Here is a 110,302-nt window from a genome sequence, read left to right as displayed (position 1 = left end):
CTCGCCTTCCGGCGTGGTGGCGCACCACTGGCCCCCGCTGCGGGTCAGGCCGACCACCGGGGTATGCTCGTAGAGCTCGGCATTGTCCGGCAGGGTCTCGCCGAGGCCGCGCACCAGGGCGGCAGGCTGCATCAAGGCAGTGTCGGCGGTGTAGATGGCCGCCGCGTAGTGACGTGTGCCGAGGATCGGCGCCAGCTCGTCCCGCTCCAGGCGCCGGTAGGGATAGTCGAAGTCGCGGAGCAGGGTCTCGTAGTGGTCGAGGTACTTCAGGCCCCGCTCGCCCACCGCACCCTGGTACTTGCCGGCCCGGGACCAGCCGCACTCGATCCCGTGGCGCCGGACCAGGGTCTCCAGGTCGTCCACCGCGGCACGGTTGAGTGAGAGCAGCTTCTGCTTGCGCGCCAGATCGTCGCCCTCGAGGTCGCGCTTGTGGGGCAGGTCGATGACGAAGCCGGTATTGCGCCCGGAGGCGCCCTGGCCGACCCGCAGGGCCTCCAGCAGCACCACGCGATCAAAGGGGCGCAGCTCGGCGACGCGACGGGCCGCGGCCAGGCCGGTGAAGCCGGCGCCGATCACCAGCCAGTCGGCGGTCTCGTTCGAGTTGAGACGACGCGCCGGGGTCGGGGCGTCGAGCAGCTGGTACCAGCCGTTGCAATTGTCGTCACGGGGAAGGATGGCGTGTGACATCTCGGACCTCCGCCGCGCCGGGGCGCGACGTCATCGCCGGGCGAGCCCGGCGGTTCGGAAGAAGGCGGCGCCCACGGGCGCCGCGTGTCGTCATGCACTACGGAGTGCTCGATACGAAAACTCGGCGAGCGCAGTCGGTTGTTGTCGGGCCTCAGGCGGCCTGGGCCTGCCCGCAGGCCTTCACCCAGTCGCTACGCCGCGCCATGGCCGCCTCGCCCACCAGGGCGAAGCCCCGCAGCCGGCCGATGGCGTCATAGCCGCCGGCCTCGATGCCATCGGCGGTGGCGGTGACGCGCCAGCTGACCTGGGCCTCGGCCGGCGGCACCACCACACAGACCGGCGCAGCCGGGGTCTTCACCATGACCGGCATCACCGGATAGCTGGCCGCCGTCGGCGTGCCCGTCAGCGTTGCCGCCAGGGCTCGGACGCCGGCGTTGATCGGCGCCAGGTAGGGCAACAGCTGGCCATCGATCTCCACGGCATCGCCCAGGGCATAGACGTCGGGCAATGAGGTGGCCAGATGATCGTCCACCCGGATGCCGCGCCCGCAGTCGACACCGGCCGCCCGGGCCAGCTCGACGTTGGGGACCAGGCCCACGGCGCTGATCACCAGGTCCGCCTCCAGCTCGCTGGCGTCGGTCAGGGTCAGCCGGTACCCCTCCTCGTGGACGGCGACGCTGGCCACCGAGCGGGACAGGTGCCAGCACACGCCGAGCCGGGCGAGCGCCTCGCGCAGGACCTCGCTGCCCGCCTCGGGCAGCAGCCTCGGCAGCGGCCGCTCCGCCAGGCCCACCACCTCGACCCGGTGCCCGGCCTGGGCCAGGTCGTTGGCGAACTCGCAGCCGATCAGGCCGTCGCCGACGATCACCACCCGCCCGGGGCCCTCCAGGGCATCGAGCCGGCGGCGCATCTCGCGATAGTCGCCGCGGTCATTGACCGAGAGCAGCGCACCCGCCTCGCCCGCCACCGGGATGCGGATCGGGCTGGCCCCGGTGGCCAGCACCAGCTGACCATAGTCCAGCTCGCCGAGGCGGGTGTGCAGGCGCTTGGCCTCGGCGTCGATGCGCTCCACCGGGCAGAAGGCATGCACCCGGAGGTTCAGGCGCTTCTCGATGGCCAGGGCCGACTCGTCGAGCAGCGCCTCCGCGTCCTTGCCCAGGGCAAGGGCGTTTGACAGCGACGGCTTGGCGTAGAGGCCGCCGTCGTCGGCGGTGACCACGTGGATCTCCCGCTCGGCGTCCCGGGCACGCACCGCCTCGGCCAGGCCGTAGCCCGCATGGCCGCTGCCGATAATGACCAGCGGCCCCTGGGAGTGGGTGGCGACAGAGTCAGTCGTGGCCGCCGCCGGAGCGGCCACCGCATCGGCCAGCGGCGTCGGACTCATGGGGGCCGCCGCAGCGGGTGCCTCGTCGGTGATCTCGATCATCTCGAAATCCGCCTTGCCCACGCCGCAGTCGGGACAGAGCCAGTCCTCCGGCACGTCCTCCCAGCGGGTGCCGGGGGCGATGCCGTCGCTCGGCCAGCCCTCGGCCTCGTCGTAGATCAGGCCGCAGATGATGCAGAGCCACTTCTTCATCGGGACCTCCTTCACGCGCCCTTGACGCGGACGGCGATGTTGCGGGTCTGGACGTAGCTGTAGAGCGCCTCCTGGCCCTTCTCGCGGCCGAAGCCGGAGAGACCCACGCCACCGAAGGGCGTCTCCACGCCGCCGGCGAACCACTCGTTGATGAACACCTGGCCGCCGCGCAGGCGCCGCGCGGTGCGCAGGGCCCGGTCGAGGCGGGTGTCGAAGACCCCGGCCACCAGGCCGAACTCGGTGCCGTTGGCCAGTTCGACGGCCTCGTCCTCGGTGTCGAAGGCATGGATCACCAGCACCGGGCCGAAGACCTCCTCCTGGAAGATCTCGCTGTCCACGGCCACGTCGGTGAACAGGGTCGGCTGCATAAAGTAGCCATTCACTCCCGCCACGCGTTCACCGCCCGTGAGGCAGGTAGCCCCGGCCTCGATGGCCCGGCGGCACATGGCCTCGACCTGCTCGAGCTGGTCCCGGGAGACCAGCGGGGTCAGATCCGGGTTGTCGACGCCGGGACCGATGGACAGGCCCTCGGCCAGCTCGCGGGCGCGTTCCACCACCTCGTCGAGGCGCGAGCGGTGCACCAGCAGGCGCGACATGGCCGAGCAGACCTGGCCCGCGTTGAAGAAGATGCCCGCCTTGACGCTATCGATGACCTGTTCGATGTCGGCGTCGGCGTGCACGATGGCCGCGGACTTGCCGCCCAGTTCCATCACGCTGGGGGTGGCCCGCTCGGCGGCGTCGCGCAGGATGCGCTGGCCGGTGGGCACCGAGCCGGTGAAGACGATCTGGTTGGCGTCGCGATGCTTGACCAGGTGGGCGCCGATCACCGAGCCCTTGCCGCACAGCAGGCTGACCGCGCCCTTCGGCAGGCCGGCCCGCTCGCAGGCGGTCATCAGGAAGGTCATCGCCAGCGGCGAGATCTCCGGCGACTTGATCACCACGGCGTTGCCGGCGGCCAGCGCCGGCGCCAGGGAGCGGGCGCAGATCGACGGCGGGAAGTTCCAGGGCACGATCTGCACCGAGACGCCCATGGGCTCGTAGCTGGTGAAGTCGACGTAGTCGTCGCCCAGCGGGATCGAGGTGCCCTCGATCTTGTCGGCCATGCCGGCGTAGTACTCGAAGTAGCGGGCGGCCTCCTCGAACTCGCCGCGAGCCACGTCCAGGGACTTGCCGTTCTCCCGGCACAGCACCAGGGCGGCATCCTCGGTCAGCGCCTTGATCTCCTCGGCGATGGCCAGCAGCCAGGTGACGCGCTGGGCCGGACGCACCGAGGTCAGCGCCCCGGAGGCCACGCAGCGCCGGGCCGCGGCCATGGCCGCGTCGGCGTCCTCGATGCCGGCCTCGGCGATCTCGGCATAGGGCTCGTCGGTGGCCGGGTCGGCGACCACCAGCCAGGTGTCGGCGCCCGTCCAGGCGCCGTCGATGTAGTTATAGTAGCGATCGAGTTGGCTCATCAGGGGAACTCCGGAACGGGGGATCAGGCGGCGTCCGCGTCGCCGCGCAGGCGGCGGGCCACCCACTGGTGGAAGAAGTGGGTCGGGTGGTCCAGCACCGGCGAGAAGACGCCGCCCTGGAAGCCCGGGGACTGGCGGCCACGCTGCATGCCTTCGACGGCACCGATGTCCTCGCCGAACACCACCCGCCAGGACTCCAGGGTGGAGGTCCGGCAGGCCGCATAGGCGTCCTGGGTGGCCTCGTCGCCGACGTAGTAGACGCGCAGGTGCTCCACGGTCTTCGCGGCGGAGACCGGCTCGAGCATCATGGCGAAGGCGTGGTCGGCCTGGATGCCGAGCAGCACGTTGGGGAAGAAGGAGACGTACTCGGCGTGCTCCATCTTGTCCTTCGGCCAGGACGGGAACTTGGGCAGGCGGGTGCCGGCCACGTCGGAGAGGCGGTAGGCCAGGCTGCCCTGCCCGGAGAAGTGCTCACCGAACTGGATGTTGTAGTGGTCCTCGAGGCGCGAGTAGGTGTTCAGGCTCGGATGCACCCAGGGCAGGTGATAGCTCTCGCAGTAGTTCTCGACCGCCAGCTTCCAGTTGCAGTTGACGGTGATCTCCAGGTTGCCGCCCATGTTCACCCGGCGCAGCAGCTCGAAGCCCTCGGGGCCGACGAAGTCGCGCCAGCGATTCTCCAGCGGCGCCACGTGCTCGGCGAACTCGGGGGCCTGGCCGTCGAGGTTGACGAACACCATGTCCATCCACACGGCGCTGCGGATCGGCTTGAGGCCATGCTTCTCGCACTTGAAGCCGTCGACCTTGTGCTGGCCGACGCCGCCGATGTGGGGCGTGCCGCGCAGGTTGCCGTTCAGGTCGTAGGTCCAGGAGTGGTAGGGGCAGCGGATCACGCCCTGCACCTCGCCCTCCTCGGCCACCAGCTGCATGCCGCGGTGGCTGCAGACGTTGTGAAAGACCTGGGTCTCGCCGTCCTTGTTGCGCATCATCAGCAGCGGCAGGCCCATGAAGTCGACCGGCTTGACGTAGCCGTTCTTGATCAGGTCGCTGGCGAAGCCCACGCACACCCAGGTATTGGCCATCAGGCGGTCGCGTTCCTCGGCGAAGAAGGCCTCGCTGACGTAGGCCTCGTTGGGCATGCCGGTGGCCTCCTCGATGGGGGCGAGCACGTCGTCGAGTTGCCGGGCGGGGATCAGGGATTGGGTCAGGTCGGTCATCTTGGCCTCCTCACGGGGACACGGGCGGTTTCTGGTCTGTTGTCAGCCCTACCGGGGGTTCCGGCTGGTGGAGGCGAGTCTGGGAGCGCCGAGCCCTGGCGACAATCGATGAATCGGCATCAATGCATGAGAAAAGCTCACTGATTAGACGAATGGCGAATCCCACAACATCAGGCTATCATGCCGAGCCTCGACTCCCCCTGCGGCGTTATCGTCAACTCAATGCGTGAGAAAACCTCATGCATTGATGACAAAAAATGCTTTGCTCCCGCCCCGTGGAGCCCCCACCCTTCGCAGCGGGCCACCCCGGGCCCTTCCCCGACGTCCCCTGAGTCAATAACAACCGAGAGTGACGCCATGCGCTCAGAAAGCGGCCTGTTCAAGGGCCTCAACCCCACGGTGACCATCGCCTCCAAGGTGCTGGTCATCGGCTTCGTGATCTTCTGTGCCGTGCTGGCCGAGCAGGCCGGCGCCATCTTCCAGGACATCTCGACGACCGTCCTCAACAACGCCAAGTGGTTCTACCTGGGCCTGGTCACCGCCGTGCTGGCCTTCCTGCTCTACCTGATGGTCAGCCGCTTCGGCCACATCCGCCTGGGCAAGGACGACGAGCGCCCCGAGTTCAGCTTCGTGTCCTGGGTGAGCATGCTGTTCTCCGGCGGCATGGGCATCGGCCTGATCTTCTGGTCGGTGGCCGAGCCGATGTGGCACTACGCCGACAATCCCTTCAGCGAAGGCATGAGCGAGGCCGCCGCCGGCATGGCCATGCGCCTGACCTTCTTCCACTGGGGCCTGCACCCCTGGGCGACCTTCATCATCGTGGCCCTGGCCCTGGCCTACTTCGCCTACCGCAAGGGCCTGCCGCTGACCCTGCGCTCGATCCTCTATCCCTTCATCGGCGACCGGATCTACGGCCCCATCGGCCACACCGTGGACATCCTCACCGTGGCGATCACCGCCTTCGGCGTCTCCCAGTCCCTGGGCCTGGGCGTGATCCAGATGAACAGCGGCCTGAACAACGTCTTCGGGGTGGAGGTCGGCATCGGCGTCCAGCTCGCCATGATCGCGGTAATCACCCTGTTCGCCATCGCCTCGGTGATGTCCGGGGTCGGGCGGGGCATCCGCCGGCTGTCGGAGTGGAACATGCTGCTCTCGGTGGCCATCGTCGCCATCGTGCTGGCCATCGGCCCGACCCGCTACATCCTCAACACCCTGCTGCAGACCACCGGCGACTATGCCGACAACCTGATCGGCATGAGCCTGTGGAGCGACGCCAACGCCGACAGCGGCTGGCAGAACTGGTGGACCGCCTTCTACTGGCCCTGGTGGATGACCTGGGCGCCCTTCGTCGGCATGTTCATCGCCCGCATCTCCCGGGGCCGCACCATCCGCGAGCTGATCGGCGGCGCCCTGCTGGTGCCGACCCTGGTGACCTTCGTGTGGATGTCGGTGTTCGGTGGCAGCGCCCTGTTCGAGGAGCAGCAGGCCCGTCAAGCCCATGAACAGTCCGTGGCCAGTGGCGACATCGCCGCGGACACCGAATTCGGCGGCGGCGCCGTCCTCCAGGCCACCCAGGAGGACACCACCCTGGCGCTGTTCACCCTGTTCGACGCCCTGGACCCGGGCGTGCTGGGCAGCGTGCTGTCGATCATGGCGGTGCTGCTGCTGGCGACCTATTTCATCACCTCGGCGGACTCCGGCACCCTGGTGCTGTGCACCCTGGACAGCGTGGGCAGTCCCGAACCGCCCCAGCCGATCCGGGTGATCTGGGGCCTGGTGATCGGCTGCATCGCCGGCGCCCTGCTCTACGCCGGCGGGCTCAAGACCATCCAGACCGCCTCGATCATCGCCGGCCTGCCCATCGCGGTGTTCATCCTGGTGATGACGCTGAGCCTGCATCGCACCCTGCGCCGCGAGCCCATGGCCGCCGCCATGCTGCCGCTCCAGGCGCGCCCCGCCCACGAGGACCTCGACCATCACAGCGGCAAGGCCGATGTCGAGGAAGCGGCTCCGCGTGGTGCCGCGACCCGGGCCGAGCCGGCACTGGAGGCCTGAGGCCCCACCTCCATCGACCCGTGAACGACGAGGGGCCCGGCAGTTGCCGGGCCCCTTGTCGTTCAGGCCGGGCCGGAGGGGTCAGGTCAGGCCCAGGTCGCCCACTTCCTTGGGAATGGTGTCGAGCAACCACTCGCGGAAGGCCCGCACGCCGCGGCGGGCGACGGGCGCCTCGCCGCGTTCCAGCAAACAGAAGCGGGCCTCGGTGCGCAACACGGTTTCTACGGGTCGCACCAGCTGCCCCCGCTCCAGATAGTCGTCGACGAGCTGGCTCCAGCCGAGTGCCACGCCCTGGTCCATCATCGCCGCCTGGACCAGCATCGAGTAGCTGTTGATGTTGAGCCGTCGCCGCGGCAGCCGGGAGACCACGCCCACCTCGGTGAACCACTGCTTCCAGCTCATCCAGTCCTGGTCGGCGTCCTCCAGGGACAGCAGGGTGCAGTCCAGCAGCGCCTCGGGGCCCGGGAAGGGCCCGTGCCGCTCCAGGTAGCCCGGGCTGCAGACGGGGAAGACCTCCTCGTGGAAGAGCGTCGTGGCCCGCATGTGGGCCGGCGGGGTGCGGCAATAGAAAAGCGCCACGTCGGACTCCACCCGCGAGAGGTCGCGGATCTGCTCGGTGGCGACGATGCGCAGCTCGATGTTGTCGTGCTCGCGCTGGAACTCGGCAATCTTGGGCAACAGCCACAGGGACGCCATGGCGCTGGTGGTGGCCACGGTGATCTGGTGCATGCCCTGCCAGCTGCGCACCTCGTCGGTGATCGCCGAAATATCGTGGAGCGACTGGCGCACCGCCTGGGCATAGCGCTGGCCCATGGCGGTGAGCTTGACGCTGCGATTGGCGCGCTCGAACAGCGGCTTGCCCAGGTAGTCCTCGAGGCTGCGCACCTGGCGGCTGATGGCCCCCTGGGTGACATGGAGCTCCTCGGCCGCCAGGGTGAAGCTCAGGTGGCGTGCCGCCGACTCGAAGGCCACGAGGCTGTTCAGGGGAGGCAAGGGGCTGATCTTCATGGGGATTCGGCGTCGACCATTGTCCGCTGGCAGGCATGGAGAGTGTACGCCTCCCGCCGTCGTGACGCTATGGACGCACCACCCCCGCCTCGTCGGCCGATCGCCGGAGCCGCAGGCTGCCGCTGCCGACCAGGGCGCCACCGCAGATCAGCAAGGCCGCAAGCCACAGGCTCGGGCTGGGCTCCGCCAGGCCGGCCGCGACCAGCACCAGGGTCGAGCACAGGGGCGTCGCATAGGCCAGCAGGCCGAGCAGTCGCACCCGGCCGCGCTTCATGCCCAGGTCCCAGGTGAAGAAGGCGCTGCCCACCGGGCCGAGCCCCAGGGCCAGGATGGCCCAGGGATTGGCGCCGTCGGGCCAGCCGATGGGCTCCCAGGCCAGGTGGCAGGCCAGCGCCAGGACCGCGGCGCCCAGGCAGTTCCAGGCCACCGCCGTGGTCGGGATCCGCGCCAGGAGACGTGACGCCACCGAATAGCCGCTCCAGATCAAGGCCGCCGTCAGCGCGGCCAGGTAGCCGAGGGTGTATTCCCCGGCCCAGTCGAAGCCCTCGGGTCCCACCAGCAGCCCCGCGCCCAGGAAGCCGCAGGCCCCGCCCAGCAGGTGGACGCCCCTGAGCCGCTCGCCGGGCAGCACCAGCCCGGCCAGGATGACGATCAGCAGCGGCCAGAGGTAGCTGATCAGCCCGGCGTTGGCCGGGGGCGCGTTCTGCTGGGCGATGAAGTAGCAGAGGTGATAGCCGAAGAGCCCGCCGATGCCCAGGGCCCAGCCCGCCGGCGGCTGACGAAAGGCCGCCCCCAGGGCCGGCCCGTCGCCACGGGCGAGGAAGGCCAGCATCGCCAGTCCGCCGGCCAGGCCGAAGCACAACGCGGTCAGCAGGAAGGGCGGCACCGGGCCGGCCCATTGGGTGAAGAGGGCCAGGGTCGCCCAGTTGAGGACGGTGGTGGCGCCCCAGAGGGTGGCATGACGCGACTGGCGGCGGGATGGTACGGACATGGCGAGACTCCCTGACGTGATGGCGTCGGGAAGTGTGCCGGGCCTCAGCGGGGAGGACTTGTCGATACCGGCCATCGGCGATGACGGCGGCGAAAGTCACGCGGCGTCATGCCCTGCCACCGGCGGAAATGGCGGCTGAACTGCGGCCCGTCGACGAACCCGCAGGCCAGGGCGATCTCGGTGATAGGCTGCTGGCCGTCGACCTGGAGGCGGGCCGCCCGGGCGAGGCGCTGACGCACCAGCCACTGCCGGGGCGAGAGCCCGGTGAGCGCGACCAGGCTACGACGGAGCTGCCGTTCGGAGAGATGCGAGATCCCGGCCAGGCGTGCCAGGGGCCAGGGCGCGGCCGGGTCGGCCTGCACCTCCCGGGTCAGCCGCGCCATGTTGAGCCGCGGCCCCGCCAGCGGCGGCGCGCCGGCCAGGTGGGCCAGCAGGATGGCGTCGCTGGCCTCGCGCACCCCGGCGCCGGCCAGGCGCAGGAAGCGGATGCGCTCGAAGAGGGGATCGAGGCGATCGTCGCCGGCCGGCAGGTCCAGCACCCGGCAGCGGTTGCCGGCCTCGAGCCCCAGGTAGTGATGGGTGGCCCCAGCGGGGATCAGGCACACGGCGCCCGGGGTCACGGCGGCGCCGCGGCCCTCCACCTCGACGTCCACGCGGCCTCCGAGCCCCACCAGCAGCTGGTGGAAGTCGTGGGTGTCGCTGAGGCAGTCGAGCGGATAGGAGCGCTCGACGCTGCCCGGGAGAACTGCGGAATGGGGACTCATTAGGAAAGGATGCCGCCTGAGCGCCCTGGATGCCAGAGAAGGGCAATCGGAGTTGAGCCTGGCGAGGGGCGCCGGGGACAGGTCGAAGAGGGAGTCCTACGCCATGGATGGCGTCGGTAGCGCCCAGGGAGGGGTTCACAGCGCCCCCTCGTCGGTCCGGCGCTCCGGGACCTGTCGACGGATCAGCCCCGAGCGGTAACGGTAATTGCGATCGCCCTGGAGGCCAGGGTTGTCGTCGTGACCGTGCCGATCGCTATACTCGAGGCTTTCATGGACCAGCAGAAGGAAGGCACGGATGTTCGACAAGCTCATGGCCGCGGTCGGAATCGGCAGCGCCCGCGTGGACACCCTCCTGGAGAGCGACGCCGCCGAGGCCGGCGGCCTGCTCAAGGGCGAGGTGCTCATCAAGGGCGGCGAGGTCAGCCAGGACCTGGACGCCCTGGTGCTGGACCTCGCCAGCGAGGCCATCAAGGAGGTCGACGACAAGAGGGTGCGCATCGGCCACCCCTGGGCCTCGGTGGAGGTCTGCGGCGCCATGTCCATCGGGCCCGGCGACACCCGCCGCGTGCCCTTCGAGGTGACCCTGCCGCTGCTCTCCCCCCTCTCGGTGGGTCGGTCGCACCCCAAGACCTGGGTGGCGACTCGCGCCGACATCGCCATGGCCCTGGACCCGCGGGACAAGGACCCGCTGCGCATCCTGCCGGGGCCGGTGCACCGCGCCGCCTTCGAGGCCATGGAGCGGCTGGGGTTCGTGATGACCGGTGCCCCGCTGGAGCTCTCCCGCAGGAACCCCGCCACCGGCTGCCTGCAGGAATTCGAGTTCAAGCCCGCCCCCGGCAGCCGCTTCGGCCACCTGGACGAGGCGGAGATCGCCTTCCTGCCTTCCTCCCGCGGCGCCGGCCTCGACCTCCTGGTGCAACGCGACACGCGCGCCACGGGCCTGGGCTCGCTGCTCTCCGAGATGGCCGGCACCGACGAGCGTTTCTACCGCCTCCCGCTCGGCGGACACGAGACGGCCGAGGAGCTGCGCCGGCAGCTGGAGTCGGTGCTGAACTGAGCCGACCACACGGGTTGGCCGCGGCGAGGCCTGACGGCCCCGCCGCCGGCGGTCATCGGCTCGACAGGTCCACCACCAGGCGGCCGCGGACACGCCCGGCGAGCAGTGCATCGGCCTCGTCGATGGCCTCCTCCAGGGGGATCGTGCGCGTGATGGCGTCCAACTGCCCGGGCTCAAGCAGTTCCCCCAGCCGACGCCAGGCCTCGAGGCGGTCCTCCCGGGGCCGCATGACGCTGTCGACCCCCGCCAGGGTCACGCCCCGCAGGATGAAGGGGGCGACGGTAGCGGGCAGGTCCATGCCCTGAGCCAGGCCGCAGGCCGCCACGGTGCCACCATAGCGGGTCGACGCCAGGACATTGGCCAGGGTATGGCTGCCCACCGAGTCGACGGCGCCCGCCCAGCGCTCCTTGGCCAGGGGGCGGCCCGGCTCGGAGAGCCCCTTGCGATCGATCACCTCCGAGGCCCCCAGTCCCTTGAGGTAGTCCGCTTCCTCCAGGCGACCGGTGGAGGCCACCACCGTATAGCCCAGCCGCGCCAGCAGGGCGATGGCGTAGCTGCCCACCCCCCCGTTGGCGCCGGTCACCAGCACCTCGCCCCGCTCCGGGGTGACACCCTGGCGCTCCAGCGCCATGACGCACAGCATGGCGGTGTAGCCGGCCGTGCCGATGGCCATGGACTGCCGGGGACTGAAGGCGGACGGGTGGGGAATCAGCCAGCGACCGTCCAGCCGGGCCTTCTCGGCCAGGCCGCCCCAGTGGGTCTCCCCGACACCCCAGCCGTTCAGCAGCACGGCGTCACCCGGCCGGTAGGCCTCATGGGTCGAGTCCTCGACCGTCCCCGCGAGGTCGATCCCCGGGACCATGGGGAACCGCCGCACCACCGGGCCCTTGCCGGTGATGGCCAGGGCGTCCTTGTAGTTGAGCGTGCTGCACTCGACCCGGACCGTGACGTCCCCCTCGGGGAGTCGCGCCTCGTCCAGGCTCGCCAGTTCCACGCGCTGCTCGTCGTCCTGCTTGTCGATCAGAATGGCCTTGAACATCGTGCACCTCTCTTGTGGGTCGTTTATAGACCGGTCGTCTATGAAATGGCATGGAATTCCGGCCAAGCCCGAACGGTCGACGAGCGACGTCGCCTTGCCGCTCGGGCTCAGCGGGGCAGTCCCTCCAGGTAGGTCGCTAGGAAAGTGTCCAGGGGCCGCGCGTCCCCTTCCAGCCGGGCGCGCATCACCGCCCCCTCCCAGCCGATCCAGAAGGCCTCGGCGAGCCTCTCGCAGTCCGCGGCCTCGGCCAGCTCGCCGCCTGACTGCGCCTCCCGCAGGCAGACGGCCACCCGTCGCTGCCAGTCGGCCAGGGTCTCCCGCAGCCGCCGTCGATAGCTCTCCGGCAGGCCGCCGACCTCCTGCCCCAGGTTGCCGACCAGGCAACCGCGCCGGAAGTCGTGTCGCGCCATGCCGGCCCGGGCATCGTCGACGAAGGCCTCGAGGCGCTGCAGGGGCGGTCGCGAGGCATCGAGCAGGTGGCGATCCAGCTTGGCCGCGAAATAGGCGGCGTAATGCGCCATCACCGCATGCCCGAAGGCCTCCTTGCTGTCGAAGTAGTAGTAGAAGGAGCCCTTGGGCACCCCGACCCGCCTCAGGATGCCGTCGATGCCGGACGCGGTGAAGCCCTGCTCGGTCAGCACCTCGACGCCGCTGCGGATCAGGGCCGCCCGGGTATCGGGGTCGTCGCGGGGCACCTTGGGCGGCCGTCCGCGGCGTGGTCTGGAAGTCGCTTGCGTCATGACCTCAATATAGACCGTCCGTCTACAAATTCCAATCACCACATCGTCGAAGGCTCCCGTCCCCAGGCTGCGCCCGCCCCCCTCAGGGAGACGGCACCCGTACCCTGTGGCGGTCAGGCGCGTGGCCTGACGTCACGTCAAGGAGGCCAGACGATCATGGCCGTTGTCGAGGAAGGGATAGTCCGTGTAGCCCTCGGCCCCACCGCCGTAGAAGGTCTCGGGGTCGGGCGCGTTCCAGACGGCCCCGATCCGGATCCGCTCCACCAGGTCGGGATTGGCGATATAGGGCCGCCCCATCGCCACGGCATCGGCGATGCCCCCCTCGATGAGCCTCTCGGCCCGATCGGCGTCGTAGTGCCCGCAGAAGACCAGCGTTCCGGCGAAGCGCTCACGCATGCTACGTCGGAAGGCGTCAGAGAAGTGAATCTCGCCGCCGGCCCAGTCAGGCTCGTTCAAATGCAGGTAGGCGATACCCCGGCGCGATAGCTGCTCGGCCATGTAGCAGGCCATGGCCTCGGGCTCGTCGTCGCTGAGACCGAAGATCTCGATGAAAGGCGTAAGACGCACGCCGACCCGGGCCGGCCCGATGGCCTCGGCGACGGCATCGACGACCTCCAGCGGGAAACGGGCACGGTTCTCGATGGAGCCACCGTAGCGGTCGGTACGTCGGTTGCTTCCCGTGGCGAGAAACTGGTTGAGCAGATACCCGTTGGCGGCATGGATCTCCACCATGTCGAAACCGGCCCGGTCGGCTCGTTCGGCCGCCTGCCGATAATCCTCGACGATGCCGGGCAGTTCCTCGGTTCCCAGGGCACGCGGCATGCTGGTGGGGTGCCGACCGGCGCTCCCGTCCGGGAACTCGACGAAGCACTTCGCGCCTTCGGCCTTGAGGGCGCTGGGCGCCACCGGCGCCTGACCGTCCGGCTGCAGCCACTCGTGGGACACCCGCCCCACGTGCCAGAGCTGAAGCGCGATGCGGCCGCCCTTGGCATGAACCGCCTGGACGACGCCCTTCCAACCGGCTTCCTGGGCATCGTTCCAGATGCCCGGGGTATAGACGTAGCCCCGGGCCGTGGGCGAGATGTTGGTGGCCTCGCTGATGATCAGCCCGGCGCCGGCTCGCTGGCCATAGTAGATTTCCTGCAGCGTGCCCGGGATGCCGTCCGGCGTCCGGGCGCGGGTGAGCGGTGCCATCAGGATGCGATTGGGCAGGGTGAGCTCGCCGAGACGAAGCGGGGTCAACAGGGTATCGACGGACATGAGGGGTCTCCGTTGGGTACGAGTGAGGAGAGGCTTGCCGACGGAGCCGACACCCGGCGACGGCCGGGTCCGGCGCCGGGAGATGTCATTCTGTGGTCGAGGCGGGAGCGTCGGCCAGCAACCACCGGATCCGCTCCCTGAGCCAGGCCCGCAGCCGGTCCTCGTGGGTGCGCTGGTGCCAGGTCTGGATCATTGCCACTTCGCCGAGCGCCAGCGGGCAAGGATGGATCACCAGGCCGGGGTCCCGCCGCACCGCCTCCTCGGCGACGCTCGCCAGGCAGGTCAGCAGCAGGTCGCTGTGGGCGACGAGCCGCGGCGGCACGTTGAAGCTGGACAGGCCGGCCACGACACGCCGCGCGAGCCGCCGCTCGCGGAGCCGTCGATCGACCAGGCCGTCGAGGTCGCCGGTCAGGGTGGTCACCAGGTGGTCGCAGGCCAGGTAGGCCTCGAGATCGAGGCCCTCGCCGAGGCGCGGATGATCCCGGGCCGACAGTACCACGAAGCCTTCCTGGCGCAGGTGCTGCTGATGGTAGGTCGCCGGCAGGTCTTCGTAGAAGCCGGCCACGGTGATGTCGCACTCGCCGGTCTCCAGCTCGCCGCGAGGCAGCCGTCCCCGGGTGTTGTGGGTCACCAGCTGGAGGTTGGGGGCCTCCCGGCGGACGACCGGCAGCAGCCGGGGCAACAGCAACTGCTCCATGTAGTCCGTGGTGAAGAGATGCACCCGTTCCTCTCGGGCCAGGAAGTCGCCGCCCTCGCAGCGCTCGAAGAAGCCCTCGAGACCGGCCACCAGGCGCTGGGCATGGGGCGCCAGCTCGTGGGCCCGCGGGGTCGGCGTCAGGCCCCGCGGCGCACGCACGAAGAGGGGATCACCGAAGGCGTCCCGCAACCGGGCCAGCCGGTGGCTCAGCGCCGGCTGGCTGAGGGCCAGGCGTCCCGCCGCCCCGGATACGCTGCGCTCCTGGTAGAGCACATGGAAGAGCAGCAGCAGGTTGAGGTCCTTGCCGGCGAGATTCACAATCCGAATACCTGATATCCAAAATCACCAATTCTCGAATAATACGGTCTCGCCTAGGCTGGAGTCACTTCCGCGAGGGCGTGACCGATCGAGGCCATGCCCAACGCGCCCGTTTCACCCGGAGGAGATCCCGCATGAGCAAGCGAATCCTGATCGTCCTGACCTCTCACGACCGTCTCGGCGAGACCGGCGAGAAGACCGGCTTCTGGCTGGAGGAGCTGGCCGCTCCGTATTACGTGTTCCAGGACGCCGGCGCCGAGCTCACCCTGGCCTCGCCCCAGGGCGGCCGGCCGCCGCTGGACCCGAAGAGCGACGCCGAGGACAGCCAGACCGAGGCGACCCGGCGGTTTCGGCAGGATCCCGAGGCCCAGGCCCGGCTCGACGCCACCCATCGGCTCGCCGACATGCGGGCCGAGGACTTCGATGCCGTCTTCTATCCCGGCGGCCACGGGCCGCTGTGGGACCTGGTGGACGACCCCGACTCGATCCGCCTGATCGAGGCGTTCTGGGCCCAGGGCAAGCCGGTGTCGGCGGTGTGTCACGCCCCCATCGTGCTGATCCATGCCCGGGACCAGGACGGCGGCCCCCTCGTCGAGGGCCGCGACGTCACCGGCTTCACCAACGGCGAGGAAGCCGCCGTGGGCCTGACCGACATCGTCCCGAAGCTGGTGGAAGAGGCCCTGATCGAGCGCGGCGGCCGATATTCCAAGGCCGAGGACTTCACGCCCTACGTCCGCCAGGACGGGCGGCTGATCACCGGGCAGAACCCGCCCTCCTCCGCCCCCGTCGCCGAGCGCCTCATCGCGCTGCTGGAGACGTGAGCGCCCGGCAGGTCCCTCAGCCCCCGATCGTGGCCGATGGACGCATCACCGCCACCGGGCAGGCCGCCTCGTGCAGCACCTCGTGGCTGACGCTGCCGGCGGCCAGTTGCGACAGCCCGCTGCGGCCATGGGTCGTCATCACCGCCATGGCATTGGGCTGATCGGCGAGATAGCCGACGAGGGCCTCGGCGGGCTCGTAGCCGTGCAACACCTCCCAGTCGGCCTCGAACCGATGCACCTCCCGGATGCGCCGCGCCAGGCCATGGAGGTACGCCGACTCCATGACATCGGCATGGCCACCGGGCTCCCTGCTATCGACCTCGCGTAGGCCCGGGGGAAGCGCCGACGAGGCGGACGAGGGCTCGACGGATACCACGTTCAGCAGCTGGAGGCTCGCCCCCAGGGCCCTGGCGAGCGCCACGGCCTGGGGCAGCACCGACTCGGCGAGCGGGGAGCCGTCCACGCAGACCATCAGGGTATCGATGCGCGCCTGCGCGTTCGGCTCGAAGCGGGGGCCGCCGAGGACCAGGCCGGCATTGGCCTGGCGCACGGTGGCCGCGGCCACGCTGCCCAGGAACAGCTCGGCGGCCGGCCGCCGGCCATGGGAGGTCATGCAGAGCAGCGACTCGTCGGATGCCGCCGCCAGCCGGGCCAGCACCCTGGCGGCATCATCGCCCTGCTCTATCGACAGGTCATCCCGGTAACGCTCGAATCCCGCCTGTCCAAGCCGCTCCTGCAGGGCCAAGCGCCGCTTGTCCATCTGCTCCGCCACGGACGTCAGCACCAGCCGGGCGTCGAGCTGGCGGTTGAGCAGTTCGCCGAGAGCGACGCCCCGCAGGGAGTGCGTCGATTCGTCGACGGCCACATGAAGTGTAATCATCACGATACCTCCGGCCTGTTATGGAAACACTGAATAAATGTCTGCGCGGGCAAATCGCTGCGTTGCGCGGTGCTAGAAAACTCACCTAACTAAATGTTATGCCTCGTTTTCTGCGCTCCGTGCGCCTTGCGCTTTACTCCGCTCGCCGATTTATTCAGCGCTTCCCTTTGGTTGTTGATTGTTGTAGAGCGCGATCGGATACTCGCTCCGACCTCCCCTCGACGGCGAAGCGGCGATGCAGGGCGTTGTAGGCGATCGCGCCGATCACCACGCCCCAGAAGGCGGAGCCCAGGCCCAGGAAGCTCACCCCGGAGGCGGTCGCGAGGAAGGTGATCACCGAAGCCTCCAGGTGATCCGTCCGGGCGGCGAAGGCGCTGACGTTGCTGGCGATGGCGCCGATCAGCGCCAGGCCGGCCAGCACGGCGACGAACTCGCCGGGCAACGAGGTGAACAGCAGCACGATGGTGCCGGCGAAGGTCCCGCCGACCAGGTAGAAGACGCCATTGGCCACCCCGGCCACGTAGCGTTTCCCCGGATCCTCGTGGGCCTCCTTGCCGGTACAGATCGCCGCGGTGATGGCGGCGATCACGGTGGTGATGCCACCGAAGAAGGCCGTCACGCAGGACGTCAGGCTGGTGACGGTGACGATGGGCCTGGCCGCGGTGTCATAGCCCGCGCTGCGCATGATCGCCATGCCCGGCAGGAACTGTCCGGTCAGGCTGACCAGCACCAGGGGGATGGCCAGGCTCAGGGTAGCGTTCCAGCTCCACTCGGGGCGGATGAATTGCGGGTCGGCCAGGGAGAGCGTCACGCCCCGGAGGCTGGCATCCTCGAACACCACCGCCAGGATGACACCGACCACCAGCAGCAGCACCAGGCTGTAGCGGGGCGTCAGGCGCTTGAACGCCAGATAGGCCAGCAGCATGCCGATGACCAGCGCCGGCACCGCGGCCAGGGACTCGAAGACGCCGACGCCGAACTGGAAGAGGATGCCCGCCATCATGGCACTGGCGATACCGGGCGGGATCAACTGGATGATGCGGTCGAAGGAGCCGGTCACCCCGATCACGAGGATCGCCGCCGCCGCCACGAGGTAGGCGCCCACCGCCTCGTTGAGCGACAGCTCGGGGAACAGCGTGACCAGTAGCGCCGTACCCGGCGCCGACCAGGCCGTGACCACCGGTACCTTCAGCCACAGGCTGAGCCCGATGCCCGAGACGGCGGCCCCGATGGAGATGGCCCAGACCCAGGAGGTCATCATGGTCGGCGAAATGTCGGCGCTCTGGGCGGCCTGGAAGAAGATGGCCAACGGTCCGGAATAGGACACCAGCACCGCCACGAAGCCGGCGGTGACGGCGGGGATCGACCCGTCCTGGAACAGTCGCATGATCGGTCTCCCTGTTACGCCTCAGGCGACGCCGAGGTGGGTGTCGAGGATGGAGGGATCGTCCTTGAGGCCCTGGGCGTCGCCGCTGTAGACCACCTCGCCCTTGACCAGCAGGAGGTGCCTGTCGGCCACTTCCAGCAGGTTGTCGATGTTCTTGTCGACGATGATGCTGGCGATGCCGGAGGCCTGGATCTCGCGGAGGATCTTCCAGATCTCGTCGCGGATCAGCGGCGCCAGTCCTTCGGTGGCCTCGTCGAGGATGATCAGGTCCGGGTTGGTGGTCAGCGCCCGGCCGATGGAGAGCATCTGCTGCTCGCCCCCCGACAGGAAGGAACCGTCGTGATTGATGCGCTGGCCGAGCCGCGGGAAGGTGTCCAGCACCCGTTCCACGGTCCAGGGCGTCTCGCCCCGGGCGTTGGGGCGGGCCGCCATCATCAGGTGCTCCCGCACGCTGATGCCGGGGAAGATGCCCCGCCCTTCCGGCACGTAGCCGATGCCCTGCCGGATCAGCTGCCAGGGGCGACGCCTCGCGGTGGACACCCCCTTGATGCGGACCTCACCCTCCCGCGGCGGGACGAAGCCCAGGATCGACTTCAGGGTGGTGGTCTTGCCCATGCCGTTGCGCCCCAGCAGGCTCAGCGTCTCGCCGGGCATCAGGGTCAGGTCGACGCCGTGCAGGACATGACTCTCGCCGTAGAAGGTATGCAGGCCCTTGGCCTCGATGAGGGGAGTGATCTGTGCTGCTGCGTTCATGCCGTGACCTCCTCGTCGTGGCGTCCCAGGTAGACATCACGCACCTTTTCACTGCGACGGATCTGCTCGGTGGGGCCGCTCTCCAGCACGCAGCCGTCCACCATCACGGTGATGCGATCGGCCAGGCGGAAGACGCTGTCCATGTCGTGCTCGATCAGCACCAGGGTGTAGCGGTCGGTGAGGCTCGCCAGCAGGTCGGCGACCTGGTCGGTCTCCTCACGCCCCATGCCCGCCATGGGCTCGTCCAGCAGCATCAGCGTGGGCGCCGTGGCCAGGACCATGGCGATCTGCAGCTGACGCTGCTCGCCGTAGCTCATGTCCGCGGCCGGCGTATGGGCCCGATGCGTCAGCCGGCAGGTCTCGAGCACCTCCAGCGCCCGGCGGCTGACCTCCCGGGCGCGGTGCCGGGATCGCCAGCTGGCGAAGACGCCCCCCATGTGGATGCGCGCCGCCAGTTCGCAATTCTGCAGGCAATTGAGCCTCGGGAAGATGTTGGTCTTCTGATGGCTACGGCCGATGCCCAGGCGGGCGGTCTGGCGGACGCTCTTGCCCTGGATGGGCTTGCCGCGATAGCACACCTCGCCGGCCGAGGGCGGGATCTCGCCGGAGAGCAGGTTGATCAGGGTGCTCTTGCCGGCGCCGTTGGGCCCCAGGATGGCGTGGATCTCGCCGGGCTTGACGTCGAAGTCGACGTCGTTGACCGCGACCAGGCCGCCGAAGCGACGGGTCAGGCCCCGGGTCGCCAGGATCGCTTCGTGCTTCATGATTGCACCCTCCGTTTGGTCACCTCGGGCGGACTCGCCGCCGCTCCCTTGCCGACCAGCCGCCGCAGCCACGGGGCCTTCGACGGCTCCGCCTTGCCGGGCGGCGCGACGATCAGACCGGCGATGCCGCGCGGCAGCACCAGCACGGCGACGATGATGGTCAGGCCCATGAGGATCGGCCAATGGGTGGTGAGGTGTTCGTAGAGGAACAGCAGGATCTCGTAGGCGAAGGCCCCCAGGATGGGGCCGAAGACGGTCCCCATGCCGCCCAGGATCAGCATCATCAGCACCTCGCCGGAGGTGTGCCAGCCGAGCTGCGCCGGGTTGGCGAAGCCGTACTGCATCGCGGCCAGCATCCCGGCGATGGCCGCCAGGACGCCACTGATGACGAAGGCGATCAGCTTGTAGCCGTGGGTGGCATAGCCCAGCGCCTGCATGCGGTGCTCGTTGTCGTGGATGCCGTCGAGCACCTGCCCGAAGTACGAGCGGGTCAGCCAGCGCAGGAACAGGTAGCCGGTCGCCAGCACGCCCAGGCAGAAGTAGAAGAAGACGTAGGGGTCGTCGAGGTTGAGCAGCGAGGTCTCGCCCACCGCCAGGCTCGGGCGGAACATGATGAAGACCCCGTCGGTGCCGCCGGTGAACGGCGAGGTGCTGACCAGGTAGTAGAGCATCTGGCCGAAGGCCAGGGTGGTCATGATGAAGAAGATGCCCTTGGTGCGGATCACCAGCAGCCCCACCCCCAGCGCCGCCGCGGCGGCCACCGCCATGACCAGCGGCAGCATCCACCACAGCGAGGCGGGGCTGAACTCGGGGCTGGCCAGCGCCAGGGTATAGGCGCCGAGGCCGAAGAACAGCGCATGGCCCAGGCTCACCAGCCCGACGATGCCCACCAGCAGGTCCAGGCTCATGGCGAACAGCGCCAGGATCAGCATCAGGGTGAGCTTCTCCAGGATGAAGTCGGCCTGGCCACCGAACACCGCCTTGCCCCACAGGGGAAAGGTCGCGACGATCGCCGTCAGGGCCAGCAGGAGGAAATGAACGCGCTTGGGATAACTGTGCAACATGACTGCCTCCTCAGGCGAAGAGCCCGCGTGGCTTGACGAGCAGCACGGCGGCCATGATCAGGTAGATCACCATGCTGGCGAGGCTGGGGATCAGCACCGAACCGAAGGTCTCGGCCATGCCGATCAGGATGGCGCCCCAGAAGGCTCCCTTGATCGAGCCGATGCCGCCGATGACCACCACCACGAAGCAGGTGATGAGGATGCTGTCGCCCATGCCGGGAGCGATGGAGGTCAGCGGCGCGGCGATCATCCCGGCGAAGGCGGTGAGCGCCACGCCGACGCTGAAGATCAGCGTGAAGAGGGTGCGCACGTCGATGCCCAGCCCCTCGACCATGTCGCGGTCGACGGCCCCGGCGCGGATGATGATGCCCAGCCGGGTATGGCGGATCACCCAGTAGATGACGCCCGCCAACGCCAGGCAGACGCCCATGACGAAGAGCCGATACACCGAGTACTGCAGGTTGTCGGTGAGCGGCAGGCTGGCGTCGAAGGGGGCCGGAACGGACACGCTGTGCACGTCGCCGCCCCAGATGATGCGCTGCGCCTCGTTGAGCACCAGGATCAGGCCGAAGGTCAGCAGCACCTGGTAGAGGTGGTCGCGCTTGTAGAGGGTGTCGAGGAACAGCCGTTCGATGATCAGGCCGAGCAGGATGGCGATGGGGATGGCGATGAGGATCGCCAGCCAGAAGTTCCCCAGCCGCTGGGTCAGGTCGTAGACCAGGTAGGCGCCGATCATGTACATGGCGCCATGGGCCAGGTTGATGATGCCCATGATGCCGAAGATCAAGGTCAGGCCGCTGGCGATCAGGAACAGCAGCAGCCCGTACTGCAGCCCGTTGAGGAGCTGCACGCCGAAGAATGCGAGATCCATGATGATCTCCTCCGCGATGGATGGGGCGAGACCGGCTCGCCCCGGGAATCAGGCGTTCACCGGCTCACATCCGGCAGGCGTCGTCGGGGACCTCGAGTTGCTCGACGGCCACGTCGAGGACCTGGTGCTCGCCGTCGCGTATCTCGCGCAGGTAGACGTTCTGGATGGGATGGTGCGACGCGGAGAAGCGCATCGGCCCTCGCGGGCTCTGCAGCTCGACGCCGGCCAGCGCCTCGATCAACGCCGCCTGGTCCTCGGTGTTGCCCGAGACCTCGTCGAGCGCCTGGACCAGCATGGCGCCGGTATCGTACCCCTGGACCGCGTAGGTGTCCGGTGCCTCGCCATGGGCCGCCTGGTAGGCCGAAACGAAGGCCCGGTTCGCGTCGCTGTCGAGCGTCTCGGCATAGTGCATGGTGGTCAACACCCCTTCCCCGGCCCCGTCGAGGGCCTTGATGTTGCCCTCGGTGAGGAAGCCCGAGCCGAGCAGCGGGATGTTTTCCATCAGCCCCGCGGCCGCGTAGTCGCGGACGAAGCTGACGCCGCCGCCGCCGGCGAAGAAGGTATAGACCGCATCCGGCTCGAGGCTGGCGATCTGGGTCAGGTAACTCTGGAACTCGGTACTGGGAAAGGGCACGTAGATCGTCTCGACGAGGTTACCGCCCATCTCGGTGAAGGCCTCCTCGAAACCGGCGACATCTTCCTTGCCTCCTGCATAGTCCCAGGTGATGGCCACCACGTCGCGATGGCCCCGACCATAGGCGACCTTGCCCATGGGATAGCTGTTCTGCCACATGCTGAAGGAGGTGCGGAAGACGTTGGGCATGCACAGCTGGTTGGTGGCCGCGCCCAGGCCGGCGTTGGGGATGATGGTGATGGCGCCGGTCTGCTTGGCCACCCGCAGCATGCCCATGGCCACGCCGGAGTGGACCGGGCCGATCACGACGTCGACGTCGTCACCGCGCACGAGGCGGCTCATGTTCTGCGGGGCCTTGGAGGGATCGGCCTCGGAATCGAGCCGGACGTACTCGACCTCGCGGCCGCCGAGCCGCCCGCCGTTCTGCTCGATGGCCAGCGTCAGGCCGTTGGTGATGGCCTCGCCCAGCGCCGTGTAGGTGCCCGAGTAGGGCAGCATCAGGCCGAGCTTGACGGGATCCTCCTGGGCGGACGCCAGGCCGGAGCTCAGGACGCAGGCGCTTGCCAGGGATGCCAGGGTGGTCTTCTTGAAGGCATTGTTCATATTGTTCACCGGGGGCTGGTTGTTGTTAAAAGGTGTCTTCCACGAATCACGAAAGTGATGAGCTTTTCCGGGGACAAGCCCCGGAGTGCCGGACCATCGCGAGGGCGCTGTAAACCCTTCCCTGGGCGCTACTTTTGCCCTGCGGCGCTACAACATCCTGTGCCGCTTGCAGGGCCGGGGTTGGCCATCCGTGGCCAACCCGCTCGGCGGGAAGAACATCCACCGGATGTTCTTCTCCTTCCGCCTCGCCCATGGTCAAAAGACCCTCGCTCTGGCTTGTCCCCGGCGCTCGTCTCGCCGCATCTGTTGGTAGGGGCGCTGAGCGCCTGGTGTCGAAACGACGCGACGTCCCTGTCGCCGGGGACTCCTGTCCCCGCGCCGGGTCAGACGTGGTAGACGTCGATGACCTGGTGGATGTAGTCGTTGTTCAGCACCACCTTCTTGTAGGTGATTCGCGGCTCTTCCCCGGACACGTCCAGGGTGTAGAAGCAGGTCCCGAAGTAGCTGTCGGTCTTCTGGTAGCGGTGGCTCAGGGTGTGCCAGTTGAAGCGCAGCTCCACCGTCTCGCCGTCCTGCTCGAGCACCTCCAGGTTGCTGACCTGGTGGGTGGTGCGCGGCTCCGGCGTGCTCGCCCCGCTGCGCTCGGTCTTGATCCGGTAGACCCGGTCCTCGAGCCCCTCGCGGTTCGGGTAGTAGATCAGCGAGATCTCCGCTTCCGGGTCCCGGGTCAGTTCGTCGTCGTCGTCCCAGGCCGGCATCCAGAACACCGCGTCCTGGCGGTAGCACGCCAGCCACTCGTCCCACTGGCGGTCGTCGAGCAGGCGGGCCTCGCGGTAGAGGAAGGCCTGGAGTTCCTGATAGCTGATGCTCATGGTCTCTCTCCCCTTAGGACGCGGTGGCAATCATCTGGCTGCGCTCTTTCCCGATGGCGCGCAGCATCTCCTGCACCCAGTGCTTGTGGTGCAGCACGTAGAGGCCCTCGTCCTCGGGGGAGGCCCCGCTCAGCAACGGCTTCATGTCGATCGCCCGGGCGTTGTCGTCGGCGCCCTCGATCCACTGCCTGGCGCCGCGGCTGAGGTCGCTCCACTCGGCCAGCGCGCCGTGGTAGCCCTCCTGGCAGGCCCGGAACTCCTCCAGGTCGTCCGGCGTGCCCATGCCCGAGACGTTGAAGAAGTCCTCGTACTGGCGGATGCGTACCCGGCGGTTCTCCGCGGACTCGCCCTTGGGCGCGAAGCAGTAGATGGTCACCTCGGTCTTGTCCACGGCGAGCGGACGCAGCACCCGGATCTGGGTGGAGAACTGGTCCATCAGGTAGACGTTGGGGTAGAGGCAGAGGTTACGGGTCTGGTTGACGATGGAGTCGGCCCGCGCCTCGCCGAGCTCGGCCTCGATTTCGTCCTTGCGGGTGTAGACCGGGCGTACCTCGGGGTTGAGCAACCGGGTCCACAGCATCATGTGGCCGTTCTCGTAGGAGTAGAAGCCGCCCTGGCTCTTCGACCAGCCGTCGGCGTCCACCGCCTGGGTGCCGCCGGCGTCGTAGTTGCGGCGGTCCATGGTCGAGGCGTAGTTCCAGTGCACGGTGCTGACGTGGTAGCCGTCGGCGCCGTTCTCCGCCTGCAGCTTCCAGTTGCCGGTGTAGGTATAGGAGGAGGTGCCGCGCAGGATCTCCAGGCCCTCCGGCGCCTGGTCGACGATGTTGTCGATCACCTTGGTGGTCTCGCCCAGGTAGTCCTCGAGCGGCATGACGTCGTCGCTCAGGCTGCCGAACAGGAAGCCCTTGTAGCTCGCGAAGCGCGGCAGGCGCGTGAGGTCGTGGGAGCCGTCCTGCTTGAAGCCGTCGGGGTAGGCGCCGGTCTTCTCGTTCTTGGCCTTGAGCAGCGTGCCGTCGTTCTTGAAGGTCCAGCCGTGGAAGGGACAGGTGAAGGTCCCCTTGTTGCCGCGCTTGCGCCGGCACAGGGTGGCGCCGCGGTGGGCGCAGGCGTTGATCAGGCCGTGCAGCTCGCCGGCCTTGTCGCGGGTGATGATCACCGGCTGGCGGCCCAGGGTCACGGTGAAGTAGTCGCCCGGCTCGCTGACCTGGCTCTCGTGGCCGAGGAACAGCCAGCTGCCCTCGAAGATGTGCTTCATCTCCAGGTCGAAGAACTCGGGGTCGGTGAACATGCTGCGATGGCAGCGGAAGATGCCTCGCTCGGCGTCGTCGACGACGGCGCCGCGGACGCGTTGTTCGAGTCGATCAAGCTGGGTGGTCATGATCATGCTCCTCGATGGTCAAGGGTGGCTGTCGAGGGAAGCGGCCGGGGGGCATCCGGCGCAGGGGCTCCCCTGCTCCGCCGGCCGGGCCGGCGGAGGTATCAGCCATGCAGTGGGAAATCGGTGTCGAGAGGGACCCGTGGGGACCGAGCGGGGTCAGACCTGGGCGCTGGCCGCCAGGGCGCTTTCCTGCTCCTCGCTCTCCAGGGCCCGCGGACGCTTGTGGCGCTGTTGCAGCTCGGGAGCCTCGGTCCTGGCCAGCTCGATGTCGAACACCACCTCGGTGAAGGGGCCTTCCAGGCCGCGCTGCTCGGCCTCGGCGGCGTCCTCGATGCGCTGGCCCGGCACCACCAGCTCCTCGCGGGTGGCGAAGGCGAAGTCATCGTAGGTGTAGGGGTCGCCGGCCAGGTTGATCTGGGTGGTCAGGTGCTGGTGCCCCGGGGCCGAGACGAAGTAGTGGATGTGCGCCGGGCGCTGGCCGTGGCGGCCGAGCAGGTCGAGCACCTGCTGGGTCGGGCTGTCCGGCGGGCAGCCGTAGCCGGAGGGGATGATGCTGCGCACCGCGTAGCGGCCCTCGGCATCGGTGATGATGGTGCGACGCAGGTTGTACTCGCTCTGCGAGGGATCGAAGAAGGAGTAGCCGCCCTTGGAGTCGGCGTGCCACACCTCGACCTTGGCCCCGGCGACCGGGTGGCCGTCGGTGTCGCGCACCTGGCCGGTCAGCCACATCGTCTCGGCGTCGGGGTCGGTGCCGTCGTCCATGCGCCCGCGGCCCTGGACCTCCGGCGCGCCGGCCACGTAGAGCGGGCCCTCGATGGTGCGCGGGGTGCCGCCGGTGCGACCGGCCTCGGCGTCGGCCGCGTCCATGCGCATGTCCAGGTAGTGGTCGAAGCCCAGGCCCGGGGCCAGCAGGGCGAACTGGGTGCCCTGCCCCAGGGCGTTGAGCACGCTGACGGCGCTCCAGAACTCCTCGGGGGTGATGTCGTAGTCGTCGATCAGGCGATAGAGATCGGACAGCAGGCGATGGAGGATCTGCTTGGCGCGCTCGTTGCCGCCGTCCTGGTCGAAGCCGGCGACGGCCTTGAGGAAGTCCTGCACCTCGGGGGTCTCGAAGATCTTGACGGTCATGTGGATGCTCTCGTCGTTGTCGTTATGCCCTGCTGTCGCGTCAGGGAGTGCAAGGCCGGGTTTCGGGGATCGCCGCTCGCCGCAATGTCGCTGGCTCATCGACGGCGTTTCTTGTTGTGTTGTCTGGATTCTTGCGAATGCCGAGACATGCCACCAATATCGATTGGGTCCCTTTCCATACTCTTGAGGTATCGCAATCGCCCCCACCCCCTTCGCCGCCGACGACCGCCAGGCCCGGCAATGTTTCTTCAATATCAATGGATTGCCGCTTACTTGCCGATCCAGGCGACCCTTCCCTCGAGCCGCGACTGAGATATCTCACGCTCGAAGCCTCCCCACGAGGCCCCCGGGGATGCCCCCGTCGCGCCACCATCGGCGAGAAGCACCGGGACGGAGGAAGCGGCCTGCGACAAAAGGCTAATGGGGAGATCGGACTCGAAGGGGGCCAGGACGAAAAAAGGCCCGTCCTGCGCAGGCAGGCACGGGCCAAGGGAGATGACAGGATCGAAACAGCCGCCGACGCCGGTGCGTCGGCGGCGGCTCAGCCGGCCTTCCTGGCCAGCAGCCGCTTTCTCGCCAGCGGACGCTCGACGGTGAAGTCGAAGTCCTTGAATTCGACGAGCATCGAAATGCCCGCCCCCAGCACCAGCGCCCAGAAGGAGGAGCCGATGCCGAAGATCTGCACGCCGGACACGGCGATCAGGAAGGAGAACATCGCGCCCACTTCATGCTTGCCGGAGAAGGTCATGTGCATCGCCGAGCCGATCACCCGCAGCAGCGCCAGGCCGGCGATGATGGCGATGAAGTAGCTCGGCATGGCCTCGATCAGGCTGAACACGAAGCCGTAGAAGGGGGCCGCGACGATGAAGATGATGCCGACGATGACGGCGGCCACCCAGCGCTTGTCATGGCTCCCGGCCTCGGGCCCGGAACAGATTCCGGTCATCGGGGCGGCGATGCAGGTGCTGTGCAGGTTGAAGAAGGCCGAGATCATGGTGCCGAAGCCCCCCAGGGCCGTGATGGCGTTGGCCGGGGCGTCCTTGAAGCCCATGCCCTTGACCAGGCCCACGCCGGCCGGCGTCTCCATACCCACCAGGATCAGCGCCAGGGGCAGGCCGTAGGCCAGGAAGGCCTCCAGGGTGAAGGCAGGCATGATGAACTCGGGAAACTGCATGGAGAAGGTCACGCCGGAGAAGTCGGCCCCGGAGAGAGCCATGTAGCCGACCCCCACCAGCAGGGTGACGACCAGCGGCGGCACCCGGCGCAGATAGCGCGCGGCGAAGAAGAAGGACAGGATCATCACCACCGCCGGCAGCATGGCGTTCTGCAGCGGCATCACCATGTTGGTGCCGAACTTGAGCAGGATCCCCGCGACCATGCCCATGACGATGGGCATCGGCATCAGCCGCATGACCAGGCTCATCCAACCCGCCAGGCCGACGACCAGCGCGATGACCCCGGCGATCAGCGTCGCGCCCAGCGCCTCGTTGAGCCCCACCACGGGGATGATGGCCGCGAACAGCAGCGCCCCGGGAATCGAGTTGGCCATCGGCAGGGGCAGACGGTAGTAGGCCGGCAGGAAGAGGCCGAAGAGGCCGTTGATCATCAGGTAGCTGATGACCCACAGCAGGGTGAACTCCTGGGGCAGGCCGGCGGCGGTGCCCGCGCTGATATGGATGATGCCGGCGCTGAGGCCGAAGATGCCGGCCACCAGGCCGGCGCTGAAGTTGTCGCCGTTGAGGTCTCGGATGAAGTCGCGGGGCGCGGACAAGAGCCCCACGCCCTTTTCGATGTGTTTCATGACGTCCTCCGGTCAGGGATTGTTATCGTTGAGGTCGAGAGGATCGGGACCGGGCGACCCCGGTCCGCTGACGCGTCTTGGGCTTCGACGATGGAGGCGGTCGAAGCGGGTGTCATCCCAGATCGCCGCCGGCCACCGGCACCACCGTGCCGGTGATGTAGCTGGCCTCGTCCGAGGCGAGGAAGAGGATCGGCCCGGCCTGCTCGTCCAGGGTGCCGTAGCGGCCCATGAAGCTGGTGGCCCTGGTCTGGTCGATCAGCGTCTGGTACCAGGCCTGCTCCTGCTCGCTCTGCTCGGCGGTGTTGCGCGGCGTCTTGCGGGGCGGCGCCTCGGTGCCCCCCGGGGCGGTGGCGTTGACCCGGATGCCGTGCTCGGCGTACTCGAAGGCCAGCGCCACCGTCATGGCGTTGACGCCGCCCTTGGCCGCCGCATAGGGCACCCGCATCAGCCCACGGGTCGCCACCGAGGAGACGTTGACGATGTTGCCCCGGCTCTCCAGCAGGTGGGGCAACGCCGCCCGGCAGCACCAGAGGGTGGGAAACAGCGAGCGGCGCACCTCGGCCTCGATCTGCTCCGGCCGGTAGTGCTCGTAGGGCTGGGCCCAGATCGTCCCGCCGACGTTGTTGATCACCACGTCGAGGCGGCCGAAGTGCTCGCGGGCCTCCCCCATGACGCGCTCGGCGCCCTCCCAGGTTTCCAGGTCGGCCTGCAGGGCGATGGCCTCCCTGCCCTTCGCCTGGAGCTCGGCCGCCACCTCCCGGACGTAGTCGGCGCGATCCACCAGCGCCAGGCGGGCCCCCTCGGCGGCGGCGCGTTCGGCGACGCGCTGGCCGATGCCCTGGGCCGCCCCGGTGATGACCATCACCTTGCCCTCGAAGCGTGCCATGCTCATGCGGCCTCCCCGGGTGCCTGGTTGGGGGTGAACTTCTCGTAGTGGAAGCTCTGCGGGGCGATGCCTTCCCGATCGAAGTGCTTGAGCACGGCGTCGACCATGGGCGGCGGCCCGCACAGGTAGACGTCGACATCGCCGTCGTGCATCACCTCGGCATCCATGTGATGGGTGACGTAGCCCTTGCGCGGATGGTCGCTGGCCTCGTCCACCACCACGGTGGCGTAGGTGAAGGTCGGCAGCCTGTCCTTGAAGGCGTCCAGGGCATCGGTCTTGACCAGGTGGTCGTCCTTGTTGACGCCGTAGATCAGGTGGACCGGCTGATCGCAGCCCTTCTCCGCCAGTTGCTCGAGCATGGAGAGGAAGGGGGCGAGGCCGGTGCCGCCGGCCAGCATCAGCACCGGGCGAGTGATCTCGCGCAGGTAGAAGCTGCCCATCGGCCCGGTCAGGGAGAGGCGCTCACCGGGCTTGCAGCGCTCGGTGAGATAGCCGCTCATCAGACCATCGGGCACGTTGCGGATCAGGAAGGTGGTCCTGGAGGCGCCCGGCCTGGAACTGAAGGAGTAGGAGCGATGCTCCCGGGTGCCCGGCACGTCGATGTGGATGTACTGGCCGGGCAGGAAGGCCAGCTCGGCGCCATCGTCCAGGTCGATGGCCAGCTCGATGCTGTCCTCGGAGAGTGACTCGACCATGGCCACGGTGCCCTCGACCTGGCCCACCGCGGTCTTGCACAGGGTCGAGGCCACCGGCACCTGGACCACGCAATCGGAGGACGGCACCATCTGGCAGGTCAGCACCTGGCCCTCGGCGGCCTCCTCGTCGGAGAGCGCTTCCTCCAGGTAGTCGTCACCCATGTCGAACTCGCCCTGTTCGCAGTGGCCCTTGCAGGTGCCGCAGACGCCGTCGGAACAGTCCATCGGCAGGTTGACCTTCTGCCGGTAGGCGGCGTCGAGGACGGTCTCGCCCTCCTTGCAGCCGATGAAACGGGTGACGCCGTCTTCGAAGTTCAGTGCAATGGTGTAGCTCATGGTCGTTCTCCTCCCGCACCGGGTCAGACGTGGTAGACGTCGATGACCTGGTGGATGTAGTCGTTGTTCAGCACCACCTTCTTGTAGGTGATTCGCGGCTCTTCCCCGGACACGTCCAGGGTGTAGAAGCAGGTCCCGAAGTAGCTGTCGGTCTTCTGGTAGCGGTGGCTCAGGGTGTGCCAGTTGAAGCGCAGCTCCACCGTCTCGCCGTCCTGCTCGAGCACCTCCAGGTTGCTGACCTGGTGGGTGGTGCGCGGCTCCGGCGTGCTCGCCCCGCTGCGCTCGGTCTTGATCCGGTAGACCCGGTCCTCGAGCCCCTCGCGGTTCGGGTAGTAGATCAGCGAGATCTCCGCTTCCGGGTCCCGGGTCAGTTCGTCGTCGTCGTCCCAGGCCGGCATCCAGAACACCGCGTCCTGGCGGTAGCACGCCAGCCACTCGTCCCACTGGCGGTCGTCGAGCAGGCGGGCCTCGCGGTAGAGGAAGGCCTGGAGTTCCTGATAGCTGATGCTCATGGTCTCTCTCCCCTTAGGACGCGGTGGCAATCATCTGGCTGCGCTCTTTCCCGATGGCGCGCAGCATCTCCTGCACCCAGTGCTTGTGGTGCAGCACGTAGAGGCCCTCGTCCTCGGGGGAGGCCCCGCTCAGCAACGGCTTCATGTCGATCGCCCGGGCGTTGTCGTCGGCGCCCTCGATCCACTGCCTGGCGCCGCGGCTGAGGTCGCTCCACTCGGCCAGCGCGCCGTGGTAGCCCTCCTGGCAGGCCCGGAACTCCTCCAGGTCGTCCGGCGTGCCCATGCCCGAGACGTTGAAGAAGTCCTCGTACTGGCGGATGCGTACCCGGCGGTTCTCCGCGGACTCGCCCTTGGGCGCGAAGCAGTAGATGGTCACCTCGGTCTTGTCCACGGCGAGCGGACGCAGCACCCGGATCTGGGTGGAGAACTGGTCCATCAGGTAGACGTTGGGGTAGAGGCAGAGGTTACGGGTCTGGTTGACGATGGAGTCGGCCCGCGCCTCGCCGAGCTCGGCCTCGATTTCGTCCTTGCGGGTGTAGACCGGGCGTACCTCGGGGTTGAGCAACCGGGTCCACAGCATCATGTGGCCGTTCTCGTAGGAGTAGAAGCCGCCCTGGCTCTTCGACCAGCCGTCGGCGTCCACCGCCTGGGTGCCGCCGGCGTCGTAGTTGCGGCGGTCCATGGTCGAGGCGTAGTTCCAGTGCACGGTGCTGACGTGGTAGCCGTCGGCGCCGTTCTCCGCCTGCAGCTTCCAGTTGCCGGTGTAGGTGTAGGAGGAGGTGCCGCGCAGGATCTCCAGGCCCTCCGGCGCCTGGTCGACGATGTTGTCGATCACCTTGGTGGTCTCGCCCAAGTGGTCCTCGAGCGGCATCACGTCGTCGCTCAGGCTGCCGAACAGGAAGCCCTTGTAGCTCTCGAAGCGCGGCAGCCGCGTAAGGTCGTGGGAGCCGTCCTGCTTGAAGCCGTCGGGGTAGGCGCCGGTCTTCTCGTTCTTGGCCTTGAGCAGCTTGCCGTCGTTCTTGAAGGTCCAGCCGTGGAAGGGGCAGGTGAAGGTGCCCTTGTTGCCGCGCTTGCGCCGGCACAGGGTGGCGCCGCGGTGGGCGCAGGCGTTGATCAGGCCGTGCAGCTCGCCGGCCTTGTCGCGGGTGATGATCACCGGCTGGCGGCCCATGGTCACGGTGATGTAGTCGCCCGGCTCGCTGACCTGGCTCTCGTGACCGAGGAACAGCCAGTTGCCCTCGAAGATGTGCTTCATCTCGAGTTCGAAGAACTCAGGGTCGGTGAACATGCTGCGATGGCAGCGGAAGATGCCTCGCTCGGCGTCGTCGACGACGGCGCCGCGGACGCGTTGTTCGAGTCGATCAAGCTGGGTGGTCATGATCCAGATCCTCGTTATCTTGTCGTGATCGCTCGGAGCCGATCCGGCGGCAGGTCTGTTGCCTCATTCGACCTGCCCCCGGCGCTCCTTGCCGGAGGTCGATGGCAGGCGCCGATCAGACCTTGGCGGTACCGGCCTGCTGGCTGGCCCGGTCCTGCTCGTCTTCCTTGGCCCGCGGGCGCTTGTGGCGATGCTGCAGCTCGGGGTCGTCGGTCCTGGCCAGCTCGATGTCGAACACCACCTCGGTGAAGGGGCCTTCCAGGCCACGCTGCTCGGCCTCGGCGGCGTCCTCGATCCGCTTGCCCTCGACCACCAGTTCCTCGCGGGTGGCGTAGGCGAAGTCATCGAAGGTGTAGGGGTCGCCGGCCAGGTTGATCTGGGTGGTCAGGTGCTTGTAGCCGGGCGCCGAGATGAAGTAGTGGATGTGCGCCGGGCGCTGGCCGTGCCGGCCGAGCAGGTCGAGCACCTGCTGGGTCGGGCTGTCCGGCGGGCAGCCGTAGCCGGAGGGGATGATGCTGCGCACCGCGTAGCGGCCCTCGGCGTCGGTGACGATGGTGCGGCGCAGGTTGTACTCGCTCTGCGAGGGATCGAAGAAGGAGTAGCCGCCCTTGGAGTCGGCATGCCACACCTCGACCCTGGCCCCGGCGATCGGCTGGCCGTCGGTGTCGCGCACCTGACCGGTCAGCCACATCGTCTCGGCGTCGGTGTCGGCGCCGTCGTCCATGCGCCCGGACCCCTGGAGCTCCGGCGCCCCGGCCACGTAGAGCGGGCCCTCGATGGTGCGCGGGGTCCCGCCGTTCAGGCGCGCCTGCTCATCGGCAGCATCCATGCGCATGTCCAGGTAGTGGTCGAAGCCGAGCCCCGGTGACAGCAGGCCGAACTGGGTGCCCTGCCCCAGGGCGTTGAGCACGCTGACGGCGCTCCAGAACTCCTCGGGCGTGACGTCGTAGTCGTCGATCAGGCGGTAGAGATCGGAGAGCAGGCGATGGATGACCTGCTTGGCGCGCTCGTTGCCGCCATCCTGGTCGAAGCCGCTGACGGCCTTGAGGAAGTCCTGCACCTCAGGGGTATCGAAAATCTTCACGGTCATGGGGGTATCCTCGTTCTTCTTTCTTTCCGGCGGGGGCGCGTCGCGATTCAGCTGTCGTCGTCGCGGACCGACGAGGGGTGACGACACAGCGGCTTGACGCGAATCTCCATGTAGGGGAACAGCGGCAGGCTGGAGACGAGTTCCTGAAGCTCGGCGTTGTCCTCGACGTCGAAGATACTGACGTTGGCGTAGCTGCCGGCCACCCGCCACAGGTGACGCCACTTGCCGGCATGCTGAAGCTCCTGGGCATAGGCCCTCTCGCGCGCCTTGATCTCGGCAGCCTGCTCGGTCGGCATCTCCGGCGGCAGCTTCACGGTCATTTCCACCTGAAACAGCATGTCCTTCTCCTCTTCCATCGGGTCGCGTGCGGTTACTTGCGCGAATAGTGGGCAAGCTTGTCTTCGTCGAGGCTGATCCCCAGCCCGGGGCCCGCCGGCAGGTCCACGCCGAAGGCGTGGTAGTTCAGCGGCTGGGTCACGATGTCGTCCTTCAGCAGCAGCGGGCCGAACATCTCGGTGCCCCAGGTCATCTCGTCGAGGGTCGCCCAGGCGTGCAGCGAGGCGGCGGTGCCGATGCTGCCCTCGAGGAGGGTGCCGCCGTAGAGGCCGATGCCCGCGGCCTGGGCCACATGGGCCAGCTCGAGCACGCCCTGCAGGCCACCGGACTTGGCGATCTTCAGGGCGAAGGCACCGCTGAAGCCGCGTGCCGCCAGGTCGAGACCGTCCCGGGCGTCGGCCACCGCTTCGTCGGCGAGCATCGGCACCCGGAAACGGCGGGCCAGGCGGATCAGGCCGGCATGCTCCCGGGCGGGGATGGGCTGCTCGATCAGCTCGATGCCGGCCTCCTGCAGCGCCTGGATGCCGCGCACCGCGCTGGCTTCGCCCCAGGCCTGGTTGACGTCGACGCGCACGCCGGCCCGATCCCCCAGCGCCGCCTTGATCGCCGCGACATGCTCGACGTCGCGGTCCACCGGATTGGCCCCGATCTTGAGCTTGAAGTCGCAGTGGCGGCGCTCGTCGAGACGCTGGAAGGCCTCGTCGATATCCTTCCGGGTATCACCGGACGCCAGGGTCCAGAGGACCGGCAGGTGATCCTGGCGTGCACCGCCCAGCAGCTCGGCCACCGACAGCCCCAGACGCTTGCCCTGCGCGTCCAGCGCGGCGGTCTCCAGCGCCGACTTGGCGATGGCGTTGCCCCGCACGTGACGATTCAGGCGTGCCCGCAGGGCGTTGAGGTTGCCCGAGGGCTGGCCGATCAGCAGCGGCGCCAGGTAGGTGTCGATGTTGCGCTTGATGCTTTCCGGGCTCTCCGGGCCGTAGGCCAGGCCGCCGATGGTGGTGCCCTCGCCCAGCCCCTCGATGCCGTCGCTGTGGCGCATGCGCACGATGACCATCGTCTGGCAGGCCATGGTGGTCATGGAGAGCTTGTGGGGGCGGATGGTCGGCAGGTCGACCAGCAGCGTCTCGATCTTCTCGATCACGGATGACATGGGCGGCTCCGGGGTTCGCCAATCGGGAGATTGGTTGGCAGTTTGATTGCAGCGAGAAGACGGAACCAATATTGTTTGGGTGCCCTGCCATACCCTGGAGGTATCATGGAACTGAGGCATCTCCGGTACTTCTGCGTGGTCGCCGAAGAGCTCAACCTGACCTACGCGGCCGAGCGGCTGCACATGTCGCAGCCGCCTTTGACTAGACAAATCAAGCAGTTGGAGGAGGAGCTAGGGGCCGTGCTGTTCGAGCGGAGTTCCCGCGGGCTGTCCCTGACCGCCACCGGCCAGTTCTTCCATGAGCATGCCCTGCAGATACTGGAGAAGGTCGATGCCACGGTGGAGGCCACCCGGCGCATCGCGCGCAGCAACCGGCGCATGTTCGGTATCGGTTTCGTGGCCTCGGTGTTCTACGGCCAGCTGCCGCTGCTGGTGCGAGGGTTACGACAAAAGGATGATGTCGAGCTGACCCTGGCCGAGCTGACCACGGTGCAGCAGGTCCAGGCCCTGAAGGCGGGGCGCATCGACCTGGGGTTCGGCCGACTGCGTATCCAGGACCCCGACGTGGAGCAGGAAGTGCTGTTCGAGGAACCGATGATGGCCGCGCTGCCCGTGGGTCATCCCCTGGCGGAGACCACGCCGACCCTGGAGCAGCTGGCCCGCTATCCGCTGGTGGTGTTTCCCGCCAAGCCCCGGCCGAGCCTGGCCGACATGACCCTGGGGCTGTTTCGCCGGCACGGGCTCAAGGTGGAGGTGGCCCAGGAAGCCAACGAGCTGCAGACCGCCCTGGGCCTGGTGGCCTCGGAGATGGGCATCACCCTGGTGCCCGAACAGGTGAAGCGTCTCCAGCGTGACGGCATCGTGTTCGTCTATCTCGACGACAAGACCATCACGTCCCCCGTGCTCTGCAGCCGACGCAAGGGAGAGCCTCCGTCCGATATCATGCAGGAAGCCAACGCCATCCTGGAGGTACTGGTGGAGAATCGGCGCACCGGCCGCTACCCGTGAAGGGGGGCGCGGCTCCTGACTCCGCCCCAGACGAAAAAAGCCGCCCGATGCAGAGCATCGGGCGGCTTTTCGATATTCGATTGGTGGAGCCTAGCGGGATCGAACCGCTGACCTCAACACTGCCAGTGTTGCGCTCTCCCAGCTGAGCTAAGGCCCCACGCTGTGCTCGCCGGCTTTGAGCCGCGAGAACGGGGCGTAATATACGTCGACTCCTCTCGCCGGTCAAGCATCGATTGTGCCCATCCCGGCGCGCGGACACGAAAAAGCCGCTTGATGCATTGCACCAAGCGGCTGATTCTCGGAAACTCGTGGTGGAGCCTAGCGGGATCGAACCGCTGACCTCAACACTGCCAGTGTTGCGCTCTCCCAGCTGAGCTAAGGCCCCACGCTGCACTCGCCGGCATCGCCTCGCGAGAACGAGGCGTATATTACGACCGGGAGTCACCACCGTCAACCCGATCATGAGAAAAAGCATTCGTTTGGCGGAGACCAATTCCACTTAGGGTGATGATGTGCCACGCTAAGGCTGATAAACCAGTAAGCCGGTGACCGGCATCGCCACCGGCCTGAGACGTCCTTTCACTTCATTCAGGAGCACCTGCCTTGATCAGGGTTCTCGTTGCCGACGACCACCACCTGGTAAGGACCAGCATCGCCCACCTGCTCGATGCCGAGCCGGACATCACCATCGTGGGCGAGGCCGCGGATGGCGAGGAGGCCATCCGCCAGGCTCGCCAGCTCAAGCCGGACATCGTCCTGATGGACATCCGCATGCCAGGCATCGGCGGGCTGGAAGCCACCCGGAAGATCCACCGCTTCACCCAGGACATCCGCATCCTGGTGCTCACCGCCTTCCTCGAGGAGACCTTCGCCCAGCGCCTGCTCGATGCCGGTGCCCATGGCTTCATCAGCAAGGGCTCCCAGCACGACGAGATGGTCGCGGCGGTGCGCAGCGTCTTCGCCGGGCAACGCTACGTGAGCCCCGAGATCGCCCAGCGCCTGGTGCTCTCGCGCATCGATGCCGGCGACAACCCCTTCGATCAGCTGTCCCAGCGGGAGCTGCAGGTGGCGATGATGATCGTCAATTGCCAGAAGGTGGCCGACATCGCCGACCGCATGTTCCTGAGCCCCAAGACCGTCAACACCTATCGCTACCGGATCTTCGAGAAGCTCGGGGTCAATTCCGACGTGGAGCTGACCCACCTGGGACTGCGCCACGGCCTGGTGGACGGCTTCAGCGAGGTGGAATGACCCGCCCGGCGACGGGTCTGATAGGATGACGCCTTCACCCCCGTCGCCGCCACTAGCCGATGAGTTTCGATTCCCGCCACTTCCTCGCCACCGTCACCGAGGCCCCCGGGGTCTATCGCATGCTCGACGAGCAGGGCGAGACCCTGTACGTGGGCAAGGCCCGCCGACTGAAGGCGCGCCTGGCCAGCTACTTCCGCGGCGCCCTGAACACCAAGACCCAGGCATTGGTCGCGCGTATCGCGGACATCCAGGTCACGGTGACCAACAGCGAGACCGAGGCGCTGCTGCTCGAGCAGACGCTGATCAAGGAGCTGCGCCCGCCGTACAACATCCTGTTGCGTGACGACAAGTCCTACCCCTTCGTCTTCGTCACCGACCGCCACCCCTTCCCGGCACTGGAGTACAAGCGGGCGCGCGCACGGCACGACGACGGTCGCTACCTGGGCCCCTACCCCAGCAGCGGCGCGGTGCGCGAGAGCCTGTCGCTGATGCAGAAGATCTTTCGCATCCGCAACTGCGAGGACTCCGTCTTCGCCCATCGCACCCGCCCCTGCCTGCAATACCAGATCGGTCGCTGCAGCGCCCCCTGCGTGGGCTATATCGACGAGGCCGACTATCGGCGGGACCTGGCGCATGCCATCCAGTGCCTGGAGGGCAAGAGCGAGGCGGTGACCCGTGAACTGACCCGGGACATGGAAGCGGCCAGCGAGGCCCTGGCGTTCGAGGAAGCCGCCCGGCTTCGCGACCAGATCCAGCAGCTCCGCCAGCTGCAGCAGCGCCAGTTCGTGGATACCGGGGGGGGCGACGCGGACGTCTTCGCCCTGGCCTCGCGCCCCGGCGCGCTTTGCATCTCGGTCCTCACGGTGCGCCAGGGCCGGTTGCTCGGCGCCCGCCACCACGAGCCGGCCAACGGCCTGGACCTTGGCCCCGAGGCCCTGCTCGGCGACTTCATCAGCCAGTTCTACCTGGGACAGGCCCGGGAGATCCCCGCCGAGGTGATCACCAGCCACCCGCTGCCGGACGCCGACCTGCTCGCCCGAGCCCTGGGCGAGCGGGCCGGCAAGCGCATCCGGGTCACCGACCAGGTCAGGGGGCATCGCGCCCAATGGCGCGAGCTGGCCCGCACCAATGCCGAGCAGCAGCTGGCGGGACAGCTGGCCAACCAGACCCAGCTCAGCAAGCGCTTCGAGGCGCTGCGCGAGGCCCTCGGGCTGGACCAGACGCCGAACCGCCTGGAGTGCTTCGACATCAGCCACAGTCACGGCGAAGCCACCGTGGCCTCCTGCGTGGTGTTCGACGCCAATGGGCCGCGCAAGTCCGACTACCGACGCTTCAACATCGCGGACATCGAACCCGGAGACGACTACGCCGCCATGCGCCAGGCCCTGACCCGACGCTTCCGGCGCCTCGCCGAAGGCGAGGGCGAACGGCCCGACATCCTGGTGGTGGACGGCGGCAAGGGGCAGCTCAACATGGCCCGGGAGGTATTCGCGGAACTGGGCGTCACCGGCGTGATGCTGCTGGGCGTGGCCAAGGGCACGACCCGCAAGGCCGGCCTGGAGACGCTCTACCTGGAGACGGTGGATCGCACCCTCGACCTGGACGGCGCCTCCCCGGCCCTGCATCTGCTCCAGCACATCCGCGACGAGTCGCACCGCTTCGCCATCGCCGGCCACCGCGCCAGGCGTGACAAGGCCCGGCGGACCTCCACCCTGCAGGACATTCCCGGCGTCGGCCCGCGCCGGCGGCGCGAGCGGCTGCGCTTCTTCGGCGGCCTTCAGGGCGTGCGCCAGGCCAGCCGCGAGGAGCTCGCCCGGGTTCCGGGCATCAGCGCCACCCTGGCGGAGACGATTCATCGCGCCCTGCATGGATGAATACCGCCGGGCGAGATCATGAGGAAAGCCGCTGATGCCCGGCATCAGCAGCTCTCCATCCGGGCGGCGGAGACGATTCATCGAGCCCTGAATGGATGACACCGGCCGAGGCGGATAGAATGTCGCGACACCCGGCATCCCCATCCTCAGGCAAGGACGCAGCTTCGATGAACATCCCCAACCTCCTGACCCTGGCCAGAATCGTCTTCATCCCGCTGCTGGTGGTGCTGTTCTACCTCCCCTTCCCCTGGAGCATGCCGCTGGCGGCGGGGCTGTTCGCCCTGGCGTCGGTGACCGACTGGCTGGACGGCTACCTGGCGCGCCGCTGGGACCAATCCACCCCCTTCGGCGCCTTTCTCGACCCCGTGGCCGACAAGCTGATGGTGGCCGTGGCCCTGGCCCTGCTGATCGAGCGCTACGACGCTGCCTGGCTGACCCTGCCGGCCCTCGTGATCATCGGCCGCGAGATCGTCATCTCGGCATTGCGCGAGTGGATGGCCGAGATGGGCAAGCGCGGCAAGGTGGCGGTCTCCTGGATCGGCAAGGTCAAGACCACCCTGCAGATGATCGCCCTGCTGCTGCTGCTGGCCTTCGCCCCGGGAACGCCGGTGGCCTGGCTGGGCGTGGCGACCCTCTACGTCGCCGCCCTGCTGACCCTCTGGTCGATGATCCAGTACCTGCGGGCCGCCTGGCCGCACCTCAGCGATTCCATGTGACGAACGACGAGAAAAGCGTTTGACAGTCACCGACTTATCCGTATAATGCGTCCTCGAGTCAGGCGGGAATAGCTCAGTGGTAGAGCATCGCCTTGCCAAGGCGAGGGTCGCGAGTTCGAATCTCGTTTCCCGCTCCACTGACTCAAGCAGAGTCAAGGCGTGCGACGGGAGGGTCGCGAGCTGGTACGCCAGCCCGGTCGAATCTCGTATGGCGCCCCCATTGACTCATGAGGCTGGATGGCAGAGTGGTTATGCAGCGGACTGCAACTCCGTGTACGCCGGTTCGATTCCGACTCCAGCCTCCATTTCCCCTGTTTTCCGCCCGCTCGAACCCCGCCCGGATGGCGAAATTGGTAGACGCAAGGGACTTAAAATCCCTCGGTGGCAACACCGTGCCGGTTCGAGCCCGGCTCCGGGCACCAATGAAATCATCTACTTATAGCTGATTGATTGGCTGCTTTGAGCTTTGCGAATCCCCTAGTGGCCACATAGTGTCCACAACGGCAGAATTAGAACTCCTCTCCCTCCGCTGGCGACGCTCTCTGAATGGTGGTGAGCGAAGCGAACGCATGCCAAACCGACCAAGCAGCGGCGCCCCCTGACTATGTCGCGGCCCCGGGCCCCGCAAGTGCCACAGCTCTCAATTCGCGGCCCTGGTGAACAAGGGGTTCCGCCCCGTCACCTATCGCCGTCGGTCGCCCCTTCTGCCTTGCCGGCCAACCGTCGCAGGGTCAAGGCTCCCGACGATGCCGCGGGTGAGGACGCCTGCGCCCGACGCCCCGCGGCGAGGAGGGAGCCTTGACGCTGCCAGGTGGCCGGCGATCCTGAACAGGCGACCACGGCCATGGTGACGTGGGCGCTCACCGCCCTTGATCCTGGAGCCCGAGGGAGCGGCGGCGCCGCTGCGGGAAGGCCACGACATTTGATGTCCGCGCCTCCTGAATGACTCTCTCAAGTTCCTCCTTGAAGTATTCCAGGATAAGCATATATATTTCATCATCTAAGTTTCGATTCTCTATGATGCCAGGAAGGTAGCTCATTCTCAGGCACAAACTAGAAACTCTTTCTTCCGTGAAATCATTCATTTTGCCGCCTCCAGTGCATTTAGCTTTTTCGCTTCTTCTAAGTGATCTGGAGCCAAGTGGGCATAACGCATTGTCATCGTGATCGTGGAATGATCGAGAATGCGCTGTAGCGTTAATATGCTTCCGCCTTGCATGATGAAGTGACTGGCGAACGTGTGCCTTAGAACGTGGGTCATTTGTCCACGCGGCAGCTCGATCCCGGCGCGCTCGATCGCATTCTTGAAGGCCTCATAGCCGCCCTTGAACAGCTTTCCCCCTCCTCCTGCGGCTAGAACCTCCTCTTCCAGCTCCCGCGAGATGGGTATGTGCCTGGGCTTCCCGTTCTTGGTGCTCCAAAAGGACACTAGGCCGTTATGCACATGCTCCCGCCTGAGCCCTTGAGCTTCATTCCATCTGGCCCCTGTGGCCAAGCAGATTTTAGCAATCAATAACGCGGACTTATTGCGCGACTTATTCAACTCTTTTAGAAGTGAGTTAATTTCGCTTCTGTTCAAATACCGCAGCTCACGCTCTTCATGCTTTATCTTTCGGCTTTCCTTTACCGGATTGCTCCTGGTCCATTCCCCTGCCCTGGACAGCTCATTGAACATTGCGCTCAGATAAGCCCGGTCATGGTTCATAGTATTAGCTGATACTGATTTTTCTCGTTCCTCTCTTAGCCCGATGAACCACTCTTTTGTCAGGGCGTTGGCCAAGGGGTCCCCGCATACCTCAGCCAGCTTGAGTAGCTTCTTTCGGCGAGCCGATCCGTCATTCGTATGCTTACCGTGAATCTGGTACCAGCGCTCGACCAGCTCCGATAGCCGCCTCATGTCTTTCCTGGGTGGCTCCCACTCGGGCGCTTGCACTACCCTAGCCTTGATGTGGTTCATGTACCTCGTGGCTTCGGCCTTGGTCTTGAACTTCTTCCGAAAGCGCCTTGACCCCCTTCCGTCCCCTCGGAAATCGGCCAGCCAGGTACCATCCTCTTGCTTCTTGATCCCCATGGTGAGGCCCTCCCTGTAACACGCCTCGCAGACTGACAAGAAAATCCTTCGTTAAGTGTCATAGGTTGCCATTGCTGCATGACCTATATAGGTAAGCTAGCCTCAAAACCTATATAGGTCAACCATAGATTCTATATAGGTTGGTTGCCACCAGACATCACCTCAGCTATCTTGGTTCTGTATCGAACCTATAGAGAACTACTGATGGCAAGCCACCCGCTCAACAAGGACCAGCGTCGACGCTTGGTTGCGTATCTGAAGAAGAGCAAGCCCGAGGGGTGGCGCAACCTGTTGGCAGCCGTAAACAATGGGCCTCCGTGGAAAGCCCTGGGGCTGTATTTTGAGTGCGTGCGGGCCGGCATGATCGATGATAGTGTCTTTTTTGAGCGCTGGTCGGTCGGCAACTCAATGCCTCCCATGCCGTCGGTCGCAACCCAGTCGGAGGGAGGGCTGAGTGCGTTTCTTGCCTCCATCAAGCAGCGTCAGCTTCAAGAGGCAGATTCCACGCCGGCCGACCCCGCTCCCCAGCCACCTGCTCAGAAAGCCCCTATGCCGCCACAAGAGCCTTCTCAGGCTGTTCCGAAGCGCTCCCGGACCACCTCCAGGAAGACCAAGGAAAACAAGCGGACCATCTCGCTCATGATTGAGCCGAGTCTCTATGAGCAGGTAAAGCAGCTTGCAGAGATCCAGGATCGCTCCATAGGTGCCCAAGTTCGACATGCGATCCGCCAGGACCTAGAGCGGAACGCCTACTTGCTGTACGATTCAGCCACCGATGATGACCAGTGACCACATAGTGTCCACATCATTGGCCATCAGTGGCCATTCAGTGGCATGTATTCCTTTATAACTCCTTGAAAACATGCACCAATGGCCACTAACGAGACATTTGAGCTGGGACTTAAAATCCCTCGGTGGCAACACCGTGCCGGTTCGAGCCCGGCTCCGGGCACCATTCCGCGTCGACCTGGCATGAGCCCGACCAGCCAACGGGATCTCGCTTCATGAGCCTGGCGCGTCTGCGCGACCCCTACTTCAGTCATCGCCACCGCCGCATCCTCCACGTGCTGCGCATCGCCCTGGCGCTGGCCATCACCTATGCCATCACCGAGACCTTCGCCATCCCCCATCAGGGCTGGGCGCTGGTCAGCACCGTCATGGTCATGGGCAACCTGCCGCATATCGGCGGGGTGCTGGACAAGGCGCGCCAACGCCTGCTCGGCACCCTCCTCGGCGCCGGCTGGGGCGTGATGCTGATCGCCCCTCCCCTGCCCTGGCCGACCCTGCTGCCCCTCGGCACCCTCACCGGCATCGCCGTGGCCACCTGGATCAGCTTCGGCAAGCGCTATGGCTACGGGGGCCTGATGTTCGCCATCAGCCTGCTGCTGGTGGTCGGCGACGGCACCCAATCGCTGGGCGTGGCCCTCTGGCGAGGCTTCGATGTGCTCCTGGGGACCCTGGTCGGCATCGCCGTGACCGTGCTGGTCCTGCCTCACAAGGCCACCGACCTGCTGCGCTTCACCCTGGCCGACAACCTGGATCGGATGGCCCGGCTCTACCATGCCCATACCTCGGCCGGCGCCGAGCTGGACGTCGACGCCCGGGAGCTGCTCAAGGCCTGCAGCCGACTGCTGGTCAAGCAACGCGGCCTGGTCGACGCCATTCATCGCGAGCATCGCCTGACCCGGGGCGAACTGGACGATCTCATTTCGCTGCAGCGACGCATGTTCTCGACCATCGAGCTGCTGCTGGAGACTCACTGGAACACCCGGGCGGGACACGAGCGGATCGAGGCCATGCACGGCCTGCGGGATCAGCAGCACACCCTCGCCCGCACCCTCGGCACCCTGGCCTTCCAGGTCCGCACCGGCCATCCCGTCGCGGTTGACTTCGTGCCCTTCGACCTGCAACGCCATGCCGACCTGGCCGGCGAAGCCCATGCCGAGGATGGTCGCCGACTGTTCAGCCCCAGCGGCTACCTGTGGTTGAATCGCGAACTGTCCCGCCTGACGGGCGAGCTGATCGATCGCCTCGGGCGCCTGGAACGCCTGCCCAGTCGCCGACTGCGCAAAGGCGCCTCCCGCCACGGCCTGCTCGCCCCTCCCGACGCGTCCAGGCCCATCGACAAGGACAAGCCAGATGACCGACAGCAAGCATGAGGTGCTGATCATCGGCGGCGGCATCGCCGGCCTGGTGCTGGCCCTGGAGGTCGCCGAACGGCGGCCGGTCACCCTGCTGCAGCCTGCCCAGCACCCCCAGGGGGCGAGCCGCTGGGCCCAGGGCGGCATCGCCGCGGTGCTCTCGCCGGACGACGACATCGAGGCCCATGTGGCCGACACCCTGGTGGCCGGCGACGGTCTGTGCGACGAGGCGGCGGTGCGCTTCACCGTGGAACAGGGCCCCGCCGCCATCGGCTGGCTACTGTCGCTGGGGGTGCCCTTCACGCCCGACCCCGACCCTCAGGCCGGCTACCCCTACCACCTGACCCGCGAGGGGGGCCATGGCGCGCGCCGCATCATTCATGCCGACGACGCCACCGGCCGCGCCGTGGTCGACACCCTGCGCCGACACGTCGACCGACATCCCGGCATTCGCCTGAGGACCGACCTCACCGCCATCGGCCTGGTCGGCGACGACGCCGGTCAGTGCCGGGGCGCGCGTTGCATCGACGAGGCCGGCCGGCTCCACGAACTGCCGGCCGCGGACACGGTGCTCGCCACCGGCGGGGCCAGCGGCCTCTACCGCCACACCACCAGCCCCGATCCTGCCTGCGGCGAGGGCATGATGATGGCGGCGGAGCTCGGCGCCGAGCTGATGAACCTGGAGTTCCAGCAATTCCACCCCACCTGCCTGTATGACCCCGAGGGCCCGCCCTTCCTGATCAGCGAGGCCGTGCGGGGCGAGGGAGGCCGCCTGCTCAACCTCGCCGGCGAGCGATTCATGCCCGGCATCGACCCGCGGGCCGAACTGGCGCCGCGGGATGTGGTGGCCCGCGCCATCGACGCCGAGATGCAGCGCACCGGCAGCGACCATGTGCTGCTCGATATCCGCCACCTCGGGGAAGCGGCGATCCGCCACCACTTCCCGACCATCCATGCCCACTGCGCCGAACGGGGCCTGGACATCGCCACCACCCCCATCCCGGTGGTGCCGGCGGCGCATTACAGCTGCGGCGGCGTGGCCACCAACCTGGAAGGTGCCACCACGGTGCCACGCCTCTATGCCATCGGCGAGGTGGCCTGCACCGGCCTCCACGGCGCCAACCGCATGGCCAGCAATTCCCTGCTGGAGTGCCTCGCCTTCGCCCGCAGCTGTGGCCGGCGCCTGCGCCATGCCCGCCCGCCGGAGTCGGCTCCGCTGCTGCCCTGGCAGGCCGGCGACACGCCCGTCCCGCTCGATGAGATCGCGGCCATCCGCTCGGCCATGCGCGAGGTCATGAGCGCCCGGGTCGCCATCGTGCGCCACGACGCCGGGCTCGACGAGGCGGCCCGCCGCCTGGCGGAACTCGCCGAGCGCCTGGCCCCCCGGCTGCCCGGAGCCGCCCCCGGCGCCGAGCTGGCGAGCCTCTGGCATGCCCTGCGCCTGGCGCGCCTCACCGTGGCCTGCGCCCTGGCCCGCCGCGAATCCCGTGGGTTGCACTTCAACCCGGACTGCCCGCTGCACGGCGACCCCGCCCCGCATCCCTCGCGCATCCGTCTCGAGGCCCTCGACCCGGCCTGAGCCGGCACGGCCGACACCCCGGCGTCGTCGACGCCGGGGTGTCGGAAAGCAGGAGAGGCTCGCCCGGTCAGGGCAGGGTATTCAGTGCCCGTCGCAGGACACGCAGGGAGTCGGCGTCGCTGCTGTCGGGCCACAGCCAGAGGCGGCGACCATCGAGCCGCAGGCCGACGAGCCAGGGCCCCAGGTAGTCGCAGCTCAGGCTCACCTCGCGCCAGTCATCGCCGGCCCGCTCGCGCCAGGCCCAATCCGGTGCCGAGCGCGGCCGGGGCATCAGGCGCAACTCGCCACGCGGGCGGCGCCGCGCGGCATCGAGCACCACGCCGGCCAGGACGCCCGCTCCCGCCAGGCTCATCCACCAGGGCGCGTACCCCCAGAGCAGCCCCAGCACGCCGGACGCCGCCATCACCTGGGCGGCCCAGCCCAGCCTAGAGGGCGCGACGCGAATCGTTGTCGGTGGACTCGGCATGCTCGACGATCATCTGGACGATGCGCCGACGCTCCGGATCCTCGGGCCACTCCCGGCGCATCATCCAGGCGAAGAGGTCCTGATCCTCCTCCTCGAGCAGGGCCCGAAAGGCCGCCTGGTCGGACGCCTCCAGGTCGTCGTAGCGTGCCTCCAGGAAGGGGATCAGCAGCAGGTCGAGCTCCCACATGCCGCGCCGGGAGTGCCAGTAGAGGCGCTTGCGCTGGGCAGCAGCCGCGGACGAATCGTCGTTCAAGGTCGGCCTCATCGGTTCCGAGAATGTGGCCACAGTATACCCGAGCCTCGCGGCTCCCGGCATCCCGCCGCCACTCTCTGGGGCAAAGGTCGTAGTGCGTTGTTTTATCGAGACTTGCACAGTATGCTTTGAGCATACGATCGTCCTCGGCCCTGAGGCCCAGGCAGGACAGCACGGAGAGAACCGATGACCAAGTCCGAACTGATCGAGCAGATTGCCATGCGGCAGCCCGAGCTGTCCGTCAAGGAAGTCGAAGCCGCCGTGCGTCTCATCCTCGACGACATCACCGACACCCTCGCCGAAGGAGGGCGGGTCGAGATTCGCGGCTTCGGCAGCTTCTCGCTGCACTACCGCGAGCCGCGCATCGGCCGCAATCCCAAGACCGGCGAACCGGTCGCGCTGGACGGCAAGTTCGTGCCACACTTCAAGCCCGGCAAGGAGCTGCGCGAACAGGTGGACGCCAGCCGCGCGCTCGGTTACTGACGCAAGCCCCCCTCCACTCCTCCAACTCGATACGGGAACTCGCACATGCGTTGGCTCAAAGGCCTGATCCTGGCCATCATCCTGCTGGTGGTGCTGCTCGTCGGCATCCTCTTCGCCGTCAACAACCAGCAGGCGATCCCCCTCAACCTGATCTGGATCGAGCTTCCCCCGGCCTCGCTCTCCCTCTGGCTGCTGGCCAGCCTGGCCGTCGGGGTGCTGATGGGCATGCTGGCCATGAGCGGCGTCTACCTGCGCCTGCGCGCGCTGCTGACCCGCGCCCAGCGCCACAACCAGCAACAGCGCAAGGAGCTCGACAAGCTGCGCATTCAGGAGATGAAGGAACTTCCCTGACGATGCCCGATGTTCTGCTGCTGGCCCTGTTGTTGGCAGCGGTCGCCATCGGCTGGTGGCTGGGCCGCCGCGAACGGCGGGGCCCGAATGCCCCCTCTCCTTCCCCCGCCCTGTCCCGCGATTACTTCGTGGGCCTGAACTACCTGCTCAACGATCAGCAGGACCGCGCCATCGAGACCTTCATCGGCGCGCTCGAGGTGAACAGCGACACCATCGAGACCCATATCGCCCTGGGCAACCTCTTCCGCACCCGCGGCGAGGCGGATCGGGCGGTGAAGATCCACCAGAACCTGCTGGCCCGCCCCACGCTCAGCGGCGACCAGGGCGAACGCGTCCAGCTGGAACTGGCCCGGGACTTCCTGCAGCTGGGCCTGCTCGACCGGGCCGAGCGGCTGCTCCAGACCCTGATCAGGGACGGCCTCCACGAGGAGCTGCGCCAGACGGCTCGTCACCTGCTCGTCGACCTGCTGGAGCGGGAAGGGGAATACCAGCAGGCGCTCGAGGTGGCCCAACCTCACCTGGTCCGCCGCCACGACGATATCCGTCGCGCCGCCGCCCACTGGCTGTGCGAGCTCGCCGAGCAGGAACGTCGCTCGGCGAGTCCGGTGCCGGCGCGACGCCATCTCAAGCAAGCCCTGGCCACGGATGCCCGTTGCGTGCGGGCCAACCTGCTGCTCGCGGAAATGGAGCTCGACACCGGGCACTACCGCCAGGCGATTCGGGTCCTCGAGCGAATTCCCGAGCAGGACAAGGCCTTCATCCCCACCCTGCTGGAGCCGCTCGGCCGGGCCTACCGGCTGCTGGACGAAGAGGAAGGCCTGATTCGCCACCTCGAGGCGTTGCTCGAGGTCGCTCCCTACACCAGCGTCATCATCCTGCTCGCCGACACCCTGCGGCGACACCATGGCGACTCGGGGGAGGCCCTGGGACTACTCGCCGAGCAACTCGACCGCGCCCCGAGTCTCGGGGCGGTGGACTATCTCATGCGGCTCTATCGGCAGCATGCCGGCGAGGGCGAGCGGGAACGCATCGAGCTGCTTCAGCGCCACACCCGCACGCTGCTCGACGCCCTGCCGCGACACCGCTGCCGACGCTGCGGCTTCAGCGGCGAGCAGCTCCACTGGCAGTGCCCCCGCTGCCGCAGCTGGGGCACCACCAAGCCGATCACCGGCATCGAAGGGGAGTGAGGCCGCTCACCCGGCGGCGAGCTCCGCCTCAATGGCCGCCAGGGCCGCCATCGGATCGTCGGCCTGGGTGACCGGCCGCCCCACCACCAGGTGGGTACTGCCCGCGGCCACGGCCTCGCCAGGGGTCATGACGCGACGCTGGTCGCCTGCCTGGGCCGCGGCGGGGCGAATGCCGGGGGTGACCTTGAGAAAGTCGTCGCCGCACAGGACCCGCAAACGGGCGGCCTCCTGGGCCGAACACACCACGCCATCCATGCCGCTGTCCCGGGCCAGGGCCGCCAGGCGCTCCACCTGTTCGGCAGGCGACACCGAGACGCCCACCTCCGCCAGGTCCTCGGCCGCCATGCTGGTCAGCACGGTCACCGCGATCAGCTGGGTGGACAGGCCCTGGCGCACCAGCCGCTCCTTGGCGGCCTCCATCATCCGGCGCCCCCCGCCGGCATGGACGTTGACCATCCATACCCCCTGTTCGGCGGCAGCCTGGACCGCTCCCGCCACCGTGTTGGGGATGTCATGGAACTTGAGGTCCAGGAACACCTCGAAGCCGCGTCCATGCAGGGCCTCGAGGACGTCGGGCCCGCTGCGGGTGAACAGCTCCTTGCCGACCTTCAGCCGGCAGCGCGCCGGATCGAGCCGATCGGCCATGCACAGGGCGGCATCCAGGGACGAGTAATCGAGGGCGATGATCAAGGGTGACGCAACGGACACGGCGAGCTCCTGGCGAGTGGATTGGACCCGCGCAGTATATCAGCCATGCCCCGTGGCGCATGGCGCGAATCACGTCAGGGACGTGGCGGCGATCACGGATGCCCGAATGCGGCGATGGCCGACCCCGCCCTCCCCTGGCCGACACTAGCCTGAAACCAGGCGCCATGGCGCCCGCCACCCCGGCCACTCACAAGGAGAGACACCATGACGACCTTCCGCAAAGGATATCTCGCCCCCCTCGGCCTGGTCCTGCTGCTCGGCCTGGCCGGCCCGGCCCTCGGCCAGGAGGCGCCACCGATCAACGTCAACACCGCCGATGCGGCCCTGCTGGCCGAACTGCCGGGCATCGGAGAGGCGAAGGCGGCGGCGATCGTCGAGGATCGCGAGGCCAACGGCCCCTATGCCGCCGCCGCCGACCTGACCCGGGTCAGCGGCATCGGCGAGGCGACCGTGGAGGGACTGGCCGACCAAGTCACCTTCTGATCCCCCCGCACCGGGCGACGACGGGATCAGAGCCTGAGCCCGCCGTCGCACTCCAGGACCCGCCCGGTGAAGTAGTCGTTGGCGAGGATGAAGGCCACGCCTTCGGCGATGTCATCGGGCTGGCCCATCCGCCCCAGGGGAACACGAGCCTTAAGGCGTTCGCGCATGTCCTCCCGGATCGCCGCGGTCATCTCGGTGTCGATGAAGCCCGGCGCCACCGCACCCACCCGGATTCCATGACGGGCCAGCTCCTGGGCCCAGGTCACGGTCAGTGACGCCACGCCGGCCTTGGCCGCCGCATAGTTGCTCTGCCCGATGTTGCCGTGTCGCACCACGCTGGAGATGTTGACGATCACGCCCGCTCGCCCGTCCTCGATCATGCGGCTTGCCGCCTCCCGCCCACACAGGAAGACGCCGGTGAGGTTGACGTCGATGACCTGCTGCCACTCGGCCAACGACATGGTGTCCTGAACCTGGCCGTCCCGGGCCTTGACCAGCAGCCCATCCCGCACGATGCCGGCATTGTTGACCAGGCCATCGAGGGGACCCAGGGCATCCGCGACGGCGGCGAAGGCCTCACGCACCGAGCGTTCGTCGGCCACGTCGACGACGAAGCCGCGTGCCTTGAGGCCCTTCTCGGCCAGCCGACCCACCGCGGCCTCCAGGCTCTCGCCATCCCGGTCGAGCAGGGCCAGGCTCGCGCCCTGCTGCCCCAGGTGCTCGGCCATGGCCAGCCCTCGGCCCCGGGCGCCGCCAGTGATGGCGATGAGGGCGTTGTCGAGTTGCATAGCGGTCCTCCAGACAAGGGCGGCGCGGGGTGGGCACGGGTGCTCGCCACGACCGACACGAACAATCGTTTGATTGATGATTCTACCGGGTCTGCGCAAGGGCGACATGCGGCCTTGGTCGTGTCCCGGACGAGACTTGATTTTCTCGTGGGCCGCCCCCACGTCTGCGGCAATCGTCACAGCGGAGTCCTCATGCCCTTTCTCGCCCTCTTCACCGTCTTCGCCCTGCTGGATTTCGTCCTGCTCTTCACCGTCGGCAGCCACATCGGGCTGCTGACCACCCTGGCCCTGGTCCTGGCCACGGGCTTCCTCGGCCTGCACCTGATCCGCCGCGAAGGCGTCGCCACCTTCGCCCGGGCCCAGGAACGCATGGCTCGAGGGGAGCTGCCTTCCGGCGAGCTGCTCACGGGGGCGGCGCTGATCTTCGGCGGCGCCCTGCTGATGGCTCCCGGCTTCCTCTCCGATGCCCTGGGCTTCATGTGCCTGATCCCGGATGCCCGCCGCCTGCTCGGCAAGCTGCTCGGCCGGCTCGGGCTGCGCCTGCAGGGCGTGCATGTCCAGGCCGGCGCCTATCGTCCCCGCCAGGGACGGGACGCGGACTGGCAGCAGGCCGGCAGCGAACGGGACACGACCGCCGAGACGTCCCGGGATGGCGAGCAGGAGACGCCGCTGGAAGGCGACTTCATCGCCCATGACGAGAGGCGGGGCTGAAGAGGAAAAATTTTTTCCCGGGGGGCCTTGAAACCTCATTGGCCAGCCCCACTTATCCGTCAGCAACGAGCTTCGACCCCGCCCGTCGGGGTCATCCACACGGAAGGCGTGTGCCTTCACCCCGCAGAGAGATCTGCGGGTTGATGAGGAAAACCCGCCGTGGCCGCGACGCCCGGCACAGCAAACCATCAGGAGAACGTGAGCAATGAACATCCGTCCCTTGCACGATCGCGTCGTCATCCGTCGCGTTGAAGAAGAGCAGAAAACCGCAGGCGGCATCGTGCTCCCGGGCAGCGCCCAGGAAAAGCCGACTCGTGGCGAGGTCCTCGCCGTCGGCAACGGCCGGATTCTGGAAAGCGGCGACGTGCGCCCGCTCGACGTGAAGGTCGGTGACACCGTGATCTTCAAGGATGGCTTCGGCGTCGAGAAGCAGAAGATCGACGGCGAGGAAGTGCTGATCATGAGCGAGTCCGACATCCTGGCCGTCGTCGAAGGCTGAGTCGCGACCGCTCCTACCGCTCGAATCTGACGTTCACGAACTCACAGGAAGCAAACGAAAATGGCAGCGAAACAAGTCAAGTTCTCCAGTGATGCCCGCACTCGCATGGCGAAAGGCGTCGACACCCTGGCCAACGCCGTCAAGGCCACCCTGGGTCCGAAGGGCCGCAACGTGGTCCTGGAGAAGTCCTTCGGTGCGCCGACCGTGACCAAGGACGGCGTCTCCGTGGCCAAGGAGATCGAGCTCAAGGACAAGTTCGAGAACATGGGCGCCCAGATGGTCAAGGAAGTCGCTTCCAAGACCTCCGACGTCGCCGGTGACGGCACCACCACCGCCACCGTGCTGGCCCAGTCCATCGTCACCGAAGGCCTGAAGGGCGTGATCGCCGGCATGAACCCGATGGACCTGAAGCGCGGCATCGACCACGCCGTCCAGGCCGCCGTCAAGGAAATCGGTGAGCTGGCCGTGCCCTGCACCGACTCCAACGCCATCGCCCAGGTCGGCACCATCTCCGCCAACGGCGACAGCAACATCGGCCGCATCATCGCCGAGGCCATGGAGAAGGTCGGCAAGGAAGGCGTCATCACCGTCGACGAGGGCCGCGGCTTCGAGGACGAGCTGGACGTCGTGGAAGGCATGCAGTTCGACCGCGGCTACCTGTCGCCCTACTTCGTGACCAACCAGGACACCATGGCCGTGGAACTGGAGGATCCGTTCATCCTGCTGGTGGACAAGAAGATCTCCAACATCCGCGAGCTGCTGCCGACGCTCGAGTCCGTGGCCAAGGCCGGCAAGCCGCTGGTCATCATCGCCGAGGACATCGAGGGCGAGGCCCTGGCCACCCTGGTGGTCAACACCATGCGCGGCATCGTCAAGGTCGCGGCCGCCAAGGCACCGGGCTTCGGCGACCGTCGCAAGGCCATGCTGCAGGACATCGCCATCCTCACCGGCGGCACCGTGATCTCCGAGGAAGTGGGCCTCGACCTCGAGCAGGCCACCCTGGACCACCTGGGCACCGCCAAGCGCGTGACCATGTCCAAGGAGAACACCACCATCATCGATGGCGCCGGCCAGGACAGCGACATCGAGGCCCGCGTCAACCAGATCCGCGCCCAGATCGAGGAGACTTCCTCCGACTATGATCGCGAGAAGCTCCAGGAGCGCGTCGCCAAGCTGGCCGGTGGTGTGGCCGTGATCCGCGTCGGTGCCGCCACCGAGGTGGAGATGAAGGAGAAGAAGGCTCGCGTCGAGGACGCCCTGCACTCCACCCGCGCCGCCGTCGAGGAAGGCGTGGTGCCTGGCGGTGGTACCGCCCTGGTCCGCGTGCTGACCAAGATCGCCGGCCTGAAGGGCGAGAACGAGGACCAGACCCACGGCATCGCCATCGCCGTGCGCGCCATGGAGGCCCCGCTGCGCCAGATCGTCACCAACGCCGGTCAGGAGGCTTCCGTCATCCTGAACCGCGTCAAGGACGGTGAGGGCAACTTCGGCTACAACGCCCAGACCGGCGAGTTCGGCGACCTGTTCGAGATGGGCGTGCTGGACCCGGCCAAGGTCACCCGCTCCGCGCTGCAGTCCGCCGGTTCCGTCGCCGGCCTCATGATCACCACCGAGTGCATGATCGCCGACGACCCGGAGGAGAAGGAAGCCGGTGGCGCCGACATGGGCGGCATGGGCGGCATGGGTGGCATGGGCGGCATGATGTAATCACGCCCCCGCCTCCAGGCCTAGCCTGATCGAGCCCCCCGCCGGGAGACCGGTGGGGGGCTTTTTGCAAGCTGCAAGCTGCAAGCTGCAAGCTGCAAGCTGCAAGCTGCAAGCTGCAAGCTGCAAGCTGCAAGCTGCAAGCTGCAAGCTGCAAGCTGCAAGCTGCAAGCTGCAAGGCAGTGTGATGCCCACCTGAGACAAGCGACAAGGGGTTTCCTTGTAGCTTGCTCCTTGTGGCTTGTAGCTTGTTCCTAGTGGTTTGTAGCTGCCCGAAGGGCGCTTGGCGCGATAGGATACCCGCCTCGACTCCTCTCATCACCAGGTCTTCCCGAAACCCCATGCTGCCCAATATCCGCATCGTCCTCGTCCAGACCTACCACCCCGGCAATATCGGCGCCTCGGCCCGGGCCATGAAGACCATGGGCCTCGACAACCTGGTGCTGGTGACCCCCCGATGCTTCCCGGATCCGGAGGCCACCCGACTGGCCGCGGGCGCCGAGGACCTGGTCGACAATGCCCGGGTGGTGGGCTCGCTGACGGAGGCGGTGCACGATTGCGTGCAGGTGGTGGGGGCCAGCGCCCGGCTGCGCAGCCTGCCGCTGCCTCACTTCGACGAGCCCGCGGACATGGCCGAGACCCTGGTGGCCAACGCCGTGGACGATCCCGTGGCGCTGGTGTTCGGCCGCGAACGCTTCGGGCTGACCAACGACGAGATCCGCCACTGCAGCCATCAGGTGAGCATTCCCGCCAATCCGGACTACGGCATCCTCAACCTCTCCCAGGCCGTCCAGGTGCTGGCCTACGAGGTCTTCCGGGCCTGGCGGCAACGCCCCGAGAGCGACTTCCGGATGCCTCGCCCGTCCCATGACCGCCCACCGACCCGGGCGCAACTGGGGCATTTCCATGACCATCTCGCCAGGGTGATGCGCGCGAGCGGCTTTGTCACCCAGCCCCACGCCCGCACCGAGGAGCAGCTCCAGGCCCTGTTCGCCCGGGCGCAGCCCTCGCGCAAGGAGCTGTCGCTGCTGCGTGGCCTGTTGAGTTCGCTGGAAAGGGACCGGAACGCCCCCTGAGACGGCATCAGGAAATCGTCACGTCGACGACATCCCGTCGTCACGTACACGGGGCATGCTACCCTTATCCCATGATGGGATCGGGCAAGGGACACTGCCCCTCGCCTGACAGGGACGCCAGGAGCAGGATGCCCCTCAGGGAAGCCGGTCGCGGCATCGGGACGATGCTCATGGAGGTCTTGCACTATCGCCACGACGCCCGGCGTCGTGGCGTTTTTATTGGCCCGGGACCCGCGAAATGGCAAAGTGAGCCCGATGCCGGACAGGAGAGACGCCATGAGCACGGAGCCCGAGGACAACAAGCACAAACGCCTTCAGCTGCTCCATGACGAGTTGCCCGAGGAGCACGAGGATCCGCTGATCGGCATCCTGCACCGCATCATCCGCGTCGGCGTCAAGGTGCTGGCGGTGCTGATGGTGGGGGTGATCATCTGGGGCATCTTCGACGTCGTCTACGTCCTCTACCAGCAGCTGATCCAGCCCCCCTTCCTGCTGCTCGAGGTCGGCGACATCTTCCGGCTGTTCGGCGCCTTCATGGTGGTGCTGATCGCCATCGAGATCTTCATCAACATCCGGCTGTACCTCGGCACCAACGTGCTGCCCATCCAGCTGGTGATCGCCACGGCGCTGATGGCCATCGCCCGGAAGGTGATCGTGCTGGACATCGACACCATCGCCGCCGAGTACGTCTTCGCCATCGCCGCCGTGGTGCTGGCGCTGGGCGTCACCCACTGGCTGGTGGCCCGCAAGCATTGAGCCTCAGGCCGGGGTCAGCCAATCGCCGTAGCCCGCCAGGTCATCCCCCATCTCGCCGCGGGTGACCCGGCGATAGAGCCCCTGCAGGCGGGCCGTCACCGAGTCGGCCGGGATCGGCTCCCCGGGGGGCGGCGCCCCCGCCCTTCCTCCGACATGCCGGCCGTCGAGCTCGCGCAGCGGAAGGATCTCCGCGGCGGTGCCGGTGAGGAAGGCCTCGTCGGCGGTGTACAGCTCGTCCCGGGTGATGCGCCGCTCCACCACCTCCAGGCCGAGCCGCTCCCGGGCCAGGCGAATGACGCTGTCGCGGGTGATGCCCTGCAGGCAGGAAGTGATCTCCGGCGTATGCAGGGCGCCGTCCCGCAGCAGGAAGACGTTGGCCGCCGAGGCCTCGGCCACGTAGCCCTCCGGGTCGAGCATCAGGGTCTCGTCGAAGCCCGCCTTCACCGCCGTGTTCAGCGCCAGCATCGAGTTCACGTAGTGGCCGTTGGTCTTGGCGCGACACAGGCTGATGTTGACGTGGTGGCGCGCCCAGGAAGAGGTCAACGCCCGCAGGCCGATGCAGGCCGCCTCCGGCGAGACGTAGTCGCCCAGGTCCCAGGCGGCGATCATCACGTGGGTGGTCAGCCCCTTCGCCCGCAACCCGAGCCCCTCGGAACCGAGGTAGACGGTGGGCTTGAGGTAGGCGTTGGTCAGGCCATTGCGGGTCAGGCACTGGCGCTGGGCGTCGATCAGTGCCTCGGCATCGAAGGTCAGCGGAATGTCCAGGGCATGGGCACTGTCGAGCAGCCGCCGGGTATGTGCGGCGACCCGGAACAAGGCGGGGCGGCCGTCCGGGCCCTGGTAGGCGCGCACGCCCTCGAAGCAGCCCATGCCGTAGTGCAGGGTATGGGTCAGCAGATGGGTCCTGGCCTCGCGCCAGGGCAGCCAGTCGCCGTCCTGCCAGAGCCAGCCGTCACGATCGTACAGGGGCGTCATGGGTCCCTCTCGCTGTTCCGGGAAGTGGCGGCGAACCAGCGGTCGCGCCAGTCGTCGATGAGTTCGCGCTGATGGGGCTGCAGGGCCTGGTAGCCCCAGGCGGCGATCTCGTCGTTCTGGGGGTCGGGTACGCCGACATCGCTGCCGGCCAGCGCCTGGAGCACCGCGTGACCGCAGAAGGGGACGTAGCCCTCCGAATAGCCCCCTTCGTGGATCATCACCAGCCGACCCGCGCAGACCCGCTCGGCCAGGGCCATCAACTGGCGGGTCATCTCGCCGAAGGCGCGACCGTTGAGCAGCATCTTGCCCAGCGGATCCTTGGCGCAGGCATCGTAGCCACAGGCCACCACGATGAGCTCCGGCCGGAAGGCCTCCAGGGCCGGCAGGACCAGGGACTCCATGGCATGGGCATAGGCGCCCAGGCCGCAGCCGGGCGGCAGCGGCAGGTTGAGGCAGGCGCCCTGCCCCCGTCCCTCGCCCTGTTCCTCGAAGGTGCCGGTGTCCAGCGGATAGTTGCCGGCCTGGTGGATCGAGACCGTGAACACCTCCGGGTCGTCGTAGAAGGCCGACTGCTGACCGTTGCCGTGGTGGACGTCCCAGTCGAGGATCGCCACCCGTCCTGCCTGGCCCAGGGCCCGGGCGCGGTTCACCGCGACCGGGATGTTGCCCAGCAGGCAGAACCCCCGGCCCCGATCGGTCTCGGCATGGTGCCCGGGCGGCCGGCACAGGGCATAGGCATTGGCCAGCTCCCCGCTGGCCACGGCCTCCACGGCGGCGATGGCCAGGCCCGCAGACTGTCGGGCCGCCGCCAGGCTGCCCGGCAGATAGGGCGCACAGTCCCCGGCGTCCCCGCCCCGATCCCGGTCGCCCGCCTCGAGGGCATCCAGGTAGGCGCCGGTGTGGAAGCGCTCGAGATCGGCCCGCGGCGCCGGCGGAGCCTTGCGCACCGCGAGTTCGTCGATGAGCCCGGACACCTCCAGCAGGTTCTTGAGGCGCCGCTTGCTCTCCGGGCTCTCCGACGCCGGCTGGGGCTGTCGAAACGCCCCGGACGCGGCGAAGACCCCGATGGCGCCCGGATCGTGCCAGAAGCAGCGCTCGTGCCAGAAGAAGCCCGTGGCGGCCCGGCCGGCCCCCGTTGTCTGCCCCGTCATGAGCTCGCCTCCTGGCACTCCCAGACCTCGATCGCCGCCGCCAGGTCCTCCAGCGAGGCCCCCACCGACTTGAAGACGGTGATAGCCCGGGGGTCGCTGCGACCGGCCTTTCGGCCATCCAGCAGCTCGGCCAGCTCGGCGCGGATGTCGTCGAAGGCGAAGGCCCCCTCGTCGATGGCCTGGAGGATGTCGCCAGCCTCCCCGCGGGCCCCGGCATAGGTATCGACGAACACCTCGCCGCGCCCCAGGCACCGGGCGTCGGTCTCGCGCATGGACGGCCGGAAGGCCCCGATCAGGTCCAGGTGGGTGCCCGGCGACAGCCAGTCCCCCCGGATCAGCGGCGTCGTGGACAGCGTCACGCAACTGATCAGGTCGGCCTCGCGCGTGGCCGCCTCGAGGTCGGTCACCGCCGCGGTCTCGAAGCGATCGGCATAGTCGGCGGCCAGGCGCTCGGCCTTCTCGGGATGCCGGCCCCAGATGCGCACGCGACGAATCGGGCGCACCGCGGCGTGGGCCTCGATCACCATGGGCGCCAGCTTGCCGGTGCCCACCACCAGCAGGGTCTCGGCGTCGTCCCGAGCCAGCTCCCGGGCCGCCAGGGCCGAGGCCGCGGCGGTGCGCCGTCGCGTCAGTTCGCTGCCGTCCAGGCAGGCCAGCGGCCGACCGTGGTCCCCTTCGCTGAGCAGGTAGACCCCGGAGATGGCAGGAAGGCCGTGATCGGCGTTCTGGGGAAAGACATTGACCATCTTCACCCCGATGTAGCCCTCCCGCTCCCAGGCCGGCATCAGCAGCAGGGTGGCCTCGCCATCGGGCCGGTGCATGGCATGGTGATGGCGGGGCGGCGACTCCACGCCCGCGCGGAAGGTGTCGGCGAGTCGCTCCACCAGCGCCGGCCAGGCCAGCGCCGCCGCCACCTGGTCGGCGTCGATGATGCGCATCTCAGGCCTCCGGCAGCGCGGCCACGACCATGATCTCGACCTTCCACTCGGGCTTGGCCAGCTTGGCCTCGACGGCGGCGCGCACCGGCGGACGGCCCGGCACCACCCAGGCGTCCCAGGCGGCGTTCATCTCGGCGAACTCCGCCATGCTGGTCACCCAGATCTGGGCCTGGACCAGGTGCTCCTTGGAGGTGCCGGCCTGGGCCAGCAGCTCGTCGATGCGTCCCAGGACCTGTTCGGTCTGGCCACGCATGTCGGCGCCGGCGTCGGTGGGCACCTGGCCGGCCAGGTAGACGGTACGGTCGTGGACGACGATCTGGCTCATGCGGGTGTTGCTGTCGTGATGGGTCAGGCTCATGGCGGGTCTCTCTCTCGTCGGGGCGCCCTCAGGCGCCTTGGAAGCCGCCCATGAAGGCGGCCAGGTTGTGACTCAGGTGTTCGGTGGGGTAGCCCCCTTCCTGGACCAGCACCGTGGGCCGGTTCAGCGCCGCCAGGCGTCGACCCACGGCGGCGAAGTCGTCGGTCTCGAGGCCCAGCCCGGCCAGCGGATCGGCCTTGTGGGCGTCCAGGCCCAGAGCCACCACCACCACTTGGGGGGCGAAGGCATCGAGGCGTTCGATCAGGGTGTCCAGGGCCGCCAGGAAGGCCGCCCCGTCGCTGCCGACCGGCAGCGGCAGGTTGACGTTGGCGCCCTGCCCCGCGCCCTCGCCGGTCTCGTCGGCGCCGCCCCAGAAGAACGGATAGAAGTCCGCCGGATCGGCGTGCACCGAGCCGGTCCAGACCGTGCCGTCCGCGTAGAAGATGTCCTGGGTGCCATTGCCGTGATGCAGGTCCACGTCGAGGATCGCCACCTTGGGGAAGCCCTCGCGCAGCACCGTGGCGGCCAGCGCCGCGTTGTTGAGGAAGCAGAAGCCGCCGGCGCGCTCCGGCCCGGCATGATGGCCGGGCGGACGACACAGGGCATAGGCGGCGTGTTCCCCGCCGCGCTCGGCCTCGGCGGCGGCCTGGGCGGTGGCGGCGCTGGCCAGGATGCCGGCGAAGCTGTCGGCGGTAATCGGGCAGGCCATGTCGTGCAGGTGCCAGCCGGCCTGCCCCACCGGGTGACGCGGATAGTGATGGCCGCCGCCACAGGGGTGGACGTTGGGCGCGACGATCTCGGCGGCATCCGGCATCGCCCGCCAGCGGGCATGGATGGTCTCCAGGAACGTCAGGTAGCGAGGGGTGTGGATCCTTGCCAGTCGCTCGCGCAGGCGTTCGCCGTCGCTGTCGCCGGGGGGCGTGAGCGCCAGCCCTACCTCGGCAAGCCCCCGGGTCAGCAGCTCGGCCCGCACCGGCCCTTCCGGCGAGGGCGCGGGCCTCCCGCGGAGCAGGAAGGTCTCCGGCGCGTGACGTTCCTGATCGGGATGGTAGAACAGCTTCATGGGCCTTTCCTTGCGATGCGCCTCAATCGAGCAGCGAGGGGATCCAGGTGGACAGTGACGGGAAGAGCGCCAGCATCACCACCACGGCGATGAAGGCGCCATAGAACGGCAACGAGGAGACGATGGCCCGCTCGTAGGGCACCTCCGCGATGCGGGCCGCCGTCATCAGCGTCATGCCCACCGGAGGGGTCACGTTGGCGATGTTCAGGGTCACGATCATCACGATGGCGAAGTGCAGGGGGTCGAAGCCCAGCGACACCATGGCCGGCACCACCACCGGGCCGATGACCACCAGGGCGGGGAGCACGTCCATCACGGTGCCCAGCACGATCAGCAGCAGGCACACCAGCATGATCTGGATGAAGGGCACGTCGCTGATGGTAGTGATCAGCTCGGCGGCGTCCCGGGCGATCCCCGAGCGGGTCACGAACCAGCCCAGCACCGCCGAGGTGGCCAGGAGGAAGAACACCACCCCGGAGAACTTCACCGTGGTGACCAGGGCCAGCCAGATCTTGTGGGGCGTGAGATTCCGGTAGAACACCATGCCGATGAAGATGGCGTAGACCGCCGCGAACCCCGAGGCCTCGGTGATGGTGGTCATCCCGGACAGGATGCCGCCGAGGATGATCAGGGGCACCAGCATGGCGGGCAGCGCGGACAGGAAGGCGAGGATCGCCACCCGGATCGGCGTGCCTGCCTGCTTGGGATAGCCGCGCCACCAGGCCAGGACGATACTGGTGATCAGCAGCGCCAGGGTCATCAGCACCCCGGGGATGATCCCGCCGGCGAAGAGGTCGATCACCGAGATATCCCGCAGCAGGGTGGCGTAGACCACCATGACCACGCTCGGCGGGATGATCGGCCCGATGATCGAGGAGCAGGCGGTGATGGCCGCCGCATACTCGGCATCGTAGCCCTGTTTCTTCATCTCCGGGATCATGATCTTGCCGATCGCCACGGTGTCGGTGATGGCCGCACCGGTCAGGCCGGCGAAGAACAGCGATACCGTGACGTTGACGTGGGACAGGGCCCCGCGAATACGCCCGAACAGGGCGTTGTTGAAGGCGATCAGCTTCTGGGTCAGCCCGCCCTGGTTCATCAGCTCGGCGGTGAAGATGAAGTACGGCACGGCGATCAGCATGTAGCCGGATACGCCGGAGAACATGCGGTCGGCGATGATGCCGACCAGGCGCTCTCCCCCCAGCGAGTAGACGCCGGCGACGCCGGAGATGGCCATGACCACGGCCACCGGGGCGCCGATCAGCAGGACGACGATGAAGGCGATGATGGCAGGGGTCATGAGCGGGACTCCTCCTCATGGGCGTGGAGCACTTCCTCGATCATCGCCGACTCGTCGACGAAGTGCTCCAGCAGGCTGAAGCCCTGAACCAGGTGCAGCAGGAAGATGACCCCGGACAGCGGCACGGCGGCGGCCGTCCACTTGCGCGAGATCTGGATGTTGTCGGACACCATGTAGACCTGGGTGGCGTTCTGGAAGAAGTCCCAGCCGTACCAGATCACCAGCAGGGCGAAGACCCCGATCACCCCCAGGGTCAGCCCGGCGCACAGCTTGACCAGGGCATCGGGCAAAACGCGCATCAGCAGCGTCATGGCCACATGCTCGCCGGAATGCAGGGCGATGGTGGAGGACAGCAACCCGATCCAGGGCAGGAAGAGGCGCGCCAGGGAATAGGTCCAGCTCAGGGCATCGCCGGTGAACAGGGTATAGAGGAAGCCCGTGAAGGAGATGGCGAGCATGCCGAGGATGCAGGCCACGCAGGCCACGATGGCCACCTGATTGACGACATCACTGAGCCGGCGGGCCGTGGAAAGTAGGCTCATGGGGGCGCTCCGACGGAAGGAATCGAGCCAAGGGGACGGAACCACCCCAAGGGCGGTTCCGTCGATCGGGCAAGGCGCCTCGGCTTACCGGCCGTAGCGTTGATAGGCCTCGTCGGGCAGCGATTCGCGCAGCGACTGGACCTCGGCGAGCAGGTCCTCGACCAGCTGGGGGTCGGCGCCGAAGTCCTCGACGATCCAGCTCTTCCAGGCCGGCCGGGCGATCTCCGCCATGCGCTGGCGTTCCTCGGTGGGCATGATGTAGCACTCCTCGAACAGCTCGCAGGACTGCTGCCAGCTGGCCGTGGCGAGCATCGCCGACGCCCCGTGGCTCAGCGCCACCGACTCGCGAGCGGCGTCGACCACGATGCGCTGGTAGTCCTCGGGCAGTTCCTGGAACCAGCTCTCGCTGACCACCCAGGAGGCGCTGTTGTACACGTGCCCGGTCAGGGTGGTGTAGTCGGTGACCTCATCCAGCCCGTAGGTGGTATTGATCACCGGGGCGTTGAACTGGCCGTCGGCCAGGCCGGTTTCCAGGGCGGTGATCAACTCGCCCCAGGGCAGCGGGGTGGCCGAGGCGCCCAGCGCCTTCATGGTCGCCACGTGGGCCGGGTTCTCCTCGGTACGGATGTTGAGGCCCTCGAGGTCCTCGACGGTCTTGATCAGCCGCTCGTTGTTGGTGAAGGCCACGAAGCCGCCGCCGTCGTCGAAGGTCCCCAGGTAGCGCATGTCGGCGGCCTCGACGGTGCCGGACATGAAGTCGGCGAACCATTCGCCGTCGAAGAAGGCCCAGGCCTGGCGCCAGTTGTCGAACAGGAAGGGCGCGGTGACCACCTGGTAGTCCGGGTAGAAGGACGACATGGCACCGGAGGTCAGGATGCTCGACTGCAGCGCCCGTCCGCCGGCCTGCACCTGGGAGCCGGTCTCCACCTCCGAGCCCATCTGGCCGCCACCGAAGATGGTCACCGCCAGGTCGCCGTCCGTCCGCGACTCCACCTGGTCCTTGAAGTGCACCAGGGCGGGATAGATGCTGTTGTTGGTGAGGTTCTCTGGGATCAGGGTGGCGATGGCCATCTCGTAGGACTGGGCCTGCACCTGGGTGCTGGCGATGGCCAGGGGCAGCGCGGCGAGTGCCGCCAGGCGGGGGAACGTCTGGGTTGTCATCGCATTGACCTCTTGTGGTTGTTCTCGACCGGCCGGACCGCAGGCCCGGCGCCAGTGACTGACCATCAAGTTAGGTCGCGCCTCCCGACATTGCTTGCCCGGGACTGCGGCACACTTGCCCCGGACTCCTGAATCGTCAGCCTCGACGCCGCTCCCGGGAGGGGGCGACCTCGAACCGGCGCCGGTAGGCACGGGAGAAGCTGCCCTGATCGCGGAAGCCGACCAGCGAGGCGATATGGCCCAGACTCAGATCGCTGTGATGGACGAGGGTCCGGGCATGCTCGAGACGGCGCTGCTGAACGTAGGCCAGGGGCGTCAGGCCGGTGCGCTCACGGAAGCGAGCATGGAAGTGGCCGGCGCTCAGCGCGCACAACGCCGCCAGGCGCTCGACGCGGATCTCATCGGCCAGGTGCCGGTCGATCCAGGCATCCAGACGCGCCAGGTCGAGGCGCCCATCCGGGTCCGCCTGCAGGGTCGCCTCCTCCCCCAGCGGCTGGGACTCCAGGTGCAGGTACAGGGCCCGCAGCAGCAGGGCCGCGATCTCGCTGTGCAGCTCCGGACACAGCTCGAGCTGCTGCATCAGGCTGTCGGCCAGGCGATTGAGCCGCGGCGGCACGCCGAAGAAGCGCGGTCGATCGAACAGCCGCTCGATCCTGCCGCCGTCGCGCAGGGTGGGCAGGGTCTCGGCGGGGATATCCAGCACGAAGGTGCGGTTGCGGCCGTCGCCGCGGTACTCATGATGGCGCGAGGAAGGAATCAGGCAACCCCGGCTGCCGGTGACGCGCTCGCCGCTGCCCTCGATGGACAGTTCGGTGGCCCCGCTCGTGGCCAGGATCAACTGGTGATGATCATGCACATGGGCCACGTGCTCATGCTCGAGAGTGGTGGCCCGCAGGTCGAGGAAGGTCATGGCATCCTGCCGCGTTATCGTCGAAGACGCTTGATACCATGGGCCGAGACGGGGAAGAACGCAAACCGGCCCTCCTCCGCTCAACAGCGGCCCTGCCGGGCCAGGCCGGGGGGACAGAACCGCGACCGGTGGTGACGGTCGCGATGGTGATGGCGGCGACGATCACGAGAGCGGTGGTCCCAGCGACGCTCCTCGTGGCCGTTATGGTGCCACCAACGGTCGTGGTGGTCGTGATGACGATGGCGGTGATGCCGGTGAGGATAGTCGCCGATCTCGATCAGGGGACCGGTGTGCAACCGCGCCGGCGTATAGCTGCAACCGGCCGCCATCAGGAGAGCTCCCAGCATCAGGCCCAGGGCCGCGCCCCGGAGGACGCGGGGGGATTGAGCCCCTCGCCGGACGGCCGTCATCTCAGCAGCGGCCCTTCATCGCCTGCCCGGGGGGGCAGAAGCCGCGACCGTGGCGATGGTGACCGTGCCCCCGATCGTAGTCGTCGTCGATCACGATCAGCGGCTCGGGGCTGATCCGGGCCGGGGAATAGCTGCAGCCGGCCAGGACGACGGCGGCACACAGCAGGATCATGAGCAGCAACGGACGGTAGGGCATGGGGCCTCCACGGCAAGGATGAACGGCGCCATTCTAGCGGAGCGCCCGACCCTTACCCATGTGGCGCGTCGGCGACATCCCTGTCGGTCTCCGGCAACATGCGTCTCCGTCCTCGGCTCTCGACTGAAGCCTTCGTAGTGCCATCGCGCGGCATGATGTGGAAAACCTCGCGCCCGCCATCGGCCGTCAGGGACCGACGAGCGGCGATGATCCGGAACACCCGCTCACGGCTAGCGATGTCGATGGCGAGGGGAGTCTGCTGCGAAAAGGGACCCCAGCAACAGTAGCGCGCTGGCCAACAGGACCCAGTCGAGGGCGACGCCGAGGTACACGGCGCCAAACAGGCCATAGAAGAGCCCCATGCCTCCCAGCAGGCCCACCCATGGCCGGGAATCGAGTCCATTCGCGACCAGCGTAACCCCGATGACGGCCGACAGGGTCGGGCATGGCACCAGTCCCAGCGGCGCGGCATACAGGTAAGCCAAAGGAGAAGCGGTATCCAGGAAATGCGGATACACCCAGCCAAACAGCACGACCCCCAGGCCGAGGAACCTGGCCCATGGCGGCCCCAACCGGATGCAAGAGGCCGATGATCGCATGCCGCAGGCGGCCAGGGCCCCGGCGCCGACCAGGAAGACCGCGCCATTGAAGGGGTTTCCCTGCCACCAGGCCAGGGCACTGACGGATAGCAGGGGCAAGGTCAGAGACAAGGCCATCGCTCGACGGTCGGGAAAGCGACGGAACCAGAGCCCCAGCAGCAGCAAGGCGAAATAGCCATGCCAGGCGATCGCCAGCATGGTCCAGCGGTTGGCGATCATCGCCAGGCCGGAGAGGATCTGATCCTGTGTCGGCATGACAGGCCTCCTGTGCGTCACCGGCGTTCGTGGGACGATCCCTCCGTGTATGAACGACGCGGCTACCGTGCCTCGGCCTCGCTGGATCCTCGTCCATCAGCGCCCGGAGGAGAAATCGGCGACCGGGTCCGGCGGTGGCGCCCGGTAGCGATAGCCCACGCCGGTGACGGTCTCGATGCAGCCGGCCTGCGGGCCCAGCTTGCGCCTCAGCCCGGCCACCACGGCATCGACCTTGTTGCTCCAGCCGGTGTAGTCGCTATGCCAGACCTCGCGGAGCAGCCGTTCCCGGGATACCGCCTCACCCTCCCGATCGACGAGATAGCCGAACAACCCGAACTCCAGGGGCGTCAGGGGAAGGCGCTGCCCATCGGCCAGCGCCAGTTCGCGCGCCTGCCGATCCAGCGGCTCGCCGGTGCCGAGCCCAAGCTCCGCCGCCGCCAGCCTGGCCAGCCAGCCGTCCACCGAACCGGCCCCGAAATCGAGCACCGCCGTGGCATGGGCTCGACCGTCCAGGCGGACGTCGTGGGTCGACAGGTGGCGGAAGCCCAGGGTCGAGGCCACCGCGGCATAGGGCGCGAGATCGGTGACGGTCAGGTAGACCCGGCCCAGGGAGGGGCGCATCTCCATGTAGGTCCGCTTGAGATCCAGCCAGGCTCCGGCCTGGGCCTCGCCGGGGGCATCCCCGTCCTCCCGGCTCAGCCAGCGGCGGATGAACAGCGCCCGCTGTCCCTCGGGCAACGGGCTCGCGACGAGATGCGCCTGCCAGCTCGCGGTGATCGGGTCCTCCTCCAGGCAATCGAGGGACGCCCGGGCGGGGTCGATACGACAGCAGAAGCCCTGAACCTTCCCGGCGGCATCCCGGGCGACGACGAAGGTCTCCGGATGGACTCGCCACCAGCGCCTCAGGGCGCGCTGTCCCTCCGGCCCCTCGTGGGTGGCGACGATCCGCGCCATCGCGTCCCCGTGGGCCGGGCGCGCTGACTGCATGACCAGCTCCTGGGTCCCGGTGGGGAAGAAGGCCTCACGCACCACGGGGTTCTCGATGAGGTAGAGCATATCGGCCGTGTAGCGCCACAACTCGACGCTTGCACTCGTCGTGGTGCGGCGCTTCAAGGCCTGCCAGGCCCGTCGCCGGTAATCGAGGAATCGCTCGGGATCCCGGGCATGCAGCGTCTGCGCCAGGGGGGCCTTGACGGCCTCGTGCAGGCCGAGCCCATCGGGCAGGGTCTCGGTGAAGTCCTGCCGACGCAGGGCGTCGTAGGCCATCTCGGGGTCCTGATCCGGGAAGAGGGCACGCAGCAGCGGTACCGTCACGCGGCGGACCACGGCCGCCCCCTCCAGCAGGCGCCGACTTCGACCGTCGCCCGCATCGGCGAGATAGCGCTCGGTCAGCTCGTCCATGACCCGCTGCAGGGAGGCGGCCGAGAGACGGTGATCCGGGCGTTCCCGCAGGGTCATGGCGGCCAGCCGGATGGCCAGCGGATGCCCGTGCAGCCTGGCCGCGATCTCGGTCCCCCTGGCCGGCGCGAGTCCCAGACGCGTCAACAGGCGGCCGGCATCCTCCATCGTCAGGGGAGCCAGCGGCAGGTCCAGGGGCGGAGACGGGAGCTCGCCGGCCACCCAGTGCACCGAGGGGCGGTGTCGACCAGCGAGCACCAGGCGCAGGTTGCCGGGGAGCCGAGTGGCCAGGTGGTGGCACAGCCAGGTATCCAGCAATCGCCATGCCTCGACGCTGTCCAGGACGATGACCCCGAGCGGCGCCCGTCCGGCGAGCACCTCGAGCAGGTCGGGCAGCCGGTCGGCCTCGGCCTCGGCCGCCCGGCCCAGGGCCTCGATGCAACCCTCGGGGGTCGGCTCGATGGCCCGGCAATCCAGCCACCAGCAGGCAGCCTCCCCCGAGGAATCCCGCACGAAGCGCCTGAGCAGGGCGGTCTTGCCGATGCCGGCCACGCCATGCAGGAGGGCGACCCGGGGACCGTCGCCGGCCTGCAGGTCCCCGAGCCGAGCCAGCTCCCCTTCCCGACCGATGAGCTCGTCCTCGACGACCCGATCCCCCACGCGGCACTCCCCCTCTTCCGGCGGCCTCCTGAGCCTGTTCTTCCCAGCCTATGCCATCCCGTGACCACCGCCCAAGGCGAGCGCCAGGACTTTCTCATGGAATCCTCATGCCATTCACGAGCCAGGCCCCCCCCATTACCGCTATAGATGAAGGCGGGAACCCATGACGGAGGAGACCTCATCATGAACGGGAATTGGCGAGTGGAAGGGACCTACTTCGAGGCCTGTACCTGCAAGGGCGCCTGCCCCTGCCTGGTCGGCCACGACCCGACGGAAGGCAGCTGCGATGCCCTGGTGGCCTGGCACATCGACCGCGGGCATTGCGACGACCAGGCCCTGGACGGGCTCAACCTGGCCATGGCGCTGCATGCCCCCGGCAACATGACGGACGGCGACTGGCGGGTCGTGGTCTATGTCGACCAGGCCGCCAGCGAGGCCCAGCACCAGGCCCTGGTACGGATCTTCGGCGGCCAGGCCGGCGGCCATCCGGCCATGCTGGCCGGCTTCGTGGGCGAGATCCTCGGGGTCGAGTCCGCCCCCATGGACTATCGGATCGAGGCGCGCCACCAGGCGCTGAGGATCGGCGAGGTGGCCAGTGCCTCCCTGACGGCGCTGGAGGGCCAGGACGGCGGCATCGTGCGCCTCAGCGGCCATCCGGTGGCGATCTCCCCGGGCCATGACCTGGTGCTGGCCCGCAACGAGGGCGTCTCACACCGTGGCCATGGGCTGGACTGGGAATTCAGCGATCGCACCGCCTCCTATGCCGCCTTCCAGTACTCGGCCGCCTGACCCGAGGAGGCCAACCATGCTGCGTAGAACCCTGCAGGCCCTGCCGGCCGCCCCCCTGCCCCTGGTGGCCAGCCTGGCCCTGGCGGCCGTGGCCGCCTGGGCCTACCTGATCGACATGGCCGGCATGCCGGCCATGGGCGGCTTCGTGGCCGGGCCCACCTTCGTCATGTGGACGGTGATGATGGTGGCCATGATGCTGCCCACCGTGGCCCCGGTGATCCTGGTCTTCGCCGCGGCGACCCGGCGCCAACCCGGCCGGTCGGCCCCCCTGCCCTATGTGTTCGCCGCCGGCTATCTGCTGGCCTGGACGGGTTTCGCCGCCGTCGCCACGGCGGCGCAGTGGGGACTGCACGAGCTCACCCTGCTGTCGCCGGACCAGGCGCTGGACGCCCCGACCTGGGCCGGGATGATGCTGCTGGGTGCCGGTTTCTTCCAGTGGACGCGCCTCAAGGACGCCTGCCTGCGCGGCTGCCGCAGCCCCATGGGCCTGGTCGCCCAGGGCCTGCCCGACCGCCCCGTCCGCGCCCTGCGGGCCGGCCTCCGGCTCGGCCTGTACTGCACCGGCTGCTGCTGGGCGCTGATGGCGCTGATGTTCGTCGGCGGGGTCATGAGCCTGGCCTGGATGGCGGGCCTCACCCTCTTCATCCTGCTCGAGAAGCTGACCCGGCATCCCCGGCGGCTGAGCCAGGGTGTCGGGATGCTGCTGATCGGCTACGGCGGCTGGCTGCTGCTGGGCTGACCCGGCGTGACAGGCGCAACAGCTGTCACATCACAACTGTAACGGCCGCCGGCCTCGGTGCTCGGCCCGCCGGTCCTTCCCGGCCATAACGCCTTCCAAGACAGTGCGTTAGCGACAGGATGGAAAAACCGACCCGGCTGGCATGCCGCTTGCTCTCTCCTGTGCGGTGATCCGCTTCACCGTCCAACAACAACACAGGAGAGTCATGATGAAGACATTCCCCCGCACCAGCCTCGCCGCCCTGCTGCTCGGCCTCGTCAGCCAGGCCGCGCAGGCCGAGCTCCCCGGCATGCGCGGCACCCAGCACTTCGGCTTCACCGTCCCGGACCGCCAGGCCGCCGTGGACTTCTTCGTCGAGGTGATCGGCTGCGAGGCGTTCTTCACCATCGGGCCCTTCGGCCCCTTCGAGGACGACTGGATGAGCGAGAACCTCGATGTCCACCCCGACGCCACCATCCCCGCCGCCCACCTGGTGCGTTGCGGCAACGGCACCAACCTGGAGATCTTCGAGTACACCGCCCCGGACCAGCGCGCCGAACAACCCCGCAACAGCGACATCGGCGGCCACCACATCGCCTTCTACGTGGACGACATGGACCAGGCCGTGGCCTATCTGGAGAACCAGGGCGTGGAGGTGCTCGGCACGCCCAAGACCTTCACCGAGGGCCCGATGGAGGGCCTGTCCTGGGTCTACTTCATGGCGCCCTGGGGCATGCAGCTGGAGATGGTCAGCGTGCCCCACGGCATGGGCTACGAGGCCGATACCGGTAGCCGCCTCTGGGATCCGCGCCACTGAGCGAGCCTCTCGGGGAGTCTTCCGGCGGCGAACGGCCGCCGGAAGCCCATCGGGCGAAGGGGGCCTGGTGAAGCGAGGCCGAGGGCTTCCATCCGGCGGCCCGACGGGCGATGACCTGGGAGGAAGCCCCGGGCACATGGTTAAATGGAGCGACGCGCCCGGTGCTGAACGGGACCGCAACCAACCGGACCGCCAGATAACCACACAAGGGATTGCCTTGATCTCCAAGCTGCCAAGATGGGTCGAATACGGTGCCTTCGTCCTGGCCTTCACCGCGGGCAGCGTCAATGCCGTCGGCCTGCTGGGCTTCGAGCACCAGGCGATCTCGCATCTTTCGGGCACGGCCACCCTGCTGGGCACGGGCCTGGCCCACGGCTCCCTTACCCACTCCCTGCACCTGGCAGGCATCCTGATCGGCTTCCTGGCCGGCGCCGCCCTGTCCGGGCTCCTGCTGCCGAGCAGCTCCCTGCGACTGGGGCGTCACTACGAAACCCTGCTGGCCATCGAGGGCGTCCTGCTGCTGGCGGCCATCCATTTCCTGGAAAATGGCGACTACATCGGTCATTACGTCGCCTCGATGGCCTGCGGCCTGCAGAACGCCCTGGTCACCACCTACAGCGGCGCGGTGGTGCGCACCACCCACCTCACCGGCATCGTCACCGACCTTGGCCTGATGCTCGGTAGTGCCATCCGGGGACGCGCCTTCGATCGGCGCAAGGCCCTGCTGTTCCTGATCATCGTCTCGGGCTTCCTCGCCGGCGGCGTCATCGGAGCCTGGCTGTTCGCCTGGCTCCACTTCGCGGCGCTGGCGATTCCCGCCGGCATCAGCTTCTTGCTGGCGCTGGCCTATCGGCTGTACCGCTCCCGCCGGCACCTCGGGTGAGGCCCTTCCGACGCGCGCCCAATACCGAAAAAACCCCCAACCGCCTGGCCGCAAATCGAAAAAAACCGCCGATGGTGCGACTCCGCGACTCTGCTATGGTCGCCCCTTGAATCCACCTCAACGCGAGGAGTAGCCGATGGGTGCAGAGTCCCTGCCCGAGCAAGTCCCCCCCACCATGGCGGCCATGCTGCTGACCGGTCACGGCGACGTGGACCAGCTCGTCTATGACGCCTCGGTCCCCACGCCCCGCCCCGACTTCGGCGAGGTACTGGTCAAGGTCACCGCCACGGCCAAGAACAACACCGACCGCAAGGCACGCGAGGGCCTCTACCCCACCAAGGAGAAGGGCGACGTCACCTCCTTCGCCATGGGCGGTTCCCCGACCCTGACCTTCCCCCGCATTCAGGGCGCCGACGTGGTCGGCCGCGTGGTCGCCGTGGGCGAGGGCGTGGACGCCTCGCGCATCGGCGAGCGCGGCCTGCTGGACTTCAACCTCTACGCCGACGCCCGACGCGATCTCAACCTGACCCCGGACTACTATGGCCACGGCGCGGACGGCGGCTTCGCCGAGTACATCGCCGTGCCCTCCGACCAGTTCCACCACGTGCCCAACCCGGAACTGGCCGACGCCGAGCTGGCGGCCATGGGCATGTGCTCCTACCAGACCGCCTATCACATGATGACCGCGGCCGGCGTCCGGGCGGGCGAGCGGGTGCTGGTCACCGGCGCCAGCGGCGGCGTGGGCACGGCGCTGATCCAGCTGTGCCGCATCGTCGGGGCGATCCCCTATGCGCTGAGCCAGCGGGACAAGGCCCAGGCGCTGCTCGAGCTGGGCGCCGAGGCGGTGCTCGACCGCTCCGACATGACGGACTTCGACGAGAAGGTGAAGGCCGTGACCGGCGGCTCACCCATCGACGCCGTGATGGACCTGGTCGGCGGCGACATGACCGACCGCTTCATCGATACCATGATCTTCGACATGAACCGCCGCACCAGCTACCCCCGCCTCTCCATCGCCGGCGCCAGCGGCGGCAACGTCAGCGAGATCATGTGGACCCGCATCTACCTCTACCAGGTGCAGATCTTCGGCGTCTCCCACGGCACCCGGGAGGAGGCCGAGCAACTGGTGGCATGGATCCGCGGCGGCCAGCTCAAGCCGGTGCTGCATGCGGCCTTCAAGCTGTCCGACCTGCACGCGGCGGAGCGGTACTTCGTCAATCGTGGCAGCAATTACCTGGGCAAGATCGTGATCGTCCCCGATGCCGAGTGGGACCAGCACGGCGCCCCCTTCGCCCTCGAGGAAGCCCAATGAGCAAGGAAGCCCTGAAGATCCGCCTGATGGACACCCATGCCGGCGGCGACGTGAGCCGCATCGTGCTGGGCGGCATCGACCCGTTGCCGGGCACCACGGTACGCGACCGGATGCACTACCTGCGCGACGACGCCGACGGCCTGCGCAAGCTGCTGCTCGAGGAGCCCTACGGCATTCCCGAGATGTCGGTGGACCTGATCGTGCCGGCCGCCGATCCCGAGGCCGAGGTCGGCTACATCATCATGGAGGTGATGGGGTATCCGATCTACTCGGGCTCCAACACCATCTGCACCGCCACGGCGGTGCTGGAGGCCGGCCTGGTGCCCAAGCAGGAAGGCGTGCAGCGCTTCATCCTCGAGTCCCCGGCCGGCCAGGTGCACATCGAGGCCAAGGTGGTCGACGGCGTGGTGGAGGCCATCACCTGCGAGGGCCTGCCCAGCTACATCGACACCTATCGCAGCACCATCCATGTGCCGACCATCGGCGACGTGACCTACAGCGTGGCCTACAGCGGCGGTTTCTACGCCCTGGTGGAGGCCGCCGACCTGGGCTTCTCGCTGGTGCGCGAGGAGGAACGCGCGCTGTCCGACTGCGCCTTCAAGATCGTCGAGGCCCTGCAGGCCGAGCGCGGCTTCTCCCACTACACCCTGGGCGACGTGGGCCCCCTGCCCTTCCTGCACTTCATGGGCCCGGTCGACCAGATCGCCGACGACTTCTATCGCTCGCGATCGACCACCTACGTGCACCCCGGGGTCATCTGCCGCAGCACCACCGGTACCGGCACCTCGGCGCGACTGGCGCTGATGCACCACGAGGGCCGCCTCGCGCCGGGCGACAAGCTCGAGACGGTCTCGCTGCGCGAGACCGGCTTCATCGGCGAACTCACCGGCACCCGCCAGGAGGGTACCCACCGGGTGGTGGAGAACACCATCACCGGCAAGGCCTATGTGCTGGCCCACTCCGACATCGTGATCAACCTGGAGGATCCGCTGGTCGAGGATGGCAGCCTGCACCATATCCTCAGCTCGCGACACCGGGTGGAATGAGCCGACGGGCCGGCCGGATCCCTCCGGCCGGCTCGTCCCCCACCGGGCGCAGGCGGCTGTCCGCCGCTTCCCCCATGCACCGGACTTGCCCCGCGTCGAGCCAACCGCCATCCTGAGGCGGCCCCCGCCTCGCCAAGGCCCCGTCATGCAGACCGTGCTGATCCTGCTGGATGTCCAGAACCTCTACTACACCAGCCGCCAGGCCTACCGGCGCAACGTCGACTACAACGCCCTCTGGGCCCGCGCGACCGAGGGTCGACGGGTGGTCAAGGCCATTGCCTACGCCATCGACCGCGGCGACGAGAAGCAACGCCAGTTCCAGAACATCCTGCGGGCCATCGGCTTCGAGGTGAAGCTCAAGCCCTTCATCCAGCGCGCCGACGGCTCGGCCAAGGGGGACTGGGACGTGGGCATCACCCTGGATGCCCTGGAGCATGCCGGCGACGCGGACGTGGTGGTGCTGGCCTCCGGCGACGGCGACTTCGCCCTGCTGGTCGATCGGTTGCGCGACAGGTGCGGGGTCGAGGTGGAGGTGTATGGCGTCCCGCCCCTGACCGCCGACGCCCTCATCCGTTCGGCCAGCCGCTTCGTGCCCATCGAAGGCGCGCTGCTCCTGGAACAGACGCACCGCTCGTGACCCTGCCACATCCCGGGAGACCTGCGGTCAAAGGGAGTATGCTGAGACTCAGGGTCACGGGAGAGCGAGGATGCGTGTCCAGCCATTGATCGCCGTGGAGGATATCGAGCGCAGCCGCCGGTGGTACCAGCGACTCTTCGACTGCGTGGGCGTCCACGGCGCAGGCGACTACGAACAGCTGATGATGCCGGGAGACGATACCTTCTTCCTGCAGCTGCATCTCTGGGAGGTCCATGGACATCCCAACCTCGAGCCCGCCTTCGTGCGTCCGGGCCATGGCGTGCTGCTGTGGTTCGAGGTGGAAGAGTTCGATGAGGCGGTGACCCGCGCCCGCGACATGGACGCCTGGATCGTCCAGGAGCCCCATGTGAACGCCCGGGCCAACCACCTGGAATGCTGGCTGCACGACCCTGACGGCTATACGGTGGTGCTGGCCAGCCCCTTCGGCGACGTGGAGTAAGCGCCTCGTCCGCGCGCCGACACTCCGAAAGCACCGAGGTTCGCGCGCTCCCGCGACGGCGGGAACGCCGGCTGACAAGGGAGGGACGCATGACGGCAAGGAAGCGCATCGACCTGGCGCTACAGGGCGGCGGCTCCCACGGCGCCCTGACCTGGGGCGTACTGGATCGCCTCCTGGAAGACGACCGCCTGGAGATCGACGCCATCAGCGGCACCAGCGCCGGGGCCATGAACGCCGTCATCCTGGCCGACGGCCTCTACAAGGGAGGCCGCGACGGCGCCCGGGAGGCGCTGTCGGCCTTCTGGCGCTCGGTGAGCGAGATGGCCCGCTTCTCGCCCCTTCAGCGCACCTTCTGGGACCGGTTGATGGGCGATCACAGCCTGGATCACTCGCCGGGCTACCTGTTCTTCGAGGGGCTGACCCGGCTGGTCGCCCCGGCTCACCTCAACCCCCTGGGCATCAATCCCCTGCGCGACCTGGTCGCGCGCCAAGTCGACTTCGGCTGCGTCAATGCCTGCGACAAGGTCAAGGTGTTCGTCACCGCCACCAATGTGCGCACCGGGCGGGCGACGATCTTCCGCCAGCCCGAGCTGAGCGTGGACACCGTCATGGCCTCCGCCTGCCTGCCCTATCTCTACCCCGCCGTGGAGATCGGCGGCGAGGCCTACTGGGACGGCGGCTACAGCGGCAACCCGGCGCTCTATCCGCTGGTCGACGACCGCGGCTGCAGCGACCTGGTGGTGGTCCAGGTCAATCCCCTGGTGCGTCGCAAGCTGCCCGACTGTGCCCGGGAGATCGTCAACCGCATCAACGAGATCACCTTCAACTCGAGCCTGATCAAGGAGCTGCGCAGCATCCAGCTGCTGCAACGGCTGATCGAGGCCGAGGACCTGGAGCTCGAGCGCTTCCGGGCCATGCGCCTGCACCTGATCCACGCCGAGCACGACGTCGAGGAACTCAGCGCCTCCAGCAAGATGAACGCGGAATGGGCCTTCGTCTCGCGGCTGCACGACCAGGGCCGCGCCTGGGCCGACCGCTGGCTCGCCGAGCACTTCGAGGCCCTCGGCCAGCGCTCCACCTTCGATCTGGACGCGGTCTTCGACGACACCTTCCGCCCGGTCCGCCTGGGCGACGACGCGGAATGAACTCCTCTCCCGGGGAGGGCGTCACATCCGATGCCCGGCCGTGGCCGGAGCGCCGCCCCCCCACCGCCAAGACCAACGCAGGAAAGGACGCCCATGTATCTCTCCGCCGATGACATCGCCGCCCTGGAGGGCGTGACCAAGCAACACTTCCTCAATGACCGGGCCATCCGGGTCAACAAGTCCCTCGGCGACGCCGTGGGCCTGCAGCGCCTCGGCGTGCACCTGATTCGGGTGGCACCGGGCTGCTATTCCACCGAGTACCACGCCCACCATTACGAGGAGGAATGCCTCTACGTCCTCTCGGGCCGGGGCCTGGCCACCCTGGGCGAACGGCGAGTGGCCGTCGGACCCGGCGACTTCATCGGCTGCCCGACCAACGGCGTGGCCCACGACCTCTACAACGACGGCGACGGGCCGCTGACCTGCCTGGTGATCGGCCAGCGCCTCGACCAGGACGTCTCGGACTACCCGCGCCGGGGCAAGCGGCTCTACCGCAACAGCGGCGAATGGAACCTGGTCGACCAGGCGGATATCGAGAGGATAGAGCGCTGACGCCCGGCTCCGGTGCCCCCGCTCGCCTTGCCGCCGCGTGTCCGGAGAGCCTCGACGTGATGAAACAACGCCATTGGGACGCCCTCTACCGGGAAAAAGGCCCGGACCGGGTGAGCTGGTACCAGCCCCACCTGGCCACCTCGCTGCAAATGATCGAGGCGGCCGCGCCGGACCGCGGTACCGCCATCATCGACGTGGGCGGCGGGGAGTCCACCCTGGTCGACGACCTGCTGGCCCGGGGCTATCGCGACCTCACCGTCCTGGACATCTCGCCCAGGGCGCTCGAGGTCACCAGGCGACGCCTCGGCGCCGCCGCCGAAGGGGTCACCTGGCGGGTGGCCGACATCACCGAGGCCGACCTGCCCGCGGGACGCTACGGCCTCTGGCACGACCGGGCGGTCTTTCACTTCCTGACCACCACCGACGAACGCACCGCCTATGTCCGCCAACTGAGAAGCAGCCTGAAACCCGGCGGTCACCTGGTGATCGCCACCTTCGGCCCCCAGGGCCCCACCCGCTGCAGCGGCCTCGAGGTAGTCCGCTACGACGCCGCCGCCCTGCGTGCCGAACTCGGCCCGGGCTTCGAACTGATCGGGGACCGGCTGGAGACGCACCACACCCCGGACGGCAGGCCCCAGGCCTTCCTGTACGCCCACTTCCGGCGCAAGGCCGAGCGCTAGCTGGAATCTGGAGCGAGGGAGGCATCGGCACCCGGGACGGACGCCGCCATCCCGACAGGGAGAACCCACCATGGATTTTTCACAAGCGTTCGAGGGGCGGGAAGAGGCCGTCATCGAGCTGTTCACCGCAACCTTCACTGCCTCCGGGGGCGCGGAGGAAGGCAGGCTCATCGGCGACCTGGTGCGCCATCAGCTGACCGGCACGGCAGCCCCGGATCTCCAGGTCTTCCTCGCCGAGTCCGGGGGAACGATCATTGCCGGGGCGATCTCTACCCGGCTGACCTACGATCGGGATGACCGGGCCGTGTTCGTCCTCGGCCCCGTGGCGGTCGCGACCGAGCGTCAGGGCGAGGGCATCGGGCGCGCGCTGCTGACGCATGCCCTGAAGGCGCTGCGCCATGCCGGGGTCGACATCGCCGTGACCTACGGCGACCCGGCCTACTACTCGCGCGTGGGCTTTCAGCCGATCAGCGAGGCGTTTGCGCCGGCGCCCTTCAGGCTGCAGCACCCCGAGGGATGGCTGGGGCAGTCGCTGACCGAGGCGGAGATGACCCCGTTGAGAGGCTCGCCCCGGTGTGTCGAGGCCTTCGACGATCCCGTCTTCTGGTGACGGCGGAATCGATGTCGGCATGGCGGAGACCACAGGCCAGATGGCAGGTCCGCCTGTGTGCGACAACCGCCCTCCTGCGTCAGAGGAAGACGTACACCGTGACCGCGAAGAAGGCCCCGTGCAGCAACGGCCAGAACAGCAGCTTGGGGATGAGATTGTCGCGGTAGTGGAAGAAGCGGTTCTCGCGCAGTGCCATGAGCATGAAGGCGTTCAGGGAGACGGCGACGATGGTGAAGTAGGTAATGAAGTAGTAGTACTCCAGGTACATGATCTCCTCGGCGGCATAGCGGCGTCGGACGTCGATATGCGCCAGCAGGATGATGAAGAAGATTGCAGCCGCCGTCGCCAGCACCGTGGAGGTGGTAAAACCGAACTGGGAGGCCCGATCCTTCTCCCGGGTGTCGATCATCAACATGGCGAACAGCATGATCGCGGCGACGAACAGCGGGATCTGGTTGGAGATGAAGGCATCGGTGATGTTGCGCAGCAAGGTGACGTTGTAGGTCAGCTCCGGGAAATCGCCACCCTTGGCGTTCCCGCGCACCCCCAGGTCGCTGCGGTAGTCATGGAAACGATAGGCGAAGAAGCTGCGCTTGACCTGCCAGCCCGGCAGCCGAAACCCGGGCTCCATCCCCGGCAGGGCGGTGGGATGGATCAGCCGATAGGCCTCCAGCTCCGGCACCAGCACGATGTTGCGCGCCATGTCCGGATGCCAGACTCGCAACCGCAGGGTCTTGATATCGATCGGGAAACGAGAGTAATCGAAGGGCTGATGCAGGGTGGTCTTGAAGTACCAGCCGATCACCTCGCTCTCCCCTTCGTGGCGGCGAAACAACTCCTCGCGAACGTCCTGCTCCGGGATGGCATCCGGGAAGAAGATCCCGCGTCGCAGGTCATCGTGCTCCGGTACGTGGTAGCGCTGCCAGGCGAAACCGGTGACCACGAAGTCATGGGCCGTCTGGAAGCGGATCGCCTGAATGAACATCCCCGTCGGCACCGGGATCGGGGCGTCGAAGCGCTGGCGGCGGGCCTCTTCAACATACCCATCGAGGTAGCTCTCGATACCGGCGCGATCGACCAGCATGATCGCCCCCGGTGGGTCACGGTTCGCCTCGGCGAACTCCAGGGTCCAGACGTGCACCACCCCGGCCAGGAACAGCACGGCGATGGTCAGGCTCCCGGCCCACAGCGCCGGCGCAGCGTCCAGGCGAAAGGCCAGCAGCAGGGCGATCAGGCCGACCGCGCCGATGATCAGGGCGACGGTGATGAGGATCTGACGGTGCTTGTGGTCGGCCACGTCCAGCGGAATCTCGGCGGCGAACGCCACCACCGCCAGGGACCACTGTGACGCCTCGATGGGACCATAGAAGATCCAGGAGTCCTGGCCGGTGAGCTCGTTGGAATGGGCGATGGCGCCGGTCTGCAGATTCGTGGCCCGCTCCGCCAGCCGACGCAGGACCGGATCGCCCAACCGGTCGGCGATGTCGTACAGGGTACGTCCCCGGCGCGCATACTCCCGCCGGGGGTGTGCCACGAAGGCCCCCTGATCGGTGATGACGAAGGCATAGCCGGTATCCCCCAGGTCCAGGGCGCCGACCAGCGTCCAGACATCCTCGATCGAGTAGTCGATGCAGACCGTGCCATCGGTCTCGGAGGTCACGAGCACCCGCTGCGCCTCGGGGAGTCGAAAGGGAGTACAGTAGAGGGCAAGCATCGCCTGGCTGGCCCGGCCGAAGAAGGGCTCCAGCCAGCCTGCCCGGGCGATCCCCTGGTGGTACCAGTCGTGCTGGGGCTCGGTGTAATCGTAGACGTCCTCGACCCGAACCATCCGATGGACACCGTCGCGCTTGACGATGTAGGGCGCATGCAGCCGCCGATCCGGCCCGAAAGCATAGGGGCGAAACATGATCCCGACGCCGAACACATAGGGGTGTTCCCCCACCAGGGACTCGAGCCGCGCCTCGATGCGGGTGACCGGCAACTCGCCACTGGCCAGCTCGTCGGCGAGCGCATCGGCCAGGCCGGAGAGGTGGCGCATCTGACCGTCGAGCGTCTCGGCGGCCGCCGTGGCCTCCTGCTGGATCCGGGCCAGCCAGTCCTCGGTCGTCTGTTGACGGGTGCTGCGGTCGACCCCGATCAGGCCGGCGGCGATGGCGAAGGCGACCACCGCCACGACCAGGGCCGTGATGAAGACGAGGCGTGCCGGACCGGACGGGGGAAGCATCCTGTACCTTGCGGGCTCGGGAACGAAGGGGGGCCTGCCTTGGGTATGGCACCGCCGGAGCGGGATTGCAAAGCGGGAGAGACCGGCCCGGGGGGCGGCACATGCGGCTCCCGGGCCGACGAAGACACGCCTGGTCCGCCCCCCGCGAAGACACCTCAGGAGGTTGCTCGCCCGGCTCGAGCATGCCGTGGCACGGGGATGGCTGAAGGCCGACTGAACGACGCGTCCCTTGCGTGCTCTAATGCGAGATCCCCCGCCCCCACCCCTGGGTATCCGCCGTGGCGCCGATGACCCGACGCCACCGCTTGTGGCACTATCAAGCCCTTGATCGTCTCGTGAGCAGGAGAGATATGAGCATAGAGTTGGATGATTTCGAACGGAACATGCACAAGGAGATCGATGCCTTCCTGAATACGGAGCCGACGCGCGGCAAGCCCCCGCAGAGCACCGAGAAACCCGCCACAAAGCCCGCCAGGAGAGCCTCGGCCAGCGAGGTCAAGACGGGCCATATCGTCCGGCTCGCCGTGCGCACCAAGCAGCTGGAGCTGGACACGGCGTTCGAGTATCACTCCACCAGCATCTCCAAGCTCGAGGCGCAGATGGAGGCCGAGAAGGCGGCCCGCAAGGCCGGGTATCCCATCATCGGCTATGTGATCGATATCCAGCGCATCTGACGGCGGGGGACCGCCCAGGCGCCGGCGCGCCCTCTTTCCCGACCCGGCGCCGCCAGCCGACGCCTTGTCCCCTCCGGCAACCTCACCTAGCTTGAGAGTCATTCGCCTTGCCCGGCGGCAGGGCCTGCCGGTGTCGTCACGTTGCCCCACGCGACGATGCCCGATGAGGAGCCGGCATGCTGGAGACTCACGATCATTCCCCGGAGGCGACCGTGCCCGTCCGCCTGACCCTGAACGGCGCCCCGGTCACCGTCGAGGTTGCTCCCAACGCCATCCTGCTCGACGTGCTGCGCGAGCGACTGGGCCTGACCGGCACCAAGAAGGGCTGCGACCACGGCCAGTGCGGGGCCTGCACGGTGCATGTCGATGGCCGGGCGATGAATGCCTGCCTGCGCCTGGCCGTGATGTGCGAGGGTCAGGCCATCACCACCATCGAGGGGCTGGCCGAGGGGGATCGCCTGCATCCGGTGCAACAGGCCTTCCTCGACCATGACGCCTTCCAGTGCGGCTACTGCTCCCCGGGCCAGATCATGTCCGCCGTGGCGCTGCTGGAGGATCCCCGGGTCGCCGGCGATGTGTGCACGGTCCGCGAGGCGATGAGCGGCAACCTGTGTCGTTGCGGCGCCTACCAGAACATCCTCGCGGCGATCCAGGACGCCCGCCTCCGCCTGCACGGCCAGGAGGGGGACGAGGCATGAGGCCCTTCGCCTTCGCCCGGGCCGACAGCGTCGAACGCGCGCTGGAATGCCGCCGGGGGGAGCCCACCGGTGCCTTCGTGGCCGGCGGCACCACCCTGCTCGACCTGGTCAAGCTGGATGTCATGCGCCCGGCCCGGGTCATCGACATCAACGCCCTGCCGCTGAAGGACGTCGAGCGTCTCCACGACGACCGCCTGCGCATCGGCGCCCTGGTGACCAACACCGACCTCGCCTATCACCCGGACGTGCTCGCCGATCATCCCCTGCTGTCCCAGGCGATCCTGGCCGGCGCCTCGTCCCAGGTGCGCAACATGGCCACCGTCGGCGGCAACCTCATGCAGCGCACCCGCTGCCCCTATTTCCGCGACCCCACGGCGGCCTGCAACAAGCGCGAGCCGGGCAGCGGCTGCGACGCCCTGACCGGCGTCAACCGCATGCACGCCGTGCTCGGCGGCAGCGACCGGTGCGTGGCGGTGCATCCCTCCGACATGTGCGTGGCCCTGGCCGCCATCGGGGCCACCCTCAGCCTGCAGGGCCCGAACGGCGAGCGCGAGGTCGATGTCGCCGACTTCCACCGGCTGCCCGGCGCCACCCCCCATCTCGAGCACGAGCTCGGCGACGAGTTGATCGTCGCCGTCACCCTGGCGCCGCCCCTGAAGCCGCTGGGCGCGGCCTACGTCAAGCTGCGCGACCGGGCCTCCTACGAGTTCGCCCTGGCCTCAGCCGGGGCCATGCTGTCCCTGGACGAGGACCTGATCGGCGAGCAGCGCCTGCCGCTGGGCGGGGTGGCCACCAAGCCCTGGCGCTGCCACGCGGCCGAGGCGCTGCTGGCGGGGAAACGGGCCGACACCGCCGCCTTCGAAGAGGCGGCAGACCTCGCCCTGGCCGATGCCGCGCCGCTCGCCCACAACGCCTTCAAGATCCCGCTGGCGCGCCAGGCCATCGTGCGAGCGCTGCGCGACGCCGCCCGGGCCCACCGGGAGGACGACACATGAGCCCCACCCCCGAGCCTCATGTCGTCGGCCGGCGCACGCCGCGCATCGACGGCGAGGACAAGCTCACCGGCCGCGCCGACTATACCGTCGACCATCGCCTGGAGGGCATGCTCCACGGCTACCCGGTGCCGGCGAGCATCGCCCACGGCACGCTCGAGTCGCTGACGCTCGACGCCGCCCGGGCCATGCCCGGCGTCGTCGACATCCTCCACCACGGCCACTTCCCCGACCTGCATCGCTCGCCGAACAGCATGCGCCAAGGCGACGCGGTCAGCGAGGTTCGCCTGCCCTTCGAGGACGACCGCATCCACTACCACGGCCAGTACATCGCCCTGGTGGTGGCGGAGACCCTCGAACAGGCCCGGGCCGCGGCCTTCCGGGTGGAGGCCCGCTACCACCGGGAAGCCGGCGTCGTGACCGGCCTGGCGACCGGCGACGACGAGGGCGAGGCGGTACGCCACTACACCCGCGGCGAGCCCGAGCTGGCGTTCGGGCTGGCGCCGGTGATCCTCGACAGGACCTACACCATGGCGCCGGAGAGCCATGTCCCGCTGGAGCCCCACGCCACCCTGGCCGAGTGGCGAGAGCCGGACCGGCGGCTGGTCGTCCACGAATCGACCCAGGGCGTCTTCTACCAGCGCAACGCCCTGGCGCGGATCTTCGACCTGCCGATCGAGCGGGTCGAGGTGATCTCCCATTACATCGGCTCGGGCTTCGGCAACAAGCTGTTCATGTGGCCTCATGCCGTCGCCACCGCCGCGGCGGCGCGGCTGCTGGGCCGCCCCGTCAGGACGGTACTGCCGCGCCAACTGGACATGATGACCACCGGCCACCGCCCCGCCTCGCGCCAGCGCATCCGCCTCGGCGCCGAACGGGACGGCAGCCTGGTCTCGATCCAGCACGACAGCCTCACCGCCACCTCGATGGTCGATCGCTACATCGATGCCTGCGGGGGCGCCACGCCCAGCGCCTACGCCTGCGACAGCGTCGCGGTCCACCAGCGCCTGCAGCGGGTCCATCACGGCACGCCCTGCCCGATGCGGGCCCCGGGCGAGGCGTCCGGCCTGTTCGCGCTGGAGAGCGCCATCGACGAGCTGGCCGTGGCCCTGGACATGGACCCGCTGGCCCTGCGCCTGAAGAACTACGCGGACCAGGACCCGCGCAGCGGCCTGCCCTGGTCCAGCAAGCACCTCGACCGCTGCCTGGAAGGCGCCGCCGAGCGGTTCGGCTGGGCGACGCGGGACCCGGGCATCGGCGCGATGCGCGACGGCGACGAGATCATCGGCCAGGGCATGGCCGCGGCCACCTGGTTCGCCGGACGCCAGCCTTGCGCGGCCCGGGTCACGCTGCGCGCCGATGGCTCGGTGCTCGCGGCCTGCGGCACCCAGGACATCGGCACCGGCACCTACACCATCGTCGCCCAGACGGTGGCCGAGCTCACCGGCGTGCCGATGGCGCGCATCGAGGTCCGGCTGGGCGACACCGAGCTGCCCGCCGGCCCGCTCTCCGGCGGGTCGATGACCACCGCCTCCACCCTGCCGGCGGTCGCCGCCGCCACCCGGGACGCCCTGGCGGCGCTCAAGGCCGAGGCCACCCGGGCGGGCGGTGACTTCGCGGGGCTCGATCCCGCCTCCCTCGCGGTCGAGGCCGGGGCCCTGGTGGCCGACGGCCGGCGAGCCGACTTCGCCGAGATCCTCGCCCGACTGGGGCGTTCCGACGTCACCGGCGAGGGCAGCGCGGCCCCGGGGGACGAGCGCCGGGAATACAGCTTCCGATCCTTCGGCGCGCACTTCGTCGAGGTGCGCTGGGACCCGGGCATCTCCCGGCTGCGGGTGGCCCGGGTGGTCAGCCACATCGATATCGGCCGCGCCATCAACCCCGTCGCCGCGCGCAACCAGGTGGAAGGGGCGATCGTCATGGGGCTGGGCATGGCCCTGCTCGAGGGCCTCGTCCACGACCCGCGGGATGCCCGGCTGGTCAACGCCAACCTCGCCGACTACCGCATCCCGGTCCACGCCGACGTGCCCGAGATCGACGTCGAGCTGCTCGACTATCCGGACTACCGCTTCAACGAGTTCGGCGCCCGCGGCGTCGGCGAGATCGGCCTGACCGGGGTCGCGCCGGCCATCGCCAACGCCGTCTACCACGCCACCGGCAGGCGGCTGCGTGACCTCCCGATCACCGTGGAGAAGCTGCTGGCTCCCGACTAGTCCGTCCGGGATGACCGGACGGCGTTTGCCCCCGGCGCCGGCGTCCGAGCCGGCGACGGCGACATCGCTCCCGGCCGCTGCCATACTGGCGGTCCTCACCGTCGACGGGGCCCCTGGGACGCCATGAGAGTCTGCATCATCGGAGCATCGGGAAAGCTCGGCCAGTACATGATCGAGCACTGTCTCGAACGCGGCTATGAGGTCGTGGGCGTCTGTCGTCCCAAGAGCGTCGGCAAGCTCGACCGCTTCCGGGGACGGATCACCGTCGTGCCCGGCCCCACCAACGATCCCCGGGTCATCCGCCAGGCGGTGGCGGGCGCCGATGGCGTCCTCACGGTGCTGGTGCCCTGGGGGGTGAACGACTACTCGTCCGGTACCGCCCAGGCGGTGCTGGATCATGCGGCACCGAACGCCCGCCTGGTGTTCTCCTGCGGCTGGCACATCTCCAGGGATGGCCAGGATGTCTATTCGAAGACCTTCACCCGGGGCCTCGCGATCGTCGGCTGGCTGGCCCGGACGCTGCGCCTGGTCGATATCGACGACCAGGTCGAGGCCTGTCGGCGAATCTTCGCCAGCGAGGCGCGATGGACGGTGGTGCGGGGCAGCGATCTCGAGGAGGGCGAGAGCCAGGGCCTGCCCGTCTGGAGCCGGCACGTGGGCGATCCCATCCTCGAGAGCAACCTGACCCGGCGCGTGGACTTCGCCCTCTTCATGGTCGAGGCGCTGACCGACCCCGACCTGATCCACGAGGCGCCGGCGATCGTCGGCTGCCGATCGCCCTCGGCACTGGCGCACCAGGGCGAACAGTCCGCCTGAACCCGGCGAAGGCGTCGGGCGTCCGTCGCGCCGTTCGACGAGGGCGGGCGGGGCTCAGGACACCTGCCGTGCGCGTTCCTCCTTGCGATGCCGCAGCGGAGCGGTGCCGAAGCAACGCTTGTAGTCGCGGCTGAACTGGGACACGCTGCGATACCCCACCGCCTCGGCGGCCTGGTTCACGTTGCGGTTCTCCTGGACGAGCAGTTGCTGTGCCTTGATCAGTCGCAACCGCTTCAGGTACTGGAGCGGGGACGCCTGGGCGATCTCCCTGAAGTGCTGGTGGAAGGTCGACAGGCTCATGCTGGCCCGGCGCGCCAGGGCCTCCACCGAGACCTCCTCGGCGAAGTGGGCATGCAGCCAGGACAGCACCTGGACGATCCGGGAGTAATGCCCCTGATGCCGCACCAGGGCACGCAACGCCGGACCCTGCTGGCCGCGCAGCGCCTCGAACACCAGGTCCCGTACCCGCAGCTCCCCCATGGCGGCGGTCTCGCCGGGGTCGTGAAGGGCCTTCAACAGCCGAGCCACCGCGCCCTGCATCCCCCCGGTCATCGACACCGAGGCCATGGGCACGGGAGCCTCTTCCCCCTCCTCGCCGCCCTCGCCCATGGCCGTCACCAGTTCGCCGAGCAGCCCCGGATCGAGGCGCACCGCCATGCCCAGCAACGGCGCCTCGGCGGAGGCATGGGTCTCGCACTCGAAGGGCAGCGGCAGCGTCTGCACCAGGTACTGGCCGGGGCCGTAATGGATCTCGCGGTCGCCGAGATAGCCGATCTTGTGGCCCTGGGCGACGATGATCAGGCTCGGCTCGTACATCAGCGGCGTACGCTCGCACGGCCGGTGCATGGCCATCAGCGCCACCGCCGGCAGCGGCGTCGAGGTATAGCCGTCGCGCTCGACCAGCGGGGCGATCAGCTCGACCAGGGCCTGGGCGGGGGCATCTGCTGTCATCCTGGACTCCATGATTCGGACGGGACGATTATGCCCATTTTCCGGGCCTCGATGTCGAGGGAACGACCGCTCTCGGAGGAACGGGCAAGAATGCCGGAGGAACGTCGGTCCCAGGCGATCTCTCCTCTCCGCATACTGTCCCCGACCTCGCCCCGAGGTGACACCGATCGAGAGGAGACTTCCCCATGAGCCAGACCCTCGCCTATGCGGCCCATGCCGCCGACCAGCCGCTGGCCCCCTTCACCTTCGAGCGCCGCCGGCCACGCCCGGACGACGTCGCCATCGAGATCCTCTACTGCGGCGTCTGCCACAGCGACCTTCACTTCGCCCGCAACGACTGGGGCATGACCCGCTATCCCATCGTGCCCGGCCACGAGATCGTCGGCCGCGTGACTGCCGTGGGTGACGAGGTGAGCCGCTTCCGGGTCGGCGACCTGGTCGGCGTCGGCTGCATGGTCGACTCCTGCCGCCACTGCCAGCCCTGTCGGGACGGCGTCGAGCAGTTCTGCCTCGAGGGCTTCACCATGACCTACGGCAGCGACGACCGCCGGGACGGCCACTTCACCCAGGGCGGCTACTCGGACCGCATCGTGGTGAGCGAGCATTTCGTGCTGCGCATGCCCGAGGGCATCGACCTGGCCTCCGCCGCGCCGATCCTGTGCGCCGGTATCACCACCTACTCGCCGCTCAGGCACTACGGCGTCGAGGCCGGCCACCGGATCGGGGTGATCGGCATGGGCGGCCTCGGCCACATGGGCGTCAAGCTGGCCAAGGCCCTCGGCGCGGAGGTGACCGTGTTCACCCGCTCCGAGGCCAAGGTCGAGGAAGCCCGCCGGCACGGCGCCGACCATGTCGTCGTCTCCACCGATCCCGCGCAGATGGAAGCGGTGGCCGAGACCTTCGATTTCATGCTCGACACCGTCCCGGTCCAGCATGACCTCAATCCCTACCTGGCGGCCCTGAAGTACGACGGCACCCACATCCTGGTCGGCCTGCTCGACCCCGTGGAGCCGGCCGTGGAGGGCTTCAACCTGGTGTTCAAGCGCCGCGTGCTGGCCGGCTCGCTGATCGGCGGCATCGAGGAGACCCAGGAGCTGCTCGACTTCTGCGCCGAGCACGACATCCGCTGCGAGACCGAGACGATCGACATCCAGGACATCAACGCCGCCTTCGAGCGCATGGAGAAGGGCGACGTGCGCTACCGCTTCGTCATCGACATGGCCTCGCTCAAGGCCTGAGGAGCCTTCCCGTCGACGTTGGCGGGGGATGCCCAGCCTGGCGTAGGCTGAGCCATCGCCACATCATTTCCAGGACGGAGACACGACATGCAGTCACGCTACTTCACCATCAACGACCATCCCCAGGGCGCCCCGGCACGGGCCCTGTTCGAACTGCGCGAGACCGCGCTGCCGGCGTTGGCCGAGGGCGAGGTACGGGTGCGCAATACCTGGCTGTCGGTGGACCCCTACATGCGCGGCCGCATGAGCGGCGTGACCACCTACATCGAGCCCTTCGAGCTGGGCGCGCCGCTGGAGGGCGCCGCCATCGGCGAGGTGATCGAGACCCGCGACGCGGCCTTCCCGGTGGGCACCAGGGTGCGCCACATGGGCGGCTGGCGCGACATCGCCCAGTTCCCCGGCAGCCGACTCGAGCCGCTGCCCGCCTTCGAGGTCCCGGAGCAGGCCTACCTGGGCGTGCTGGGCATGCCGGGGATGACCGCCTGGACCGGGTTGAACCGCATCGCCGGGATGCAGGAAGGCGACAACGTGCTGGTCAGCGGCGCCGCCGGCGCGGTGGGGTCGCTGGCCGTACAGCTGGCCAAGGCCAAGGGCGGCACCGTGGTCGGCATCGCCGGCTCGCAGGACAAGCTCGACTGGCTGGAATCCCATGGCGTCAAGGCGGTGAGCTACAAGGGCAAGGATGCCGCCCAGCTCACCGAGGCCCTGCGCAAGGCCTGCCCCGAGGGCTTCGACGTCTATTACGAGAACGTCGGCGGTGTCTGCCTGGAGGCGGCGCTGAACACCCTCCGGGTCGGCGCGCGCATCGCCGTGTGCGGCATGATCGCCCGCTACAACGAGGCCACCCCCAGCGCCGGCCCCGGCAACCTGGCGATGCTGCTGATCCGCCGAGCCCGCATGGAAGGCTTCATCGTCTTCGATCACTGGGCCCACTACCCGACGTTCCTCGAGGAAATCGGCCCGCGGGTCGAGAGCGGCCAGCTGGACTACGAGGAAACCGTGGAAGCGGGCCTGGAACGCACGCCGGACGCCTTCCTCAAGCTGTTCGAGGGCGCCAACCGCGGCAAGATGCTGGTCAGGCTGTGAGCCAGGCCAACCATCGCGCCACCGGGGGCGTGGTGGCGGTGATCATGGCCGCCGGGGCGTCCCGGCGTTTCGGCGACCGGGACAAGCGCCTGGCCGCCCTGCCCGACGGCCGTCCCTTGCTGGCGGCCACGGTGGCCAATGCCGCCGCGGCGTTCGCCACGCTGCGCGTGGTGATCCGCGACGAGGACGATCCCCGTGCGCTGGGCCTGGCGGACGACATCCCCGTCATCCGCGCCGGCCATGCCGACGACGGCCTCGGGGCGAGCCTCGCCGACGCCTTCGCCGCCCTGGCGAAGGACGGCGAGCTGGCCGGGGTCGCGGCCGCCGCGGTGCTGCTCGGCGACATGCCCTGCCTTCGCGCCGGGACGCTGGAACGCTTGCGAGGCCATGCCGCCAGGGAGCGGATCGTTCGTCCCCGCCATGCCGGCCGACCGGGCCATCCGGTGCTGTTCGGCCGGGACCACTGGCCCGAGCTGGCGACCCTGGCCGGCGACGAGGGGGCGCGAGGCGTCATCGCCCGCCACCCCTCGCAGTGCCGCGAGATCGAGGTCGACGATCCCGGCATCCACGTCGATATCGACGTGGCCGCGGACCTGGCCGCCTTGCCCCCTCGCCCCTGAGTCCCACCACCACCCGGTGGACCTCCGGGCAGAGAACTACACTGACCCGAGTCATCGCCACGAATGACGAGGAGAACGACCGTGACGACCCTGACCATCAACGGGGAGACCCACGAGCTCGATGCCCCGGATGACATGCCCCTGCTCTGGGCGATCCGCGATCTCGTCGGCTTCACCGGCACCAAGTACGGCTGCGGCCGCGGCCTCTGCGGGGCCTGCACCGTGCACCTGGACGGCCAGCCCACCCGCAGCTGCATCACGCCGATCTCGGCCGTGGGCCAGCGTGAGGTCACCACCATCGAGGCCCTGGCCGACGACCCGACCGGGTCCAGCGTCCAGCAGGCCTGGCGCGAGCTGGACGTGGTCCAGTGCGGCTACTGCCAGTCCGGCCAGATCATGGCCGCCACCGCGTTGCTGCGCGACAACCCGTCGCCGGACGATGCCGCCATCGACGGCGCCATGGGCGGCAACCTCTGCCGCTGCGCCACCTACGTCCGCATACGCGCCGCCATCCACGCGGCGGCGGCCTCGCTCGGCCAGGAGGTCTCCTGATGCATGCACTGGCGAAACGGCAGGATCGGCCCGAGGCCGCGGCCGAACTGCGGATGATCAACGTCAGCCGGCGCGGCTTCATGAAGGGCACCGCCGGCCTGGCCCTGGGGCTCTACCTGGCTCCCCTGTCGGGCCGCGGCGGCCAGGGCCTGGCGGCCGGGCAAGACGGCGCGTTCGCGCCCAACGCCTTCCTGCGCGTGATGACCGACGGCGAGGTCGTGGTGATCGCCAAGCACCTGGAGATGGGTCAAGGCACCTACACGGGCCTGGCGACCCTGGTCGCCGAGGAACTGGATGCCGACTGGCAGCGGGTGAGCGTCGAGGGCGCCCCGGCGGACACCCAGCGCTACAAGAACCTGCTGTTCGGCCTCCAGGGCACCGGCGGCAGCACCTCCATCGCCAACGCCTTCGAGCAGATGCGCCAGGCCGGCGCCACGGCCCGCGCCATGCTGGTGTCGGCCGCCGCCGCCCGGCTCGACGTGCCGGCCGAGCGGCTCACCGTGCGCGACAGCCGGGTCCTCCACGAGGCCTCCGGGCGCGAACTCGGCTTCGGCGAACTGGCCGAGGCCGCCGCGATGCTCCCGGTGCCGGCGTCGGTCACCCTGAAGACGCCCGACCGGTTCACGCTGATCGGCAAGCAACGGCTGCACCGTCAGGACGGCCCCGCCAAGACCGACGGCAGCGCGCGTTTCACCCAGGACGTCCGGCTCGAGGGCATGCTGATCGCCGTGCCGGCCCATCCGCCGCGCTTCGGCAGCCGGCTGGCGAGCGTCGATGATGGCGAGGCACTCCAGGTGCCCGGCGTGGTGGCCAGCGTGCGCTTCCCCTCCCCGACCCGGGACGGCGATCTGGTCGCCGTGCTGGCACGCAATACCTGGGCCGCCATCCGGGGGCGCGATGCGCTGACCCTCGAATGGGACGACAGCGACGCCCTCACCCTGAGCACCGACGCGCTCGAGGCCGACTACCGGGAGCGGGCCGGCCGGCCCGGCCAGCCGGTCACTCGGCGCGGCGACGCCGAGACGGCGCTGGACGAGGCGGCCCGGGTCATCGAGGCGGAGTACGTGGTGCCCTACCTGGCCCATGCGGCCATGGAGCCGCTGAACTGCGTGGTGGAGCTCGGCGACGATCACTGCACCATCCACAATGGCGAGCAGTGGCAGACCATGGATCAGCAGCAGGTCGCCAACCTGCTCGGGCTGTCTCCCCGGCAGGTCACCATCCACCAGCTCTATGCCGGCGGCAGCTTCGGCCGCCGGGCGAACCCGGTCAGCGACTACGTGCTGGAGGCGGCGGCCATCGCCCAGGCCGCCCGCGCCCATGGCCAGGACGCGCCGATCAAGATGGTCTGGACCCGCGAGGACGATACCCGCGGCGGCCACTACCGCCCCTTCAACCTGCATCGCGCCCGGCTCGGGCTCGACGCCGACGGACGGCTCACGGCCTGGCACCAGCGCCTGGTCGGCCAGTCGATCATGATGGGCACGCCGATGGAGTCGATGATGGGCCAGGACGGCATCGACCCCACCTCGGTCGAGGGCATCGCCGAGTTGCCCTATGCCGTGCCGACGCTCAACGTCGAGTTGCACACCCCCCGGGACATCGGCGTGCCGGTGCAGTGGTGGCGCTCCGTGGGCCACACCCACACCGCCTTCTCCACCGAGAGCCTGATCGACGAGGCCGCCGTGGCGGCGGGCCAGGACCCCTATCGCTATCGCCGCGAACGGCTCCCCCAGCATCCCCGCTGGCGCGGCGTGCTCGACCTGGCGGCCGACAAGGCCGGCTGGTCGTCGTCCCTCGCCGCGGGCGCCGAGGGCGTGCGTCGCGGCCGCGGCATCGCCGTCCACCAGTCCTTCGGCAGCTTCGTCGCCCAGGTCGCGGAGGTCTCCGTGCACGGCGACGGCCGGCTCGAGGTCGACCGGGTGGTCTGTGCCGTGGACTGCGGCCTGGCGATCAACCCGGACATGATCCGCGCCCAGATGGAGGGCGGCATCGGCTTCGCCCTGGCGGCGACGCTGCACAGCGAGCTGACCCTCGAGAACGGCCGGGTCCAGCAGGACAACTTCGACGGCTTCCGGGTGCTGCGACTCGACGAGATGCCCCGGATCGAGGTGCATATCCTGTCCTCCGCCGAGGCGCCGACCGGCGTCGGCGAACCCGGGGTGCCACCGCTCGCCCCGGCGGTCACCAACGCCATCCATGCCGCCACCGGCAGGCGCATCCGTCGGCTGCCGATCGGCGACCAGCTCAAGGCCTGACCGTGCGCGCCCTGGATGTGGAAGTGGTCGAGGCCGCGCGGCGCTGGCACGCCGCCGGCCACGACCTCTGGTGGTGCACGGTGCTGTCGACCTTCGGCTCGGCGCCCCGCGAGCCCGGGGCCCTGCTGGTCGCCCGGGCCGACGGCCGGCACGTCGGCTCGCTGTCCGGCGGCTGCGTGGAGGAAGACTTCCTGGCGCGGCTCGACGGCGGGGCCTTCCGGGCACCCGCCCAGATCGCCGTCTACGGCGACGGCGCCGATGCGCTGGGCGGCGAGCGGGTGCGCCTGCCCTGCGACGGGCGGCTCGAGGTGCTGATCGAACACTGGCCGGCCGATGCCACCCATCTCGAGGTGGCCAGGGAGCTCGACGCCTATGCCGAGGCCTTGCGGGTCGGCCAGCCGCGAGCGCGTCGCCTGGCCCTTGGCGACGGCCGCAGCCGCTGGGCCGCGGCCGAGGCCACGGGCCCCCGGGTGGAACGCGACGAAGAGACGGTGCGTATCCGCGTGGGTCCCGCCGCCCGACTCCTGATCGCCGGGATCTCGCCGGTCGCCCAGTACTGCGTGCAGTTCGCCCGGGCACTGGGCTTCGAGGTGGTGGTCTGCGATCCCCGCCCCGAGGCCTGGGACGGCTTCGAGGCCGGCGATGCCCGCTGCCTCCGGGAGCTGCCGAGCGAGTTCCTGCGCCGCGAGGGCGCCCATCGCGCGACGGCGGTGGTCGCGCTGACCCATGACCCGCGCCTGGACGACCTGACCATGCTCGAGGCCGTCCGCGGCGAGGCCTTCTACATCGGCGTCATGGGGTCGAAGCGCACCTCGGAGAAGCGCGCCGAGCGGCTGCGGCGCACCGGCGGCCTGGACGAGCAGGCGCTGGGACGCATCCGCATGCCGATCGGCCTGGACCTGGGCAGCAAGACGCCGGCGGAGATCGCCCTGGCCACCCTGGCCGATGTGGTGCGGGTCATGCGCGGGCGCTGATCCTACCGGGCCACCGCCGGCGACACCTCTGAGCACATCGCCCCCGGAGAGGCGTGACACCATGGATCCTCGCCTGCTCTACTCCCTGGCGGCGGACGCCATCCTGGTGATCCATGCGGCCTTCGTGCTGTTCGTGATCCTGGGCCTGGCGCTGACGCTGATCGGCAAGTGGCGCGCCTGGCACTGGGTGCGCAACCCCTGGTTCCGCCTCGCCCACCTGCTGGCGATCGGGGTCGTGGTGCTGCAGGCCTGGCTGGGCGCCCTCTGCCCCCTCACCGCCTGGGAGATGGCGCTGCGGGAGAAGGCCGGAGACGTCGTGTATGCGGGCTCCTTCATCGCCTACTGGCTGCACCGGCTGCTGTTCTACGAGGCCCCGGCCTGGGTCTTCCTCCTCCTCTACACGCTGTTCGGCGGCCTGGTGGTCCTGAGCTGGTTCCGGGTTCGCCCTCGCCCCTTCGGCCGCCCGGGAGGCCATGACGCCGCAGCAAACCAGCTGCCGCGTCGAGGGGAGGACACAGGCCGCGAGGGGCTCGAGGCGGCAGACCTGCGCCTGCGCCCCACCCTGCCCGGCGACATCGCCTTCGTGTGCCGCGCCGAATCGGCGCCGGAAAACCGCCGCCACATCGAGGCCTGGTCGCGGACCGACCACCTGGCCTGCATCGACCGCGAGGACTGCTCTCACCTGATCATCGAGGACGACCGGGCCGAGCCCGTGGGGTACGTGATCCTTCAGGGCCTGGCCAGCCAGGAACGCGAAATGCTGCTGCGCCGGATCGTGGTCACCCGCAAGGGGCATGGCATCGGCCGCCGCGCCGTCGAGGCGGTCATCCGCCTGTGCTTCGACACCCTGGGGTTCCGAAGGCTCTGGCTGGAGGTCCATGCCGACAACACCGGCGCCCGCCGGCTGTACGAACGGCTCGGCTTCCGGGTGGAGCGGGTTCGGCGCAGCGACGCCGGCTCCGTTGCCATGGTGCGCATGGCGCTGGACGCCGATGCTCCCGACCCGCCTTCCGGCCCCTCGTCGGCGAGCCCCTGATGGACTCCCGGCGCCCCCTTCCCCGGCACGGGGCGTCGAGGACAGGCCGCCGGACCCTCCCGGAGCCGGTCGCGTCCTCGTTCATCGTTCCATGTCAGGCAATCGAGGTTCGCGCTCTACAATGAAGGTGACGAGCCATTGAGCAGCCTGGTGGTGGGCGGCACCTCGTCCGACGCTCAGGGGAATCGCCATGCCCATTCTCGACCTCGACCCGATCCGCGATGCCTGGAGCAGCCTCGCGGCGGGCTATGATCGGATCGTCACGCCCACGCACCTGTGGCTGGGGCACGAGGCCCTGCGTCGCGCCGGCCTCGCCCCCGGCATGTCGTTTCTCGACGTGGCCTGCGGCACCGGCGCCCTGAGCCTGCCGGCGGCCCGGCTGGGTGCCCGCGTCACCGCCATCGACGTCTCCCCCGCCATGGTCGAGCGGCTCAAGGCCAGGGCCCGACAGGAAGGGTACGAGAATCTCACGGCCCGGGTCATGAACGGTTGTGCCCTCCAGCTGGACGACGACACCTTCGACATGACCGGGTCGCAGTACGGCGTCATGCTCTTCCCCGACCCGATCGCCGGCCTGGCCGAGATGGTGCGCGTCACCCGGCCGGGTGGCACGGTGGTCGTGATCACCCTCGGCCTGCCCGAGGAAGTGGACGTCATCCGTTTCATGATGGACGCCATCCAGGCGGCCGTGCCCGCGTTTCCCGATCTTCCCCGGGATCCGCCGCCGCTGCCGTTCCAGCTCGCCCGCCCCAACAAGCTGCGTCACCGGCTGATCACCGCCGGCCTGCGGGACGTTCGCGTGGAACGGGTCACCGAGAGGCTGGGGTTCGCGACGGGCCAGGCGCTGTGGGACTGGCTGATGAGCAGCAACCCCATTCCCGGCCAGCTGGTCGCCGACCTCTCGCAACAGCAACAGGCCCGGGTCCTCGAGGAGCTGGACGCCCGGCTCCGGGAACGGGCCGGCCGCGACGCCTCCGCGGTGCTGACCGGCCGGGTGAACATCGGGATCGGCACCAAGCGGGGCTAGTGCGACCATGAACATCGGCATTCTCACCCTGCGGATCGCCCTGCCCGGCTGCGCCTCCCTCAAGGAGAAGCGCCAGCGCATGCACGGCATGCACCAGCGCTACGGGCGCAACCCGGCGGTGGCGGTATGCGAGAGCGCCGAACGCAACAATCGGGAAGCCAGCGAATGGACCTTCGTGGTGGCGGGGCAGACGGTGCCGGAGGTCGAGTCGCTGTGCAGCGAGATCGAGGACAGGGTGCAGCGCACCGTGGATGGGCGGGTGGTGGAGACGACCCGGGAGATCCTCTAGCAGCCTGTCGGGTTTCCACAGCCAGACGCGCCTCGCCCCGCACGGGGGCGGGGCGAGGACGTTGCGGATCGTCAGGCATGGCGCCTCGGCCTCAGGACGTGGCCTCGCGACCGAGACGCAGGTCATCCCCGGAGTCCGCGAAGCGCGTCTCGCCGCCGCGAGCCTGCAGGGCCTCGCGAGCCTGGCGCATCGTCTCGCTGTCGCCGCCGATCTCGGCGGCTCCCGGGCCGCTCGTCGCGGTCGCGCCGCCCTGGCTCAGGGTGGACAGCGGCTCCTGGTTCAGCTGCAGGGCACGCTCGGTGGCGTTGTCGTCGTGGGCCACCAGCGGCAGGGCGGCGAGGAGCAGGGCGGAAAGGGTCAGCTTGGTGTTCATGATCAGCCTCCTGTGAGTGTCGTCGGTTGGGGCCGTTGCTTCAGGCTTGTTAGCACTCTAACTAACGGCCCAGACGAACAAAAGAGACCGATTTCGACCAATATATTCTATTTTATCGAATATAAGACGGCCGCCCCGGCCGGGACGCGCCTACGCGTCACGGCGCCTCGTCCAGCGGCTTGCGGGCCCAGACGGTCCAGGAGCTCGAGCCCATGACGACCTTGCCCTCCTTCTCGAAGGGCGCCAGCGCCTCGCGCAGGGCCGCCTCGATCTCGGGGCGTTGCCGCTCGGCCTCCTCGCCGGCCTCGCGGAATACCTCCCCCGCCGGGCCCAGGGCGAGCTGGAAGCGCATCGCCTCCTCCACCGAGTCGCCTACCTCCACCGGACCATCCTCGCGATCGAAGCCGATGTCCTCGAAGCCGGCGATCTCCAGCTGCTGGCGCACCACCTCGGGGTCGGCCATGGAGAAGGGGCCCGGGCCGCAGGTTCGGGCGCCCTCCCCGGGGGGCGGCAGGAAGTCGAGCACCACCCGCTTGGGCAGCCCCAGCCAGGGATTGGCCTCGATGTCGCGCCAGACGATGAAGATCAGCTCACCGCCGGGGCGCAGCGCCTTGTGGATGTTGCGCATGGCCGCGACGGGATGCTCGAAGAACATCATGCCGAACCGCGAGAAGCAGAGATCGAACTCCGACCGGAACGGATAGCGCTCCACGTCGGCGGCCACGAAGCGCACGTTGTCGACGCCGGCCTGCTCGGCGCGGCGGCGGGCGTCCTCCAGGAAGGACTCGACGCAGTCGATGCCCAGGACCTCGCCCCGGGGCCCCGCCATCCGGGCCAGCTGGATGGCCGTGTCGCCCCAGCCGCAGCCCACGTCCAGGATCCGGGCACCCGGTTCGATCTCCAGGTCCTCGAGGATCACCCGGCTGTGGTAGCTGAGGCCATTCATCAGGATGTGCTGGTAGCGGTTGAACTTCTCGGCCAGGGTATCGTTCCAGAACTCGACGTACTCGCTGGCCGGTTGGGATTTAGGGGATGTGCTCATACCGGCCTCCCGTCAGGGGTGCGCAGGCACCCAGGGGGAATGGGAACCGCGAGGCCACAGGAGGGCATCTGCCCTGCGCCTGTCGGCATCACGGGGTCGTCCCTTAGTTCTAGCAGGCTCGGCGTACACCGTGGACGGGGATGCCCGAGAGAAGCGATCACGGCAGGGCGTCGAGCCCGGTCGCCCTCCACCCAGGACCGTACCGATCTCGCCTCGCAGGTCCTGCGAGTTGAGGACGACGGGGCCATTGGCCGCCGCCGGTCCGACTCGACCTGTACTAATCTGAATCCAGCCTGAGCGATGAACCTTTCGGCATGTCCGCCATCGGTGGATCTTCTCGATACACATCCATCGTCTTCCTCCCCCAGGCGGAAGAACAGGTTCCCGGTGCGAGCGAAGAGCCGCAAGCGGTTAGTGCGTCGTCTCGGGAGCGCGACGACACGACGAGCCAGCCTTCGGGCAGCGGGACGAAAGCCGCTGGCTGAGATACAGGAGAATGGCAATGAATGCAGCCGATCACCTTGGCGCCTATGCCGAGGGCTGGACGAAGGGGGATGCCGACACCATCCTGGGTGCCGTCACCGAAGACTACAGGTTCGATGACCCCAATGCCGGCGTCATATCCCGGGACGAGCTTTCCCGTTATCTGTCGGAACTGAAGGAGACCGTTCGCTCGCTTCGTGGCGGCCAGCTTTCAGACCCCTTCATGGAACTCTCGGAGGTCGTGACCCAGGAAGCCGAGGACGGGCTCACGGCGTGGTGCTGGTGGGCCGTGCCGGGGACCGACATCCAGGGCGGCGGCTTGATCAAGGTTGGCCCCGGCGGCGTGAGATCAGAGGTCATCACCTATTACACGAAGCTTCCCGCCTGAGCGGTGACGCCGGCACCACGACCAGCCACGCGGCACTGGACTGACGCGGGGGACTAGCCCGGCGCCGCCGGGATGTTCTGGTTGAAGCGGAACAGGTTGGTGGGATCATAGCGGCGTTTCAGCGCCGCGAGCCGTTGATAGTTGGCGCCGAAGGCGGCCCTGACCTTGGCCTCGCCCTCGTCCCCCAGGTAGTTGACGTAGGCTCCCTCTTCCAGGAAGGGAGCCACGGCCCGGAAGCACCGGCGCCCCCACTCGATGTTGGCGCCGGAATCCTCGTCGTCCTGCCACATGTGGATGACCAGTACGCTGTGCTGGGCGTGCCGGTGGACGAAGGCGGTGTCCTGGCTCCCCACGCGGCCGACCGCGCCGCCCAGGTGCTCGATGGCGATCGCGGCGAAGGGGGATGGCAGGTCACCGGCGAAGGCGTCGACCATCGCCTCGATGGCCGCATCGCTGAAGTCGCGCATGAAGCCCGCCTTCCAGTAGTGCCGCAGCCCGGGCCGGAACACCTCGGTGAGCAGGTTCTGCACCACCGCGTAGGGAACGGGGGCGACGGTATCGAGCAAGGGGGGACCGATCGCGCGCAAGGGCCGAACCAGCCTCTCGCCCTCTTCGAGATCCCCGCAATGACACACGATGACGTCCAGGGCGGGACCCTCGGGTCCCGAGAGCAGGGTGGCATCCGCCCTCAACTCATCGGGAGCCGCGCGGGACCAGTCCCGGTAGACACGCAGTACATCCTTGGCACGGTCCAGGGGAAAGACGAGCTCGCCGCCGAGCACCGGTCCCACGGGATGCAGCCGATACTCGAAGGACGTCACGACACCGAAGTTGCCGCCCCCGCCGCGCAGCCCCCAGAACAGGTCGGGGCGCTCGTCGGCGCTGGCGGTCACGAGCTTCCCTTCCGCGGTGACCACATCGGCCGACAGCAGGTTGTCGCAGGCGAGGCCGTACTTCCTATTGAGATAGCCGATCCCGCCGCCCAGGGTGAGTCCCGCGATACCGGTCGAGGGCACGATCCCCCCGGTGGTCGCCAGCCCGAAGGCCTGGGTCTCGTGGTCGAAGCTCCCCTAGGTGGCTCCTCCCTCCGCCCGGGCGGTCCCTCTGGCCAGGTCGACGCGTACCCCCTGCATGGCCGACAGGTCGACCACCAGGCTACCCTCGGCCACGGCGCTACCCGTGACGCCGTGGCCACCGCCGCGGATCGCCACCGGCAGGTCCGCCTCGCGGGCGAAACGAACGGCCGCCATGACGTCCGCCACGCCCCGGCAACGCACGATCGCCTCGGGCCGCTTGTCGATCATGCCGTTGAAGACCCGGCGCGCGTCGTCATAGCCTTCGTCGTCGGGGCCGACGAGCGAACCACGCAGGTGCTTTCGCCATGCCTGACGGATCTTCGGATCCACATCCCTCACCTGTCCCGGCCTGGCGCCGGGTATGCCAGTCGTCCGGAAGCGGCCATCCGGGTCGTTCCCGCGACGGAGACATCGCTTGCCGGGGTATCCCGTTTCCCGACGCTTACCCTCACTATAGCCCGGCCGCGGCGGCCGCCGAGGCGGACTCGATGGCCGAGCCGGGGACGCCAGGATGACCGGGCGGGAGAGTGTCGGCTCTGGGCCCGCCACCTTCACCTCACGCAGGTGCCGGTCGGGCCTCCACCAGGCGCGCCAGCAGGTCGGGGATGGCGGTGTCGAGGTCCAGCTCGGGTAGCGCCTGGGTCAGGGCCACATGGCTCGCGCCCTGGAAGCGCTGGGGGTCGTCGATGGCGGCCTGGAAGGCGTTGACCACTTCGACCAGCGCCTCGGGGGTGTCGCCGACCTGCATGGCGCCGTGGACCAGCAGCGCCATGTCGCGGCAGCCCCGCACCCGGCGCCAGCGCTGGGCCGTGCCGACCAGCTTGCGCCCGCCGATGCGCACGTTGAAGCGCCCGTCGCAGTAGGCCCCGGGTACCGGCCCCAGGTCGGCATCCGCCACGCCCAGGACCTCGAGCCAGTCGCACCAGGGATCGCCCAGGCGGTGATAGCCCCACTCCAGGTGCGCCGCCGAACTGCCCACCCGGCAGCGCACGGCCAGCGCCAGGTTGACCACCGCCTCGCTCTGCGGCACCGGGGTGCCGCCGGTGGAGCGGAAGCGGATCGGCCAGCCCCGCTCCACCAGTCGGTCGCGGGCGTCGGGAAACCCCGCCAGGCGCTCGTGGCGACGCGGCATCACCAGGCCCCGGTCCCGGGGCGACCAGGCCAGCCAGCCGATCTCGACTTCGCCCTGGCAGACCATATCGAGCAGGGCTTCCTCGGCGACGAGCCCCTCCTCCACGGTGGGGCGTTGCAGGGTCATGCTGGAGAAATCGAGCGGGCCGGCCATGGTGTCCCCCGGATCAACGGATCAGTTCGTGGTCGAAGGCATCGGGCGCGAGCGTCTCGATGCGCTCCCCCAGTCTATCGAGAAAGGCCGCCGCCGGCGCCCCGTTCACCGCACGATGATCGAAGGTCAGCGACAGGCCGATCACCTCGGCCAGGCGTATCCCGCCGTCCTCGTCCGGCAAGGCCCGCCACTGGGTGCCGCCGATGCCCAGGATGGCCACCTGGGGCACGTTGAGGATGGGCGTGAAGTGGTGCACCCGGGAACGCCCCAGGTTGGAGACCGTGAAGGTGGCCCCGGTCAGCTCGCGCACGCCGAGCCGGCCGGCACGGGCCTTGTCCACGAGGTCGCGGCGGGCCCCGGGCAGCGCCCCCAGGCCCAGGTCCTGGGCGTCGAACAGCGCCGGCGCGACCAGCAGGTCGTCGGGCAGCGGCACGGCGAGTCCCAGGTGCACCCCGGGATGCTGGGTGATGCGGTTGTCCTCCAGGGTGGCGTTCAGCGCCGGGAATTCGACCAGCGTCTGCACCACCAGGCGCAGCAGGACGTCCTGCACCGAGGGGGACGGCAGGCCCCGCGCGCTGCAGTGCCGGCGCAGGGCCGTCACCGCGCCGAGCTCGGCGTCGGCATGGTGGGTGAGCTGGGCGCTGGATTGCAGGCTCTCGCGCATCCTGGCGGCGATCATGCCGCGCATCCCGCGCAGCGGGATCTCGCGCGGCCGGCCGGCCGCCCCCTCGGGGGCGGCGGCTTGGGTCGGTGTCGTCATGACGACCTCCTCAGGCTTCCAGGCTGGCGATGGCGGTGCCCTTGGCGACCACCTCGTCTTCCTGCTTGGCGATGGCGAGCACGCCGGAGACGGGCGCCTCGATCTCGTACTGGGCCTTCTCGACCATCACCTCGGCCACCAGGTCCCCCTGGGCCACCTCGGCGCCGTCGTTCACCAGCCAGGCGGTGATCACGCCCTCGCCGTCGCCTTCCCAGAGGTCCTCGGGAACGGTAATCGCGGTCTGCATAGGGGGTCTCCTCGTTCAGTCGTTGAGCAGCATCTGATGGAAAGCGGCGACGATCTTGTCGGCATCGGGCAGGGCCCACTGCTCCATCGTCGGCGCGAAGGGAATCGGGATGTCCGGGTAGGCCACCCGGGCCGGGGCGGACTTGAGGCGATGGTCGTGCTCGACCACGCTGGCGATGATCTCGCCGCTGACGCCGAAGCTGTGGTAGTCCTCGTCGACCACGATCAGCCGGCCGGTCTTGGCCACCGAGGCGCGCACCGTCTCGCGGTCCAGCGGCACGAGGCTTCGCAGGTCGACCACCTCGACGTCGAAGCCCTCGTCCTCCAGCGCCCCGGCCGCCCGCAGGCAGTGATGCACGCCGGCCCCCAGGCTGACCAGGGTCAGGTCGCGGCCCTCGCGGACCACGGCGGCCTTGCCGATCTCGACGGTGTAGGCCTCCTCGGGCACCGGCACGGTGGCGCCCTTCTCGGTGCCCAGCCAGCCCATGCCCTGCAGCGCCTTGTGGTACATGAACACCACGGGGTTGTCGTCGCGGATCGCCGCGGTCATCAGCCCCTTGGCGTCATAGGCGTTGCTCGGCACCACCACCTTCATGCCGGGCAGGTGGGCGAAGGTCCCGTAGAGACACTGGGAATGCTGGCCGGCATCGGAGTAGCCGCCGCCGGTGGAGGTCATCAGCACCATGGGCACCTTGACCCGGCCACCGGAGAAGTAGGTGTTCTTGGCCATCAGGTTGTAGATGGCATCCATGCACACGCCGAAGAAGTCGACGAACATCAGCTCGACGACGGGGCGCATGCCGTCGGAGGCCGCGCCCACGGCGGCGCCGATAAAGGCGGTCTCCGAGATCGGCGTGTCGCGGACGCGTTCGGGACCGAACTCGTCATGGAGCCCGCGGGTGTTGCCGAACACCCCGCCCAGGGGGCCCACGTCCTCGCCCATCACGAAGACGCTGGGGTCGGCGCGCATCTCCTGGGCGGTGGCCTCGGCCATGGCCCGGGCGATGGTGAGCTTGCGTGTCGCAGTCGTGGTAGTCATGTCTTCACCTCGATGGTGGCGTGGCGGCCCGCCTCAGGCGGCGGGCTGCACGATGATCTTGACGTTCTGGTCCTTGCGGTGGACCAGTTCCTCGAAGCCCTTGTCGATGATCTCGGGCAGGGTGATGCGCCCGGTGATCAGCGGCTCGATGTCCAGCACGCCCTGGTCGATCAGGCGGATGACGTCGGCGAACTCGCCGCTGTAGGCCAGCGAGCCGACCACCTCCTTCTCGCTGGCCACCAGCTCGAAGAAGTTGTAGGCGCTGGGCTCCTCGAAGATGCCCACCATCACCACCCGCCCGGCCTTGCGGACGGTATCGATGGCGAGCTTGGCGGTGTCCTTGTGGCCGATGCACTCGAAGGCCAGCTCGGCGCCCCGTCCCCCGGTGAGCGCCTGGATCTCGGCGATGGCATCACACTCGCTGGGGTCGAGCACCACGTCGGCGCCCACCTCTCGGGCCTTGGCCTTCCGGGCGGCGGACATCTCCAGGACGATGATCCGCGCCGCGCCCTCGGCCCGGGCGCACATCAGGGTGCACAGGCCGATGGTCCCGGCCCCGACCACCACCACGCTGCGCCCCGCCACTCGACCTGCCTTGCGCACGGCATGCATGCCCACCGCCAGCGGCTCGATCAGCGCCCCGGCCTCGGTGGGGAACCCCTCGGGCAGCGCATAGACGATGTTGGCGGGCACGTTGACGAACTCGGCGAAGGCGCCGTCGTTCATCAGCCCGGTGAAGGCCAGCCGCTCGCAGAGGTTGTAGCGGCCCTCCCGGCAGTCGGCGCACTCGCCGCAGTGCTGGCAGGCATCGGCGGCCACCCGCTGGCCGGGCGCCAGCCCTTCCACGCCCTCGCCCACCGCGACGATCTCGCCGCAGAACTCGTGGCCGAGGATGCACCGGCCCTGGGCGCCGGTGAGCGGATGCGGCGCGTCGACCGGGATGAACACCGGCCCGGCCAGGTACTCGTGGAGGTCGGAGCCGCAGATCCCGCACCAGTGGACCCGCACCTGGACCCAGCCCGCCGCCGGGGCCGCGGGACGCGGCACCGTCTCGAGGCGCACGTCCTGGCGGCCGTGCCAGACCGCCGCTTGCATCGTGTTCATGGCATTGCTCCTGGTTGTTGTTGTCGATCCGGTGCCCGATCAGACGAAGACGGTGTCCAGCGCCGCCTCCGGGGGCAGGAACTCGCTGTCCTGGGCGAAGCGGATGGCGGCCTCGACGCGCTCCCGGGCCTCGGCAACGAGCGACGCATCGCCGGCCTCGTCGAGCAGGCCGGCCTCGAGCAGTGCGGCGCGGTAGCGAGGGATCGGGTCCCGAGCCTTGAGCCCGTCCTTCTCGCCCTCGGGGCGATAGTCCTCGCCGTCGCCCATGAAGTGGCCGGCCAGCCGGGCGGTCTCGATCTCGATCAGGCTCGGCCCCTGGCCCTCCCGGGCTCGGGCGATGGCCTCGCCGGCGGCGGCGAACACGCCCTCCACGTCGTTGTCGGCCACGTGATGGCCGGGCATGCCGTAGGCGGCGGCCCGCCGGTCGTTGCGCGGCACGGCGGTGGAGGCCTGCTTGGCCACCGAGATGCCCCAGGCGTTGTCCTCGATGACGAAGACCACCGGCAGTTGCCAGACGGCGGCCAGGTTCAGGGCCTCGTGGAAGGCGCCCTGGTTGGCGGCGCCCTCCCCCAGGAAGGCCACGGCGACGCCCGGCTTTCCTTGCATCTTCCGGGACAGGGCCGCGCCCACCGCCGGGCCCAGGCCCTCGCCGATGATCCCCGAGCAGGAGAAGTTCACCCGCTCGTCGAAGAGGTGCATGTGCCCGCCCCGGCCCCCGGCCAGGCCGGTGGCCTTGCCGAAGATCTCGGCGACCATGGCGTCCAGGTCCACGCCCTTGGCCACGGCGATGTGGTGCGGCCGGTGGGTGGCAGTGACGACATCGTCGGCCGTGAGGTGGGCACACACGCCCGCCGCGCAGGGCTCCTGGCCGTTGGAGAGGTGCATCTCGCCGGGGATGGGCCCCTTGGCCATGTTGAACACCGGGGTCTTGCCCTCCATGTAGAGCGTCTCGATGCGCTCCTCGAGATGGCGGCTGGTCACCATCTGGCGATACATCCACAGCCGTTGTTCGCGGGTCGGTTGCATGGGGAATCCTCCGCTCAGAGTTCGCGGCGCTGCATGCGCTCGGCGATGTGGTCGGCCTGGCGCAGCGCCAGGGCGACGATGGTCAGGGTCGGGTTCTCGGCGCCGCTCGAGGTGAACTGGCTGCCGTCGGAGACGAAGAGGTTGTCGATGTCGTGGGTCTGGCCGAAGCGGTTGACCACGCCATCGGCGGGGCGCGCGCTCATGCGGTTGGTGCCCACGTTGTGGCTGGTGGGGAAGTCCGGGACGTGGAAGATGCGCTCGGCGCCGGCGGCCTCGTAGCAGCGCCGGGCCTGCTGTTCGCCGTGGCGGCGCAGCTTCTCGTCGTTGGGGTGGTCGCCCTTGTAGACGATGGGCACCGGCAGGCCGTGCTGGTCGCGACGGGTGTCGTGCAGCGTGATGCCGTTGCGCTCCACCGGGAGGTCCTCGCCGCAGATCCACACCCCGGAGAGATGGTCGTACTTGTCCAGGGCGGTGGTGATGTCGCGCCCCCAGCCGGCGTGGGTGGGATCCATGAACTTGGCGAAGAAGGGCACCCCCAGCGACATCACCTCCAGGGTGTAGCCGCCGACGAAGCCCCGGGAACGATCGAGACGCGCCTCGTCGGAGATGATCCCGGCGAAGGTGGTGCCGCGGTGCATGTGCACGGGCTTGGGCATCACGCCGAAGATGCAGCTGGTGGCGTGGGTCATGTAGTTGCGCCCCACCTGGCCGGACGAGTTCGCCAGGCCCTCGGGGAACAGCGACGAATGGGAGTTGAGCAGCAGGCGCGGCGACTCGATGGAGTTGCCGGCCACGCACACCGCCCGGGCCCGCTGGCGGTGCCGGTTGCCGTCGCCGTCGGCATAGACCACCCCGGTGGCCCGGCCGTCGGCGTCGTGCTCGATCCTCAGCGCCATCGCGCGCGGGCGCACCTCGCACAGGCCGGTGGCCTCGGCGCGGGGTATGTCGGTGTACATGGTCGACCACTTGGCGCCGAAGCGGCAGCCCTGCATGCAGAAACCGGCGTGCATGCAGCGCCCGCGGTCGTCGTACTCCTGGGTGTTGATGGCCATGGGGCCGGCGCGCAGCTGGGTGTAGCCCACCCGTTCGGCGCCGGCGGCCAGCACCTTGAAGTTGTTGTTCCACTGGTGATAGGGCATGCCGGTGGACTCGCCGGTCACCCCCATGTGGCGCTCGGCGCGCACGTAGTAGGGCTCGAGTTCCTCATAGGAGATCGGCCAGTCCAGCAGGTTGGCGCCGGGAATGTCGCCGACCTCGCTGTGCAGGCGGAACTCGTGGGGCTGGAAGCGCAGCGAGACGCCGGCCCAGTGGATGGTGCTGCCGCCCACGCCCTTGACGATCCAGGCCGGCAGGTTGGGGAAGGTCTCGGTGAGCTGTCGGGGCCCGGCGGTGATGCGCTCGTCGAGCCAGGAGATCTTCTTGAACATCTCCCACTCGTCGTTCTCGATGTCGTTCATCTGGTAGCGCTTGCCGGCCTCCAGCACCACGCTCTTGATGCCCTTGCGGGCCAGGGCATGGGCCAGGGTGCCGCCGCCGGCCCCGGAGCCGATGATCACCACCACGCCGTCGTCGTCGTGGTCGAAGCGGGTCGTCATGGCGTCTCTCCTCTCGATTCGGTTGTTGTTGTCGCGTCATGGCGTGAGGGATGGCTCACAGCCAGTCGATCACCAGGTCGTTGAAGCCACGATGCAGGTAACCGCCCTGCTGCCAGGAGGCGCCCTCGTAGCCGAAATGCGGCTCCCACAGTTCGGGGTTGTCGTAGAGCCCGACCACCAGGGTGTTGCGGACCCTCTGGAAGAAGTCGCCGTCCTCGATCTCGCGCAGCAGCGCCACCCGGTCGGCCTCCCGGGGAATCTCGCCGTAGCGCATGCCGTGGGCCGCCTCGGCACGGCGGTCGAGATCGGCCAGGCCGTCGGCGATCAGCGTCCGGTCGCTGTCCAGCAGCGGGCGCAGCGGCTCGAGGTAGAAGCGATCGGCGATGGCCTCGTGGGGGTAGATGTCGCGGCCCAGGCGCAGCAGGCCGGCGGCGAGATCCGGGTCGGCCAGGGCCCAGCTCGGCCAGAGGCTGCCGGCGCCCAGCGCCAGGCCGCCGGCGAGCAGGGCGCCCTGCCCGGAGAGGGTGAGGAAGCGACGCCGGCTGAGCGTCGTCGCCTTGGGGGAAGGGATCATGGCATGGCTCCTCTTGTTGTTCCTGGAAAGCGCGCGAGGCGCGTCCCGGTGGCCGGGGCGGCACTAGGCCGCGCACCCTGACAAGGCAGCTTCCGTGCCAGAACTCACCAAAAACGGGATAACCAGCTGTTTTTAATGGGATAGCCTTCTCGCAGAAGGCGAGAGACAGGGCGGAAAGGCGGCGGGTGGAACGCGGGGGATTACACTGGACGTGACAAGCGCGTTTACAGGCAGCGTTACAGCTGTAACGAGGGCGACGAAGGTCGAATCACCGGGCCCGGGCGGGCCCCGTACCTTGAGAGCAGGACAACGACAAGACCCAGACGCGCCGACCAAAGGCCATGACCATGAGCACCGCACAGACACAGCGACAGCACGTCCAGACCATCCTGCGCTCGCTGGATGCGCCCTCGGGGGATGAGGACGCGGTGATCCAGCGCTCCTGGCGCCGCTGCATCGATCGCTTCGGGCTCGACCCGGCCGCTCCCAGCCCGCCCCGTTATGTCCCCGATCGCACCCTGCGCGAGCACCAGGACCAGGCCGACGCCCTCATCCAGGTGGCCCGGGCCGGGGTGGAGCAGCTCCATCGCCAGGTCCAGCCCCTGGACTACGTGGTGCTGCTCACCGATGCCCGCGGGATCGCCGTGCAGTTCCTCGGCGACCGCCAGGCCCAGCGCGAGCACCAGCGCACCGGCCTCTTCCTGGGGGCCGACTGGAGCGAGGAGCACGCCGGCACCTGCGCGGTAGGCACCTGCATCCAGGAGCGCGTGCCGCTGACCTGCCATCACAGCGACCACTTCAGCGCCCACCACATCCGCCTGACCTGTACCGCGGCACCGGTCTTCGACCCGGACGGCCAGCTGCTGGCGGTGCTCGACATCTCGGCCTATCGGTCCCCCGAGTCCAAGGCCTCCCAGACCTTCGCCCTGCAGGTGGTGAAGCACTATGCGCGGATGATCGAGGACGCCTACTTCCTGCAGCGCTATGGCGGCCGCCACATCCTCTGCCTGGATCGTTCCCGGGAGTTCGTGCAGATCAACCGACGCTACCTGCTCGCCCTCGAGGAGGACGGCACCCTGGTGGCCGCCAACACCGCCGGGCGCAAGTTGCTGCGCCACCACGACCTGCCCCTGCCCGGGCCCGGCGAGGCCCGGCCCTTCCGGGACTGGAACGTCCAGGACCTGCTCGACGCCGAGATCGGCGAAGTCCTCGACGGCCGGCACTACGGCGACGACCGGGTGCGGGCCTTCCGCACTCACCGTCACCACGAACTGCACTTCGCCACCCTGATCGAGCCCCAGCGCCGCCGCGCCCCGGCCGGCCGGGCACCCCGCCGGGACGCCAGCCTGGCGCCGCTGGAGGCCCTGGCCGACGACGACCCGGCGATGCGCGACACCCTGACCCGGGCCGCCCGGCTGCGCAACGAGCCCATCAACATCCTGGTGATCGGCGAGACCGGCACCGGCAAGGAGCGCATGGCCCGGGCCCTGCACGATTCCAGCCGGCGCCGCGACAAGCCCTTCGTGGCCATCAACTGCGCCGCCATGCCGGAATCGCTGATCGAGAGCGAGCTGTTCGGCTACGAGCCCGGCAGCTTCACGGGCGCCCGCAGCAAGGGCATGAAGGGGCTGATCGCCCAGGCCGACGGCGGCACCCTCTTCCTCGACGAGATCGGCGACATGCCCCTGCAGCTGCAGACCCGGCTGCTGCGGGTGCTGGCCGAGCAGGAGGTCCTGCCCATCGGCGCCAGCCGCCCCCTCAAGGTCGACCTGCGGGTGGTGGCCGCCACCCACCGCGACCTGCGCGGGCTGATCGACCTGGGCCGCTTCCGCGAGGACCTCTTCTATCGCTTGAACGGCGCCAGCCTGCGCCTGCCCCCGCTGCGCGAGCGGGCCGACCAGGGCTACCTGATCCGCCGGCTGTTCGAGGAGCTCCAGGCCGAGCGCGGCGATCGGCGAGTCCGGCTGCGCGGCGACGCCATGAGCGCCCTGCTCGCCTATCCCTGGCCGGGCAACATCCGCGAGCTGCACAACGCCCTGCGCTACGCCCTGGCCACCTGCGAGGACGACGAGGTGGTGGTCGGCGACCTGCCCGAGGAGTGCATCAGCGGGCACCTGGCCCACCCCGCGGCGCACTCTCCTGAGGGCATCGACGGGGGCCGGGCGGGGCCGGCCGGCCGCGAGGACCCGCTCGAGGAGGCCCTGCGCCGCCACCGCTGGAACATCAGCGCCGTGGCCCGGGAACTGGGGCTGTCGCGCCCGACCATCTATCGGCGCATGAAGCGCCTGGGCATCGTGCCGCCCAATCAGCAGTCAGCCCTCTGAGGCTGCCGGCCCGGCCGCCGAAAGCCCCGTGGCCGCCGTGGGGGCGATGGGGCGCCCCACGGTCAGCGCCTCGACCAGCTCGGCGGGCAGCTCGCGATAGGCGGCGTCCGCCTCGGCGCCCACGCCATCCAGGATCCGGGTGAAGAAGGCCCGGGCCGCCACCACGGCGACGAGGTCGAAGATCTCGTCGTCGGCCAGGCCGTGACCGCGCAGCTCGTCGATGTCCTCGGCCGTCACCGCCTGGGCCCGGCAGGCCACCTTGCCGGCGAAGGCCATCATGGCCCGCTCCGCCTCGCCGAGCGCCTCGCCCTCCCCCGTCACCGCCTCGCGCCAGGCGTCCGGGTCCATCAGCTCGCCCAGGGCCCGGGCGTGGGCCAGGGCGCAATAGGTGTTGCCCAGGGCCCGGGCGGCGGCCAGGGTCACCAGCTCGAAGCGCCGGGGCGCCACGTGGCGGCGGATGGTCGCCTGCAGGCTCGCCCAGGCGGCCATCACGTCCGGGCGATGGCTGAACGCCCGGGCATAGTTGGGCAGGTAGCCGAAGTGCGCCTGCTGACGCCGGTACATCGCCAGCACCTCGCCGTCGGCCCGTTCGGGATCGATCGTCGCGATATAGCTCATGAGTGATCCTCCACCGGCAGATGGGTTCGGCTTGACCGGCGGCAAGACTTCGCGAGGGCGCTGTGAACCCTTCCTTGGGCGCTACTTTTGCCCTGCGGCGCTAAAGCATCCTGCGTCGTTTGCAGGGCCTGGGTTGGCCATCCGTGGCCAACCCGCTCGGCGGGAAGAGCATCCACCGGATGTTCTTCTTCTTCCGCCTCGCCCATGGCAAAAGACCCTCGCTTCACCTTGCCCCCGGCGCCGATCATGACTGGGTGATTGGCAAGGAGTTCTCCAGCATGTTGGCCCTGGTGTGGAGCCACCCGGGCAGCAACGACTCGGGCACGATCTCCGCCTCGCCGTCGTAGGCCACGCCACAGGCATCGAGCCGTGCGCCCAGCGAACCGTCGCGCCAGGCCTCGAACAGCTCGCCGCAGCCCCCCAGGGGCTCCCCGCCGATGAAGATCTGCGGCAGGGTGGGGGCGCCGGTGCGCCGGGCCAGCACCGGACGCAACCGCACCCCCAGGTCGTCGGCCTGGCAGGCCGCCCCGTCGAGGTCGACGCTGCGGTAATCGATGCCCAGGCGAGTGAACAGCTTGCGCGCCGACCAGCAGAACTCGCACCAGGCCAGGCCGAACATCACCACCGGGGCCTCGGCCAGGCAGGCATCGACGAAGCGCTCGGCCTCGGTGTCGTTCGCCGCCTCGGCGGGGGCCTTCGCCGCCATCGGGGCCGGACGGTCGAAGCGATAGCCGGGCGTGGAGCGCGACAGGGCCAGTTCCTCGTCGTTCATCTCCTCGCCGATGCCGTCGAACAGCGGCGTGGACTGGTAGCGCTCGCCGGTGTCCGGGAGCATGCAGACGACATGGCTGCCCGTCGGCGCCCGCCTGGCCACGTCCAGCGCGGCGGCAAGGGTCGCGCCGCCGGAGATCCCGGCGAAGATGCCTTCCTGGCGTGCCAGCTCCCGGGCCAGGCGCAGCGCCTCCTCCCCGGCCACCGGCACCACCTCGTCCACCAGCCCGGCCGCCACGGCCTGCTGGGTGAGCGGGGAAACGAAGTCCGGGCTCCAGCCCTGCATCAGGTGCGGCCGGAAGCGCGGGTGGCTCGCCCCCGCGGGCTGTGCCTCGCCGCTGCCGAGCAGCGGGGCATTGTCCGGCTCGGCCACCACCACCCTGGTGGCGGGATCGGCCGCCTTGAGCGTGCCGGCCACCCCCTTGAGGGTGCCGCCGGTGCCGAAGCCGGTCACCCAGGCATGCAGCGCCATGCCCTCGAAGTCCTCGAGGATCTCCCGGGCCGTGGTCCGGCTGTGCACCTCGGGGTTGGCCGCGTTCTCGAACTGGCGGCACAGGAAGTAGCCGTGGGCCTCGGCCAGCTCGACGGCCTTGGCCAGCATGCCGCTGCCCTTCTCCGACGCCGGGGTCAGCACCACCCGCGCCCCCAAAAAGCGCAGCAGCCGACGGCGTTCCAGGCTGAAGTTCTCGGCCATGGTCACCACCAGCGGATAGCCCTTGCGGGCGCACACCATGGCCAGGCCGATGCCGGTATTGCCGCTGGTGGCCTCGATGACCGTCTGGCCGGGGCGCAGCGCCCCGCTGCGCTCGGCCTGCTCGATCACCGCCAGCGCCATGCGATCCTTCACCGAGCCCATGGGATTGAAGGCCTCCAGCTTGACGTGGACGTTCACCCCGGCCGGGGCCAGCCGGGCAAGGCGTACCGTGGGGGTACGGCCGATGGTGTCGAGAATGCTGTCATGGCGTGCCATGGGGACCTCCTCGGGGAACGTTGGGGGGACATTCGAAGCCTGGTTCCAGGGCGAGGAAGCGAGCGTGGGAGCCAGCGTGGTTTTTGGCCGCCTGGCGGCCCCGCGGAGGCGCCAAGGAGGCCCCGGCGCGCCTATACTGAAGGTGTCGCCACCGGCATGGGCTGGCCGCCCGGACCTGCCATGAACTCCCTGACCCTGAACCTGCTGGGCGATCTCGAGATCCTTCACGGCGACCGCCAGGTCGCACTGCCCCCCTCGCGCAAGACCCGCGCGCTGCTCGCCTATCTCGCTTTGCATCCCCGTCCGGTCAGCCGCGACCACCTCTGCGAGCTGCTCTGGGAACTGCCCGACGATCCCCGCGGCTCCCTGCGCTGGAGCCTCTCCAAGCTGCGCCGCCTGGTGGACACCCCGGACAGGAAGCGACTCAAGGCCGACCGGCTCGCGGTCGGACTCGACCTCGAGGACCTGGACGTGGACGTGGTCCGGCTGCACCGGCTCGTGGACAGGAAGCTGGCCGACGCCGACCTCGCGACCCTGGAGGCCACCGCCGCCCGCTATCGCGGCGCCTTCCTGGAAGGGCTCGAGCTGCCCAACCTGCATGACTTCCACGGCTGGTGCCTGGCCGAACGGGAGGCCGCGATGCGCGCCCAGTCGCGGCTGCTCCACGCCCTGGTGGAGCGGCTCGACGACGATCCGGAACGCGCCCTGCCCCATGCCCAGGCCCTGGTCCGGCTCGCGCCCTTCGACGAAGCGGCCCGGGCCCGGCTGGTGCGGCTGCTCCAGGCCCTGCACCGGCCGCGGGAGGCCGAACAGCAGTTCCGGCTCGGCATGCGCCTGCTGAGGGAGGCGGGCCTGGACGTCACGGGCGCGCTGCCTGCGGCTCGCCGGCCCCGCACCGTGCCCGGGGAAACGCCGCCCTCCCCGGATGGCGGGACGGCTTCCCTCGAGACGCTGCCCTCGCTCGATCCCGACACCCGGGAACTCATGCAATGGGCCTCGCTGCTCGGCCCCTGCCTGGACGGCGGCACCCTGGCACGCTACAGCGGCCTGGACCTCCCGCGGATCGGCCTCGCCCTGGAGAACGCCGAACGCCTGGGCTGGCTGACGA

112 protein-coding genes, 6 tRNA genes and 2 pseudogenes (2 of these 120 cut by a window edge) are annotated in these 110,302 nt (G+C 68.8%); 52 read left to right on the top strand and 68 right to left on the bottom strand.

The genetic code is table 11. From position 1 onward, the window contains the following. The 5 genes and pseudogenes from BEI_RS07705 to BEI_RS07690 form a co-directional block, all read right to left on the bottom strand. Positions 1-687, bottom strand: partial view of an NAD(P)/FAD-dependent oxidoreductase gene (locus BEI_RS07705; protein WP_097788967.1) — the 5' portion only. Its footprint begins 633 nt before the window's first position; the window shows 687 of its 1,320 coding nt (coding positions 1-687); it begins with the start codon at positions 685-687; the stop codon falls past the left edge of the window. A gap of 151 nt (positions 688-838) precedes the next feature. Further along, on the bottom strand, positions 839-2,071 hold the full coding sequence (locus BEI_RS07700; protein ID WP_227644682.1) for an FAD-dependent oxidoreductase: 1,233 nt from the start codon (positions 2,069-2,071) through the stop codon (positions 839-841). 30 nt (positions 2,072-2,101) lie between these two features. Beyond that, positions 2,102-2,263 (bottom strand): annotated as a pseudogene (locus BEI_RS19265) (rubredoxin); the annotation flags it as partial. Between the two features lie 11 nt (positions 2,264-2,274). Further along, a complete protein-coding gene (locus BEI_RS07695) occupies positions 2,275-3,717 on the bottom strand; it encodes an aldehyde dehydrogenase family protein (RefSeq protein ID WP_097788965.1) in 1,443 nt (480 codons plus the stop codon). 23 nt (positions 3,718-3,740) lie between these two features. After that, positions 3,741-4,931, bottom strand: coding sequence for an aromatic ring-hydroxylating oxygenase subunit alpha (locus tag BEI_RS07690; RefSeq protein ID WP_097788964.1), 1,191 nt, complete (start codon positions 4,929-4,931; stop codon positions 3,741-3,743). A gap of 357 nt (positions 4,932-5,288) precedes the next feature. Between BEI_RS07690 and BEI_RS07685 the strand changes: the two genes are divergently transcribed. Continuing rightward, positions 5,289-6,986, top strand: a complete 1,698-nt coding sequence (locus BEI_RS07685; protein ID WP_097788963.1) for a BCCT family transporter — start codon at positions 5,289-5,291, stop codon at positions 6,984-6,986. An 81-nt stretch (positions 6,987-7,067) separates the two neighbouring features. On the opposite strand, the gene BEI_RS07680 is transcribed toward BEI_RS07685, so the two are convergent. From BEI_RS07680 to BEI_RS19130, 4 genes are all read right to left on the bottom strand, one after another. Then, complete coding sequence (locus BEI_RS07680; protein WP_097788962.1) at positions 7,068-7,994, bottom strand: LysR substrate-binding domain-containing protein; 927 nt, start codon at positions 7,992-7,994, stop codon at positions 7,068-7,070. A 67-nt stretch (positions 7,995-8,061) separates the two neighbouring features. Then, positions 8,062-8,985 (bottom strand): aromatic amino acid exporter YddG, encoded by a 924-nt coding sequence (gene yddG / locus BEI_RS07675; protein ID WP_097788961.1) that lies wholly within the window; start codon positions 8,983-8,985, stop codon positions 8,062-8,064. A 44-nt stretch (positions 8,986-9,029) separates the two neighbouring features. After that, positions 9,030-9,749 (bottom strand): helix-turn-helix transcriptional regulator, encoded by a 720-nt coding sequence (locus BEI_RS07670; protein WP_097788960.1) that lies wholly within the window; start codon positions 9,747-9,749, stop codon positions 9,030-9,032. Between the two features lie 135 nt (positions 9,750-9,884). After that, complete coding sequence (locus BEI_RS19130) at positions 9,885-10,061, bottom strand: hypothetical protein (RefSeq protein ID WP_193765175.1); 177 nt, start codon at positions 10,059-10,061, stop codon at positions 9,885-9,887. Between BEI_RS19130 and BEI_RS07665 the strand changes: the two genes are divergently transcribed. After that, on the top strand, positions 10,045-10,806 hold the full coding sequence (locus BEI_RS07665; protein ID WP_097788959.1) for a sporulation protein: 762 nt from the start codon (positions 10,045-10,047) through the stop codon (positions 10,804-10,806). The genes BEI_RS19130 and BEI_RS07665 overlap by 17 nt on opposite strands. 52 nt (positions 10,807-10,858) lie before the next feature. Here BEI_RS07665 and acuI read toward each other — a convergent pair whose 3' ends face one another. The 4 genes from acuI to BEI_RS07645 all read right to left on the bottom strand — a co-directional run bounded on the left by acuI (position 10,859) and on the right by BEI_RS07645 (position 14,860). Then, positions 10,859-11,845: an acrylyl-CoA reductase (NADPH) gene (acuI, locus tag BEI_RS07660; protein ID WP_097788958.1), complete on the bottom strand. Its 987-nt coding sequence runs from the start codon at positions 11,843-11,845 to the stop codon at positions 10,859-10,861. A gap of 107 nt (positions 11,846-11,952) precedes the next feature. After that, positions 11,953-12,540, bottom strand: a complete 588-nt coding sequence (gene acuR, locus BEI_RS07655; protein ID WP_227644639.1) for an acrylate utilization transcriptional regulator AcuR — start codon at positions 12,538-12,540, stop codon at positions 11,953-11,955. Between the two features lie 177 nt (positions 12,541-12,717). After that, the gene (locus BEI_RS07650; RefSeq protein WP_097788956.1) at positions 12,718-13,845 is read right to left on the bottom strand and encodes an alkene reductase; all 1,128 of its coding nucleotides are present in this window, start codon (positions 13,843-13,845) and stop codon (positions 12,718-12,720) included. Positions 13,846-13,930: 85 nt separating this feature from the next. Further along, on the bottom strand, positions 13,931-14,860 hold the full coding sequence (locus tag BEI_RS07645; RefSeq protein ID WP_097788955.1) for a LysR family transcriptional regulator: 930 nt from the start codon (positions 14,858-14,860) through the stop codon (positions 13,931-13,933). 134 nt (positions 14,861-14,994) lie between these two features. On the opposite strand from BEI_RS07645, the gene BEI_RS07640 reads away from it, so the two are divergent. Continuing rightward, on the top strand, positions 14,995-15,681 hold the full coding sequence (locus BEI_RS07640; protein ID WP_097788954.1) for a type 1 glutamine amidotransferase domain-containing protein: 687 nt from the start codon (positions 14,995-14,997) through the stop codon (positions 15,679-15,681). A 16-nt stretch (positions 15,682-15,697) separates the two neighbouring features. On the opposite strand, the gene BEI_RS07635 is transcribed toward BEI_RS07640, so the two are convergent. The 18 genes from BEI_RS07635 to BEI_RS07550 all read right to left on the bottom strand — a co-directional run bounded on the left by BEI_RS07635 (position 15,698) and on the right by BEI_RS07550 (position 34,202). Continuing rightward, the gene (locus tag BEI_RS07635) at positions 15,698-16,561 is read right to left on the bottom strand and encodes a universal stress protein (RefSeq protein WP_097788953.1); all 864 of its coding nucleotides are present in this window, start codon (positions 16,559-16,561) and stop codon (positions 15,698-15,700) included. Positions 16,562-16,715: 154 nt separating this feature from the next. Next, positions 16,716-17,948, bottom strand: a complete 1,233-nt coding sequence (locus BEI_RS07630; RefSeq protein ID WP_097788952.1) for a benzoate/H(+) symporter BenE family transporter — start codon at positions 17,946-17,948, stop codon at positions 16,716-16,718. A 21-nt stretch (positions 17,949-17,969) separates the two neighbouring features. Then, on the bottom strand, positions 17,970-18,701 hold the full coding sequence (locus tag BEI_RS07625) for an ABC transporter ATP-binding protein (protein WP_097788951.1): 732 nt from the start codon (positions 18,699-18,701) through the stop codon (positions 17,970-17,972). After that, positions 18,698-19,465 carry an ABC transporter ATP-binding protein gene (locus tag BEI_RS07620; RefSeq protein WP_097788950.1) on the bottom strand — a complete coding sequence of 256 codons (768 nt, stop codon included), beginning with the start codon at positions 19,463-19,465 and terminating at the stop codon, positions 18,698-18,700. The genes BEI_RS07625 and BEI_RS07620 overlap by 4 nt, the downstream gene beginning before the upstream one ends. Continuing rightward, complete coding sequence (locus BEI_RS07615; RefSeq protein ID WP_097788949.1) at positions 19,462-20,529, bottom strand: branched-chain amino acid ABC transporter permease; 1,068 nt, start codon at positions 20,527-20,529, stop codon at positions 19,462-19,464. Before BEI_RS07615 ends, BEI_RS07620 begins: the two co-directional genes overlap by 4 nt. A gap of 10 nt (positions 20,530-20,539) precedes the next feature. Next, complete coding sequence (locus BEI_RS07610; protein ID WP_097788948.1) at positions 20,540-21,400, bottom strand: branched-chain amino acid ABC transporter permease; 861 nt, start codon at positions 21,398-21,400, stop codon at positions 20,540-20,542. Positions 21,401-21,464: 64 nt separating this feature from the next. Beyond that, on the bottom strand, positions 21,465-22,637 hold the full coding sequence (locus BEI_RS07605; protein ID WP_097788947.1) for an ABC transporter substrate-binding protein: 1,173 nt from the start codon (positions 22,635-22,637) through the stop codon (positions 21,465-21,467). 383 nt (positions 22,638-23,020) lie between these two features. After that, on the bottom strand, positions 23,021-23,509 hold the full coding sequence (gene benB, locus BEI_RS07600) for a benzoate 1,2-dioxygenase small subunit (protein ID WP_097788942.1): 489 nt from the start codon (positions 23,507-23,509) through the stop codon (positions 23,021-23,023). Positions 23,510-23,522: 13 nt separating this feature from the next. Beyond that, positions 23,523-24,887, bottom strand: a complete 1,365-nt coding sequence (locus BEI_RS07595) for a Rieske 2Fe-2S domain-containing protein (RefSeq protein WP_097791030.1) — start codon at positions 24,885-24,887, stop codon at positions 23,523-23,525. Positions 24,888-25,043: 156 nt separating this feature from the next. Continuing rightward, entirely contained in the window at positions 25,044-26,015 is a 972-nt protein-coding gene (catA, locus tag BEI_RS07590; RefSeq protein ID WP_097788946.1) for a catechol 1,2-dioxygenase, read from the bottom strand. 541 nt (positions 26,016-26,556) lie between these two features. Continuing rightward, a complete protein-coding gene (locus BEI_RS07585; RefSeq protein ID WP_097788945.1) occupies positions 26,557-27,816 on the bottom strand; it encodes a benzoate/H(+) symporter BenE family transporter in 1,260 nt (419 codons plus the stop codon). A 112-nt stretch (positions 27,817-27,928) separates the two neighbouring features. Beyond that, positions 27,929-28,708 carry a benzoate diol dehydrogenase BenD gene (gene benD / locus BEI_RS07580; RefSeq protein ID WP_097788944.1) on the bottom strand — a complete coding sequence of 260 codons (780 nt, stop codon included), beginning with the start codon at positions 28,706-28,708 and terminating at the stop codon, positions 27,929-27,931. Further along, the gene (gene benC, locus BEI_RS07575; protein ID WP_097788943.1) at positions 28,705-29,733 is read right to left on the bottom strand and encodes a benzoate 1,2-dioxygenase electron transfer component BenC; all 1,029 of its coding nucleotides are present in this window, start codon (positions 29,731-29,733) and stop codon (positions 28,705-28,707) included. The genes benD and benC overlap by 4 nt, the downstream gene beginning before the upstream one ends. 23 nt (positions 29,734-29,756) lie before the next feature. Then, positions 29,757-30,245, bottom strand: coding sequence for a benzoate 1,2-dioxygenase small subunit (benB, locus tag BEI_RS07570; protein ID WP_097788942.1), 489 nt, complete (start codon positions 30,243-30,245; stop codon positions 29,757-29,759). A gap of 13 nt (positions 30,246-30,258) precedes the next feature. Then, positions 30,259-31,623: a Rieske 2Fe-2S domain-containing protein gene (locus tag BEI_RS07565; RefSeq protein WP_097788941.1), complete on the bottom strand. Its 1,365-nt coding sequence runs from the start codon at positions 31,621-31,623 to the stop codon at positions 30,259-30,261. A 115-nt stretch (positions 31,624-31,738) separates the two neighbouring features. Further along, positions 31,739-32,713, bottom strand: coding sequence for a catechol 1,2-dioxygenase (gene catA, locus BEI_RS07560; RefSeq protein ID WP_097788940.1), 975 nt, complete (start codon positions 32,711-32,713; stop codon positions 31,739-31,741). Between the two features lie 47 nt (positions 32,714-32,760). Continuing rightward, on the bottom strand, positions 32,761-33,051 hold the full coding sequence (gene catC / locus BEI_RS07555; protein ID WP_097788939.1) for a muconolactone Delta-isomerase: 291 nt from the start codon (positions 33,049-33,051) through the stop codon (positions 32,761-32,763). 32 nt (positions 33,052-33,083) lie between these two features. Further along, complete coding sequence (locus tag BEI_RS07550; RefSeq protein ID WP_097788938.1) at positions 33,084-34,202, bottom strand: muconate/chloromuconate family cycloisomerase; 1,119 nt, start codon at positions 34,200-34,202, stop codon at positions 33,084-33,086. A 105-nt stretch (positions 34,203-34,307) separates the two neighbouring features. Here BEI_RS07550 and BEI_RS07545 point away from each other — a divergent pair, with 105 nt between their 5' ends. Continuing rightward, positions 34,308-35,210, top strand: a complete 903-nt coding sequence (locus tag BEI_RS07545; RefSeq protein WP_097788937.1) for a LysR family transcriptional regulator — start codon at positions 34,308-34,310, stop codon at positions 35,208-35,210. Positions 35,211-35,291: 81 nt separating this feature from the next. Here the strand turns inward: BEI_RS07545 and BEI_RS07540 are convergent. After that, a tRNA-Ala gene (locus tag BEI_RS07540) sits at positions 35,292-35,367 on the bottom strand. A gap of 152 nt (positions 35,368-35,519) precedes the next feature. Beyond that, positions 35,520-35,595: transfer RNA gene (locus BEI_RS07535), tRNA-Ala, on the bottom strand. A 218-nt stretch (positions 35,596-35,813) separates the two neighbouring features. Here BEI_RS07535 and uvrY point away from each other — a divergent pair. The 6 genes from uvrY (at position 35,814) to BEI_RS07505 (ending at position 39,473) form a co-directional block, all read left to right on the top strand. Then, positions 35,814-36,461 carry a UvrY/SirA/GacA family response regulator transcription factor gene (gene uvrY, locus BEI_RS07530; RefSeq protein WP_097788936.1) on the top strand — a complete coding sequence of 216 codons (648 nt, stop codon included), beginning with the start codon at positions 35,814-35,816 and terminating at the stop codon, positions 36,459-36,461. A gap of 59 nt (positions 36,462-36,520) precedes the next feature. Beyond that, positions 36,521-38,335 carry an excinuclease ABC subunit UvrC gene (gene uvrC, locus BEI_RS07525; protein WP_097788935.1) on the top strand — a complete coding sequence of 605 codons (1,815 nt, stop codon included), beginning with the start codon at positions 36,521-36,523 and terminating at the stop codon, positions 38,333-38,335. Positions 38,336-38,502: 167 nt separating this feature from the next. Continuing rightward, complete coding sequence (gene pgsA / locus BEI_RS07520; RefSeq protein WP_097788934.1) at positions 38,503-39,051, top strand: CDP-diacylglycerol--glycerol-3-phosphate 3-phosphatidyltransferase; 549 nt, start codon at positions 38,503-38,505, stop codon at positions 39,049-39,051. 62 nt (positions 39,052-39,113) lie between these two features. Beyond that, positions 39,114-39,188 (top strand) — tRNA-Gly (locus BEI_RS07515). A 94-nt stretch (positions 39,189-39,282) separates the two neighbouring features. Next, positions 39,283-39,356, top strand: a tRNA-Cys gene (locus tag BEI_RS07510). 30 nt (positions 39,357-39,386) lie between these two features. Next, positions 39,387-39,473, top strand: a tRNA-Leu gene (locus tag BEI_RS07505). A gap of 438 nt (positions 39,474-39,911) precedes the next feature. Here the strand turns inward: BEI_RS07505 and BEI_RS18950 are convergent. Both BEI_RS18950 and BEI_RS07500 read right to left on the bottom strand, forming a co-directional pair. Beyond that, entirely contained in the window at positions 39,912-40,136 is a 225-nt protein-coding gene (locus tag BEI_RS18950; protein ID WP_153045774.1) for a hypothetical protein, read from the bottom strand. Further along, positions 40,133-41,122, bottom strand: coding sequence for a phage integrase (locus BEI_RS07500; RefSeq protein ID WP_097788933.1), 990 nt, complete (start codon positions 41,120-41,122; stop codon positions 40,133-40,135). Before BEI_RS07500 ends, BEI_RS18950 begins: the two co-directional genes overlap by 4 nt. Positions 41,123-41,326: 204 nt before the next feature. Between BEI_RS07500 and BEI_RS07495 the strand changes: the two genes are divergently transcribed. The 4 genes from BEI_RS07495 to nadB all read left to right on the top strand — a co-directional run bounded on the left by BEI_RS07495 (position 41,327) and on the right by nadB (position 44,842). Then, the gene (locus BEI_RS07495; RefSeq protein ID WP_097788932.1) at positions 41,327-41,911 is read left to right on the top strand and encodes a hypothetical protein; all 585 of its coding nucleotides are present in this window, start codon (positions 41,327-41,329) and stop codon (positions 41,909-41,911) included. A gap of 32 nt (positions 41,912-41,943) precedes the next feature. Beyond that, positions 41,944-42,077: transfer RNA gene (locus BEI_RS18945), tRNA-Leu, on the top strand. 49 nt (positions 42,078-42,126) lie between these two features. Beyond that, positions 42,127-43,281: an FUSC family protein gene (locus tag BEI_RS07490; protein WP_097788931.1), complete on the top strand. Its 1,155-nt coding sequence runs from the start codon at positions 42,127-42,129 to the stop codon at positions 43,279-43,281. After that, positions 43,262-44,842, top strand: a complete 1,581-nt coding sequence (gene nadB / locus BEI_RS07485) for an L-aspartate oxidase (protein WP_097788930.1) — start codon at positions 43,262-43,264, stop codon at positions 44,840-44,842. The genes BEI_RS07490 and nadB overlap by 20 nt, the downstream gene beginning before the upstream one ends. 67 nt (positions 44,843-44,909) lie before the next feature. On the opposite strand, the gene BEI_RS07480 is transcribed toward nadB, so the two are convergent. Beyond that, the gene (locus BEI_RS07480; protein WP_097788929.1) at positions 44,910-45,245 is read right to left on the bottom strand and encodes a hypothetical protein; all 336 of its coding nucleotides are present in this window, start codon (positions 45,243-45,245) and stop codon (positions 44,910-44,912) included. Between the two features lie 22 nt (positions 45,246-45,267). Beyond that, a complete protein-coding gene (locus BEI_RS07475) occupies positions 45,268-45,561 on the bottom strand; it encodes an FAD assembly factor SdhE (protein WP_097788928.1) in 294 nt (97 codons plus the stop codon). A gap of 186 nt (positions 45,562-45,747) precedes the next feature. Here BEI_RS07475 and BEI_RS07470 point away from each other — a divergent pair, with 186 nt between their 5' ends. The 3 genes from BEI_RS07470 to lapB are packed head-to-tail and all read left to right on the top strand — an operon-like array spanning position 45,748 to position 47,582. Next, on the top strand, positions 45,748-46,044 hold the full coding sequence (locus BEI_RS07470) for an integration host factor subunit beta (protein WP_097788927.1): 297 nt from the start codon (positions 45,748-45,750) through the stop codon (positions 46,042-46,044). Positions 46,045-46,089: 45 nt separating this feature from the next. Then, complete coding sequence (locus tag BEI_RS07465; protein WP_097788926.1) at positions 46,090-46,395, top strand: lipopolysaccharide assembly protein LapA domain-containing protein; 306 nt, start codon at positions 46,090-46,092, stop codon at positions 46,393-46,395. A gap of 2 nt (positions 46,396-46,397) precedes the next feature. Continuing rightward, on the top strand, positions 46,398-47,582 hold the full coding sequence (gene lapB / locus BEI_RS07460; RefSeq protein WP_097788925.1) for a lipopolysaccharide assembly protein LapB: 1,185 nt from the start codon (positions 46,398-46,400) through the stop codon (positions 47,580-47,582). Between the two features lie 6 nt (positions 47,583-47,588). Here lapB and pyrF read toward each other — a convergent pair whose 3' ends face one another. Beyond that, positions 47,589-48,290, bottom strand: a complete 702-nt coding sequence (pyrF, locus tag BEI_RS07455; protein WP_097788924.1) for an orotidine-5'-phosphate decarboxylase — start codon at positions 48,288-48,290, stop codon at positions 47,589-47,591. Positions 48,291-48,494: 204 nt separating this feature from the next. On the opposite strand from pyrF, the gene BEI_RS07450 reads away from it, so the two are divergent. Further along, positions 48,495-48,773 (top strand): ComEA family DNA-binding protein, encoded by a 279-nt coding sequence (locus BEI_RS07450; RefSeq protein ID WP_097788923.1) that lies wholly within the window; start codon positions 48,495-48,497, stop codon positions 48,771-48,773. Between the two features lie 26 nt (positions 48,774-48,799). Here the strand turns inward: BEI_RS07450 and BEI_RS07445 are convergent, their stop codons facing one another. Further along, a complete protein-coding gene (locus BEI_RS07445; RefSeq protein ID WP_097788922.1) occupies positions 48,800-49,561 on the bottom strand; it encodes an SDR family oxidoreductase in 762 nt (253 codons plus the stop codon). A 192-nt stretch (positions 49,562-49,753) separates the two neighbouring features. Here BEI_RS07445 and BEI_RS07440 point away from each other — a divergent pair, with 192 nt between their 5' ends. The 5 genes from BEI_RS07440 to BEI_RS07415 all read left to right on the top strand — a co-directional run bounded on the left by BEI_RS07440 (position 49,754) and on the right by BEI_RS07415 (position 54,307). Continuing rightward, complete coding sequence (locus tag BEI_RS07440; RefSeq protein WP_097788921.1) at positions 49,754-50,272, top strand: FxsA family protein; 519 nt, start codon at positions 49,754-49,756, stop codon at positions 50,270-50,272. A gap of 205 nt (positions 50,273-50,477) precedes the next feature. Next, the gene (locus BEI_RS07435; protein ID WP_097788920.1) at positions 50,478-50,771 is read left to right on the top strand and encodes a co-chaperone GroES; all 294 of its coding nucleotides are present in this window, start codon (positions 50,478-50,480) and stop codon (positions 50,769-50,771) included. A 60-nt stretch (positions 50,772-50,831) separates the two neighbouring features. Beyond that, a complete protein-coding gene (gene groL, locus BEI_RS07430) occupies positions 50,832-52,478 on the top strand; it encodes a chaperonin GroEL (RefSeq protein WP_097788919.1) in 1,647 nt (548 codons plus the stop codon). A gap of 338 nt (positions 52,479-52,816) precedes the next feature. Further along, complete coding sequence (locus BEI_RS07420) at positions 52,817-53,551, top strand: RNA methyltransferase (protein ID WP_097788917.1); 735 nt, start codon at positions 52,817-52,819, stop codon at positions 53,549-53,551. A 276-nt stretch (positions 53,552-53,827) separates the two neighbouring features. Next, the gene (locus BEI_RS07415; protein WP_097788916.1) at positions 53,828-54,307 is read left to right on the top strand and encodes a phosphate-starvation-inducible PsiE family protein; all 480 of its coding nucleotides are present in this window, start codon (positions 53,828-53,830) and stop codon (positions 54,305-54,307) included. A gap of 3 nt (positions 54,308-54,310) precedes the next feature. Here the strand turns inward: BEI_RS07415 and BEI_RS07410 are convergent, their stop codons facing one another. The 13 genes from BEI_RS07410 to BEI_RS07350 all read right to left on the bottom strand — a co-directional run bounded on the left by BEI_RS07410 (position 54,311) and on the right by BEI_RS07350 (position 66,223). Continuing rightward, on the bottom strand, positions 54,311-55,282 hold the full coding sequence (locus BEI_RS07410) for a branched-chain amino acid transaminase (protein ID WP_097788915.1): 972 nt from the start codon (positions 55,280-55,282) through the stop codon (positions 54,311-54,313). Next, entirely contained in the window at positions 55,279-56,433 is a 1,155-nt protein-coding gene (locus BEI_RS07405; RefSeq protein WP_097788914.1) for a class II histone deacetylase, read from the bottom strand. The genes BEI_RS07410 and BEI_RS07405 overlap by 4 nt, the downstream gene beginning before the upstream one ends. Then, entirely contained in the window at positions 56,430-57,371 is a 942-nt protein-coding gene (lhpI, locus tag BEI_RS07400) for a bifunctional Delta(1)-pyrroline-2-carboxylate/Delta(1)-piperideine-2-carboxylate reductase (protein ID WP_097788913.1), read from the bottom strand. The genes BEI_RS07405 and lhpI overlap by 4 nt, the downstream gene beginning before the upstream one ends. Position 57,372: 1 nt before the next feature. Beyond that, a complete protein-coding gene (locus tag BEI_RS07395) occupies positions 57,373-57,729 on the bottom strand; it encodes a RidA family protein (protein ID WP_097788912.1) in 357 nt (118 codons plus the stop codon). Positions 57,730-57,757: 28 nt separating this feature from the next. Next, positions 57,758-58,792 carry a histone deacetylase family protein gene (locus BEI_RS07390; RefSeq protein WP_097788911.1) on the bottom strand — a complete coding sequence of 345 codons (1,035 nt, stop codon included), beginning with the start codon at positions 58,790-58,792 and terminating at the stop codon, positions 57,758-57,760. A 22-nt stretch (positions 58,793-58,814) separates the two neighbouring features. Beyond that, complete coding sequence (locus BEI_RS07385; RefSeq protein ID WP_097788910.1) at positions 58,815-60,092, bottom strand: TRAP transporter large permease; 1,278 nt, start codon at positions 60,090-60,092, stop codon at positions 58,815-58,817. After that, on the bottom strand, positions 60,089-60,634 hold the full coding sequence (locus BEI_RS07380; RefSeq protein WP_097788909.1) for a TRAP transporter small permease: 546 nt from the start codon (positions 60,632-60,634) through the stop codon (positions 60,089-60,091). Before BEI_RS07380 ends, BEI_RS07385 begins: the two co-directional genes overlap by 4 nt. A gap of 84 nt (positions 60,635-60,718) precedes the next feature. After that, positions 60,719-61,795: a TRAP transporter substrate-binding protein gene (locus BEI_RS07375; RefSeq protein WP_097788908.1), complete on the bottom strand. Its 1,077-nt coding sequence runs from the start codon at positions 61,793-61,795 to the stop codon at positions 60,719-60,721. A 136-nt stretch (positions 61,796-61,931) separates the two neighbouring features. Continuing rightward, entirely contained in the window at positions 61,932-62,705 is a 774-nt protein-coding gene (locus tag BEI_RS07370) for an AraC family transcriptional regulator (RefSeq protein WP_097788907.1), read from the bottom strand. 80 nt (positions 62,706-62,785) lie between these two features. Further along, positions 62,786-63,034 carry a hypothetical protein gene (locus BEI_RS07365; protein ID WP_097788906.1) on the bottom strand — a complete coding sequence of 83 codons (249 nt, stop codon included), beginning with the start codon at positions 63,032-63,034 and terminating at the stop codon, positions 62,786-62,788. 82 nt (positions 63,035-63,116) lie between these two features. Beyond that, positions 63,117-63,311 (bottom strand): hypothetical protein, encoded by a 195-nt coding sequence (locus BEI_RS07360; protein ID WP_097788905.1) that lies wholly within the window; start codon positions 63,309-63,311, stop codon positions 63,117-63,119. 230 nt (positions 63,312-63,541) lie between these two features. Next, positions 63,542-64,165, bottom strand: a complete 624-nt coding sequence (locus BEI_RS07355; protein WP_097788904.1) for a hypothetical protein — start codon at positions 64,163-64,165, stop codon at positions 63,542-63,544. Positions 64,166-64,261: 96 nt separating this feature from the next. Continuing rightward, on the bottom strand, positions 64,262-66,223 hold the full coding sequence (locus tag BEI_RS07350; protein ID WP_097788903.1) for a winged helix-turn-helix domain-containing protein: 1,962 nt from the start codon (positions 66,221-66,223) through the stop codon (positions 64,262-64,264). Between the two features lie 183 nt (positions 66,224-66,406). Here BEI_RS07350 and BEI_RS07345 point away from each other — a divergent pair, with 183 nt between their 5' ends. The 12 genes from BEI_RS07345 (at position 66,407) to BEI_RS07290 (ending at position 75,872) form a co-directional block, all read left to right on the top strand. After that, complete coding sequence (locus tag BEI_RS07345; RefSeq protein ID WP_097788902.1) at positions 66,407-67,012, top strand: DUF1326 domain-containing protein; 606 nt, start codon at positions 66,407-66,409, stop codon at positions 67,010-67,012. 16 nt (positions 67,013-67,028) lie between these two features. Beyond that, complete coding sequence (locus BEI_RS07340) at positions 67,029-67,751, top strand: DUF2182 domain-containing protein (protein WP_097788901.1); 723 nt, start codon at positions 67,029-67,031, stop codon at positions 67,749-67,751. Between the two features lie 205 nt (positions 67,752-67,956). After that, positions 67,957-68,547, top strand: a complete 591-nt coding sequence (locus BEI_RS07335) for a VOC family protein (protein ID WP_097788900.1) — start codon at positions 67,957-67,959, stop codon at positions 68,545-68,547. A 217-nt stretch (positions 68,548-68,764) separates the two neighbouring features. Beyond that, positions 68,765-69,430, top strand: coding sequence for a YoaK family protein (locus BEI_RS07330; RefSeq protein WP_097788899.1), 666 nt, complete (start codon positions 68,765-68,767; stop codon positions 69,428-69,430). A gap of 136 nt (positions 69,431-69,566) precedes the next feature. Continuing rightward, on the top strand, positions 69,567-70,742 hold the full coding sequence (locus BEI_RS07325; protein WP_097788898.1) for a zinc-binding dehydrogenase: 1,176 nt from the start codon (positions 69,567-69,569) through the stop codon (positions 70,740-70,742). Further along, positions 70,739-71,788 carry a proline racemase family protein gene (locus BEI_RS07320; RefSeq protein WP_097788897.1) on the top strand — a complete coding sequence of 350 codons (1,050 nt, stop codon included), beginning with the start codon at positions 70,739-70,741 and terminating at the stop codon, positions 71,786-71,788. Before BEI_RS07325 ends, BEI_RS07320 begins: the two co-directional genes overlap by 4 nt. A 145-nt stretch (positions 71,789-71,933) precedes the next feature. Continuing rightward, positions 71,934-72,425, top strand: coding sequence for a LabA-like NYN domain-containing protein (locus BEI_RS07315; RefSeq protein ID WP_097788896.1), 492 nt, complete (start codon positions 71,934-71,936; stop codon positions 72,423-72,425). A gap of 70 nt (positions 72,426-72,495) precedes the next feature. Then, positions 72,496-72,885: a VOC family protein gene (locus BEI_RS07310; RefSeq protein ID WP_097788895.1), complete on the top strand. Its 390-nt coding sequence runs from the start codon at positions 72,496-72,498 to the stop codon at positions 72,883-72,885. A gap of 89 nt (positions 72,886-72,974) precedes the next feature. Next, a complete protein-coding gene (locus BEI_RS07305) occupies positions 72,975-74,030 on the top strand; it encodes a patatin-like phospholipase family protein (protein WP_097788894.1) in 1,056 nt (351 codons plus the stop codon). Between the two features lie 93 nt (positions 74,031-74,123). Further along, complete coding sequence (locus tag BEI_RS07300) at positions 74,124-74,582, top strand: cupin domain-containing protein (RefSeq protein ID WP_097788893.1); 459 nt, start codon at positions 74,124-74,126, stop codon at positions 74,580-74,582. Between the two features lie 59 nt (positions 74,583-74,641). After that, a complete protein-coding gene (locus BEI_RS07295; RefSeq protein WP_227644633.1) occupies positions 74,642-75,262 on the top strand; it encodes a class I SAM-dependent methyltransferase in 621 nt (206 codons plus the stop codon). A 70-nt stretch (positions 75,263-75,332) separates the two neighbouring features. Continuing rightward, positions 75,333-75,872 carry a GNAT family N-acetyltransferase gene (locus BEI_RS07290; protein WP_097788891.1) on the top strand — a complete coding sequence of 180 codons (540 nt, stop codon included), beginning with the start codon at positions 75,333-75,335 and terminating at the stop codon, positions 75,870-75,872. Between the two features lie 79 nt (positions 75,873-75,951). On the opposite strand, the gene BEI_RS07285 is transcribed toward BEI_RS07290, so the two are convergent. Then, the gene (locus BEI_RS07285) at positions 75,952-78,096 is read right to left on the bottom strand and encodes a PDC sensor domain-containing protein (RefSeq protein WP_097788890.1); all 2,145 of its coding nucleotides are present in this window, start codon (positions 78,094-78,096) and stop codon (positions 75,952-75,954) included. Positions 78,097-78,383: 287 nt separating this feature from the next. Here BEI_RS07285 and BEI_RS07280 point away from each other — a divergent pair, with 287 nt between their 5' ends. The 5 genes from BEI_RS07280 (at position 78,384) to BEI_RS07260 (ending at position 83,489) form a co-directional block, all read left to right on the top strand. Continuing rightward, positions 78,384-78,770, top strand: coding sequence for a hypothetical protein (locus tag BEI_RS07280; protein WP_153045772.1), 387 nt, complete (start codon positions 78,384-78,386; stop codon positions 78,768-78,770). A 176-nt stretch (positions 78,771-78,946) separates the two neighbouring features. Next, the gene (locus BEI_RS07275; RefSeq protein WP_097788888.1) at positions 78,947-79,468 is read left to right on the top strand and encodes a (2Fe-2S)-binding protein; all 522 of its coding nucleotides are present in this window, start codon (positions 78,947-78,949) and stop codon (positions 79,466-79,468) included. After that, complete coding sequence (locus tag BEI_RS07270) at positions 79,465-80,463, top strand: FAD binding domain-containing protein (protein ID WP_097788887.1); 999 nt, start codon at positions 79,465-79,467, stop codon at positions 80,461-80,463. Before BEI_RS07275 ends, BEI_RS07270 begins: the two co-directional genes overlap by 4 nt. Then, positions 80,460-82,673 (top strand): xanthine dehydrogenase family protein molybdopterin-binding subunit, encoded by a 2,214-nt coding sequence (locus tag BEI_RS07265; protein WP_097788886.1) that lies wholly within the window; start codon positions 80,460-80,462, stop codon positions 82,671-82,673. Before BEI_RS07270 ends, BEI_RS07265 begins: the two co-directional genes overlap by 4 nt. A 123-nt stretch (positions 82,674-82,796) precedes the next feature. Beyond that, the gene (locus tag BEI_RS07260) at positions 82,797-83,489 is read left to right on the top strand and encodes an NAD(P)-dependent oxidoreductase (protein WP_097788885.1); all 693 of its coding nucleotides are present in this window, start codon (positions 82,797-82,799) and stop codon (positions 83,487-83,489) included. A 54-nt stretch (positions 83,490-83,543) separates the two neighbouring features. On the opposite strand, the gene BEI_RS07255 is transcribed toward BEI_RS07260, so the two are convergent. Next, positions 83,544-84,440 carry an AraC family transcriptional regulator gene (locus BEI_RS07255; protein ID WP_097788884.1) on the bottom strand — a complete coding sequence of 299 codons (897 nt, stop codon included), beginning with the start codon at positions 84,438-84,440 and terminating at the stop codon, positions 83,544-83,546. Between the two features lie 185 nt (positions 84,441-84,625). On the opposite strand from BEI_RS07255, the gene BEI_RS07250 reads away from it, so the two are divergent. The 9 genes from BEI_RS07250 (at position 84,626) to BEI_RS07210 (ending at position 93,520) form a co-directional block, all read left to right on the top strand. Next, positions 84,626-85,678: an NAD(P)-dependent alcohol dehydrogenase gene (locus BEI_RS07250; RefSeq protein WP_097788883.1), complete on the top strand. Its 1,053-nt coding sequence runs from the start codon at positions 84,626-84,628 to the stop codon at positions 85,676-85,678. Between the two features lie 87 nt (positions 85,679-85,765). Next, complete coding sequence (locus BEI_RS07245; protein WP_097788882.1) at positions 85,766-86,764, top strand: NADP-dependent oxidoreductase; 999 nt, start codon at positions 85,766-85,768, stop codon at positions 86,762-86,764. Next, the gene (locus BEI_RS07240; protein WP_227644631.1) at positions 86,761-87,384 is read left to right on the top strand and encodes a nucleotidyltransferase family protein; all 624 of its coding nucleotides are present in this window, start codon (positions 86,761-86,763) and stop codon (positions 87,382-87,384) included. The genes BEI_RS07245 and BEI_RS07240 overlap by 4 nt, the downstream gene beginning before the upstream one ends. An 81-nt stretch (positions 87,385-87,465) precedes the next feature. Then, positions 87,466-87,936 carry a (2Fe-2S)-binding protein gene (locus BEI_RS07235; protein WP_097788881.1) on the top strand — a complete coding sequence of 157 codons (471 nt, stop codon included), beginning with the start codon at positions 87,466-87,468 and terminating at the stop codon, positions 87,934-87,936. Next, positions 87,936-90,194: a xanthine dehydrogenase family protein molybdopterin-binding subunit gene (locus tag BEI_RS07230; RefSeq protein WP_097788880.1), complete on the top strand. Its 2,259-nt coding sequence runs from the start codon at positions 87,936-87,938 to the stop codon at positions 90,192-90,194. Before BEI_RS07235 ends, BEI_RS07230 begins: the two co-directional genes overlap by 1 nt. Before the next feature lie 2 nt (positions 90,195-90,196). Further along, entirely contained in the window at positions 90,197-91,168 is a 972-nt protein-coding gene (locus BEI_RS07225) for an XdhC family protein (protein WP_097788879.1), read from the top strand. Positions 91,169-91,229: 61 nt separating this feature from the next. After that, on the top strand, positions 91,230-92,204 hold the full coding sequence (locus tag BEI_RS19450) for a GNAT family N-acetyltransferase (protein WP_097788878.1): 975 nt from the start codon (positions 91,230-91,232) through the stop codon (positions 92,202-92,204). A gap of 190 nt (positions 92,205-92,394) precedes the next feature. Beyond that, a complete protein-coding gene (locus tag BEI_RS07215; protein ID WP_097788877.1) occupies positions 92,395-93,231 on the top strand; it encodes a class I SAM-dependent methyltransferase in 837 nt (278 codons plus the stop codon). Positions 93,232-93,238: 7 nt separating this feature from the next. Further along, entirely contained in the window at positions 93,239-93,520 is a 282-nt protein-coding gene (locus BEI_RS07210) for a DUF503 domain-containing protein (RefSeq protein WP_097788876.1), read from the top strand. A 91-nt stretch (positions 93,521-93,611) separates the two neighbouring features. Here BEI_RS07210 and BEI_RS07205 read toward each other — a convergent pair whose 3' ends face one another. Together BEI_RS07205 and BEI_RS07200 are read right to left on the bottom strand one after the other, a co-directional pair. Beyond that, positions 93,612-93,893: a hypothetical protein gene (locus tag BEI_RS07205; protein ID WP_097788875.1), complete on the bottom strand. Its 282-nt coding sequence runs from the start codon at positions 93,891-93,893 to the stop codon at positions 93,612-93,614. 157 nt (positions 93,894-94,050) lie between these two features. After that, positions 94,051-94,935, bottom strand: a complete 885-nt coding sequence (locus BEI_RS07200; protein ID WP_097788874.1) for a class I SAM-dependent methyltransferase — start codon at positions 94,933-94,935, stop codon at positions 94,051-94,053. Positions 94,936-95,437: 502 nt separating this feature from the next. Between BEI_RS07200 and BEI_RS07195 the strand changes: the two genes are divergently transcribed. Then, entirely contained in the window at positions 95,438-95,806 is a 369-nt protein-coding gene (locus BEI_RS07195) for a nuclear transport factor 2 family protein (protein WP_097788873.1), read from the top strand. Positions 95,807-95,859: 53 nt separating this feature from the next. Here the strand turns inward: BEI_RS07195 and BEI_RS19250 are convergent, their stop codons facing one another. The 10 genes and pseudogenes from BEI_RS19250 to BEI_RS07150 form a co-directional block, all read right to left on the bottom strand. Beyond that, positions 95,860-96,096 (bottom strand): BBE domain-containing protein, encoded by a 237-nt coding sequence (locus BEI_RS19250; protein WP_227644677.1) that lies wholly within the window; start codon positions 96,094-96,096, stop codon positions 95,860-95,862. A 606-nt stretch (positions 96,097-96,702) separates the two neighbouring features. After that, positions 96,703-97,110 (bottom strand): annotated as a pseudogene (locus BEI_RS19245) (FAD-binding oxidoreductase); the annotation flags it as partial. A gap of 328 nt (positions 97,111-97,438) precedes the next feature. Beyond that, positions 97,439-98,167, bottom strand: a complete 729-nt coding sequence (locus BEI_RS07185) for a lipoyl protein ligase domain-containing protein (RefSeq protein WP_097788872.1) — start codon at positions 98,165-98,167, stop codon at positions 97,439-97,441. 13 nt (positions 98,168-98,180) lie between these two features. Further along, positions 98,181-98,927 carry a 2-oxo acid dehydrogenase subunit E2 gene (locus BEI_RS07180; RefSeq protein ID WP_097788871.1) on the bottom strand — a complete coding sequence of 249 codons (747 nt, stop codon included), beginning with the start codon at positions 98,925-98,927 and terminating at the stop codon, positions 98,181-98,183. Between the two features lie 10 nt (positions 98,928-98,937). Then, a complete protein-coding gene (locus BEI_RS07175; protein ID WP_097788870.1) occupies positions 98,938-99,174 on the bottom strand; it encodes a lipoyl domain-containing protein in 237 nt (78 codons plus the stop codon). A 15-nt stretch (positions 99,175-99,189) separates the two neighbouring features. Next, positions 99,190-100,212, bottom strand: a complete 1,023-nt coding sequence (locus BEI_RS07170; protein ID WP_097788869.1) for an alpha-ketoacid dehydrogenase subunit beta — start codon at positions 100,210-100,212, stop codon at positions 99,190-99,192. A gap of 33 nt (positions 100,213-100,245) precedes the next feature. Beyond that, positions 100,246-101,316, bottom strand: coding sequence for a 2,3-butanediol dehydrogenase (locus BEI_RS07165; RefSeq protein ID WP_227644629.1), 1,071 nt, complete (start codon positions 101,314-101,316; stop codon positions 100,246-100,248). 39 nt (positions 101,317-101,355) lie between these two features. Further along, the gene (locus tag BEI_RS07160; RefSeq protein ID WP_097788868.1) at positions 101,356-102,342 is read right to left on the bottom strand and encodes a thiamine pyrophosphate-dependent dehydrogenase E1 component subunit alpha; all 987 of its coding nucleotides are present in this window, start codon (positions 102,340-102,342) and stop codon (positions 101,356-101,358) included. Between the two features lie 14 nt (positions 102,343-102,356). Further along, the gene (locus BEI_RS07155; protein ID WP_097788867.1) at positions 102,357-103,937 is read right to left on the bottom strand and encodes a GMC family oxidoreductase; all 1,581 of its coding nucleotides are present in this window, start codon (positions 103,935-103,937) and stop codon (positions 102,357-102,359) included. A gap of 55 nt (positions 103,938-103,992) precedes the next feature. After that, complete coding sequence (locus BEI_RS07150) at positions 103,993-104,511, bottom strand: twin-arginine translocation signal domain-containing protein (RefSeq protein ID WP_097788866.1); 519 nt, start codon at positions 104,509-104,511, stop codon at positions 103,993-103,995. Between the two features lie 347 nt (positions 104,512-104,858). On the opposite strand from BEI_RS07150, the gene BEI_RS07145 reads away from it, so the two are divergent. After that, positions 104,859-106,835 (top strand): sigma-54-dependent Fis family transcriptional regulator, encoded by a 1,977-nt coding sequence (locus BEI_RS07145; RefSeq protein WP_097791027.1) that lies wholly within the window; start codon positions 104,859-104,861, stop codon positions 106,833-106,835. Here the strand turns inward: BEI_RS07145 and BEI_RS07140 are convergent. Beyond that, positions 106,824-107,453: a carboxymuconolactone decarboxylase family protein gene (locus BEI_RS07140; protein ID WP_097788865.1), complete on the bottom strand. Its 630-nt coding sequence runs from the start codon at positions 107,451-107,453 to the stop codon at positions 106,824-106,826. The genes BEI_RS07145 and BEI_RS07140 overlap by 12 nt on opposite strands. 244 nt (positions 107,454-107,697) lie before the next feature. Beyond that, positions 107,698-109,194 (bottom strand): pyridoxal-phosphate dependent enzyme, encoded by a 1,497-nt coding sequence (locus BEI_RS07135; RefSeq protein WP_097788864.1) that lies wholly within the window; start codon positions 109,192-109,194, stop codon positions 107,698-107,700. A gap of 180 nt (positions 109,195-109,374) precedes the next feature. Between BEI_RS07135 and BEI_RS07130 the strand changes: the two genes are divergently transcribed. Continuing rightward, positions 109,375-110,302 carry the start of an ATP-binding protein gene (locus BEI_RS07130; RefSeq protein ID WP_097788863.1) on the top strand. 1,364 nt of this gene lie beyond the right edge of the window, so the window shows 928 of its 2,292 coding nt (coding positions 1-928); it begins with the start codon at positions 109,375-109,377; its stop codon lies off the right edge, out of view.

The organism is Halomonas beimenensis, from assembly GCF_002549795.1.
Lineage (GTDB): Bacteria > Pseudomonadota > Gammaproteobacteria > Pseudomonadales > Halomonadaceae > Halomonas > Halomonas beimenensis.
The sequence above is the reverse complement of the archived record's forward strand: the minus strand, read 5'-3'. Positions and strand labels throughout refer to the sequence as shown.

Bases quoted from the DNA above. Each gene is read 5' to 3' on its own strand.
- BEI_RS07610 (WP_097788948.1), bottom strand. From the start codon at position 21,400: ATGGATCTCGCATTCTTCGGCGTGCAGCTCCTCAACGGGCTGCAGTAC.
- BEI_RS07690 (WP_097788964.1), bottom strand. From the start codon at position 4,931: ATGACCGACCTGACCCAATCCCTGATCCCCGCCCGGCAACTCGACGAC.
- BEI_RS07200 (WP_097788874.1), bottom strand. From the start codon at position 94,935: ATGAGCACATCCCCTAAATCCCAACCGGCCAGCGAGTACGTCGAGTTC.
- BEI_RS07255 (WP_097788884.1), bottom strand. From the start codon at position 84,440: ATGACAGCAGATGCCCCCGCCCAGGCCCTGGTCGAGCTGATCGCCCCG.
- BEI_RS07310 (WP_097788895.1), top strand. From the start codon at position 72,496: ATGCGTGTCCAGCCATTGATCGCCGTGGAGGATATCGAGCGCAGCCGC.
- BEI_RS07265 (WP_097788886.1), top strand. From the start codon at position 80,460: ATGAGCCCCACCCCCGAGCCTCATGTCGTCGGCCGGCGCACGCCGCGC.
- BEI_RS07315 (WP_097788896.1), top strand. From the start codon at position 71,934: ATGCAGACCGTGCTGATCCTGCTGGATGTCCAGAACCTCTACTACACC.
- BEI_RS07680 (WP_097788962.1), bottom strand. From the start codon at position 7,994: ATGAAGATCAGCCCCTTGCCTCCCCTGAACAGCCTCGTGGCCTTCGAG.
- BEI_RS07605 (WP_097788947.1), bottom strand. From the start codon at position 22,637: ATGAACAATGCCTTCAAGAAGACCACCCTGGCATCCCTGGCAAGCGCC.
- BEI_RS07365 (WP_097788906.1), bottom strand. From the start codon at position 63,034: ATGGCGGCCGGTTGCAGCTATACGCCGGCGCGGTTGCACACCGGTCCC.
- BEI_RS07565 (WP_097788941.1), bottom strand. From the start codon at position 31,623: ATGACCACCCAGCTTGATCGACTCGAACAACGCGTCCGCGGCGCCGTC.
- BEI_RS07410 (WP_097788915.1), bottom strand. From the start codon at position 55,282: ATGACGCCCCTGTACGATCGTGACGGCTGGCTCTGGCAGGACGGCGAC.
- BEI_RS07585 (WP_097788945.1), bottom strand. From the start codon at position 27,816: ATGAAACACATCGAAAAGGGCGTGGGGCTCTTGTCCGCGCCCCGCGAC.
- BEI_RS07295 (WP_227644633.1), top strand. From the start codon at position 74,642: ATGAAACAACGCCATTGGGACGCCCTCTACCGGGAAAAAGGCCCGGAC.
- BEI_RS07630 (WP_097788952.1), bottom strand. From the start codon at position 17,948: ATGCGACTGTTCCAGGACGGGTCGATCCCCGCCGTCACCGCCGGCTTC.
- BEI_RS07595 (WP_097791030.1), bottom strand. From the start codon at position 24,887: ATGACCACCCAGCTTGATCGACTCGAACAACGCGTCCGCGGCGCCGTC.
- BEI_RS07270 (WP_097788887.1), top strand. From the start codon at position 79,465: ATGAGGCCCTTCGCCTTCGCCCGGGCCGACAGCGTCGAACGCGCGCTG.
- BEI_RS07620 (WP_097788950.1), bottom strand. From the start codon at position 19,465: ATGAAGCACGAAGCGATCCTGGCGACCCGGGGCCTGACCCGTCGCTTC.
- BEI_RS07155 (WP_097788867.1), bottom strand. From the start codon at position 103,937: ATGACGACCCGCTTCGACCACGACGACGACGGCGTGGTGGTGATCATC.
- BEI_RS07685 (WP_097788963.1), top strand. From the start codon at position 5,289: ATGCGCTCAGAAAGCGGCCTGTTCAAGGGCCTCAACCCCACGGTGACC.
- acuI (WP_097788958.1), bottom strand. From the start codon at position 11,845: ATGTTCAAGGCCATTCTGATCGACAAGCAGGACGACGAGCAGCGCGTG.
- BEI_RS07390 (WP_097788911.1), bottom strand. From the start codon at position 58,792: ATGAAGCTGTTCTACCATCCCGATCAGGAACGTCACGCGCCGGAGACC.
- BEI_RS07470 (WP_097788927.1), top strand. From the start codon at position 45,748: ATGACCAAGTCCGAACTGATCGAGCAGATTGCCATGCGGCAGCCCGAG.
- benC (WP_097788943.1), bottom strand. From the start codon at position 29,733: ATGAGCTACACCATTGCACTGAACTTCGAAGACGGCGTCACCCGTTTC.
- BEI_RS07175 (WP_097788870.1), bottom strand. From the start codon at position 99,174: ATGCAGACCGCGATTACCGTTCCCGAGGACCTCTGGGAAGGCGACGGC.
- BEI_RS07465 (WP_097788926.1), top strand. From the start codon at position 46,090: ATGCGTTGGCTCAAAGGCCTGATCCTGGCCATCATCCTGCTGGTGGTG.
- BEI_RS07495 (WP_097788932.1), top strand. From the start codon at position 41,327: ATGGCAAGCCACCCGCTCAACAAGGACCAGCGTCGACGCTTGGTTGCG.
- BEI_RS07170 (WP_097788869.1), bottom strand. From the start codon at position 100,212: ATGACTACCACGACTGCGACACGCAAGCTCACCATCGCCCGGGCCATG.
- BEI_RS07665 (WP_097788959.1), top strand. From the start codon at position 10,045: ATGTTCGACAAGCTCATGGCCGCGGTCGGAATCGGCAGCGCCCGCGTG.
- lhpI (WP_097788913.1), bottom strand. From the start codon at position 57,371: ATGCGCATCATCGACGCCGACCAGGTGGCGGCGGCGCTGGCCTGGCCG.
- BEI_RS18950 (WP_153045774.1), bottom strand. From the start codon at position 40,136: ATGAATGATTTCACGGAAGAAAGAGTTTCTAGTTTGTGCCTGAGAATG.
- catA (WP_097788940.1), bottom strand. From the start codon at position 32,713: ATGACCGTGAAGATTTTCGATACCCCTGAGGTGCAGGACTTCCTCAAG.
- BEI_RS07700 (WP_227644682.1), bottom strand. From the start codon at position 2,071: ATGAGTCCGACGCCGCTGGCCGATGCGGTGGCCGCTCCGGCGGCGGCC.
- BEI_RS07180 (WP_097788871.1), bottom strand. From the start codon at position 98,927: ATGACGACACCGACCCAAGCCGCCGCCCCCGAGGGGGCGGCCGGCCGG.
- BEI_RS07415 (WP_097788916.1), top strand. From the start codon at position 53,828: ATGAGCACGGAGCCCGAGGACAACAAGCACAAACGCCTTCAGCTGCTC.
- BEI_RS19450 (WP_097788878.1), top strand. From the start codon at position 91,230: ATGGATCCTCGCCTGCTCTACTCCCTGGCGGCGGACGCCATCCTGGTG.
- BEI_RS07195 (WP_097788873.1), top strand. From the start codon at position 95,438: ATGAATGCAGCCGATCACCTTGGCGCCTATGCCGAGGGCTGGACGAAG.
- BEI_RS07395 (WP_097788912.1), bottom strand. From the start codon at position 57,729: ATGAGCCTGACCCATCACGACAGCAACACCCGCATGAGCCAGATCGTC.
- uvrC (WP_097788935.1), top strand. From the start codon at position 36,521: ATGAGTTTCGATTCCCGCCACTTCCTCGCCACCGTCACCGAGGCCCCC.
- BEI_RS07135 (WP_097788864.1), bottom strand. From the start codon at position 109,194: ATGGCACGCCATGACAGCATTCTCGACACCATCGGCCGTACCCCCACG.
- BEI_RS07450 (WP_097788923.1), top strand. From the start codon at position 48,495: ATGACGACCTTCCGCAAAGGATATCTCGCCCCCCTCGGCCTGGTCCTG.
- BEI_RS07375 (WP_097788908.1), bottom strand. From the start codon at position 61,795: ATGACAACCCAGACGTTCCCCCGCCTGGCGGCACTCGCCGCGCTGCCC.
- benB (WP_097788942.1), bottom strand. From the start codon at position 23,509: ATGAGCATCAGCTATCAGGAACTCCAGGCCTTCCTCTACCGCGAGGCC.
- BEI_RS07260 (WP_097788885.1), top strand. From the start codon at position 82,797: ATGAGAGTCTGCATCATCGGAGCATCGGGAAAGCTCGGCCAGTACATG.
- BEI_RS07490 (WP_097788931.1), top strand. From the start codon at position 42,127: ATGAGCCTGGCGCGTCTGCGCGACCCCTACTTCAGTCATCGCCACCGC.
- yddG (WP_097788961.1), bottom strand. From the start codon at position 8,985: ATGTCCGTACCATCCCGCCGCCAGTCGCGTCATGCCACCCTCTGGGGC.
- BEI_RS07360 (WP_097788905.1), bottom strand. From the start codon at position 63,311: ATGCCCTACCGTCCGTTGCTGCTCATGATCCTGCTGTGTGCCGCCGTC.
- benB (WP_097788942.1), bottom strand. From the start codon at position 30,245: ATGAGCATCAGCTATCAGGAACTCCAGGCCTTCCTCTACCGCGAGGCC.
- BEI_RS07370 (WP_097788907.1), bottom strand. From the start codon at position 62,705: ATGACCTTCCTCGACCTGCGGGCCACCACTCTCGAGCATGAGCACGTG.
- BEI_RS07150 (WP_097788866.1), bottom strand. From the start codon at position 104,511: ATGATCCCTTCCCCCAAGGCGACGACGCTCAGCCGGCGTCGCTTCCTC.
- BEI_RS07325 (WP_097788898.1), top strand. From the start codon at position 69,567: ATGGGTGCAGAGTCCCTGCCCGAGCAAGTCCCCCCCACCATGGCGGCC.
- BEI_RS07445 (WP_097788922.1), bottom strand. From the start codon at position 49,561: ATGCAACTCGACAACGCCCTCATCGCCATCACTGGCGGCGCCCGGGGC.
- BEI_RS07635 (WP_097788953.1), bottom strand. From the start codon at position 16,561: ATGATTACACTTCATGTGGCCGTCGACGAATCGACGCACTCCCTGCGG.
- BEI_RS07670 (WP_097788960.1), bottom strand. From the start codon at position 9,749: ATGAGTCCCCATTCCGCAGTTCTCCCGGGCAGCGTCGAGCGCTCCTAT.
- BEI_RS07290 (WP_097788891.1), top strand. From the start codon at position 75,333: ATGGATTTTTCACAAGCGTTCGAGGGGCGGGAAGAGGCCGTCATCGAG.
- BEI_RS07385 (WP_097788910.1), bottom strand. From the start codon at position 60,092: ATGACCCCTGCCATCATCGCCTTCATCGTCGTCCTGCTGATCGGCGCC.
- BEI_RS07205 (WP_097788875.1), bottom strand. From the start codon at position 93,893: ATGAACACCAAGCTGACCCTTTCCGCCCTGCTCCTCGCCGCCCTGCCG.
- BEI_RS07250 (WP_097788883.1), top strand. From the start codon at position 84,626: ATGAGCCAGACCCTCGCCTATGCGGCCCATGCCGCCGACCAGCCGCTG.
- catA (WP_097788946.1), bottom strand. From the start codon at position 26,015: ATGACCGTCAAGATCTTCGAGACCCCCGAGGTGCAGGACTTCCTCAAG.
- BEI_RS19130 (WP_193765175.1), bottom strand. From the start codon at position 10,061: ATGAGCTTGTCGAACATCCGTGCCTTCCTTCTGCTGGTCCATGAAAGC.
- BEI_RS07185 (WP_097788872.1), bottom strand. From the start codon at position 98,167: ATGGCCGGCCCGCTCGATTTCTCCAGCATGACCCTGCAACGCCCCACC.
- benD (WP_097788944.1), bottom strand. From the start codon at position 28,708: ATGAGCATGGCACGCTTCGAGGGCAAGGTGATGGTCATCACCGGGGCG.
- BEI_RS07625 (WP_097788951.1), bottom strand. From the start codon at position 18,701: ATGAACGCAGCAGCACAGATCACTCCCCTCATCGAGGCCAAGGGCCTG.
- BEI_RS07480 (WP_097788929.1), bottom strand. From the start codon at position 45,245: ATGGCGGCGTCCGGCGTGCTGGGGCTGCTCTGGGGGTACGCGCCCTGG.
- BEI_RS07230 (WP_097788880.1), top strand. From the start codon at position 87,936: ATGCATGCACTGGCGAAACGGCAGGATCGGCCCGAGGCCGCGGCCGAA.
- BEI_RS07615 (WP_097788949.1), bottom strand. From the start codon at position 20,529: ATGTTGCACAGTTATCCCAAGCGCGTTCATTTCCTCCTGCTGGCCCTG.
- BEI_RS19250 (WP_227644677.1), bottom strand. From the start codon at position 96,096: ATGTGGCAGGACGACGAGGATTCCGGCGCCAACATCGAGTGGGGGCGC.
- nadB (WP_097788930.1), top strand. From the start codon at position 43,262: ATGACCGACAGCAAGCATGAGGTGCTGATCATCGGCGGCGGCATCGCC.
- BEI_RS07160 (WP_097788868.1), bottom strand. From the start codon at position 102,342: ATGCAACCGACCCGCGAACAACGGCTGTGGATGTATCGCCAGATGGTG.
- BEI_RS07650 (WP_097788956.1), bottom strand. From the start codon at position 13,845: ATGTCCGTCGATACCCTGTTGACCCCGCTTCGTCTCGGCGAGCTCACC.
- BEI_RS07500 (WP_097788933.1), bottom strand. From the start codon at position 41,122: ATGGGGATCAAGAAGCAAGAGGATGGTACCTGGCTGGCCGATTTCCGA.
- BEI_RS07165 (WP_227644629.1), bottom strand. From the start codon at position 101,316: ATGAACACGATGCAAGCGGCGGTCTGGCACGGCCGCCAGGACGTGCGC.
- BEI_RS07140 (WP_097788865.1), bottom strand. From the start codon at position 107,453: ATGAGCTATATCGCGACGATCGATCCCGAACGGGCCGACGGCGAGGTG.
- catC (WP_097788939.1), bottom strand. From the start codon at position 33,051: ATGCTGTTTCAGGTGGAAATGACCGTGAAGCTGCCGCCGGAGATGCCG.
- BEI_RS07405 (WP_097788914.1), bottom strand. From the start codon at position 56,433: ATGACGGGGCAGACAACGGGGGCCGGCCGGGCCGCCACGGGCTTCTTC.
- BEI_RS07215 (WP_097788877.1), top strand. From the start codon at position 92,395: ATGCCCATTCTCGACCTCGACCCGATCCGCGATGCCTGGAGCAGCCTC.
- BEI_RS07345 (WP_097788902.1), top strand. From the start codon at position 66,407: ATGAACGGGAATTGGCGAGTGGAAGGGACCTACTTCGAGGCCTGTACC.
- BEI_RS07145 (WP_097791027.1), top strand. From the start codon at position 104,859: ATGAGCACCGCACAGACACAGCGACAGCACGTCCAGACCATCCTGCGC.
- BEI_RS07550 (WP_097788938.1), bottom strand. From the start codon at position 34,202: ATGTCATCCGTGATCGAGAAGATCGAGACGCTGCTGGTCGACCTGCCG.
- pgsA (WP_097788934.1), top strand. From the start codon at position 38,503: ATGAACATCCCCAACCTCCTGACCCTGGCCAGAATCGTCTTCATCCCG.
- BEI_RS07245 (WP_097788882.1), top strand. From the start codon at position 85,766: ATGCAGTCACGCTACTTCACCATCAACGACCATCCCCAGGGCGCCCCG.
- BEI_RS07335 (WP_097788900.1), top strand. From the start codon at position 67,957: ATGATGAAGACATTCCCCCGCACCAGCCTCGCCGCCCTGCTGCTCGGC.
- BEI_RS07340 (WP_097788901.1), top strand. From the start codon at position 67,029: ATGCTGCGTAGAACCCTGCAGGCCCTGCCGGCCGCCCCCCTGCCCCTG.
- BEI_RS07320 (WP_097788897.1), top strand. From the start codon at position 70,739: ATGAGCAAGGAAGCCCTGAAGATCCGCCTGATGGACACCCATGCCGGC.
- BEI_RS07420 (WP_097788917.1), top strand. From the start codon at position 52,817: ATGCTGCCCAATATCCGCATCGTCCTCGTCCAGACCTACCACCCCGGC.
- groL (WP_097788919.1), top strand. From the start codon at position 50,832: ATGGCAGCGAAACAAGTCAAGTTCTCCAGTGATGCCCGCACTCGCATG.
- BEI_RS07435 (WP_097788920.1), top strand. From the start codon at position 50,478: ATGAACATCCGTCCCTTGCACGATCGCGTCGTCATCCGTCGCGTTGAA.
- BEI_RS07285 (WP_097788890.1), bottom strand. From the start codon at position 78,096: ATGCTTCCCCCGTCCGGTCCGGCACGCCTCGTCTTCATCACGGCCCTG.
- BEI_RS07210 (WP_097788876.1), top strand. From the start codon at position 93,239: ATGAACATCGGCATTCTCACCCTGCGGATCGCCCTGCCCGGCTGCGCC.
- lapB (WP_097788925.1), top strand. From the start codon at position 46,398: ATGCCCGATGTTCTGCTGCTGGCCCTGTTGTTGGCAGCGGTCGCCATC.
- BEI_RS07300 (WP_097788893.1), top strand. From the start codon at position 74,124: ATGTATCTCTCCGCCGATGACATCGCCGCCCTGGAGGGCGTGACCAAG.
- BEI_RS07695 (WP_097788965.1), bottom strand. From the start codon at position 3,717: ATGAGCCAACTCGATCGCTACTATAACTACATCGACGGCGCCTGGACG.
- BEI_RS07380 (WP_097788909.1), bottom strand. From the start codon at position 60,634: ATGAGCCTACTTTCCACGGCCCGCCGGCTCAGTGATGTCGTCAATCAG.
- BEI_RS07275 (WP_097788888.1), top strand. From the start codon at position 78,947: ATGCTGGAGACTCACGATCATTCCCCGGAGGCGACCGTGCCCGTCCGC.
- BEI_RS07640 (WP_097788954.1), top strand. From the start codon at position 14,995: ATGAGCAAGCGAATCCTGATCGTCCTGACCTCTCACGACCGTCTCGGC.
- BEI_RS07280 (WP_153045772.1), top strand. From the start codon at position 78,384: ATGACCCGACGCCACCGCTTGTGGCACTATCAAGCCCTTGATCGTCTC.
- BEI_RS07355 (WP_097788904.1), bottom strand. From the start codon at position 64,165: ATGCCGACACAGGATCAGATCCTCTCCGGCCTGGCGATGATCGCCAAC.
- BEI_RS07545 (WP_097788937.1), top strand. From the start codon at position 34,308: ATGGAACTGAGGCATCTCCGGTACTTCTGCGTGGTCGCCGAAGAGCTC.
- BEI_RS07305 (WP_097788894.1), top strand. From the start codon at position 72,975: ATGACGGCAAGGAAGCGCATCGACCTGGCGCTACAGGGCGGCGGCTCC.
- BEI_RS07440 (WP_097788921.1), top strand. From the start codon at position 49,754: ATGCCCTTTCTCGCCCTCTTCACCGTCTTCGCCCTGCTGGATTTCGTC.